Annotated in this window: 87 protein-coding genes, 1 tRNA gene and 2 pseudogenes; 33 read left to right on the top strand and 57 right to left on the bottom strand. The window is 64.4% G+C overall.

The features are described from left to right. Positions 1–903 (top strand): DMT family transporter (locus Q7O19_RS01365; RefSeq protein WP_303808193.1); only part of this gene is annotated, 903 nt, incomplete at its 5' end. On the opposite strand, the gene Q7O19_RS01360 is transcribed toward Q7O19_RS01365, so the two are convergent. The 20 genes from Q7O19_RS01360 to Q7O19_RS01265 form a co-directional block, all read right to left on the bottom strand. Beyond that, entirely contained in the window at positions 872–1342 is a 471-nt protein-coding gene (locus Q7O19_RS01360; RefSeq protein WP_303808192.1) for a hypothetical protein, read from the bottom strand. The genes Q7O19_RS01365 and Q7O19_RS01360 overlap by 32 nt on opposite strands. A 47-nt stretch (positions 1343–1389) precedes the next feature. After that, positions 1390–1872, bottom strand: a complete 483-nt coding sequence (fabZ, locus tag Q7O19_RS01355) for a 3-hydroxyacyl-ACP dehydratase FabZ (RefSeq protein WP_303794126.1) — start codon at positions 1870–1872, stop codon at positions 1390–1392. Continuing rightward, the gene (locus Q7O19_RS01350; RefSeq protein WP_303808191.1) at positions 1872–2483 is read right to left on the bottom strand and encodes an OmpH family outer membrane protein; all 612 of its coding nucleotides are present in this window, start codon (positions 2481–2483) and stop codon (positions 1872–1874) included. The genes fabZ and Q7O19_RS01350 overlap by 1 nt, the downstream gene beginning before the upstream one ends. Then, positions 2483–5101 (bottom strand): outer membrane protein assembly factor BamA, encoded by a 2619-nt coding sequence (gene bamA / locus Q7O19_RS01345; RefSeq protein WP_303808190.1) that lies wholly within the window; start codon positions 5099–5101, stop codon positions 2483–2485. The genes Q7O19_RS01350 and bamA overlap by 1 nt, the downstream gene beginning before the upstream one ends. 92 nt (positions 5102–5193) lie before the next feature. Further along, positions 5194–6342, bottom strand: coding sequence for an RIP metalloprotease RseP (rseP, locus tag Q7O19_RS01340; RefSeq protein WP_303808189.1), 1149 nt, complete (start codon positions 6340–6342; stop codon positions 5194–5196). Continuing rightward, positions 6339–7499, bottom strand: a complete 1161-nt coding sequence (locus Q7O19_RS01335) for a 1-deoxy-D-xylulose-5-phosphate reductoisomerase (protein WP_303808188.1) — start codon at positions 7497–7499, stop codon at positions 6339–6341. Before Q7O19_RS01335 ends, rseP begins: the two co-directional genes overlap by 4 nt. Continuing rightward, positions 7496–8311 (bottom strand): phosphatidate cytidylyltransferase, encoded by an 816-nt coding sequence (locus Q7O19_RS01330; protein ID WP_303808187.1) that lies wholly within the window; start codon positions 8309–8311, stop codon positions 7496–7498. Before Q7O19_RS01330 ends, Q7O19_RS01335 begins: the two co-directional genes overlap by 4 nt. Positions 8312–8313: 2 nt before the next feature. After that, positions 8314–9048, bottom strand: coding sequence for an isoprenyl transferase (locus Q7O19_RS01325; RefSeq protein WP_303808186.1), 735 nt, complete (start codon positions 9046–9048; stop codon positions 8314–8316). After that, complete coding sequence (frr, locus tag Q7O19_RS01320; protein WP_303808185.1) at positions 9045–9614, bottom strand: ribosome recycling factor; 570 nt, start codon at positions 9612–9614, stop codon at positions 9045–9047. Before frr ends, Q7O19_RS01325 begins: the two co-directional genes overlap by 4 nt. Next, on the bottom strand, positions 9607–10329 hold the full coding sequence (gene pyrH / locus Q7O19_RS01315; protein ID WP_303808184.1) for a UMP kinase: 723 nt from the start codon (positions 10327–10329) through the stop codon (positions 9607–9609). The genes frr and pyrH overlap by 8 nt, the downstream gene beginning before the upstream one ends. 172 nt (positions 10330–10501) lie before the next feature. Continuing rightward, on the bottom strand, positions 10502–11428 hold the full coding sequence (tsf, locus tag Q7O19_RS01310; protein WP_303808183.1) for a translation elongation factor Ts: 927 nt from the start codon (positions 11426–11428) through the stop codon (positions 10502–10504). Between the two features lie 117 nt (positions 11429–11545). Beyond that, on the bottom strand, positions 11546–12394 hold the full coding sequence (gene rpsB / locus Q7O19_RS01305; protein WP_303808182.1) for a 30S ribosomal protein S2: 849 nt from the start codon (positions 12392–12394) through the stop codon (positions 11546–11548). A gap of 145 nt (positions 12395–12539) precedes the next feature. Continuing rightward, positions 12540–13706, bottom strand: coding sequence for a PQQ-dependent sugar dehydrogenase (locus tag Q7O19_RS01300; protein WP_303808181.1), 1167 nt, complete (start codon positions 13704–13706; stop codon positions 12540–12542). Positions 13707–13782: 76 nt separating this feature from the next. Further along, complete coding sequence (locus Q7O19_RS01295) at positions 13783–14292, bottom strand: DUF1993 family protein (RefSeq protein ID WP_303808180.1); 510 nt, start codon at positions 14290–14292, stop codon at positions 13783–13785. 127 nt (positions 14293–14419) lie between these two features. Further along, a complete protein-coding gene (locus Q7O19_RS01290; protein WP_022679019.1) occupies positions 14420–14740 on the bottom strand; it encodes a 2Fe-2S iron-sulfur cluster-binding protein in 321 nt (106 codons plus the stop codon). A 12-nt stretch (positions 14741–14752) separates the two neighbouring features. Next, the gene (locus Q7O19_RS01285) at positions 14753–16096 is read right to left on the bottom strand and encodes a cytochrome P450 (RefSeq protein ID WP_303808179.1); all 1344 of its coding nucleotides are present in this window, start codon (positions 16094–16096) and stop codon (positions 14753–14755) included. A gap of 226 nt (positions 16097–16322) precedes the next feature. Then, complete coding sequence (dnaE, locus tag Q7O19_RS01280; protein ID WP_303808178.1) at positions 16323–19838, bottom strand: DNA polymerase III subunit alpha; 3516 nt, start codon at positions 19836–19838, stop codon at positions 16323–16325. A 124-nt stretch (positions 19839–19962) separates the two neighbouring features. Continuing rightward, the gene (locus Q7O19_RS01275) at positions 19963–20700 is read right to left on the bottom strand and encodes an acetoacetate decarboxylase (protein ID WP_303808177.1); all 738 of its coding nucleotides are present in this window, start codon (positions 20698–20700) and stop codon (positions 19963–19965) included. Between the two features lie 13 nt (positions 20701–20713). Then, positions 20714–21469: an acetoacetate decarboxylase gene (locus Q7O19_RS01270; RefSeq protein WP_022679023.1), complete on the bottom strand. Its 756-nt coding sequence runs from the start codon at positions 21467–21469 to the stop codon at positions 20714–20716. A gap of 24 nt (positions 21470–21493) precedes the next feature. Next, positions 21494–22552, bottom strand: coding sequence for a patatin-like phospholipase family protein (locus tag Q7O19_RS01265; RefSeq protein WP_303808176.1), 1059 nt, complete (start codon positions 22550–22552; stop codon positions 21494–21496). A gap of 208 nt (positions 22553–22760) precedes the next feature. Here Q7O19_RS01265 and Q7O19_RS01260 point away from each other — a divergent pair, with 208 nt between their 5' ends. Beyond that, a complete protein-coding gene (locus tag Q7O19_RS01260; RefSeq protein ID WP_273461718.1) occupies positions 22761–23543 on the top strand; it encodes a 3-hydroxybutyrate dehydrogenase in 783 nt (260 codons plus the stop codon). 69 nt (positions 23544–23612) lie between these two features. Here Q7O19_RS01260 and Q7O19_RS01255 read toward each other — a convergent pair whose 3' ends face one another. From Q7O19_RS01255 to proS, 3 genes are read right to left on the bottom strand one after another with little or no spacing between them, the layout of a single operon-like run. Next, positions 23613–24311, bottom strand: a complete 699-nt coding sequence (locus Q7O19_RS01255; RefSeq protein ID WP_273461716.1) for an ABC transporter ATP-binding protein — start codon at positions 24309–24311, stop codon at positions 23613–23615. Further along, positions 24304–25530, bottom strand: coding sequence for a lipoprotein-releasing ABC transporter permease subunit (locus Q7O19_RS01250; protein WP_303808195.1), 1227 nt, complete (start codon positions 25528–25530; stop codon positions 24304–24306). Before Q7O19_RS01250 ends, Q7O19_RS01255 begins: the two co-directional genes overlap by 8 nt. A 17-nt stretch (positions 25531–25547) precedes the next feature. Beyond that, positions 25548–26858 (bottom strand): proline--tRNA ligase, encoded by a 1311-nt coding sequence (gene proS, locus Q7O19_RS01245; protein ID WP_303808175.1) that lies wholly within the window; start codon positions 26856–26858, stop codon positions 25548–25550. Between the two features lie 467 nt (positions 26859–27325). Here proS and Q7O19_RS01240 point away from each other — a divergent pair, with 467 nt between their 5' ends. The 4 genes from Q7O19_RS01240 to Q7O19_RS01225 all read left to right on the top strand — a co-directional run bounded on the left by Q7O19_RS01240 (position 27326) and on the right by Q7O19_RS01225 (position 31126). Then, positions 27326–27805, top strand: a complete 480-nt coding sequence (locus Q7O19_RS01240) for a DUF2314 domain-containing protein (protein WP_303808174.1) — start codon at positions 27326–27328, stop codon at positions 27803–27805. A 71-nt stretch (positions 27806–27876) separates the two neighbouring features. Then, positions 27877–28659, top strand: a complete 783-nt coding sequence (locus tag Q7O19_RS01235; RefSeq protein WP_303808173.1) for an enoyl-CoA hydratase-related protein — start codon at positions 27877–27879, stop codon at positions 28657–28659. Between the two features lie 58 nt (positions 28660–28717). Beyond that, on the top strand, positions 28718–30277 hold the full coding sequence (locus Q7O19_RS01230) for an OFA family MFS transporter (protein WP_303808172.1): 1560 nt from the start codon (positions 28718–28720) through the stop codon (positions 30275–30277). A gap of 189 nt (positions 30278–30466) precedes the next feature. After that, the gene (locus tag Q7O19_RS01225) at positions 30467–31126 is read left to right on the top strand and encodes an MOSC domain-containing protein (RefSeq protein ID WP_303808171.1); all 660 of its coding nucleotides are present in this window, start codon (positions 30467–30469) and stop codon (positions 31124–31126) included. On the opposite strand, the gene Q7O19_RS01220 is transcribed toward Q7O19_RS01225, so the two are convergent. The 4 genes from Q7O19_RS01220 to trxB all read right to left on the bottom strand — a co-directional run bounded on the left by Q7O19_RS01220 (position 31071) and on the right by trxB (position 34519). Then, positions 31071–32102, bottom strand: a complete 1032-nt coding sequence (locus Q7O19_RS01220; RefSeq protein ID WP_303808170.1) for a lysylphosphatidylglycerol synthase domain-containing protein — start codon at positions 32100–32102, stop codon at positions 31071–31073. The genes Q7O19_RS01225 and Q7O19_RS01220 overlap by 56 nt on opposite strands. Positions 32103–32144: 42 nt before the next feature. Further along, a tRNA-Ile gene (locus Q7O19_RS01215) sits at positions 32145–32220 on the bottom strand. Between the two features lie 439 nt (positions 32221–32659). After that, positions 32660–33571: a LysR family transcriptional regulator gene (locus Q7O19_RS01210; protein ID WP_303808169.1), complete on the bottom strand. Its 912-nt coding sequence runs from the start codon at positions 33569–33571 to the stop codon at positions 32660–32662. 15 nt (positions 33572–33586) lie between these two features. Then, the gene (gene trxB / locus Q7O19_RS01205; protein WP_303808168.1) at positions 33587–34519 is read right to left on the bottom strand and encodes a thioredoxin-disulfide reductase; all 933 of its coding nucleotides are present in this window, start codon (positions 34517–34519) and stop codon (positions 33587–33589) included. A gap of 193 nt (positions 34520–34712) precedes the next feature. Between trxB and Q7O19_RS01200 the strand changes: the two genes are divergently transcribed. Next, positions 34713–35192, top strand: a complete 480-nt coding sequence (locus Q7O19_RS01200) for an Lrp/AsnC family transcriptional regulator (RefSeq protein ID WP_303808167.1) — start codon at positions 34713–34715, stop codon at positions 35190–35192. Here the strand turns inward: Q7O19_RS01200 and Q7O19_RS01195 are convergent. The 4 genes from Q7O19_RS01195 to carA form a co-directional block, all read right to left on the bottom strand. Then, complete coding sequence (locus Q7O19_RS01195) at positions 35189–35770, bottom strand: rhomboid family intramembrane serine protease (protein WP_303808166.1); 582 nt, start codon at positions 35768–35770, stop codon at positions 35189–35191. The genes Q7O19_RS01200 and Q7O19_RS01195 overlap by 4 nt on opposite strands. 52 nt (positions 35771–35822) lie before the next feature. After that, complete coding sequence (greA, locus tag Q7O19_RS01190; RefSeq protein ID WP_303808165.1) at positions 35823–36302, bottom strand: transcription elongation factor GreA; 480 nt, start codon at positions 36300–36302, stop codon at positions 35823–35825. Positions 36303–36403: 101 nt separating this feature from the next. Further along, the gene (gene carB / locus Q7O19_RS01185) at positions 36404–39640 is read right to left on the bottom strand and encodes a carbamoyl-phosphate synthase large subunit (protein WP_303808164.1); all 3237 of its coding nucleotides are present in this window, start codon (positions 39638–39640) and stop codon (positions 36404–36406) included. Beyond that, positions 39640–40818, bottom strand: a complete 1179-nt coding sequence (gene carA / locus Q7O19_RS01180; protein WP_303808163.1) for a glutamine-hydrolyzing carbamoyl-phosphate synthase small subunit — start codon at positions 40816–40818, stop codon at positions 39640–39642. The genes carB and carA overlap by 1 nt, the downstream gene beginning before the upstream one ends. Before the next feature lie 138 nt (positions 40819–40956). On the opposite strand from carA, the gene Q7O19_RS01175 reads away from it, so the two are divergent. The 6 genes from Q7O19_RS01175 (at position 40957) to Q7O19_RS01150 (ending at position 48835) form a co-directional block, all read left to right on the top strand. Next, positions 40957–41409: a GatB/YqeY domain-containing protein gene (locus Q7O19_RS01175; RefSeq protein ID WP_303808162.1), complete on the top strand. Its 453-nt coding sequence runs from the start codon at positions 40957–40959 to the stop codon at positions 41407–41409. Further along, positions 41406–43241, top strand: coding sequence for a DNA primase (gene dnaG, locus Q7O19_RS01170; protein ID WP_303808161.1), 1836 nt, complete (start codon positions 41406–41408; stop codon positions 43239–43241). Before Q7O19_RS01175 ends, dnaG begins: the two co-directional genes overlap by 4 nt. 130 nt (positions 43242–43371) lie before the next feature. Next, on the top strand, positions 43372–45384 hold the full coding sequence (gene rpoD / locus Q7O19_RS01165) for an RNA polymerase sigma factor RpoD (RefSeq protein ID WP_303808160.1): 2013 nt from the start codon (positions 43372–43374) through the stop codon (positions 45382–45384). Between the two features lie 67 nt (positions 45385–45451). Next, positions 45452–47062, top strand: coding sequence for a lipopolysaccharide assembly protein LapB (locus Q7O19_RS01160; protein ID WP_303808159.1), 1611 nt, complete (start codon positions 45452–45454; stop codon positions 47060–47062). Positions 47063–47211: 149 nt separating this feature from the next. After that, positions 47212–47907, top strand: a complete 696-nt coding sequence (locus Q7O19_RS01155) for a hypothetical protein (RefSeq protein ID WP_303808158.1) — start codon at positions 47212–47214, stop codon at positions 47905–47907. 82 nt (positions 47908–47989) lie between these two features. Further along, entirely contained in the window at positions 47990–48835 is an 846-nt protein-coding gene (locus Q7O19_RS01150; protein WP_303808157.1) for a MoxR family ATPase, read from the top strand. Positions 48836–48844: 9 nt separating this feature from the next. Here the strand turns inward: Q7O19_RS01150 and Q7O19_RS01145 are convergent, their stop codons facing one another. The 3 genes from Q7O19_RS01145 to Q7O19_RS01135 all read right to left on the bottom strand — a co-directional run bounded on the left by Q7O19_RS01145 (position 48845) and on the right by Q7O19_RS01135 (position 52263). Next, on the bottom strand, positions 48845–50731 hold the full coding sequence (locus tag Q7O19_RS01145) for an amidase (protein WP_303808156.1): 1887 nt from the start codon (positions 50729–50731) through the stop codon (positions 48845–48847). 78 nt (positions 50732–50809) lie between these two features. Further along, positions 50810–51541 carry an SDR family NAD(P)-dependent oxidoreductase gene (locus tag Q7O19_RS01140; protein WP_303808155.1) on the bottom strand — a complete coding sequence of 244 codons (732 nt, stop codon included), beginning with the start codon at positions 51539–51541 and terminating at the stop codon, positions 50810–50812. Continuing rightward, a complete protein-coding gene (locus Q7O19_RS01135) occupies positions 51538–52263 on the bottom strand; it encodes an SDR family NAD(P)-dependent oxidoreductase (protein WP_303808154.1) in 726 nt (241 codons plus the stop codon). Before Q7O19_RS01135 ends, Q7O19_RS01140 begins: the two co-directional genes overlap by 4 nt. A 35-nt stretch (positions 52264–52298) precedes the next feature. Between Q7O19_RS01135 and Q7O19_RS01130 the strand changes: the two genes are divergently transcribed. From Q7O19_RS01130 to Q7O19_RS01120, 3 genes are all read left to right on the top strand, one after another. After that, positions 52299–53252 carry an SDR family NAD(P)-dependent oxidoreductase gene (locus Q7O19_RS01130; RefSeq protein ID WP_303808153.1) on the top strand — a complete coding sequence of 318 codons (954 nt, stop codon included), beginning with the start codon at positions 52299–52301 and terminating at the stop codon, positions 53250–53252. Then, positions 53249–53893, top strand: a complete 645-nt coding sequence (locus Q7O19_RS01125) for a glutathione S-transferase family protein (protein WP_303808152.1) — start codon at positions 53249–53251, stop codon at positions 53891–53893. Before Q7O19_RS01130 ends, Q7O19_RS01125 begins: the two co-directional genes overlap by 4 nt. Before the next feature lie 89 nt (positions 53894–53982). Continuing rightward, a complete protein-coding gene (locus tag Q7O19_RS01120; protein ID WP_303808151.1) occupies positions 53983–55158 on the top strand; it encodes a VWA domain-containing protein in 1176 nt (391 codons plus the stop codon). 31 nt (positions 55159–55189) lie between these two features. Here the strand turns inward: Q7O19_RS01120 and Q7O19_RS01115 are convergent, their stop codons facing one another. The 3 genes from Q7O19_RS01115 to glpK all read right to left on the bottom strand — a co-directional run bounded on the left by Q7O19_RS01115 (position 55190) and on the right by glpK (position 59041). Further along, positions 55190–57319, bottom strand: coding sequence for a PQQ-dependent dehydrogenase, methanol/ethanol family (locus Q7O19_RS01115; protein WP_303808150.1), 2130 nt, complete (start codon positions 57317–57319; stop codon positions 55190–55192). Between the two features lie 76 nt (positions 57320–57395). After that, on the bottom strand, positions 57396–57566 hold the full coding sequence (locus Q7O19_RS01110; protein ID WP_303808149.1) for a hypothetical protein: 171 nt from the start codon (positions 57564–57566) through the stop codon (positions 57396–57398). Continuing rightward, positions 57563–59041 (bottom strand): glycerol kinase GlpK, encoded by a 1479-nt coding sequence (gene glpK / locus Q7O19_RS01105; protein ID WP_303808148.1) that lies wholly within the window; start codon positions 59039–59041, stop codon positions 57563–57565. Before glpK ends, Q7O19_RS01110 begins: the two co-directional genes overlap by 4 nt. A 42-nt stretch (positions 59042–59083) precedes the next feature. Here glpK and glpD point away from each other — a divergent pair, with 42 nt between their 5' ends. Together glpD and Q7O19_RS01095 are read left to right on the top strand one after the other, a co-directional pair. Next, on the top strand, positions 59084–60619 hold the full coding sequence (glpD, locus tag Q7O19_RS01100) for a glycerol-3-phosphate dehydrogenase (RefSeq protein WP_303808147.1): 1536 nt from the start codon (positions 59084–59086) through the stop codon (positions 60617–60619). 145 nt (positions 60620–60764) lie between these two features. Then, on the top strand, positions 60765–61502 hold the full coding sequence (locus Q7O19_RS01095; protein WP_303808146.1) for a DUF2189 domain-containing protein: 738 nt from the start codon (positions 60765–60767) through the stop codon (positions 61500–61502). On the opposite strand, the gene Q7O19_RS01090 is transcribed toward Q7O19_RS01095, so the two are convergent. After that, on the bottom strand, positions 61499–62473 hold the full coding sequence (locus Q7O19_RS01090) for a threonine/serine dehydratase (RefSeq protein WP_303808145.1): 975 nt from the start codon (positions 62471–62473) through the stop codon (positions 61499–61501). The two genes, Q7O19_RS01095 and Q7O19_RS01090, sit on opposite strands and share 4 nt — an antisense overlap. A 284-nt stretch (positions 62474–62757) precedes the next feature. Here Q7O19_RS01090 and Q7O19_RS01085 point away from each other — a divergent pair, with 284 nt between their 5' ends. From Q7O19_RS01085 to Q7O19_RS01075, 3 genes are all read left to right on the top strand, one after another. Then, the gene (locus tag Q7O19_RS01085) at positions 62758–63960 is read left to right on the top strand and encodes a type III PLP-dependent enzyme (protein WP_303808144.1); all 1203 of its coding nucleotides are present in this window, start codon (positions 62758–62760) and stop codon (positions 63958–63960) included. Positions 63961–64075: 115 nt separating this feature from the next. Continuing rightward, on the top strand, positions 64076–65155 hold the full coding sequence (locus Q7O19_RS01080; protein ID WP_303808143.1) for a deoxyhypusine synthase: 1080 nt from the start codon (positions 64076–64078) through the stop codon (positions 65153–65155). A 60-nt stretch (positions 65156–65215) separates the two neighbouring features. Beyond that, positions 65216–65662 carry an MAPEG family protein gene (locus tag Q7O19_RS01075; RefSeq protein WP_303808142.1) on the top strand — a complete coding sequence of 149 codons (447 nt, stop codon included), beginning with the start codon at positions 65216–65218 and terminating at the stop codon, positions 65660–65662. On the opposite strand, the gene Q7O19_RS01070 is transcribed toward Q7O19_RS01075, so the two are convergent. Then, the gene (locus tag Q7O19_RS01070) at positions 65653–66855 is read right to left on the bottom strand and encodes a class I SAM-dependent RNA methyltransferase (RefSeq protein ID WP_303808141.1); all 1203 of its coding nucleotides are present in this window, start codon (positions 66853–66855) and stop codon (positions 65653–65655) included. The two genes, Q7O19_RS01075 and Q7O19_RS01070, sit on opposite strands and share 10 nt — an antisense overlap. After that, the gene (locus Q7O19_RS01065) at positions 66852–68234 is read right to left on the bottom strand and encodes an NAD(P)H-hydrate dehydratase (protein ID WP_303808140.1); all 1383 of its coding nucleotides are present in this window, start codon (positions 68232–68234) and stop codon (positions 66852–66854) included. The genes Q7O19_RS01070 and Q7O19_RS01065 overlap by 4 nt, the downstream gene beginning before the upstream one ends. A gap of 43 nt (positions 68235–68277) precedes the next feature. Here Q7O19_RS01065 and Q7O19_RS01060 point away from each other — a divergent pair, with 43 nt between their 5' ends. After that, a complete protein-coding gene (locus tag Q7O19_RS01060; protein ID WP_303808139.1) occupies positions 68278–68769 on the top strand; it encodes a GNAT family N-acetyltransferase in 492 nt (163 codons plus the stop codon). Here the strand turns inward: Q7O19_RS01060 and ilvD are convergent. From ilvD to Q7O19_RS01025, 7 genes and pseudogenes are all read right to left on the bottom strand, one after another. Next, complete coding sequence (gene ilvD, locus Q7O19_RS01055) at positions 68766–70484, bottom strand: dihydroxy-acid dehydratase (RefSeq protein ID WP_303808138.1); 1719 nt, start codon at positions 70482–70484, stop codon at positions 68766–68768. The genes Q7O19_RS01060 and ilvD overlap by 4 nt on opposite strands. A gap of 72 nt (positions 70485–70556) precedes the next feature. Continuing rightward, positions 70557–71876: a M20/M25/M40 family metallo-hydrolase gene (locus tag Q7O19_RS01050; RefSeq protein WP_303808136.1), complete on the bottom strand. Its 1320-nt coding sequence runs from the start codon at positions 71874–71876 to the stop codon at positions 70557–70559. Positions 71877–72003: 127 nt separating this feature from the next. Then, positions 72004–72720 (bottom strand): annotated as a pseudogene (locus tag Q7O19_RS01045) (N-formylglutamate amidohydrolase). 94 nt (positions 72721–72814) lie between these two features. After that, complete coding sequence (locus Q7O19_RS01040) at positions 72815–73093, bottom strand: hypothetical protein (RefSeq protein WP_303808133.1); 279 nt, start codon at positions 73091–73093, stop codon at positions 72815–72817. Between the two features lie 350 nt (positions 73094–73443). After that, positions 73444–74274: a 4-(cytidine 5'-diphospho)-2-C-methyl-D-erythritol kinase gene (locus Q7O19_RS01035; protein ID WP_303808131.1), complete on the bottom strand. Its 831-nt coding sequence runs from the start codon at positions 74272–74274 to the stop codon at positions 73444–73446. 45 nt (positions 74275–74319) lie between these two features. Then, on the bottom strand, positions 74320–75996 hold the full coding sequence (locus Q7O19_RS01030; protein WP_303808130.1) for a tetratricopeptide repeat protein: 1677 nt from the start codon (positions 75994–75996) through the stop codon (positions 74320–74322). A gap of 258 nt (positions 75997–76254) precedes the next feature. Then, positions 76255–77904 carry an electron transfer flavoprotein-ubiquinone oxidoreductase gene (locus tag Q7O19_RS01025; protein ID WP_303808129.1) on the bottom strand — a complete coding sequence of 550 codons (1650 nt, stop codon included), beginning with the start codon at positions 77902–77904 and terminating at the stop codon, positions 76255–76257. Positions 77905–78021: 117 nt separating this feature from the next. Between Q7O19_RS01025 and Q7O19_RS01020 the strand changes: the two genes are divergently transcribed. Both Q7O19_RS01020 and Q7O19_RS01015 read left to right on the top strand, forming a co-directional pair. Further along, complete coding sequence (locus Q7O19_RS01020) at positions 78022–78759, top strand: uracil-DNA glycosylase family protein (protein WP_303808127.1); 738 nt, start codon at positions 78022–78024, stop codon at positions 78757–78759. Beyond that, positions 78756–80651, top strand: a complete 1896-nt coding sequence (locus tag Q7O19_RS01015; protein ID WP_303808125.1) for a lytic transglycosylase domain-containing protein — start codon at positions 78756–78758, stop codon at positions 80649–80651. The genes Q7O19_RS01020 and Q7O19_RS01015 overlap by 4 nt, the downstream gene beginning before the upstream one ends. A 2-nt stretch (positions 80652–80653) precedes the next feature. On the opposite strand, the gene Q7O19_RS01010 is transcribed toward Q7O19_RS01015, so the two are convergent. Beyond that, complete coding sequence (locus tag Q7O19_RS01010) at positions 80654–81022, bottom strand: VOC family protein (protein ID WP_303808123.1); 369 nt, start codon at positions 81020–81022, stop codon at positions 80654–80656. A gap of 80 nt (positions 81023–81102) precedes the next feature. Between Q7O19_RS01010 and moaB the strand changes: the two genes are divergently transcribed. The 4 genes from moaB (at position 81103) to Q7O19_RS00990 (ending at position 83670) form a co-directional block, all read left to right on the top strand. Beyond that, positions 81103–81630: a molybdenum cofactor biosynthesis protein B gene (gene moaB, locus Q7O19_RS01005; protein ID WP_303808121.1), complete on the top strand. Its 528-nt coding sequence runs from the start codon at positions 81103–81105 to the stop codon at positions 81628–81630. 66 nt (positions 81631–81696) lie between these two features. Continuing rightward, positions 81697–82086, top strand: coding sequence for a hypothetical protein (locus Q7O19_RS01000; RefSeq protein WP_369692398.1), 390 nt, complete (start codon positions 81697–81699; stop codon positions 82084–82086). 71 nt (positions 82087–82157) lie between these two features. Next, on the top strand, positions 82158–82607 hold the full coding sequence (locus Q7O19_RS00995; RefSeq protein ID WP_303808120.1) for a DUF3224 domain-containing protein: 450 nt from the start codon (positions 82158–82160) through the stop codon (positions 82605–82607). Beyond that, the gene (locus Q7O19_RS00990) at positions 82585–83670 is read left to right on the top strand and encodes a PA0069 family radical SAM protein (protein ID WP_303808119.1); all 1086 of its coding nucleotides are present in this window, start codon (positions 82585–82587) and stop codon (positions 83668–83670) included. Before Q7O19_RS00995 ends, Q7O19_RS00990 begins: the two co-directional genes overlap by 23 nt. Before the next feature lie 27 nt (positions 83671–83697). On the opposite strand, the gene Q7O19_RS00985 is transcribed toward Q7O19_RS00990, so the two are convergent. From Q7O19_RS00985 to Q7O19_RS00970, 4 genes are all read right to left on the bottom strand, one after another. Continuing rightward, positions 83698–84810, bottom strand: a complete 1113-nt coding sequence (locus Q7O19_RS00985; RefSeq protein ID WP_303808117.1) for a patatin-like phospholipase family protein — start codon at positions 84808–84810, stop codon at positions 83698–83700. Between the two features lie 53 nt (positions 84811–84863). Then, on the bottom strand, positions 84864–86483 hold the full coding sequence (locus Q7O19_RS00980) for a long-chain-fatty-acid--CoA ligase (protein WP_303808116.1): 1620 nt from the start codon (positions 86481–86483) through the stop codon (positions 84864–84866). A gap of 293 nt (positions 86484–86776) precedes the next feature. Continuing rightward, positions 86777–87601: a phosphatidylcholine/phosphatidylserine synthase gene (locus tag Q7O19_RS00975; protein WP_303808115.1), complete on the bottom strand. Its 825-nt coding sequence runs from the start codon at positions 87599–87601 to the stop codon at positions 86777–86779. A gap of 27 nt (positions 87602–87628) precedes the next feature. Further along, on the bottom strand, positions 87629–88483 hold the full coding sequence (locus tag Q7O19_RS00970) for a phosphatidylserine decarboxylase (RefSeq protein ID WP_303808114.1): 855 nt from the start codon (positions 88481–88483) through the stop codon (positions 87629–87631). An 83-nt stretch (positions 88484–88566) separates the two neighbouring features. On the opposite strand from Q7O19_RS00970, the gene Q7O19_RS00965 reads away from it, so the two are divergent. From Q7O19_RS00965 to Q7O19_RS00950, 4 genes are all read left to right on the top strand, one after another. Continuing rightward, positions 88567–89103, top strand: coding sequence for a TIGR00730 family Rossman fold protein (locus Q7O19_RS00965; protein ID WP_303808113.1), 537 nt, complete (start codon positions 88567–88569; stop codon positions 89101–89103). A gap of 86 nt (positions 89104–89189) precedes the next feature. Further along, positions 89190–90413 carry an NADP-dependent isocitrate dehydrogenase gene (locus Q7O19_RS00960; RefSeq protein WP_303808112.1) on the top strand — a complete coding sequence of 408 codons (1224 nt, stop codon included), beginning with the start codon at positions 89190–89192 and terminating at the stop codon, positions 90411–90413. A 61-nt stretch (positions 90414–90474) separates the two neighbouring features. Beyond that, entirely contained in the window at positions 90475–92280 is a 1806-nt protein-coding gene (locus tag Q7O19_RS00955) for a DUF885 family protein (protein WP_303808110.1), read from the top strand. 38 nt (positions 92281–92318) lie between these two features. Then, positions 92319–94061, top strand: a complete 1743-nt coding sequence (locus Q7O19_RS00950) for a cation:proton antiporter (protein ID WP_303808108.1) — start codon at positions 92319–92321, stop codon at positions 94059–94061. Between the two features lie 4 nt (positions 94062–94065). Here the strand turns inward: Q7O19_RS00950 and Q7O19_RS00945 are convergent, their stop codons facing one another. Genes Q7O19_RS00945 through Q7O19_RS00930 form a run of 4 tightly spaced genes read right to left on the bottom strand, consistent with a single transcriptional unit; the run spans position 94066 to position 98776 of the window. Next, positions 94066–94773, bottom strand: a complete 708-nt coding sequence (locus Q7O19_RS00945) for a bifunctional 2-polyprenyl-6-hydroxyphenol methylase/3-demethylubiquinol 3-O-methyltransferase UbiG (protein WP_303808106.1) — start codon at positions 94771–94773, stop codon at positions 94066–94068. A 51-nt stretch (positions 94774–94824) separates the two neighbouring features. Next, positions 94825–97470: an alanine--tRNA ligase gene (alaS, locus tag Q7O19_RS00940; RefSeq protein ID WP_303808104.1), complete on the bottom strand. Its 2646-nt coding sequence runs from the start codon at positions 97468–97470 to the stop codon at positions 94825–94827. Positions 97471–97514: 44 nt separating this feature from the next. Continuing rightward, complete coding sequence (locus Q7O19_RS00935) at positions 97515–97967, bottom strand: N-acetyltransferase (RefSeq protein ID WP_303808103.1); 453 nt, start codon at positions 97965–97967, stop codon at positions 97515–97517. Further along, positions 97943–98776, bottom strand: a complete 834-nt coding sequence (locus Q7O19_RS00930; protein ID WP_303808102.1) for a class I SAM-dependent methyltransferase — start codon at positions 98774–98776, stop codon at positions 97943–97945. The genes Q7O19_RS00935 and Q7O19_RS00930 overlap by 25 nt, the downstream gene beginning before the upstream one ends. A gap of 106 nt (positions 98777–98882) precedes the next feature. Between Q7O19_RS00930 and Q7O19_RS00925 the strand changes: the two genes are divergently transcribed. Further along, complete coding sequence (locus tag Q7O19_RS00925) at positions 98883–99794, top strand: hypothetical protein (RefSeq protein ID WP_303808101.1); 912 nt, start codon at positions 98883–98885, stop codon at positions 99792–99794. A 70-nt stretch (positions 99795–99864) separates the two neighbouring features. On the opposite strand, the pseudogene Q7O19_RS00920 reads toward Q7O19_RS00925, so the two are convergent. After that, positions 99865–100237, bottom strand: a pseudogene (locus Q7O19_RS00920) (DNA recombination/repair protein RecA); the annotation flags it as partial.

Below are 100237 nucleotides of genomic sequence, written 5' to 3'. Positions count from 1 at the left end.
AGCCACCCTTCCCGCCTGTCGGCGATCCTGCTGGTGTTGGCCGGCATCGGCGCGATGTGCGTGCTGGATGTATTCGCCAAATATCTGGCGCTGCGCCATGGCGCGCCGCTGACCACCTTTTCCCGCTATGCCAGTGGTACCGTTTTCGCACTGATGGTGTGGCAATGGCAGGGCCGGCCCTGGGTGGCGCCAGGCGGTCTGCAGGCCAATCTGGTGCGCGGCACGCTGATTGCGGCGATGGCGCTAGCGTTTTTCTGGTCGATCACGCGGCTGCCGCTCGCCCTTGTGCTCACCCTCACGTTCGTCGGACCATTGGCGGTGCCGTTCATGGCGGCGCTTTATCTGAAGGAACCGGTGCAGCCCCGCTATATCGCGGCCGGTGTGTTGGGTTTCATCGGCGTACTGGTAACCGTGGGCGGCATGCCCAGCCTGTCGAGCGGGGAATTGCTGGCAGCGGCAGCGGCCGTGCTCGCCGCATTCCTCTATGCCGGGACGGCAGTGATCCTGCGCTCGCGGGCGGCCGCCGATGGCGCCACGGTCATCACGCTGATCGCCGCGGTGGTGCCGATGCTGTGGCTGTCACCGGCGCTGATCAGCCTGCCTGCCACGCCGTCAACAATCGATCTGGGGCTGATGGCGGCCATGGGCCTTATCGGCAATATCGCCGTGCAGCTGATGGCGCGCGGCTATGTTCACCTGCAGGCGCAGGTTTCAGCGGTGCTGGAATATAGCGCCCTGCCCTGGGCCGCGCTGATGGGTTGGCTGGCGTTTGACGAGGTGGTGGCACCCAGCACGATACTGGGTGCAGCGATCATCGCCGGGGCCTGCCTGTGGGCAGCGCGCGCGCCAAGAGCAGACGTGGCAGCGCCAGTCAGCGGTCTGCCGCCAGCGCCAATTCCTTGAGACACACCGCCTTGGCACGGCCAATGGCGGCAACATCCGGCAGCAGTTCAACCGCCTCACGCGCATCCGCCAGATAGGCCGCGCGCGCCGCTGGCGCATGGCTCCCCTCCGGTGCCCCGCAAATGGCCTGCACACCCAACACAGGGGAACGCCGCAGATCGGTCACTGCCAGAACTTCTGATGGCGCCCGCGGCAGCGCGGCCGCAACTGCAGCGGTGAGCTGCTCGGCCTGCGTATCTTCGGCACCGCGGGCCAGTTCCGGCGCCATTGCAATCCAATCGGCGGCACCGTTGCGGATTGCACCCATCACGCGGCCCCAGTCACCGCCCGCCACCAGATGGGCGACCGCCGGCTTGGGGCCATTGCGATCAACATCGGCCGCGAACTGGCTGGCCGAAAGAATGCCGACAAGCAGCAGCAGGGGGGGAAATGCAGTCATGTGATGAATATGGGCGTGATGCCAGCCAGGTGCAATGGCGTCAAGCGTCAGGCAGCGGGCGGATCGGCGATCATCGCGGTGAAGCTGCATTCGGCCACCAGCTTGCCGTCCACTTCGGCGCGGCCAGTGAACTTGGCCACCCGGCCGCGATCCTGCACCACCTGCACCTTCAGGTGCAGCAGGCAGCCCGGTTCCACCGGGGTACGGAACTTGGCGTTCTCGATCGCCATGAAGAAGACGAGCTTGTCACCTCCAGCCGGATCCTTGGCGCGCGCACCGTGGATGGCGAGCACACCGGCAGTTTGCGCCAGCGCTTCGACGATCAGCACGCCGGGCATGATCGGCTTGGCCGGGAAATGCCCGGCAAAGAACGGCTCGTTGATGGTCACGGCCTTGATGCCGGTCGCGGATTGACCTGGGATCATGTCGATCACCCGGTCAACCAGCAGCATCGGAAACCGATGCGGCAGCAGCGCCATCACTGCCAGCACGTCGGCCGTGCTGGCAGTCTGAGGAAAGGCGTCGTTCATCAACGGCGCGGCGGAGCCGCCGGAGCCGGAGCCGGAGCCGCAGGCGCAGTGCCAGCCGGAGCGGCCGGCGGCGTGATCGACACCTTCGGCATTGCCTTGTCGAGACGGGCGACCACATCGGCAGTGACATCGATGGCAGCGGCGTGCTGGATGGTCACCTGCTCGTCAACAGCGATATTGGCGCCGCGTTCCCGCATGATCTGGCTGATGATCGGCTGGGCGCCATCATTGATCTGCTTCACGACCCATTGTTCCGACTGCTGGATCTCTTGCTGACGCCGCTGGACTTCCTGCTCAGCCTGTTGCTGTCTTGTCTGGAAGTCACGAACCTTGATCTCGAACGCCCGTACCGATGCCTCCGCAGCGCCCTGCTGGGGCTGTGTATCCTGCAAAGTCTTTTGTTCGGCCGCCAGGCTGGTGCGCAGCTGGCTCACACGGGCGTTAAGCGCATCGGCCTTCGGCTTCAACTCGGCCTGCGCGGCCTTAGCGGCGGCAGAGGTGGCGATCATTTCCTGGCGGTCAACCGTGATGATCACGGAGGCCGGCAGCTGCTGCGCCAGAACCGGGGCGGAAACACTGGCCAGCGCCAGTGCAATCAGAATCTTCTTCATCAGAATGCAGTCCCTACGTTGAATTGGAAAAGTTGCGGATCATCGCCCGGCTGTTTCACCAAGGCCTTGGCAAGGTCGAACCGGAACGGACCGAACGGCGAGTTCCAGTTGACCCCGATACCCACCGAAACGCGCGGTTTCGGTGTATTCCCGAGGAATTCTTCGACAAAGCCCGCCGAGAAGCCATCGTTGGGCAAACAGGGTGCCGTCTGGCCGGGCACACGCGGCGCCGCAGCCGTAGGCCCATCCTGACAGGTGAGCGTGGGTGATTTCAGGCTCCACAACGCGCCGACATCGGCAAAGATCGACGGGCGGATGCCCAGTTCGTTGCCGGCCGAACCCAGCGGAATGCGGATTTCAGCTCGGGCCAGATAATAAGCCCGGCCGCCCAGCGAATCGTCCAGCGCCTGGCGGCGATCCTGCACCACGGAGCCATCCAGACCGAGCGGACGGCGCAGCACGCGCGGACCGATGCCGCGGATGTTGAAGCCGCGGAACTGCGGCTGGCCCAGGAAGAAGCGGTTGGTCAGGATCACGTCCTGTCCGCCATAACCGAAGGCATAGCCGCCTTCTGCGCCCAGGTTCAGCACGAATCCGGTACCGAACAACGGGGTAAAATAATCATAATTGGCACGTGTGGTGACGAACTTGATGCCGATGGGAATGCCGGCGACATCCTGACTGAAGGTGAAACGCTGGCCGGCCGATGGCAGGCGCACGTTGTTCAGGCTGTTGTAGATGATCGAATAGCCCAGCGTGGACACCGTACGGTTGCCCAACTGTTCGCACAGGAAGCGGCCTGCACGCAGCGGATCGCAGACGCCGTTGGAGAAGAAGATGGCTTGATCCAAGCCAATTTCTTCACGGGAAAGGCCATAGCGTAACGACGCCGCCCAGAATTCGGTGATCGAAAAGCCGGTGCGGACCTGGAAGCCGGTCGAAACCTGCGTGTAGGTGGTGTCACGCGTGTTGTTGCCGGTGAAGCGGAACGAGCGGAAATCACGGCGGAAAACGTCCAGGCCCAGGGCGAGGTTGCGGCCACCCAGATAAGGTTCGGTAAAGCCGGCCTCTACCGAGCGGGCGAAGCTGGAAATATTACCCGACAGGCGCAGTTCCTGGCCGCGGCCGCGGAAGTTGCGCTGGCGCACGCTGGCCGAGAAGATGAAGCGTTCGATCGACGAGAAGCCGGCCGACAGTTGCAGTTCGCCGGTGGGCCGTTCCTGGATATTGGCTTCCAGCACGATGCGATCCGGCGTGGTGCCGGGCTTCTGCTCGATATCCAGCTTGTCCTGAAAGAAGCCAAGCCCAAGCAGGCGATCCTTGGAGCGCTTCACCTTGATCGAGTTGAAGGCATCCCCTTCGGCCAGGCGGAATTCGCGGCGGATCACATTGTCGTGCGTGATGGTGTTGCCGTTGATCGACACCCGTTCGACATAGACGCGCGGCACCTCACCGATCTGGAAGGTGACGTTCATCGTCAGGTCTTCCTTGTTGCGGTCGAACTGCGGGCGCACGTCGGCAAAGGCATAGCCCAGAAGACCAGCGGTTTCCGACAGGCTTTCGACGGTGTTTTCAATGGCCTGCGCGTTGTACCAATCGCCTTCCTTCATGCGGATGATCGGGCGGAATTCCTTGGGCTTGATATCGCGCAGCTGGCTTTCAAGCTCGATCTTGCCGAACTTGTAGCGCTCACCCTCTTCCACGACATAGGTGACAATGAAGTCCTTCTTGTCGGGCGTGAGTTCGGCCACCACCGAGGCAACCCGGAAATCGGCATAGCCTTCGGTCAGATAATATTGCCGCAACTTCTGCTGGTCGTAGGCCAGGCGATCGGGATCATAGGTGTCGTTGGAGGTGAAGAAGCGCCAGGTGCGGGACTGTTTGGAAGCCATTTGCTTCCTGATCGCGCCTTCCTTGAACTTGGAATTGCCCAGGATGTTGATCTGACGGATCTTGGATTTCGGGCCTTCGCTGATCTCGAAGATCACATCGACGCGGTTCTGTTCGAGCTGCACGATCTTGGGCTCGACACTGGCGGCAAAGCGGCCGCCGCGGCGATAGAGCTCAAGAATGCGGCCCAGATCGGCGCGGGTTTTCGATCGGGTGAAGATCTGGCGCGGCGCGAGGCGGATTTCCTCGCGGATCTTCTCTTCCTTCACCCGCTTGGCGCCTTCGATGATGATCCGGTTGATCACCGGATTTTCCTTCACCTCGACGATGAGCGCACCATTGTCGTCGCGGATGGTGGCATCGGAAAACAGTTCGGAGGCATAGAGCGCCTTCAGAGCCGTATCGAGCGCATCACGATCATAACGATCGCCGATCGCAAGGTTGAGGTAGGAGCGGACCGTTTCCGGTTCCAGACGCTCAGTGCCGCGCACGACAACGCTGCGCACGATGCCGGCATTGGCGGCGGTGGCTGGCAAAGCAGACTGGTTGCGGGATTCGGCCGCGCGCGCTTCGGCTTCGGCCGATGGACGCGCCGGTTCGGCCGCTGGTGGGCGCGGGCGCTGCTGAGCCACTGCCGGAGCCACCAGCGCCGTCGAGACAAGGAGCGCCGCCAGCGGGCGCCGCCACCCTGCAGCACCACCAGCGTCGCGAACAAAATTGGCTTCCATCAACCCCAACAACCTACCACCATTCAGCCCTGCAGCTCGCCGGTTGATCCCGCAATGCCAGAAACTACTCACAGCCAGACGAGCGGACCCTGTCATCCCAACAAGTTAGCCAGACGGTTCCACAGACCGACACTAATCATGTCGTGCCAGGTCAGCACCGCCATCAGCGACATCAGCGCGGCAAAGCCCGACATGAAGGCCCATTGCTGCACCTTTTCCGCCATAGGCTGCCGCCGCACCGCTTCGATGCCGTAGAGCAGAAGATGGCCGCCGTCCAGCATCGGGATGGGCAACAGATTGATGAAACCAAGGTTGATCGAGAAGAAGGCCATGAACGCCACCGCCGAAAGCAGACCCAGGCTGGCCTGCTGACCGGCGATTTGTGCGGTCTTCACCGGGCCGCCCATTTCGGTGATGGCGCGTTCACCCACAACCACCTGGCGCAGGGTGCGCCCGATCGTCTGGGTGATGCTCCACGTGTCGATCACCGCCAGGCGCAGCGCATCGGGCACGCCAACCTGCTGCACCACTTCCGCCGGCCGCAGGATGCCCAGGCGTGGATGGCGCGAGACATTGCCGAAGCGATCCTTGGATTCCACCATCATCGGCGTCACCACGACGCGGCGCTGCGCCGTGCCGTGCTGCACCAACAGTTCAACCCGGTTGCCGGTACCGGTGACAACCTGGGCGGTGATATCCTCGAACCGCTCGACGGCCTTGCCGTCAACGGAAAGGATGCGATCCCCAACCGCCACGCCGGCGCGTTCGGCGGCACTGCCCGGCATCACGCGCTCCACCACCGGCGGCGAGGCCTGATGGCCCAGCGCCAGATTGAAGCCGGCCAGAATCAGGATCGCAAACAGGAAATTGATCGCCGGCCCGGCCGCCACGATGATGGCGCGCTGCCACAGCGGCAGGAAAGCAAACAGGCCCCGGCGTTCCTTTTCCGGAAGCGACAGGATGGCCGGATCAACCCGGCTGGCCTCGCTCATGTCGCCGACAAACTTCACATAGCCGCCGAGCGGAATGGCATTGATCTTCCAGCGCACACCGCGCCTGTCGGTCCAGCCCAGCAATTCGCGGCCAAAACCAACGCCGAACGCCTCAATCTTGGCGCCAAACAGTCGGCCAGCGAGATAATGGCCGCCTTCATGCACCACCACCAGCACGGCGATCATCGCAATGAAGCTTGCCAGCGTGAAGATCAGGCCGGGCTGCGGCAGGAAAGCGAGTTCGCTCATGCGGCCCGCTTCGCCACCAGGGCACGGGCGGTCCGGCGGGCGGCAGCGTCAATCGCCATCACCTCTTCCAACGTCGCCACCGGGCCCGAAGCCACCATGTTCAATGTTTCTGCCACGATGGCGTCGATATCAAGGAACCCGGCTTGCCCGGCGATGAACGCCGCAACAGCAATTTCGTTGGCCGCGTTCAGGATGCACGGCGCACTGCCGCCGGCACGCATCGCCGCCCACGCCAGCGCCAGGCAGGGAAAACGTTCCAGATCAGGCTTTTCGAACGACAGGTTCGCAATCGCTGCAAGGTCGAGCCGCGCGGCCGGGGTGGCGATGCGTTCCGGCCAGCCCATCGCATAGGCAATCGGAATCCGCATGTCAGGGCTGCCCAGCTGCGCCAGCACGCTGCCATCGACATATTCGACCATGGAATGAATGACCGATTGCGGATGCACGATCACGTCCAACCGCTCCACATCAACCGGGAACAGTTGCGCGGCCTCGATCAGTTCCAGGCCCTTGTTCATCAGGGTCGCCGAATCGATGCTGATCTTGGCACCCATGCTCCAGGTCGGATGCTTGCAGGCATCAGCCACAGAAACATCGCGCATCTCGTCACGGCTTTTCGTGCGGAACGGCCCGCCGCTCGCGGTAAGGATCACCCGCTCCACTTGGCGTGGATCGTCGTGCGGAAACACCTGGAAAATCGCATTATGCTCGCTGTCCACCGGCAGCAGCGTGGCGCCGTGCGCGGTGGCAGCCGCGGTGACCACCGGGCCTGCACAAACCAGCGTTTCCTTGTTGGCAATACCGATCTGCGCGCCGCGCTTCACGGCCGCCATGGTCGGCGGCAGGCCGGCGGCGCCAACAATGGCGGTAATAACGATCTCGGCATCGCGAGCCGCGGCATCGACCAGCGCGCTTTCCCCGGCCCCGCTTTCGATGCCGGTGCCGGCCAGCGCCGCTTTCAACGCCGCGCCCTTCGCGCTGTCGGCAATCGCCACAAAGCGTGCGCCACAGGCCTTTGCCGCACTCACCAGCCCAGCCACATCGCTGCCGGCGGTGAGCGCCTCGACCTGCCAACGGCCGGGATTGCGCGCGACCAGATCGAGCGTCTGGCTGCCCACCGAGCCGGTGGCGCCCAGGATGGTCAAACTGCGCGTCATCCCGCCCACCCGGTCATGGCAAAGGCCCCCGCCCCGGCAACGGCGGCCGGCACCAGGCCATCGAGGCGGTCCATCACGCCGCCGTGGCCGGGCAGCAGCGTGCCGCTGTCTTTCACGCCGGCCTGGCGCTTCAGCCCACTTTCATACAGATCCCCCAGGATCGACAGCACCGCCAGCGGCAACGCCAGCACGGCGAGCCGGCCAATCCCCGCCAGATTGGCATGGCCCGGCCACAACATCGCCAGCGCAGCGGCGACCAGCAGGGAACCCGCCAAGCCACCCGCCGCGCCACTCCAGGTCTTGTTTGGGCTGATCGCCGGCGCCAGTTTCGGGCCACCCACCGCGCGGCCGGTGAAATAGGCGGCGATATCAGCGCCCCACACCACAGCCATCACGAACAGGGTCGCAAAGAAGCCCCACGGCGTCGCGCGCAGCCAGATCAACGCCACCGCCGGCAGCCCGCAATAGAGCAGCCCCAGCATCATCGGCCGGCCCAGCCCTTTCTGCATCCGCGCCGCAAACAGGCCGAGCAGTCCGGCACCGCCACCCAGCAGCATCAGCGCTTCATTCGGATTGTCCATCACGGCCACAATCCACACCACCAGGCCCAGCACTGCCAGCCCCAGGCGGCGCAGCAGCAGCGGCAGGCGGTGCATCGCGGTCCATTCGGTGAACATCACCAGCACGGCGGCGGCGGCCAGCACGGCAAAGGCTGGCCCGCCCAGCCACAGCGCAGCAATCGCCACGGCCACCAGCACGACACCGGTCACCACGCGCTGGCCAAGCTGGCTGCCGCCCCCCTGCACAACCATGCTCAACGCCCCCCGAAACGGCGTTCGCGGCGGGAAAATTCGTCCAGCGCCGTTGCCAGCGCCGGGCCATCGAAATCCGGCCACAGCGTTTCGGTCACCAGAAATTCGGCATAGGCCGTCTGCCAGAGCAGAAAATTCGAAAGGCGCAGTTCGCCCGACGTGCGCAGCACGGCATCGGGCGGCGGCAAGCCAGCCGTGTCGAGCCGGGCTTCCAGCATCTCGGCGGTGATGTCGTCCGGCGCAATCAGGCCGGCTGCTACATCGGTAGCCAGCGCGCGGGCCGCCCGCACGATCTCCCCCTGCCCGCCATAATTCAGCGCCATGATCAGCCGCAGCCCGGTGTTGGCGCTGGTCCTGTCGCGTGCGGCGGCGAGCAGGCGCACCAGATCGGGCCTCAGCGCCTGCCAGTCCCCGATGAAATCGAGGCGGACACCGTTCCTGTGTAGCGTGTCGATCTCGTTCTTCACATAATGGTGCAGCAGACCCATCAGGTCGCTCACCTCATCAGCCGGACGCTTCCAGTTCTCGCTGGAAAAGGCGTAAAGTGTCAGCATTTCCAGCCCAAGGCCGGGTGCGGCTTCGACCACGCGGCGCACCGCTTCCACCCCTTCCCGGTGACCGGCAATGCGCGGCAGCCGCTTGGCCTTTGCCCAACGGCCATTGCCATCCATGATGATGGCAAGATGCCGGCAGCCGCCGGCCGCGCCATCCCCCACCGAGGCGGCAACTAAGGTCACTTGCCGAGGATTTCCTTTTCCTTGGCGGCCACGGTCGTATCGATGTCGGTCATCGCCTTGTCGGTGATCTTCTGCACATCGGCCTCAAGGCGCTTCTGTTCGTCCTGGCTGATCTTGCCCTTCTTTTCGGCGGCCTTCAGCGCTTCCATGCCGTCCCGGCGGACGTTGCGGGAGGCAATCTTGGCCTTTTCGGCATAGGTGCCGGCCAGCTTAACCATTTCCTTGCGGCGCTCCTCGGTCATATCCGGGATCGGCAGGCGCAGGGTCTGGCCATCTGTGATGGGATTGAGGCCCAGGCCGGCAGAGCGGATGGCCTTTTCCACCGGGGTCACGTTGGATTTGTCCCACACCTGCACGCTCAGCATGCGTGGTTCCGGCACCGTCACGGTGGCGACCTGGCTCAGCGGCATCGCGGAGCCATAGACTTCCACATGCACGGTATCGAGCAGGCTGGTGCTCGCCCGGCCGGTGCGCAAGCTACCCAGATCATGCTTCAGCGCATCCACGGCGCCGGCGGTGCGGCGTTCCAGATCGGCCTTGAACGGGCCGGGTTCGAACTCAGCCATGGGCATCTCCTGTCACGGTTGTCGAAATGCCCTCACCGTTCACCACGGCAAGCAAGGCGCCGGGTTCGCGGATGTTGAACACGATGATGGGAATATCATTGTCGCGGCACATGGAAACTGCGCTGGCATCCATCACCTTCAGATTGTCGGCCAATACCTTCGAATAGCTGACCGTGTCATAGCGGCGGGCGCCCGGCACCTGCTTGGGATCGGCATCATAAACGCCATCAACGCTGGTGCCTTTGAACAGCGCATCGCAGTTCATTTCGGCGGCACGCAAGGCGGCGCCGGTGTCGGTGGTGAAGAACGGGTTGCCGGTGCCGGCGGCGAAGATCACCACGCGGCCCTTTTCCAGATGGCGCTCGGCGCGGCGGCGGATGTAAGGCTCACACACGCTCGGCATCGGAATGGCCGACTGCACGCGGGTGACGACGCCGATATTTTCCAGCGCATTCTGCATGGCCAGCGCGTTCATCACGGTCGCCAGCATGCCCATGTAGTCGGCGCTGCCGCGATCAAATCCCTTGGCGGCTGCCGCCAGCCCGCGGAAGATATTGCCGCCGCCCACCACTAGGCACGTTTCAATGCCGGTATCATGCACCGTTTTCACTTCGCCGGCGATGCGGGCGGCCTGATCGGGATCGATGCCATAGGCGCCCTGCCCCATCAGCACTTCGCCGGACAGTTTCAGGAGAATGCGCTTGAAGGCGGGCATGGGGCGGCGATCACTCTGTGTCAGGACGATAGGTCACTAGCGGTGCTTGATCGCGCTGCCAAGCGACGCGCATGGAAAAAGCGTGGACAAGCCAAGATGGGCGCTGCCGAAACGGGCAACAAAAAGGGCAGACCGACAATGATCGGCCTGCCCTTCCTGTTTTCAACCTTGCTTAACGGCCGGCGGCAGCAGCGACTTCAGCGGCGAAATCGCTCTGCTGCTTCTCGATGCCTTCGCCCATCTGCATGCGGACAAAGCCCTTCAGCACGATCGGGGTGCCGGCGGCCTTGGCAGCAGCGGCGACAACGTCGGCCACCTTCGACTTGCCGTCGATCACGAAGATCTGGTTCACCAGGGTGGCTTCCTGCGCAAACTTGCGCACGCCGCCTTCGATCATCTTTTCGATGATTTCGGCCGGCTTGCCCGAAGTGGCAGCCTTTTCGCGGGCGATGGCGCGCTCACGCTCGATGAGAGCCGGATCTAGGCCAGCTTCGTCCAGCGCCAGCGGGCTGGCGGCGGCCACGTGCATGGCGATCTGCTTGGCCAGCGGCTCCAGCACGTCGGCAGCAGCGGCCGACTCCAGGCCAACCAACACGCCGATACGGCCCATACCCGGCGCAATCGCGTTGTGCACATAAGCCGCAACGACACCCTGGCTCACTTCCAGCATGGCCGTGCGGCGAAGCGACTGATTTTCACCAATGGTGGCGATGTTGGCGGTCAGCTTGTCAGCCACGCTGCCATCGCCGCCCGGGAACGGCATCGCGCCCAGCGCGTCGGCATCGGCACCGCTGGTCAGCGCCAGGCCGGTCACGGTGGTCACAAACGCCTGGAAGATTTCGTTCTTGGCAACGAAGTCGGTTTCGCTGTTCACTTCGACAGCGGCGCCCTTGGTGCCCGAAACGGCAACGCCCACCAGGCCTTCAGCAGCGGTGCGGCCGGCCTTCTTGGCGGCAGCAGCCAGGCCCTTGGCACGAAGCCAATCGACGGCGGCTTCCATGTCGCCAGCGGTTTCACCAAGCGCCTTCTTGCAGTCCATCATGCCTGCGCCGGTCTTTTCGCGCAGGTCCTTCACCATCGCAGCGGTGATATCAGCCATGTCGAGGCTCCTCTTTTTGGTGTTGGCAAGGCCATGCCCGGCCAACATGAAATATGTGTGACAAGAGGCCGGACGCGGTTCGCGCCCAGCCTCCCGTTGGTTCGAAAACGGGAAGCCTCAGGCTTCCGGCTGTGCTTCGGCTTCGGCTTCGACAGCGGCCTCGACCGGGGCGTCCATCACCGCTTCCGGAGCGATGTCGGCAACCACCTCAGCTTCCGGGGCGATATATTCGACCGGAGCTTCGACCATCGCGCCCAGATCCACGCCCATATCGGCAGCGCGGCCCTGCTTGGCGTCGATCACGGCGTCGGCAATGGCATTCACATACAGCTGGATGGCGCGGCTGGCGTCATCATTGCCCGGAACCGGGAAAGCGATGCCGCTCGGATCGGTGTTGGAATCGAGGATGGCCACGACCGGGATACCCAGCACATTGGCTTCCTTGACGGCCAATTCTTCCTTTTTGACGTCGATGATGAAGATCACTTCCGGCAGACCGCCCATGTCGCGGATGCCGCCCAGCGAGGCCTGGAACTTGTCACGCTCACGGGTGAGCTTGAGCACTTCTTTCTTGGTCAGGCCGGTGGTGTCGGCCGACAGGGTTTCTTCCAGCTGCTTGAACTTGCGGATCGAGCCCGAGATGGTCTTCCAGTTGGTGAGCATGCCGCCCAGCCAGCGATGGTTGACATAATGCTGGCCGCAACGACGCGCGGCATCGGCGATCGGGTCCTGCGCTTGGCGCTTGGTGCCAACGAACAGCACCTTGCCGCCGTGCTGCACGGTGGCGCGGGTGAAATCGAGCGCGCGCGCGAACAGCGGAACGGTCTGCGACAGATCGATGATGTGGACGCCGTTGCGCTCACCAAAGATGTAGGGCTTCATCTTCGGGTTCCAGCGATGCGTCTGGTGGCCGAAATGGGCGCCTGCTTCGAGCAGATTCGCCATGGAAACGACGGGAGCCGCCATAATATTCATCCTCCGGTTGGTCCGCTACAGGGGGGGGCGTGGCGGGAACCGCGCACCGGATATGTTCCCTGCATGTGGTTTGGAAGTGGCGCGCTTAGCGAAGCCCGCCACTCCGGTCAAGCATCAAGGCTCATTTGCCCAAAAGTCACTTCTGGGGCGTGACCTTCAGCAACTTGCCGTCCACCGCGTCGGTAAGCAGATACATCTCGCCGGCAGGCCCTTCGATCACGTCGCGGATGCGCTCCTTGCGGTCGGTCAGCAGGCGCTGTTCGCCCACCACCTTGTCACCATCCATCACCAGTCGCACCAGCGATTGTACGCGCAGGCCGCCCACGAAGATGTTGCCCTTGAATTCCGGCGCGCCCTTGCCCGAATGGAAGATCATGCCCGACGGGCCAATCACCGGGTCCCAGTAATATTGCGGCTGCTCCTTTTCGGGGGCCTGGCTGGCGTTGTCGTTGATCGGCTTGCCCGAATATTCCTCGCCATAGCTGATGGTCGGCCAGCCATAATCGCGGCCCATCTGAATCTGGTTCAGTTCGTCCCCACCCTGCGGGCCGTGCTCCACTTCCCACAGCCGACCCTTGGCATCCAGTGCGGCGCCCTGCACGTTGCGATTGCCATAGCTCCAGATTTCCGGCCGGGCGCCGGGCGCATTCACGAATGGGTTGTTCTTGGGGATCGAGCCGTCGCGGTTCACCCGCACGATCTTGCCAATCAGACTGTCCAGCTTCTGCGCTTGCACGCGGCCGGGCAGGATGGAACGATCGCCGAGCGTTATGATCAGCGTGCCATCCTTGGGAAACACCAGGCGGCCGCCATAATGCTGGGCGGAGTCCAGCGTGGGCATCTGGCGGAAGATCACCTGCACATCGCGCATTTCGCTGCCCACCAAGTGCCCGCGGGCGACCGCCGTGCCGTTGCCGCCTTCGCGCGGCTCGGCATAGCTCCAGTAGATCCAGCCATCGCCCGGATTGGCGACACCCAGCATGCCGCCCTGGTTGCGGGTATCGGTGGCAGGCGTGCCGGAAACGGGAGCCTTGCTACCATTGGCGGCCACGATGGTCAGCCGGCTGGCGGCCTTCTCGCTTACCAGGAACCGACTCTTGTCCAGCAGCGCCACGCCCCACGGCTTGTTGAAGCCCGTGGCAATTTCGGTCACGGCCAGCGTCGTTTTCGCGGTCACGGCTTCGGCACGGGTCTGGCCGGCAAAGGCCGGGCGCTTTTCCGGCACGTTTGGCGGCGCCTGCGTAACAGGCGCGGCCATGGCAGGCGCAGCGATGAGGGCGGCAAGGATCAGCGGACGGATCATGAAAATCTCCTTCGCGGCAGCTTATGAGGCCACGCAGCAAGGCAAGCAATGCGGCACGAACGGCGCGAGCCGTGTCTCACACGGCCATTCTTGGCCGCCCGAGGAAGTCCTTCTTGCCAAGCGGCAGCCCCTTGTTGCGGAAAATCCCGTACAGCATCGAGGCATGGAAGTAGAAATTGGGCTGGCTGAAGCTGAGCAGGAAATCCTCGCTCTTGAACGGCATCCGGCGTTCGCCGAACACGAAGGCGGTGTCGCCACCGATGAAGCCCTCCATCTCGGCCTCGGTCACCGCTGCCAGTGCGGCATCGGCATCCTTCAGCATGGCGGTGAAGCTGCCAAACTCCGCATCAGGCATGGCAAAGCCGCCGCCGGGGCTGAACTGGCCGGTGCGCACCGCCGCAATCGCCCCGGCACTGTGCCCGGCGACGCTCTGCACCTGGAACGCCAGCGCGAACATGTCGGGTGCCAGCGTGGCTGTGGCCAGATCGCCAATGCCGGCGGCTTCGGCCTTGGCCAGAACGTTCAGACAGCCGCCAATGATCTGGCGGCACGACGGCACGAACGCGGCGTGGAGTGAAAGCGGCATGTGTGAGTCCCCCTGATGATGCAGGGTGACTGTGGGGCGGTTTGCCGGCGGGAGCAAGGCGCCAGCCCGGCTACCAAAAAGAAGGGCGGCCCGACGAGCCGCCCTTCCGTTCGCTATGATTGCGCGATCAGTGCTGCGTGGCGGGCATGTGAACCTCAAGCCCGTCCAACGCCGCCGAAGCCTTGATCTGGCACGCCAGCCGACTGTTCGGCTGGGCGGTATCTGCCAGCTCGATCATCGAATCTTCCAGTTCGCTGCGCTCACCCGTAAGCGCCTGCCATTCCGATGGAATATAGCAATGACAAGTGGCGCAGGCCGCGTTACCGCCGCAATCGCCATCGATGCCCGGCACATTGTTCTGCACGGCGCCTTCCATCAGGTTTTCACCATCCGGCACGTTGACTTCGTGACGAGCACCAGTGTGCTCGACGTAAATGATCTTGACCATGTTATCCTCTGCTCAGGCCGGAATACGGACCATCATCGATTTATAGCCGCGCACGAAGGCACTTGGCACCCGCTCCGGCTCCTCCAGCACTTCAATATGATCAAAGCGCTTCAGGATTTCTTCCCACAGGATCTTCAGCTGCAGTTCGGCCAGGCGGTTGCCCACACAGCGGTGGATGCCGAAACCAAAGCTCATATGCTGCCGCGCACGGGCACGATCGATGATGAACTCATCCGGCCGGTCGAGAACCGTGTCGTCACGATTGGCCGACGAATACCACATCACCACCTTGTCACCCTTGTGGATCAGCTGGCCGCCCAGCACCGTATCCTGCAGGGCGGTGCGGCGCATGTGGGCCAGCGGCGTCTGGTAACGGATGATTTCCGAAACCATGTTCTCCACCAGGTCATGATTGGCCTTGAGCTTGGCATATTCGCCCGGATTTTTGTTCAGGAAATACAGGCCGCCGGTGATCGAATTGCGAGTCGTATCGTTGCCGCCCACGATCAGCAGCACCAGATTGCCCATGAATTCCATCGGCGGCATGTTCCGGGTGGCGGGGTTGTGCGCCAGCATCGAAACCAGATCACCGGTCGGTTCGGCATTCACCCGCTCGTTCCAGAGCATGGTGAATTCCTGCAGCATACCGAGCAGAATGCCCTGACGCTCTTCCTTGCCCGGGCTGCCCGGCAGTTCCGGATCAGAAGTGGACACATCCGACCAGTAGGTCAGCATGCGGCGGCGTTCCTGCGGCCAACCGAACAGGGTGGCCAGCATGCGGCTGGTCAGTTCGATGGAAACCTTGTCCACCCAGTCAAACGCCTCGCCGCGCGGCAGGCTATCGAGGACTTCGCAGGTGCGGCTGCGGATCAGTTCTTCATAACCGGCAAGATTCTGGCCCGAAACGATCGGGTTCACCGCCTTGCGCTGCACATCATGCTTGGGCTGATCCATGGCGATGAACATCGGCATGATGAAATCCGAATCCATGTCGAACAGGGTGATCCCGCCCAGAATGGCTTCGGAACTGAACACCTGATGGTTGGTGTCCACGGCCATCACATCGTTCCAGCGCGTCAAGTTCCAGAAACCGCGGTGACGGTTGCTGTTGACATGCGTGAAGAAAATCGGGGCTTCCTCGCGCAGGCGACGGAAATAGACATGGTTGGTGTCCGTTTCCCACCACAGCGGATCGGCAATATCCACCTCGTCAAGCGGCGCCGAAGCCAGATAGGATTCCAGCGTCGCCTTGTCGTGGTTGGCAAATTCCGGCCGCACACGCGGCGGCAGCGGCCAGCTCACGCTGCCCTGCGGCAGTGTTTGGGTGATCCGCGTGTCTTTCAGTTGCGTCGCCATTTGGTCCTCCACATGGGATTTTGCCCGCTCTCGTTTACGGAGATACACTACGCAAAGCCGGGTTTCCAGCCAAAAATGCGGATTTGATCTCCGCATTTGCACGGATAGCCGGGTCATGATCTTGATGACGGCGCGCTGCGCACAAGTTAGCCTGCTGCGGGTCAGACAACGCCCGCAGCCTGCAGCCTGCAGCCTGCAGCAGTCTCCCGGTTGCGACGCTGTTGGTTCAGCCCACCAGGGCCAGTTGTGGCGGGTCGAGCACTTCCTGCACCACCCGTTCCAGACCCAGTGCGCGCGCCACGGCAGCTTCCAGATCGGCGTCGATCAGATAATGGCGGCCCAGCACCAACCGGGCCGGGCCGGCTTCGGTGGCGACTTCGGCCACCAGTTCGCCGCGACCTTTGGCCGGCGCGGGCCCAAGCGCCGCCAGCAGCACGTCCACTTCGGCCGGATGGGCAATCTGCACCACCAGCCGGCCCCGCGTGCGCCGGGCCAGATCCGCCAGCGGCTGGGCGGAGCGCAGGGTGAGGCGCGGCACGTCCTCGCCCTCCTTCCACTGCAGTTCCATGCCAATCAGCAGTGCCGGGGCATCGCTCACGATCGCCTCGAGCTTTTCCTGCAGTTCTTCATCGAAACAGCTGGTGACAAACTGGCCCGACCGATCGGAAAGGCTGAGAAACTGATAGCGCCGGCCGGTCTGGGTGGTGCGCCAGCGCCGTTCTTCCAGCCGCCCGGCCATCATCACGATCTTCTTGCCGCCACCCAGCGGCGGCGCCATGCCCTGCACATCGGCAAAGCTGATGACAGCATTGGCGGTGAGCACATTGGCATAGGCGTCAACGGGGTGGCCGCTGAAGAAGAAGCCGAACGCCTCCTGCTCATGCGCCATGCGCTGCGCCAGCGTCCATTCGATATTGGGCACCATCAGCGCCAGGCTGGCATGATCGGCAACGCCGGTCGCATCGCCGAACAGCGCCACCTGGGCGGACTCGCGCTCCCCGGTGGCAGCCTGGGCGCTGGCCATGATGGCTTCGGCCAGCGCGTGCACGCCGGCGCGGTTGGAGTGGAGCGCATCAAAGCCGCCCGACGCAATCAGGCTTTCTAGCTGGCGCTTGTTGAGGCCCCGCGGATCGACGCGGCGGGCGAAATCGGCAAGATCCTTGAACGGGCCCTTCCCGTCCCGTTCGGCCGCCAACGCCTCCATCGCCTTCAGGCCCACGCCCTTCAGCCCGGCCAAGGCATAGCGCACGTCCAGCGTGTTTTCCGGCCCATCCACAACGGTGAAATCGGCAGCGGACCGGTTGATGCACGGCGGCAGGATGGTGATGCTGGCGCGGCGCGCATCATCCACGAACACCGCCAGCCGATCGGTGTTGTCGATATCATAGGCCATGGACGCGGCGTAGAATTCGGCGCGGTGGTGCGTCTTTAGCCATGCCGTCTGGTAACTCACCACCGCATAGGCGGCGGCGTGGCTCTTGTTGAAGCCATAGTTGGCGAATTTCAGGATCAATTCGAAGATGGCGTCGGCGGTGGCTTCCTCGATGCCGTTGGCGGCGGCGCCGGCGCAAAAATCGGCCTTCTGCGCCACCATTTCGGCGAGGATCTTCTTGCCCATGGCGCGGCGCAGCAAATCGGCCTGGCCCAGACTATAGCCGGCCAGTTCCCGCGCCAGGCTCATCACCTGTTCCTGATAGACGATGATGCCATAGGTTTCGCGAAGGATCGGCTCCATCGCCGGGTGCAGCAATTCCAACTTCTCGCGACCCGCCTTGCGCAGGGCAAAGCTGGGGATGTTGTCCATCGGGCCAGGGCGGTAGAGCGCGCCCAGCGCGACGATATCGGCGAAGCAATCGGGGCGCACCTGCGAGAGCGCGCGGCGCATGCCTTCCGATTCAAACTGGAACACGCCCACTGTGTCGCCTTCGGCGATGAGCTTGTACACGGCCGGATCGTCCATGGGCAGCGTGGCCCATTCCACCTCAACGCCACGGGCGCGCAACATGGTGGCAGCGCGGTCGAGCACAGAAAGTGTTTTCAGACCGAGGAAGTCGAACTTCACCAGACCGGCCTTTTCCGCCGCCTTCATCTCGAACTGCGTCACCGGCATGTCAGACCGCGGATCGCGATAGAGCGGCACCAATTGCGCCAACGGCCGATCCCCGATCACCACACCGGCGGCGTGTGTGGAGCTGTGGCGCGGCAGGCCTTCCAGTTGCAGGGCAATATCCACAAGCCGCTTCACTTTTGGATCGCGTTCGACCTCCACCATGAACGGCATTTCGCCCAGATAGGCTTTGCCGTCCTTGTCCTTGCCCCGCCCCAGGGTGCGCGCCAGCGTCCACGGATCGGTCAGGTGGCTGGGCACCAGCTTGGCCAGCCGGTCGATCTGCCCATAGGGCATCTGCAGCACGCGGCCGACATCCTTCAGCACAGCGCGGGCCTTCATCTTGCCGAAGGTGATGATCTGCGCGACCTGTTCACGGCCATAGCGGGCCTGCACATAATCGATCACCTCGCCGCGCCGGGTTTCGCAGAAATCGATATCGAAGTCGGGCATCGAGACGCGGTCAGGGTTGAGGAAGCGTTCAAACAGCAGGCCGTGTTCCAACGGATCAAGATCGGTGATGGTGAGCGACCAGGCCACCACCGAGCCGGCACCCGAACCACGCCCCGGGCCGACCGGAATCCCCTGCAATTTGGCCCACACGATGAAATCGGCCACGATCAGGAAATAGCCGGCAAAACCCATGCCGTTGATGACATTGATTTCGAACGCCAGCCGCTCGCGATACGGCTGGCGCGCCGCGTCATCGATGGCCAGCACATCCAGCCGCTTTTCCAGTCCCGCCGCAGCCTGTGCCTGCAGCGCCTCATCCTCGCCGCCGGCCGACGGCCGCGGCAGGATCGGCTTGCGGCTGGGCGCCATCATGGCGCAGCGCTGGGCAACCACCATGGTGTTGGCAATGGCTTCGGGCAGATCGGCAAAAAGCTGGTGCCAGTCCTCCGCCGATTTCAGCCAGTGCTGCGGGTTGGAACGACGACGATCCTCGGCCTCCACATAGCTTGAATCGGCAATGCACAGCAGCACGTCGTGGGCTTCGTGCATGCCGGGGGTGAGATATTTCACCGGCGCCGTGCCCAGGATCGGCAGACCGCGCGCTTGGGCGAGGCGCAGCAGGCCGGCCTCGCTCTTCTGTTCGATGAGCTCACCGCTGCGTGAAATTTCGATGTAGAGCCGGCCGGGGAACAGGCCTTCCAGCCGGTCGGCCATCGCATCAATGTTCTGCCCCTCGGCCAGCAGCCGCGCCAGCGCCCCATCAGCGCCACCGGTAAGGCAGATCAGGCCATCGGTGCGGCCATCAAGCTGCTCCAGCCGCAGCACCGGATCGCCGGCCACCTCGGACGCCAGGTGCGCGTCAGACGCCAGCCCGATCAGGTTGGTGTAGCCCACGTCATCCTGGGCATAGAGCACCAGCCAATCGATCAGCGCCCGGCCCTGCAGCGTGGCAGAACCCGGGCGCTCCACCGGCAACAGCGCGCCGGTCACCGGCTGGATGCCATTGTCCTTGGCGGCGGCGGCGAAATCCATCGCGGCAAACATGTTGGCGCGGTCGGCCAGACCAATCGCTGGAAAGCGCATCTGGCGCGCCACTTTGGCCAGCTGCTCAGGCTGAATGGCGCCTTCCAGCATCGAATAGGCGCTGTGGCAGCGAAGAGGGACGAATCCGGCGTGAGACACAGCCTGACTATGCGCGCGCTGCGCCGTGACTGCCAACCGATACGGCGATTTTGTCCCCAACTAAAAACGAAGGGCGGGCGAGGCTGCCCTCGCCCGCCCCATCAGGCTTTCACGCCGTCCGGCGTCAGGCCAGATAATCGTGCAGTACCCTGCCATAAGGCAGCGTCATGTCGGTCACGATGTGCAGCCCGCCCAGCTGCTCATGCACCGGCAAATCGGCCATCGGGCAATTGACGGCCGGCACCATTTCCAGCCGAGCGCGCCCGGTCCAGGCACCCTTGACGACAATCTTGTCAAAGTTGATGCCAACCAGCTGGGCAATCGCCGGCGTGCCGTCGATGTCGGGGATCAGCTTCAGCGTCACCTGGGTGCGCTTGAGCATCGCCTCGATCTCGCTGAGGTCGTTCGGGCTGCTGTGCTTGTAGACCATGGTGCCGCTGGCCACTTTCTGGCCGGCATAGACCAGTTCGCCGGTGAGCGTGTCGCTCTCCGTGACCAGCTTGGGCTGGCCGAACTTCATCGGATATCCCCAGATCTCGCGACCACCAGCCAGTGGCGGGCAGTTGTCGACATACATCTGGACGAGGAAGTTGCACTTCTCGCCATTCAGCGTGCAGGGAATGGTCTGCGCGGCCGCCGAATATGCGCCAAAGCCTTCGCCGTCGGGCAGATCGAGCCACTGCACCGACACGATGTCGCCATCGGGCTGCAGCGGTTCAGGCAGCAGCTTGCGGATCATCACCGGATCAGAGCGATACTGGATGATCATGTACTGGCGGTTGAAGAATTTATACGGGCCCGTCGGATAAGTCGGGCTCTGCAGCGGCATCGAGCTGAGTTTAAGCACATCCTGCTTGTTCATGTCCTGTACCCCCTCAGCCCGCAGCGTCTTTGATGTAATCGAACAGCACGCGGCCATGCGGCAGCGTCAGATCGGAAACGAAATGCTTGCCGCCAACGATGCGCAGGATCGGCAGATCGGCCACCGGCGCATTCACATGCGGGATCAGCTGCAGCCGGGCCGGGCTGACCCAGACACCCTTCACCGTGATATTCTCAAGATTATACGCGACGAGTTGGCAGATCTTCGGACTGCCATCGACATCGGGGATGATCTTGAGGTTGCACGACGTCTTGGTCATGCCCTTGGCCTGGGCCTCGCAGCCGCCGGGCGCTTCCTGCCACTTGTAGGCCATGGTCCCCATCGCCACCGACTGACCGGCGTACGACAGAGTGCCAGTCAGCGTGTCGGAGGCAACCTCCAGCTTGGGCAGCGCATATTTCTTGGGGAAGCCCCAGATTTCGCGGCCACCGTCGATGGGCGGCTGATCGTCCAGATACATCTGGGCGGTGTAGTTGATCGGTTCACCGTTGAAGGTGCACGGGATCACGATACCGCTTTCGGTGTAATCGCCAAAACCCGAGCTGTCGGGCATGCGGATCCATTCGTACAACACATGGTTTTCCGCATTCGGCACCAACGGCTCCGGAACCGCGGCGCGCAGCAGCACCGGGTCGGTTTCGTAGGTGATGATCATGAATTCGCGGTTGATGAAGCGATAGGGCCCCAGCGGATAGCTGGGTGCAACTGCCGGCATCGACGGCAGCTTCAAAATTTCTTCCGGTGTCATGGTTCCCCCAGTTGCACTTTAAAATCAGAGAAAGGCGGATTTGACGTCGGTGGACGAGCGCACGCCGACATCATCGAAATGCTCGTCCAGCCACTTGCTGGCGCTGGCGCGGCCCACGTCGCGCAGCGTCTTCAAGAAACCCCAATCCGGGTTCAGCTTGCTGGTGACGCCCAGGCTTGTCATGTACTCCTCGTTCATGATCGAATGGACCAGCATCCGGCGATGCTTTTCATCATTCAGCTGGCCATCGTCGATCAGGTGGCTGACGAAGGCGATCGCCCGCATTTCACGCATCAGGCTCGAGTTGAAGCTGATTTCGTTGATGCGGTTCATGATGTCCTTGGCGGACTTGGGAATCTCTTTGCGATTGAGCGGGTTGATGTGAACGATCACCACATCGTTGGTCTCGCTGCCATAGATCAGCGGGAAGATCGCCGGGTTGCCCATGTAACCGCCGTCCCAATAAGCCTCACCTTCGATTTCGACGGTGTGGAACAGGAAGGGCAGACAGCCCGAGGCCAGCACCTGATCGGGACCAATCTCGTGGTTTTCGAACATGCGCACCTTGCCGGTGCGCACATTTGTGGCCGAAAGGAACAATTTGACCGGGCAACCTTCACGCAGCACGTTGAAATCAATCGAGCTTTCCAGCACCTTGCGCAGCGGATTGACGTTCTTCGGATTGAGTTCATAGGGCGACATGATGCGGGACATGATGTCCATAATCATGAACACCGGGCTGTAATCCAGATTGTGATTTTTCAGTGCCTTGTCGATCCACGAAGGCTGCAGCGGCCCCTTGGCGCCTTCATCACTGATCTTCTTCCAGAACTTCTCCAGCTCCTCGCGAGCACCATCGGCGCCGCCAATGGTCAGGCCATAGCCCAGCACGGTCGCATTCATTGCCCCGGCGCTGGTGGCGCTGACGGCATCGAAGGCGACACGGCCATCTTCGAGCAGGCGATCAAGCACGCCCCAAGCGAAAGCCCCGTGCGCACCGCCACCTTGCAGAGCCAGATTCACCTTCTTGCTGTTTGCGCCCACGACATAGGCGGGCGCAGCGCGCCCATTACCCGAAACCATAAAGACCCATCCCCCAGCACGGCGTTGATTTTGCACCGTTCAGTTGCCATAACGCACGCGGTCAAAGGCAGCAATGATGATTCGCCATGGTGGTGGATACAATGTGCTGGCCGCCACGCCTTGGGTGGCGCACATCCAGCATGTTTTCGGCCATGCCGTGTGTTTCCGCTATCCAAACCTAGACAAGTGAAAAAAACGGGGGTTTACCATGCTTAAGGGACTTAATGCGATCGTCACCGGCTCAACCAGCGGGATTGGGCTTGGTATCGCTAACGTGCTAGCATCAAAGGGTGCCAATCTCGTGATCAACGGTTTCGGCGATGCCGCCGCCATCGAAGCTGAACGCGCCAACCTGGAAGCCAAATATGGCGTGAAGGTCGTCTACAGCGGTGCCGACATCTCGAAGCCGTCCGATGTGAAGGCGATGGTTGAACTGTGCGTCAGCAGCTTTGGTTCGGTTGACATCCTCGTCAACAACGCCGGCATCCAATACACCGAAAGCGTCGAAAATTTCCCGGCCGAGCGCTGGGATGCCATCATCGCCATCAACCTGTCGGGCATTTTCCATGCCATCCAGGCGGCGTTACCGCACATGAAGGCCAAGGGTTTTGGCCGCATCATCAACATCGCCTCGGTGCATGGCCTGATCGGCAGCACCCACAAGGTCGCTTATGTCGCCGCCAAGCATGGCGTTGTCGGCATGAGCAAGGTGGTTGCGCTGGAAACCGCCGGCAGCGGCATCACCTGCAACACCATCTGCCCGGGCTGGGTCCACACCCCGCTGGTGCAGAAGCAGATCGAAGCCAAGGCGGCTGAACAGGGCATCAGCATTGAAAAGGCCACCGAAGACCTGCTGATCGCCAAGCAGCCGTCCAAGCAGTTTGCGACGCCGGAACAGATGGGCGAACTCGCCGCTTTCCTGTCCAGCGAAGCTGCTGCCCAGATGACCGGGATCGCTATCCCCGTCGATGGCGGCTGGACCGCGCAGTAACAGGTCTGAAGGACAACAAGCCGGCGCGGCAGCCATTGGTTGCCGCGCCGGTTTTTGTTTGTCGCCTGCTCAGTTGGTGATCGCGCCCTGATCAGCCACCAGGCGCCCGCCCGAAAGGCTCACCACCCGATCCATCTTCTGCGCCAGCGCGATATTGTGCGTGGCCACCAGCGCCGCCGCGCCCGACGAGCGGACCAGATCGAGAAAGGCCGCCAGCACCAATTGCGCCGTGGCTTCATCCAGATTGCCGGTCGGTTCATCGGCCAGCACCAGCGCCGGGCGGTTGGCCAGCGCGCGCGCCACCGCCACCCGCTGCTGCTCCCCGCCCGACAATTGCGCCGGCTTGTGGGTGAGCCGCGCGCCGAGGCCAAGTGATGTGAGCAATTCATCAGCGCGCGTGGCGGCGCCAGCTTCGGGCACGCCAGCCACCATCTGGGCCAGCATCACATTCTCGCGCGCGGTGAAATCGGGCAACAGGTGGTGGAACTGATAGACAAAGCCCATCCGCTGCCGGCGGACGCGGGTGCGGCCAAGATCATCAAGGGTACCAACGGGTTCGCCGCAAATCCGGATATCACCGGTGAACCCGCCTTCCAGCAGGCCAACGGCTTGCAGCAGCGTTGATTTGCCGGAACCAGACGGCCCCAGCAGGGCGACGATTTCGCCGGGAGCGACGGTCAAATCAACGCCGGCCAGCACATCGATACGGGCGCCGCCCTGTTCGAAACTGCGGGCCAGGCCCGTCACCTGCAGCACCGGCTCACTCATAGCGCAGCACCGTCACCGGATCGGTGGAAGCCGCCTTCCACGCCGGATAGAGCGTGGCGAGGAAGCTCAGAAGCACGGCAAGGATGACGATGCCGAGCACCTCCATCGGATCGGTCTTGGCCGGCAGCAAGGTGAGATAGCGCACCGACGGGTCCCAGATTTCGGTTCCAGTGAGCCGCGAGACGCCATCGACAATAGACTGGCGGAAGGTGAGCAGAGTGAAGCCGAGCACCAGTCCCACCGCCACACCGGCCGCACCGATCAGCGTGCCCACGGTCATGAAGATCCGCATCATCGCCGCCCGGCTGGCACCCATGGTGCGCAGGATGGCGATATCCCGTGTTTTCGCCCGCACCAGCATGATCAGCGAGGAGAGGATGTTGAACACCGCCACGATGATGATGATGGACAGCACCCAGAACATTACCGTCTGTTCGACCACGAGCGCCGAAAACAGCGCCGAGTTACTGGCCTGCCAATCGTTCACCACGGCAATGCCGGCGAGTTTCTGGCGCAGGGGTTCGAGGATGGCCTTGGCTTTGTCGGGATTGTCGGTGACGACCTCGATCATGCCCACCGCGTCGTCGAGGCGCAGCAGCGTCTGCGCGTCCTCCAACGGCATCACCACGAACGCCTTGTCGTAATCGTAAACGCCGACTTCGAACACCGCGACCACCGTGTAGGCGACGATGCGCGGCACCGTGCCGAACGGCGTGGACTGGCCGGCGGGGTTGATCAGGCTGATCTGTTCGCCCACCCGCACGCCGAATTGTTCAGCCAGGCGGGCACCGATAGCCACCGTGTTGGCGCCAGGCGCCAGCGCATCGAGCGCACCGCCGCGAATATTGCCGGCGATTTCAGGATTGCTGCGAATATCGCCCAGCCGCATGCCGCGCACGATCACGCCTTCAACACGGCCGCCAACACTGCCCATCAACGGCTGTTCGATCAGCGGCAGCGCCTGGGTGACACCGGGCAGCGCCTTGGTGTCAGCCATCACCTGCGACCAGTTTTCCAGCCGACCGCCATAACCTTGCACGACGGCATGGCCGTTCAGGCCCAGAATGCGATCGAACAGTTCGGCGCGAAAGCCGTTCATCACGCTCATCACCGCGATCAGCGCGGCAACGCCCAACGCCACGGCCACCAGGCTGATGCCGGCGACGAGGAAGATGAACCCCTCCCCCTGCCCCGGCATCAGGTAACGCCGGGCGACCATGCGTTCGTAGGAGGTGATCAAATGCGGCTCACCACAGCGTCGATCGGCACCTCGACGCGTTCGCCGGTGGCGCGGCGCTTGAGTTCGACGATGCCCGCGCTGAGCCCCTTCGGCCCGACGATGACTTGCCACGGCAGGCCGATCAGATCGGCCGTGGCGAACTTGGCGCCGCCGCGCTCGTCGCGGTCGTCATAGAGCACGTCGACACCGGCGGCAGTGAAATCGGCGTCAAGCTTGTCGCAGGCGGACTGGCAGGCGGCATCATCAACCCGCAAGTTGATCAGCGCCACCTTGAACGGCGCCACCGCATCCGGCCACACGATGCCGGCGTCATCATGACAGGCCTCGATGATCGCACCGACCAGGCGGGACACGCCAATGCCGTAGCTGCCCATCAGCGGCGTGACCGGTGCGCCATCCGGGCCCTGCACCGCAACGCCCATCGGAGCGGTGTATTTGTCGCCAAAGTAGAACACCTGTCCCACTTCGATGCCCTTTGACTGCTGCAAGGCAGTGCCGCAGGCGGCTTCGGCGGCCAGATCGCGCTTTTCATCGGTGGCGGCATAATCGGCGTTCAGGCCGTCGATGAAGGACGACAGCGCGCCGCGATCATCGGCATTGATGGTGCTGGTGTCGCGTGCCTTCAGCCAGTTTTCATGATAGAACACATCGCTTTCACCGGTTGGCGCCAACACGATGAATTCGTGGGACAGGTCGCCGCCAATCGGCCCAGTATCGGCCTGCATCGGAATGGCGTTCAGCCCCATGCGCGCAAAGGTGCGCATATAGGCAATGAACATGCGGTTATAGCTGTGCCGGGCCGCATCGAAATCCAGATCGAAGCTGTAGGCATCCTTCATCAGGAATTCCCGGCCACGCAGCACGCCGAAGCGCGGACGCACTTCGTCGCGGAACTTCCACTGGATCTGGTAGATGTTGCGCGGCAGGTCGCGATAGCTCTTGGCGCCGTTCTGGAAGATGGCGGTGAACAGCTCTTCGGCCGTGGGGCTGAACAGCATCTCACGATCATGGCGATCGGTGATGCGCAGCATTTCCGGGCCATAGGCATCATAGCGCCCCGATTGCTTCCACAGATCGGCGGATTGGATGGTGGGCATCAGCACCTCAATGGCGCCGGCACGGTCCTGCTCTTCCCGCACGATGCGTTCGATATTGGCCAGCACGCGCTTGCCCAGCGGCAGCCAGGCATAGATCCCCGACGATGTCTGCCGCACCATCGCTGCGCGCAGCATCAGTTGGTGGGAAATCACCTGGGCTTCCCCGGGCGTTTCCTTGAGAACGGGCATGAAATAGCGGGACAGGCGCACGGGTTTGTCTCTTTGCAACAGGGCGTCGGATGGATGATGTGGAGTGGGCCTTAGCATGGCTGACCGTGAGGGCAAGCCGGCCATGAATTGCTTAATATTAACCTGCTGTTGCAACGAAGTCACACTTGGCGAAATCCTTGCCAGGCCTCGCATTCTGCGCCCTGACAGCGACAAAGAATCGGCATATCACATGCCAACGAGTGGGTACCGCGAGGGGCCCGCAAGGACGGATAGGCGGCAGGGTCCATCTCGCACGGAGAGGATCCAGTCGTCATTCACCGCTGCGCGCCGGTCCGGATTGGGTCAACCGGAGTGGGCTTAGGCTGCGCGCGCCGGCTGGGGCAGATGGGGGTATTGGGCCCGGCCGGCGCCGAGCGGTGAAAATATATAAGTCTCGTCACGAAGGGCCCGGCCAGGCAAACGGCCGGGTCCTTTTCGTTTGTGCTGACTTCGGCCATTCTGTCATCATGAAGATGCTGATCATCGGGGTCGCGGTGCTTGCCGCCTTGTGGTTGCTGTGGCGGCGCCTGTCGCCACCCGCCGGCATGGTCTTCGATCTCGACGATCCCCGTATGGAGATCGCCAAGCAAAAGGCCCGCGACACGCTGCCGGAATTCTGGGCCGCGCTGGCCGCAGCAGCACCGGGCGACAGCGACTTCGGCCTGAAGTTCGATCTCAACCACGGCCGCGGCCTGCCCGATCGTGAACTGATCTGGGCGATGGGCGTCACCCGCGATGCCGATGGCAGTCTTCATGGCCATCTGGCCAACCCGCCGCGCAACCGCGATTTCAGCGCCGGCCAGAAGGTGACCATCATCCCCGAAACCATTGTCGATTGGTGCTTCTTCCGGAACGACGTTGCCCATGGCCATCACATCACCCGGCTGATGATCGATCTCAGCCCGCCCCGCGACGCGGCAGAGGCCCGCAAGCAACTGGGCTGGTAACGCCCCCACCCTTTCATCAGGCCGCCGCCCTCCGTCTGCCGTGTCACAACCATGGCCAAGGAGGACACATCATGGCTTACGAACATATCAGCGTGGACCGCGACGGCCGCATCCTGGTGGTGACGATCAACCGGCCGGAGCGGATGAACGCGCTGCATCCGCCCGCCAATGCCGAACTGGATAGGGCGTTCAACGATTTCGCGGCCGATCCCGATCTTTGGGTCGCCATCATCACCGGCGCCGGTGAACGCGCCTTTTCCGCCGGCAACGATCTGCGTTGGCAGGCAGAAGGCAATGCCATCACCGTGCCGCCCTCGGGCTTTGGCGGGCTGACCAGCCGCTGGAATCTTGACAAACCGGTGATCGCTGCGGTCAACGGCGTCGCAATGGGCGGCGGCTTTGAAGTGGCGCTGGCGGCTGACCTCATCCTGGCATCTGACAACGCGACCTTCGCCCTGCCCGAACCGAAAGTGGGCCTCGCGGCGCTGGCCGGCGGCCTGCACCGCCTGCCACGCGCCATCGGCGTGTCGCGCGCGATGGCGATGATCCTCACGGCCCGCACCGTTTCGGCGGCCGAAGGCAAAGAGTTGGGCTTCGTCACCGAAGTCGTGCCCGCCCCCGATCTGCTCACGCGTGCCAAGGCGCTGGCGGCGGCCATGTGCGAATTGTCGCCGCTTTCCCTGCGCGCGTCGAAGCAGGCGGTGCTGAAAGGGCTGGAAGAACCGTCCTTGCGCGCGGCGTATGAGGGCCAAGGCACATATTCCGCCGTGCAGGCGCTGTTCCGCAGCGAGGATCTGCGCGAGGGCCCGCTGGCCTTTGCCCAGAAGCGCAAGCCAGAGTGGAAGGGCCGCTGATCTCCCTGCGTCAACCCACCCGTTGACCGCGCAATCACTGCAGGGCAGCGGGGCGGCAATGGGGGACCATCTTTCACGCGACCGCATCATCGCACCGCCAGCTTTTGACCGCTGGCTGGTGCCGCCCTGCGCGCTGGCCATCCACCTGTGCATCGGCATGGCTTATGGGTTTTCGGTGTTCTGGCTGCCGCTCAGCCATGCGCTTGGCGCACCGGCCTGCACCAACCTCCCTGCTGCGCTCACCTCTACCAGCTGCGTCTGGCGGGTAAGCGATCTTGTGTGGGTCTACACGTTGTTCTTCGTCGTGCTCGGCCTGTCGGCGGCGCTGTTCGGCAGCTGGGTGGAACGGGTTGGCCCGCGCCGGGCCGGGTTGGTCTCGTCGGCCTGCTGGTGCGGTGGCATTGCGCTTGGCGCGGCGGGCGTGTTCCTGCACCAGTTGTGGCTGTTCTGGCTGGGTGCGGGCGTGCTGGGCGGCATCGGCCTTGGCATCGGTTACATCACGCCGGTTTCCACCCTGATCAAATGGTTCCCCGATCGGCGCGGCCTGGCCACCGGTATGGCGATCATGGGCTTTGGCGGCGGCGCCATGGTCGGCAGCCCGGCGGCAGACCGGTTGATGGCAGTCTTCGCCAGCCCTGGTGAAGCCGGCGTGTGGCAGGCAATGCTGGTGCTGGCCGGCATCTATGCGCTGTTCATGACGGCAGGTGCGTTGGGCTTTCGCCTCCCCGCCCCCGGCTGGACGCCGCCCGGCAAGGCTGAAATCGTCGCGGGAGGCCGCTTCGTGCCGCTCGGCGTGGCAAGTCGCACCCCGCAATTCTGGTTGGTCTGGTGCGTGCTGCTGCTCAACGTCTCGGCCAGCATCGGCATTATCGGCCTCGCCTCGCCAATGGTGCAGGAAATTTTTGGCGGCGGCCTGTTTGGCCAGCCCGTGCGCTTTGCCGATTTCAACGAGGATCAGAAAGCCGCGGCGGCCGCGGCCGGTGCCGGCTTCGTTGGCCTGATCAGCCTGTTCAATATCGCCGGCCGCTTTTTCTGGGCCAGCCTGTCAGATCGGATTGGGCGAAAGGCCATGTATGCCGCCATCCTGGCGTTGGGCGCAGCCTGCTATGGCCTCGCCCTTCCCGGCCCGGCCGCAGCGGCTTTGCCCCTGTTCGTGGCGGCCTTTGCCCTGATCGCCTCGATGTATGGTGGCGGTTTCGCGGCAGTGCCGGCGTGGCTGGCAGATATGTTCGGCACCAAGCAGGTGGGCGCCATCCACGGCCGCCTGCTCACCGCCTGGTCCACCGCCGGCGTGCTGGGGCCGTTGCTGGTCGCCTATGTGCGTGATGCACGCCTGGCCGATGGGGTGGCACGTGAAGCGGTGTATGGCCCGATCTTCCTTCTGCTGGCGGGCCTGCTGGCGCTGGGGCTGATCGCGGCGCTGCTGGTGAAACCAGTGGCAAGTGAACTGTGGGTTGAAGATGAAGAGCCGTCGCAGCCCCTGCTCGCCGCTGCCTCTGCTGCACCCCCGGCAGCTGCCTGGGGCTTACGCTTCGCCGCATGGAGCGCAGTGCTCATCCCGCTGGCCTGGGGTGGCTGGTTCACCGTGCAGAAGGCGGTGGTGCTGCTGGCGCAATGAAAAGGGGCCGCCGGTTGCCCGACGACCCCAAAACATTGTCATCCGTCCACGAAGGGCGGTGTCTGGTGTCAGCGAACCCCGACCGTGACCGGGGCCACCAGCGCCTTCGCGCCGTGAATGAAGCAATGAGACACTGGATCACCTCCTTTCGCTTGTTGAACAAAAATTGCAGTGTCAGAGGAAATGCTGATGATCGCAAGGGGCATAATCACGCAGCTGCGCATCGGCCGGCCGCAGCCGCTGCCGGGCCACCGCATGCTTTCTGCCTATCGACGTCAGCCCGTCGCGGGCCCGGTGACGGTGCACGAACTGGGGTTGGACGGCGATCAGGTGGGCAACACGCGCGTTCACGGCGGGCCGGAAAAGGCGATCTATGCCTATCCGCTCAGCGGCTATGACGGCTGGCGCGCCGCGTTCCCCGATCTGGCTGACCGATTCGTGCCGGGCGCCATGGGCGAGAATCTGGTGGTCGATGGCCTGGATGAAGCCAGCCTGTGTTTGGGCGACGTGATCCGCTGCGGCACCGCCACCCTGCAGATCGCCCAGATCCGTGAGCCCTGCTCGACCTTTGCCGCAGCGATGGGCACCGCGCGCGTAGTCAAGGCGATGGTGCGGTCGGGTCGCTGCGGCTGGTATTTGCGCGTGCTCGAAGGCGGCGCCATCGCGCCGGGTGACGGCCATGACGTGATTGAACGGCCCAATCCTGGCTGGCCGATCAGCCGCTTCACACCAATTGCCGCCGGCAAGGGCGGACGTCACGAGGAGATGGCGGAACTCGCCGCCCTGTCCGGCCTCAGTGCTTATTGGCGGTCAAAGCTGGCGCACCGGCTGTTGGATCAGCAGCAATAGCGCGGGCGGCGCGGAAGGCCAGGGCTTCCATAACCGCGAGCAGCCCTGCGCCCAGCAGGAACGGCACGAACGTATAGAGGATGCGGAACAGCGCGACGGCCGCCAGCACCCCGGCCTTGTCTGCATCCGGCATCAGGCCAACGATCACCAGTTCGAACACGCCCAGACCGCCCGGCGCATGGGCCAGCGCGCCGGTGACCATGGCGACAGCGTAGATGACCAGGAAGGTGAGCAGATCGGGCACACCCGCCACCGGCAGCAAAAGGATGTAGAGAGCGCCGCCCGCCAGCGCCAAATCGAGCGTGCCGATGGCGATCTGCTGCAAGGTCTGCTTGCCGTCAGGGATGGTGAAGCGATAACGCAACAACTTGAAACTGCGCCGCCACACGGTGGCAAGCAACGTGTAGGCCAGCACACCGCCCAGCAGCAGCGCGCCAGTCCATTCTTCCAGGCCTTGTGGCACCCATTCGCGGATGGGTTCGGCCAGACCCGGCGAGACGATCAGCCCGATGCCGGCGACGAAAATGATGCCCAGCCAGAAGGTCCAGCCACACAGCAGGATGATCATGGCGATATCGGCCGGCTTCACGCCGGCGCGGGTGTAGATGCGATAGCGCACGGTACCGCCGGTGAGGATGGTGACCCCCAGCGTGTGGCTCATGGTGAAGCTGGAGAAGCTGGCGGCGGCCAAGGTGGGCCAGCCGATCTTGGTATAGCCGAGGTGGCGGGTGGCGAACCAATCATAGCCGACCAGCACGACATAGGAGAGGAAAGTGGAAACCGCGGCAAAGGCGATCAGATGCGTTGGCGTGGCTTCAATTTCCGCCATCACGTCGGCCAGCGTGACCTGGCCGGAAATCTTCTTCAGGCCCCAGGCGGCCAACGCCAGCACTAGCAGCCCCAGCGCGGCACCAGCCCAGCTTTTCCAGTTGGCGCGGAGACGCTGATCCTCTGCCGCTGCCGGGCCTGTTTCCACTTGCTGTACCGACACGTCCAGACGCCGCTTCCTTCAAACCGCTGGTAGGCCCGGAGGGACTCGAACCCCCAACCAAGCCGTTATGAGCGGCCTGCTCTAACCATTGAGCTACAGGCCCGAACCGGGCCAACAGCGGTTAGCCGATGCAGATGCACTTGGGAAGGCCGGGCCGCACGCGCAAGGCGGCATCGGTAAAATCCGGGGCGCGCAGGCAAAGAAAAAGGGCCGGATGCTTTTGCAGCATCCGGCCCTTCTATCATGCCCGGAACCTCGCGCCGGGAGGGGAGGAGTGGCGCGGCCGGGCTGATCGGTCGCCTCAGGGAGGAGGAGGGGATGACCGATCAGGCCGGGCTGGCTGCAGGGGGGAGAGCAGCGGGCCCGGCGTTACCGCTATCGCGGCGACACAAACTATCTACGGATTCGCCGGCCTCTATTGCAGTGCACAATATCGCGTTACAGCCATGCACTGGATGCATAACTACGGACGCTGGAATACAGCAACTTGTTGTTATTGCAGCATGACATGAGGTGCACACCCATGCCTGCGACAGCCTGCCTCACATGTCCAAAGCGGCGTTGGTCATGCGTTCCACCAGAAATTCGCGCAGCACGGCAATGCGCAGGGAGCGCCTGAGCTCGGACGGGTAGGTGAAGAAAGTGCGGAACACCGGGCCTTCCACCTGCGGCAACACCACCTGCACCTTGCCGGAAAAGCGGATCAGATAGGATGGCAGCGCCGCGATGCCAGCGCCGGCTTCCACCGCCTGCAACACACCGTGGCTGTTGTTGATGGTCAGCGCTGCCGCCCGCGGGCTGCCTTCGTGGCCCAGTTCCAGGATCCAGTTGATACCCTTCAGAAATTCCGGCGCGGCATCGCCATAGGATATCAGCCGGTGGTGATCGAGATCGGCAATGGTCTTCGGCTCGCCGTGGCGGGCCAGATAATCCGGGCTAGCCACCAGGTGGTGGCGGATACCGGCCAGCGGGCGCTGCATCAGTTCGTTCTGGAACGGGCGGTGAAACCGGATCGCGACATCAGCCTCACGCTTGGCCAGATCGAGATCGGCATCGGTCAGCATCAGGTGCACGCTGATATCGGGATAGAGATCGAGGAAATCGCCCAACTGCCGCGCCAGCCAGGTGGAGCCGAAGGAGACCGTGGTGGTCAGCCTGATGGCACCCGTCGGCCGGTCACGGCTGACATCAATGGCCTGCGCCGCCTTGTCGATGCGCTCGTGCATGTCGGAGGTGGCGGCGCGCAACTGCTCACCTTCGTGGGTCATCGCCAGCCCGCGGGCGTGGCGGTGGAACAATTTGGCACCCAGGCTGTCTTCCAGCGCCGCGATCTGGCGCGACAACGCCGGCTGGCTCATGTGCAGGCGGCGTGCAGCCTCGGTGAAGCTGCCGGCTTCGGCCACGGTGTCGAACAGGCGCAGCTTTTCCCAATCAAGATTGATGCCAGGCTGCATGCGCCCCTCCTCCCCTTATCCGTGCGCCAGGAAACGCTCCGCTTCCAGAGCCGCCATGCAGCCCATGCCGGCCGCCGTCACAGCCTGGCGATAGAGGTTGTCCTTCACGTCGCCAGCGGCGAACACGCCGGCCACGCTGGTTGCCGTGCTGTCAGGCGCGGTGAGGATATAGCCCTCCTCGTCCATGTTCAGCTGGCCAGCGAACAGGCTCGTGGCGGGCACGTGGCCGATGGCGATGAACAGGCCATCCACCGGCAGTTGGCGGGTGCTGCCATCGCGCGTGTCGGCCAGCGTGATGCCTTGCACCTTCAGCGGCGCGTCTTGCCCCTGCACATCGGTCACTTCGGCGTGCCAGTGCATCTGCACCTTGGGGTTTTCCAGCAGCCGGGCCTGGTTGGTTTTGTCTGCGCGCAGTTCGCCGCGGCGGTGGATTAGGTGCACCTTGCTGGCAAACTTGGTGAGGAACATCGCCTCCTCCACAGCGGTGTTGCCCCCGCCAACCACGGCCACTTCCTTGCCGCGAAAGAAGAAGCCATCGCAGGTGGCACAGGCCGAAACGCCGAAACCGCAGAACTTCGTCTCATTGGGCAGGCCCAGCCAGCGCGCCTGAGCGCCGGTGGCAATCACGATGGTATCGGCGGTCCAACCCTGGCCGCTGTCGGTCTCAAGCACGAACGGGCGCCGCGACAGATCAACCCTGGTCACGATATCGGTGATGATCTCGGTGCCGACATGGCGGGCCTGGGCTTCCATCTTCACCATCAGATCGGGGCCCATCACCATGGTTTCGCCCGGCCAGTTCTCCACTTCGGTGGTGATGGTCAGCTGGCCGCCGGGTTGCAGACCCTGGATCAGCACCGGGTCCAGCAAGGCGCGCGCGGCATAAACGGCAGCGGTATAGCCGGCCGGACCAGAGCCGATAATCAGAACCTTGGCATGACGGGACATGAAAGCGAATCTCCTGAACGCGCAGCCGCGCGATGACGTGTGCGGCCTGCCTTAAGCGAATTTGTCATCATTTCCAGCCCGCAGGCGGAGATGCGGCAAGGCTTGCCAGAACTGGCCCTGCGCCAATCTGCATCTTGCGCGACCTTGAAACAATGTTATCAAGAACGGGGATTTTGGGGTGGGGAATTACTCAGTGGTGCATCGTTCGCGGCTGCCGATCGACGATATCGATCGCGTGATCCTGCGTCATCTGCAGGCCGAAGGCCGCATCACCAACGTCGATCTTGCCACTCGGGCTGGCCTCACCGCCCCGCCCTGCCTGCGCCGCGTGCGCGCGCTGGAAGAAAATGGCGTCATCAAGGGCTATCACGCCGATCTGCATTCGGTGGCGCTGGGCTATGGCATCACCGTGTTCGCCATGGTCAGCCTGAAGAGCCAGGCCGAAGCCGATCTGCGCGCCTTTGAAGACCATGTCGCCGCCCTGCCTCAGATCCGCGAATGCCACATGCTCAACGGCGAGATCGATTTCATCCTGAAGGTCGTCGCCCACGATCTGCAGGAATTCCAGAAATTCCTGACCAGCGAACTCACCCCGGCGCCGAACGTGGAAAGCGTGAAGACCAGCTTTGTCATCCGCACAGCCCTCTCGCGTCCGGGTGTGCCGGTCGATTAAGGCCGCGCCAGCGGTCGCGCCAGCGCCAACCCAGCGATAAACCCGCCGATATGCGCGGCAATCGCGATCCGCATGTCAGGCCCGGCCAGCGCCGCGCCGGCCAGCACCTGCAACACCACCCACGCCGTACCCAGCCCCAGCGCCTGCACCAGTGGACTGCGCTTGCTGCGGCCGAACAACATGGCCTGGGCGGCCACCAGGCCAGAGATCGCACCGGATGCACCGACTGCGGGGACAGTGCTCAGCGGTGACCAGGCCCATTCGGCTAAACCACCGGCAAGACCAGAGAACAGATAGAGCGCAAGAAAGCGGCGGCCGCCCAGTTCCGGTTCCAGGATGCGGCCAATGGCCAGCAGCATCACCATGTTCATCAACAGGTGCGCGGCGCCGCCGTGCAGGAACATGTGGCCAACCAGGGTGGACGCTGCACCCAGGGCCGGCAATTGGCCATCCAGCGCCAGCGTGAGCCGCGCCGGCACCAGCCCCGCCCAGAACAACAGCGCATCGCGCGCATTGCTGCCGGCAAAGCCCATCAAGATCGCCACGATGGCATTGGCCAGCACCAGCAGGCGCGTCACATTGGCCGGCGGTGGCTCCGCCGCTGCCAAGGGACCGCCGGGCGGCGGGAAGTCAGATGAATTCAACGCGTTCAATGGCGTAATATTTGTCGCCCGACGGCGTGTGAACTTCCACTTCGTCGCCCACGCGGCGGCCGATCAGCGCCTTGCCCAGCGGCGAGGAGAAGCTGATGCGGCTGGCTTTCACATCGGCCTCATGCTGGCCGACGATCTGATAGGTGACCGGCTTGTCGTCCTCATCAAGCAGGTGGACAGTGGCGCCAAACACCGCCTTGTCCCCCGACAGGGTTTGTGGATCGATCACAATGGCACGCGCCAGCATGTCTTCCAGTTCGATTACCTGGGCTTCGATCTGGCCCTGCCGCTCCTTGGCGGCATGATATTCGGCGTTTTCCGACAGATCGCCGTGTGCGCGCGCTTCCTCGATGGCTTCCACCACCGCCGGCCGCTCAACCTCTTTCAGGTTGCGCAGCTGAACGATCAGGGCAGCATGCCCTGTCGGCAGCATCGGCACCTTTTCCATTGTCGGCATGGTCGTTCAACTATCCTGCAAGTCGTTCCAAAGATTTGCCCCTGCCGGCGCATTTCGGCGTCGCCAGGGGCAGCGGGCGGATATTCTGCCGCCGATCAGGATTACTTATGATAGGATTGAAGTGGCCGAACTTCAAGCCGGTGTCGCCGCATTGCAGCAATTGCCGCCACCGCCGCCCGACTGGCCGGTGCCGTGGTATAATATGGAACCCGGCCATATAGCGCCGATGCGCGGATCGACTGGCTGTCTTTCAGCGACTGCAGGCCCTCGGTGGTGTTGAAGATCAGGGCGATCTCACCGTCCTTGATCCGGTCAACAATGTGCGGCCGACCTTCGGCGACCTTGTTCACAGCCGTCACCGGGATGCCAGCGGCCTTCAGCACCAGTTCGGTGCCCGAGGTGGCGACCAGTTCGAAACCCAGCGACACCAGATCGCGCGCGGCATCGATGATCTGCGGCTTGTCACTGTCCTTCACGCTGATGAACACACGGCCCGTCTGCGGCAGCACGGTCGAAGCGGCCAGCTGGCTCTTGGCAAAGGCCGTGGCGAAATCGGCATCAATGCCCATCACTTCGCCGGTGGACTTCATTTCGGGGCCCAGCACCGGATCGACACCAGGGAAACGCGCGAACGGGAACACGGCTTCCTTCACGGCGATATGATTGCCGACATTGCGCGGTGACAAATCAAAGCTGGCCAGCTTTTCACCGGCCATCACCCGCGCGGCGATCTTGGCCACCGGGATGCCTGTCGCCTTGGCGGTGAACGGCACGGTGCGGCTGGCGCGCGGGTTGACCTCGATCAGGTAAACGTCGCCATCCTTGACGGCGAACTGCACGTTCATCAGGCCCTTCACCTTCAAGGCGCGGGCCAGCACGTCGGTCTGACTTTCGATCTCGGCGATGATGTCGGCGGGCAGGCTGTAGGGCGGCAGTGAGCAGGCGCTGTCGCCAGAGTGGACGCCGGCCTCCTCGATATGCTGCAGCACGCCGGCGACGAACACCGTCTCGCCATCGGCCACCGCGTCCACATCCACCTCGATGGCGTCACGCAGATAACGGTCAATCAGCACGGGCGACGTGCCGGACACCACCACGGCTTCGCGGATATAGGTTTCCAGCTGCGCCAGCGTATCGACAATCTCCATGGCGCGGCCACCCAGCACGTAGGACGGTCGCATGAGCACCGGATAACCGATGGTCTCCGCCACACGCACGGCTTCTTCGGCGGAACGCGCAATGCCGTTTTCCGGCTGCTTCAGGCCGAGTTCGGTGATCAGCGCGGCAAAGCGCTCGCGGTCTTCGGCCAGATCGATACTGTCCGGGCTGGTGCCCAGGATCGGGATGCCGGCATCCTGCAACGCCTGCGCCAGCTTCAGCGGGGTTTGCCCGCCCAGCTGCACGATCACGCCCACCAGTTCGCCGTTCTGCATTTCGGTGTGCAGGATTTCCAGCACGTCCTCGGCGGTCAGCGGCTCGAAATAGAGCCGGTCCGACGTGTCATAATCGGTCGAAACCGTCTCCGGATTGCAGTTGACCATGATGGTTTCATAGCCGGCGTCATCGAGCGCAAAGCAGGCGTGGCAGCAGCAATAATCAAACTCGATCCCCTGGCCGATGCGGTTGGGGCCGCCGCCGAGGATGACGATCTTTTTCCGATCCGTCGGGTTGCTCTCGCAGTCCGGCTCGCCAAAGCTGGGGGCTTCGTAGCTGGAATACATATAGGGCGTTTTCGCCGCGAATTCGGCGGCGCAGGTATCGATGCGCTTGAACACCGGCCGCACATTGAGCGCGCGGCGGGCGCGCAACACTTCGGCTTCAGTCGTGCCCGCCAGCTTGGCCAATCGCGCATCGGAAAAGCCCAGCGATTTCAGATGGCGGAAGGCGGCGGCCGTGGTGGGCAGGCCGCCCGCCTTCACCTTGGCCTCTTCCTCCACCAGTTCCTGCATCTGGCGCAGGAACCAGGGTTCGAACTTGGCGATCTGGTGGATGCGCTCCACGCTCATGCCGGCGCGCAGGGCATCGGCGGCGACAAGCAGGCGATCCGGCGTCGGGCGGCTCAGTGCGGCCTCGATTTCCTCGATGGTGGCACCCTGCAGATGTTCCAGCTCGTCAAAGCCGGTCAGCCCGGTTTCCAGGCCGCGCAGCGCCTTCTGCACGCTTTCCTGCCAGTTGCGGCCGATGGCCATCACCTCGCCCACCGATTTCATCGCGGTGCCGAGCAGATTCTGCGCGCCCTTGAACTTTTCAAAAGCGAAACGCGGGATCTTGGTGACGATATAGTCGATGGTCGGCTCGAACGACGCCGGCATGGCGCCGGTGATGTCGTTCATGATCTCATCGAGCGTGTAGCCCACCGCCAGCAGCGCCGCGACCTTGGCGATCGGGAAGCCGGTGGCCTTCGACGCCAGCGCCGACGAGCGCGACACGCGCGGGTTCATCTCGATGACGACCAGGCGGCCATCCTTGGGGTTTACCGCATATTGCACGTTGGAACCGCCGGTTTCGACGCCGATCTCGCGCAGCACAGCGATGCTGGCGTTGCGCATGATCTGATATTCCTTGTCGGTCAGCGTCAGCGCCGGGGCGATGGTGATCGAATCCCCGGTGTGGACGCCCATCGGATCGATGTTCTCGATGGAGCAGACGATGATGGCATTGTCCGCCTTGTCGCGGACCACCTCCATCTCATATTCCTTCCAGCCCAGCACGCTTTCTTCCACCAGCACTTCGGTGGTCGGGCTGGCATCGAGGCCGCCGGTGACGATGTGGATGAATTCCTCGCGGTTATAGGCAATGCCGCCGCCGGTGCCGCCCATGGTGAAGCTGGGGCGGATGATCGATGGCAGACCGACGAATTCCAGCGCCGCCAGCGCTTCTTCAACCGTATGCGCGATGCGGCTCTTCGGCGATTCCAGGCCGATCTTGTCCATCGCGTCGCGGAACTTCAGCCGGTCCTCGGCCTTGTCGATGGCTTCGGCGTCGGCACCGATCAGCTGGACATTGTATTTCTCCAGCGTGCCATCCTTGGCCAGCGCCAGCGCGGTGTTGAGCGCGGTCTGCCCGCCCATGGTGGGCAGCACGGCATCGGGCCGCTCCTTCTCGACGATGCGCGCGACGATTTCGGGCGTGATCGGCTCGACATAGGTCGCGTCCGCCAGTTCCGGATCGGTCATGATCGTCGCCGGGTTGGAGTTGACCAGGATGATGCGATAACCCTCCGCCTTCAACGCCTTCACCGCCTGCGTGCCCGAATAATCGAACTCGCAGGCCTGGCCGATGATGATCGGGCCGGCGCCAATGATCAGAATGGATTTGATGTCGGTGCGTTTGGGCATCAGAGGCTCCGGGTCAAGGCGAGAGAGCCGACAAACTTCTCGAACAGATACTGGCTGTCCTGCGGGCCGGGGCTGGCTTCGGGGTGATATTGCACACTGAACGCCGGGCGGTCGGTCAACTCAAGGCCAGCCAGCGTGCCATCGAACAGCGAGATGTGGGTGGGTCGCGCGCTGGTTGGCAGGGTTTCGGTGTCCACGGCAAAGCCATGGTTCATGGATGTGATCTCGACACGGCCATCGGAAAGCCGCTTCACCGGGTGGTTGGCGCCGTGGTGACCCTGCGTCATCTTCAGCGTCTTGGCGCCCACGGCAAGGCCGAGCAGCTGGTGGCCAAGGCAGATGCCGAACAGCGGCAGGCCGGCGTTCAAGATCTTCTGGATGGTCGGCACCGCATGCACGCCGGTGGCCGCCGGATCGCCGGGCCCGTTGGACAGGAAGATGCCGGCCGGCTTCAGCGACATGATCTCGTCAAAGGTCGCAGTCGCCGGCACAACCGTCACGCGCGCACCGGCGGCGACGAGGTTGCGCCGGATGTTGCGCTTCATGCCATAATCAATGGCCACAACGTGCGGGCCATCCGGGTTGCCGATGTGCACGGCATAGCCGCCGGCCAGCGTCCACAATCCATCATCCCAGCTGTAATTCTGCGTGGCGCTGATCACGCTGGCGAGATCCATGCCCTCCAGCCCCGGCCATGCCTTGGCCTGGCTCAGCAGCTTCTTGATGTCGAACTGGCCGGCCTTGTTGTGGGCGATCACCCCGTTGGGCGCGCCGCCTTCGCGGATGCGCTTGGTGAGCGCGCGGGTATCAACGCCGGAAATGCCAATGCGGCCCCACGCCTTCATCCAGTCGTCAAAGCGGCGCTGAGACCGGAAATTGGCAGCCGCGGTTACCGGCTCACGCACCACGCAGCCCAGGGCGTGCGGATTGGCGGATTCGATATCCTCGTTGTTGGCGCCCACATTGCCGATGTGCGGGAAGGTGAAGGTGATGATCTGCCCGGCATAGCTGGGGTCGCTCATCACTTCCTGATAACCGGTCATCGCGGTGTTGAAGCAGACTTCGCCCACCGCCACGCCTTCGGCACCGAAACCATGGCCCCAGATGACGCTGCCATCGGCCAGAACCAATACCCCCGTCGCGCCTTTGGGTTGGGCGGGCGCAGGGGCGGCGGCCATGGTCAGGTTCCTTCAGGTTGCGGGCAAACGGCGGGGGACCTAGGGGTGTAGGGCCACGGCGTCAATCTATTAATTGACCGCCTGAGACGCTATCGAGCCCCAAAGATCAATCGGCATTTTTCACCACCGGAGATTCCCATGTTGCGCGACGCCATCCAGACCGCCACCACCCAGGCCATGAAAGCCCGCGACAGCGCCCGGCTCGGCGCTCTGCGCCTGATCAATGCCGCCCTGAAGAACAAGGATATCGAACTGCGCACCGGCACCGCGCCAGCCGACGACGACGTGCTGGTGGTCGACGTGCTGATGAAAATGGCCAAGCAGCGCCGCGAATCGATCGAGATGTATGTGGCCGGCAACCGCGCCGAACTGGCCGATGCCGAACGCGCCGAACTGGGCGTGATTGAAAGCTTTCTGCCCAAGCAGATGGACGACTCTGAAGCGCTGGCGGCGATCAAGGTCGTGGTGGCCGAAATCGGCGCCACCAACGTGAAGGACATGGGCCGCGTTATGGCCGCCGTGAAGGAGCGTTTTGCCGGCAAGCTCGACATGAGCAAGGCAAGCGGGCTGGTGAAGGCCGCGCTGGGTTGAGCCTCTCCCCCGCCTTCCTCGACGAATTGCGCGCCCGCGTGCCCGTTTCGGGCGTGGTCGGCCGGCGCGTGAAGCTCACACGGGCGGGGCGGGAAATGAAGGGGTGCTGCCCCTTCCACAACGAGAAGTCGCCCAGTTTCTATGTGAACGATGAAAAGGGCTTTTATCACTGCTTCGGCTGCGGCGCGCATGGCGATGTCATCCGCTTCATGACCGACAACATGGGCCTGCCGTTCATGGAAGCGGTAAAGCAACTGGCGGCCGAAGCCGGGCTGGAAGTGCCCGCCCCTTCCCCCGAAGCGCGCCAGAAAGCGGAAGTGGCGGACAGCCTGGCCGAACTCACGGCCCGCGCCGCCACTTGGTTCCAGTCGCAACTGGCCGGCGACGGCGGGATAAATGCGCGGGCCTATATCGAGCGGCGTGGATTGCGGCCGACAACGGTGAAGGCGTTCGCGCTGGGTTATTCGCCCGATTCGCGCACCGCGCTGCGCGGCCACCTGAAGGATGCGACCGCCGACAAACTGCTGGAAGCCGGCCTGATCGGCAAGACCGATGAAGGCGACACCTACGATCGTTTCCGCGGACGGTTGATGTTCCCGATCCGCGATGCGCGCGGGCGGGTGGTGGGCTTTGGTGGCCGCGCGCTGGGCGATGTGCAGCCCAAGTATCTCAACAGCGCCGATGGCCCGCTCTTCGACAAGGGGCGGCTGCTCTATAATCTGGATCAGGCCGGGCCGGCGGCGCGCAAATCGAACCGGCTGATCGTGGTCGAAGGCTATATGGACGTGATCGGGCTTGCCCAGGCCGGCCTGATCGAGGCGGTTGCCCCGCTCGGCACCGCGATGACCGAAACCCAGCTCATGCTGGCGTGGCGGCTGGTTGATGTGCCTTTGCTGTGTTTCGATGGCGACGCCGCCGGCCAGCGCGCCGCTACCCGCGCGGCCATGCGCGCCTTGCCGCTGCTGAAACCAGGCAAATCGCTGCGCATCGCCACCCTGCCACAAGGCCAGGACCCGGATGATATTTGCCGCACCGGCGGCGTGGCCGCCTTCGAAGCCGTGCTGGCCAGTGCCGTACCGCTGATTGATCACATCTGGGTCATAGAAACCGCCGGGCTGGAACAGGCGACCCCGGAACGCCGCGCCCAGGCCCGCCTGCAGCTGCGCGAAGCCGCCGCCGGAATCGCCGATCCCGATGTGCGTTCGCTCTATCAGGCCGAATTCAACCAGCGCTTTGAAGCGGCCTTCATGGCGCGTCCCCAGCGGGCGCCGTGGCAACCCGGCAAGCCAGGCGAAAAGTGGCAGCCGCCGATCCCCGGTGTATCGCCGGCTTTGAAGGCGATGGTGGCGCGCGGCCATGATCCGGTGATGGAGGCTGTGCTGGCCGGGCTGTTGTTGCGGCCCGGTCTGGCCGATGCCCATCACGATTCGCTGGCGGCGCTGCGGCCTGCCGATGCCGGTGATGCCGCCGTGCTCGGGGCAGTGCTGGCAGTGACGGCAGCGGACCATGGTCTTGAAAGCACTGCCCTGCTTGCCCACCTTAACGATATCGGGCTGGCGGCAGAGGCGGATCGCATCCGGCGTGGCAACGGCCTCAGGCTAAGTTTCACGCGGAGCGAAACCCCGGCGGGCGTGGCCAATGCGGATTTTGCCATGACGTTGGCTCAGGCCACGGCCCGGGCTGGATTGGTCGAAGCACTGGCTGAAGCCACCATAAGGTTCCAGTCCAGCTTGGACGAAGCGGACTGGGCCGCGCAGCAGGAACGGCGCCAGGAGATCGAGGCATTGGACGCGGCGATGATGGCTCTGGCGGAATCGCGGCGGGAAGGCTAAGAAGCGCGGTATAATATGCACGCAGCTTCAGCCTGCCCCGCCAGAGGATGTCCTCAAGCGGGCGGGCTTTTATACGTTTTTCATGGGTTTAACGCCGGCGTTGCCGGCCAGGGCAAGGACGCAGACTCGGATGGCCAAGACGGTCGCGAACGACACCGCGGATGCCAAGACGGATGGCGATGCTCCGCTCATTGATCTCAACGAAGCCTCAGTCAAAAAGCTGATCGCTCGCGCCAAGAAGCGCGGCTACATCACCTATGACGAGATCAACGAGGCCCTGCCGCAGGACCAGATGACCAGCGAGCAGATCGAGGACGTGATGTCCGCGATCAACGAGATGGGCATCAACGTCGTCGAGAACGAGGAAACGGCCGAAGACAGCGACACCCCGGAAGAGGAAGAAGCCGAAGCCGAACCGGTGGATGGGGATCTGTCCCCGGCGCCGGTTGCCGTGGTCAAGGCGCCGCTGGACCGCACCGACGATCCGGTGCGCATGTATCTGCGCGAAATGGGCGCGGTGGAACTTCTGTCCCGCGAAGGCGAAATCGCCATCGCCAAGCGCATCGAAGCCGGCCGCAACACCATGATCGCCGGCCTGTGCGAAAGCCCGATGACGTTCCAGGCCATCATCGAATGGTCGAACGCCCTCAACGAAGGCCGCATGCAGCTGCGCGAGATCCTCGATCTCGAAGCCATGCTGGCCAAGGTGCCGGGTGAAGACGGCGAAGAGGTCGAGGAAGGCGGCGACCTGCCGACCGTGCAGTTCAAGGAAGATGAGGAGCCGGAAGTCGAAACGCCGCCGGCCGACGAGGAAGACGAATTCACCGAACGCCGCGCCCAACAGCGCGCCGCCGAAGCCGAAGAAGATGATGAAGGCGGGCTCTCATTGGGCCAGATGGAAGAGCAGCTGAAGCCCGCTGCGCTGGAGAAATTCGCCGAAATCACCAGCACCTACAAGAAGTTCCACAAGCTGCAGGAAGCCCGGCTGTCGTCGATGCACGGCGGGCCATCGTTCGCCAATGGTGACGAGAAGAAATATCAGAAGCTGCGTGAGGAACTGACGCGCGGTGTGCAGTCGATCCATTTCAACAACAACAAGATCGAACTGCTGGTCGAAGCGCTCTACACCCAGAACAAGCGGCTGATGGCGCAGGGCAGCAACATGATGCGCCTGGCCGACAAGCACAAGATTGTCCGCAAGAGCTTCCTCGATGAGTATGTTGGCAACGAGCTGACCGAAGGCTGGCTCGACCGCGTGGCCACCATCGACAAGAAGTGGGCTGCCTTTGCCGCCGCTGAAATCGCGTCCATCGATCAGAACCGCCGCGAACTGGCCGGCATTGCCGAAACCACCGGCGTGGACCTGGGCGAGTTCCGCCGCATCGTGAACATGGTGCAGAAGGGCGAACGCGAAGCCCGCATCGCCAAGAAGGAAATGGTCGAAGCCAACCTGCGCCTCGTCATCTCCATCGCCAAGAAATACACCAACCGCGGCCTGCAATTCCTTGATCTCATTCAGGAAGGCAATATCGGCCTTATGAAGGCGGTGGACAAGTTCGAGTATCGCCGCGGCTACAAGTTCAGCACGTACGCCACGTGGTGGATCCGCCAGGCGATCACGCGTTCGATCGCCGATCAGGCCCGCACCATCCGCATCCCGGTGCACATGATCGAGACGATCAACAAGCTGGTACGCACCAGCCGGCAGATCCTGCACGAAATCGGCCGCGAGCCGACCCCGGAGGAACTGGCCGAGCGGCTTTCAATGCCGCTGGAAAAGGTGCGCAAGGTGATGAAGATCGCCAAGGAGCCGATCAGCCTCGAAACGCCGATCGGCGACGAGGAAGACAGCCACCTCGGCGATTTCATCGAAGACAAGAACGCCGTGATCCCGGTCGATGCCGCCATCCATTCCAACCTGAAGGAAACGGTGACGCGCGTGCTGGCCAGCCTGACCCCGCGTGAAGAGCGTGTCCTGCGCATGCGCTTCGGCATTGGCATGAACACCGATCACACGCTGGAAGAAGTCGGCCAGCAGTTCAGCGTGACCCGCGAACGCATCCGCCAGATCGAAGCCAAGGCGCTGCGCAAGCTGAAGCATCCGTCGCGCAGCCGCAAGATGCGCAGCTTCCTCGACGTTTGAGGCAAGCCTTACGGTCGGCATGATACAGGCGGTTGCCAAGTGCAGCCGCCTGTATCACGTTAGGGCCATGATGATCCGCTCTGCCGCCGCCCTCTCCGCGCTTCTGCTCTGCACGTCGGCGGCGCCCGCGCCCTCCCCGGCCAATCTGGCGCTGGCGGCCGCGCTGGCTGCTAACATGTGCGGCCAGAGTGAAGGCACCGGCGCCGAAGCGGCACGCGGCGCTATCGTATTGGTGCCCGGCCTCACCCCGGCGCATATGCCGGTTTCGGACATGCCGGCCGCGCAGGCCTATTTCGATCAGGGTCTCGGCCAGCTTTGGGGCTTTGATTATGACGAGGCGCTGGAAAGCTTCCGCGAAGCGCGGCGGCGCGATCCCGCGTGCGCCATGTGCAGCTGGGGTGAAGCTTTGGCGCTTGGCCCCTATATCAACAGCGGCCCGATCGCGGCCGAAACCATTGCACAAGCCCGGGCACTCACCGCGCAGGCACTGGGCAGCAACCGGCTTTCCGATCGTGATCGCGCCTTGATGGAAGCCGTCCACGCCCGACACGCCCTCGGCGGCACCAAGGATGGCGTTCACGGCGATTTGTATGCCGATACGATGATCGCGCTGGCCCAGCGCTGGCCGGATGACGATCTGGTCGCCATCCTTGCAGCCGAAGCCATCATGACCAGCCAGCCCTGGGACTATTGGGAAGCCGGCGGCAAGGTTCCGAAGGCTCGGGCAGGAATGGCGCTGGCGCTGGTGGACAAGATACTGGCCCGCACGCCCGACCAGCCACAGGCCATCCACCTGCTCATCCACCTCACCGAAGCCAGCGCCAATCCGGCAAAGGCGGCTGGCCCGGCAGCGCGGCTGGGCGGGTTGGCACCGGGCGCGCCGCACATGGTGCACATGCCCAGCCACACCTGGTATCGCATCGGCCAGTTCGATCGCGCCATTGCCGCCAACAAAAGCGCCATTGCCGCCGACGAAGCCTATGCCCGCGCTGTCGGCGCTGAACCGCGCTATTATGGCTACTTCAACCACCACACGCATTTCCTTGCCTCCGCTGCCGTGCAGATCGGCGACAAGGCCACCGCGCTGGCCGCCGCCGCGGGGCTGGAAGCTGCGATTGATTCAGCCGATGTCGCCCGCTCCCCGTGGCTGGAAATGCGGCTGGTCACCGCCCTGCACACGCGAGCGCATTTCTTGTCGGCGGCTGAAATCCTCGCCCTGCCCCGGCCTGACAAGCGCTTGCGCCGGCTCGGCATCGCCTGGCATGGCCTGCGCGCCGAGGCCTTGGCCCAGAGCGGCAACCCCAATGGCGCAGATGGTGAACTGAAGGCGCTGCGGCAGGCCCGCGATGGCCTGGAAACGCCGCGTCGCGGCAGGCGGGGCGGCGGGGCCCTGGAATTTGCTGCCATCGCCGATGCCGTGGCCCGCGGCCGCATCGCCACCGCGCGCGGAGACGTGGCAGGCGCGCTCAGGGCCTATGCCGCTGCCGAAGCCATCGAGGCCAACCTGCCCTATGCCGAACCGCCGCTGTGGCCGCTGCCAATCTCGGTGCTCTCGGGCCAATTGCGCGCCGCGCAGGGAGACCGCGCCGGTGCAGCCGCCGATTTCCGCCGCGCCCTGGCCCAGCGCCCGGGTCTGCGCCTCGCCAGCGATTGGCTGGCCGCTGCCAACGGCGCTTGATCCGGCGCAGGCGCAGCCGTTTCTTCATTCATCAAACCGTAACAGGTGAAGCTGCATTGCAACACTGCTGCGGCATTTGGCGCGGTGGCAGCGGCATCGGCCAGACGCCGCTTGTGGCAGATTGTCGCGATGGGCTAACGGAAGAGCCAATGAAAAGGGGCCTTACTCTGCTTGTCTTGCCAGTGCTGGCCAGCGTTCTACTGGCGGCTGCTCCGGCGGACGAGCTGCGGCTGGAACCGCTGCGGGAAGCGATCATCACCGATGCCCGCGCCGCCGATCCGGCCAGCATCGCCTTCGACCGCACCACCACCGCCGTACGTCGCGGTCCCGGCATCAAGGAAAAGACCGTCACGGTCGAACGCTGGGATGGCAAACGCTGGGCGCTGGTGAACGTGAACGGCAAGCCGCCCAGCGCCAGCAATTTGAAGACGTTCCGCAAGGCCACGGCGGTAACGCCCGTGCCAGGCTATCATTGCATGGCCACGCTGATGGCCGCCGCGTCCGACATCATGGTGGATGGCGAGGGCCGCAAGGTGCTGAAGATTCCGGTACTGCCGCCCGGCACCGTGCGCACCGACACGGGCGACATTTCCAGCCATCTTTCCGGTGAAGCGGTGATCGCCAGCAACGATGGCAAGCCCTATGTCATGCGCCTGAAGTTGCGCGCCCGGGAGAATTTCAAACTGAACCTGCTGATCACGGTCACCAATTTCGAACAGATCAGCGATTATCGCCTGGGCCCCGACGGCCGCCCGCGCCTGGCCAGCCAATCGGCCGACAGCAAAGGCCAGATGTTCGGCTTTAGCGGCGGCCAGACCGACGAGGTCGTCTACGCTTATCGCTGACCTGCGGCTTCCCTTCGCAGTTTGACAGGATTGCGTCCGGACGCCGGCCCGCATAACCCTTACAGGCAAAGGGGATTTCAGCATGCGTTTCGAAGGCACCACCGGTTACGTTGCCACCGATGATCTGAAGGTTGCGGTCAACGCCGCCGTCACCTTGCGCCGGCCACTGCTGGTGAAGGGCGAACCCGGCACCGGCAAGACGGTGCTGGCCCAGCAGATCGCCAATGCCTTCGACGCACCGCTGATCGAATGGAACGTCAAATCCACCACCAAGGCCCAGCAGGGCCTGTATGAATATGACGCCGTGAGCCGCCTGCGCGACAGCCAGTTGGGCGATCCGCGCGTTTCCGACATTTCCAACTACATCCGCCGCGGCAAGATGTGGGAAGCCTTCACGTCCGAAAAACTGCCGGTCCTGCTGATCGACGAGATCGACAAGGCCGATATCGAGTTTCCCAACGATCTGCTTACCGAGCTCGATCGCATGGAATTCGACGTTTACGAAACCGGGGAACGCATCAAGGCCACCCAGCGCCCGATCGTGATCATCACCAGCAACAACGAAAAGGAACTGCCCGACGCGTTCTTGCGCCGCTGCTTCTTCCACTATATCAAGTTCCCTAATCGCGACACGATGGAAGCGGTCGTGCGGGTGCATTATCCCAACATCCAGCGCGCCCTTGTCGCCGAAGCCATGAACATCTTCTTCGACATACGCGAAGTGCCGGGCATGAAGAAGAAGCCCAGCACCAGCGAGTTGCTGGATTGGCTGAAGCTGCTGATGCACGAGGATCTGCCCATCGAGGTGTTGCGCAACCGCGACACCAAGAGCCTGATCCCGCCGCTGCACGGCGCCCTGCTGAAGAACGAAGCCGATGTGATGCTGTTCGAACGCCTGGCGTTCATGAGCCGCAGAGGTCAGGCATGAGCCTTTCGCTCACTCCGGCTTGAAGGCCAGCGTCTTCCGCCCCGTCCCCAGCGGCGCGGCGGCGGTGTAGAGCACGAATGCGAGCCGGCCAGCCGCCAGATCGGCCCGCGCCAGCGCGTCGAGCACCAGATCGGCGCTGACACGTTTCTGCCCGCGCAGCATGATCGGCACTAGGATCGGCCCCGGCCCGCCTTCGTGGCTGCGGTGCAGGGCAATGGCGATGGGCGCGTCTCTGCCGCTGCCGCTGGCGGTCACGTCGGCGTGCATCCGAGCGGTCGTGGGATCATAGCTGAAACGGATCGTGGCCTTGGCGGTGCCACCACCGGCCAGGCTCACTACCGTCTGTTGCGGCCCCGGCGCCTTGCCGGCCACCAGCGGCGGCGTGCTGAACGGCGGCTGGCGCAGTTTGGCCAATTGCTCCCACCCATGCCCCAACGCCAGCAGGCGCGGTTCGGCAAAAGCGGCCCCCAGCAGTTCCAGGCCCACCGGCAGCCCACGCGGGGTAAAGCCGGCCGGGATGGCCAGCGCCGGCAGGCCGGTGACCACGCTCAAGCGGCAATTGCTGGCGATGTTCTCGGCGCCGATCACCGGCGGCCGGCCCAGTGAGGTGGGATAGAGCAGCGCGTCCAGCCGCTCCTTGGTCAGCAGTGCATCCGTGACCGCCCGCGCCACCGTGCGTTTGGCCAGCAGCACCTGATAGCCGGGGGCATTGCGATCCGGGCCAGCCAGCGGATCACGCAGCCGCTTGTCGAGCTGGTCATGATGCAAGCCGGCCTTCACGATTGCGTCCAGCGACGCGACCGGCACCCCCGGATGCGCCGCCAGATAACGCCGCAGATCCTCGACAAATTCGAACGTGCTGGCGCTGGCATCGTTCAACATCTCGTCGAGGCCGGGAATGGCCACCTCAATCACCTCGGCACCTGCATTGCGCATCGCGGTGATGGCCTGATCATAGACTAATTTGCCGTCCCCATCGTCGGGCACGATGGTGAACAGGCTGCGCAACACGCCAATGCGCGCGCCTTTCAGTGATCCGGGCTGCAGCGCATCGGCATAGGATTTGGGCACATGTGCGTCAGCCCCCGCCGTGATCGCGTCGCGCTTGTCGCTGCCCACCGTGGCATCCAGCATGATCGCCAGATCGGCGACGCTGCGCGCCAGCGGCCCGGCCACATCCTGCGTATCGGAAAGCGGGATCACGCCCGTCCGGCTCGCCAGCCCGCGCGTGGTGCGCAGGCCAAACAAATTCTGATAGGCCGCCGGAATGCGGATCGAACCGCAGGTGTCGCTGCCCATGCCGGCCGCGGCAAAGCTGGCGGCAATCGCCGCACCGGTGCCGCCACTGGAACCGCCCGGAGAGCGCAGCAGATCATAGGGATTGCGCGTCTGTCCGGTGAGCGAGGAAATGGTGGTGCTGCCGGCGGCCAGTTCGTGCATGGCCGTTTTGCCGAGGATGATGGCGCCGGCGCTGCGCAGCTTTTCCACCTGGTGGGCATCCTGCGCCGGCTGCAACGTCGCCAGCGCCAGCGCGCCACCGCTGGTGGGCATGTCCTTGGTGTCGAAATTGTCCTTCACCAGCACCGGAATGCCGTGCAGCGGCCCGCGTGGGCCTTTGCTGGCACGCTCCTTGTCCAGCGCATCCGCTTGCGCCAGCGCGGCGGGATTGAGCGTGACGATGCTGTTCAGCGCCGGGCCTTGGCTGTCATAGGCGGCGATGCGGGCCAGATAAGCCAACACCAGTTGCCGCGATGTCACCGTTCCAGTGGCCAGCGCCGCCTGCAGCTGCGGGATGGAGGCTTCCGCCACCTCGATGTTGCCCGATGGCTGCGGCGCCGACTGCACGGCTGGAGCCATTGTTGCCATCACCAGGGCCACACTGCGGCTGCGCTTCATGCCTGATCCCCCTTGCCCGTCACCCACACAGCAAAGGCCAGCGCCGGCGCCCCGTCAATAGCAGAGATCAACCGCGGATCAGCGCAGCATCAGGCCGCCATCGATGGCCAGGCTCTGCCCGGTTATATAGCTGGCGGCCGGGCTGGCGAGGAACAATATGGCGCTGGCGATTTCGTCGGGCTCGCCCCAGCGCTGCATCGGGATGGCGCGCATCAGTTTCTCCTCACGCTCCGGGTTGGTGCGGGCGCCTTCGGTCATGCGCGTCGCGATGAAGCCGGGTGCCACCAAATTCACCCGCACGCCATCGGGCGCCCATTTGTCACCCAGCGCCCGCGTGAGGCCGAGCAGCCCGGCTTTCGACGCGGTGTAGGCGGGGACTTCCTTGAGCGCGAGGAAACTGGCCAGGCTGCCAACGTTGACGATACTGCCCTTGGTCGCCTTCAAAAGCGGGTGCAGACGCACCGACAAATCCATCACCGCATTCAGGTTGCTGTCGATGACATGCTCGAACTCTTCCTGCTCATATTCGTTGGCAGAACTGCGGCCGGCGTTGTTCACCAGCACATCCAGATTGTCGATGTGCGCGGCCACTTCGGCGCGGGTTTCCGGCCAGGTGAGATCGGCCTGGATATAGGTCACGCCTTCGGGTGGCTCGTCATAGCATTCGACCCGGGTGCGGGTGCCGGTGATGGTCACCTTGGCACCCAGCGCCAGAAATTGTTCCGCCACCGCCTTGCCGATGCCCTGCGTACCGCCCGTCACCAGCACGGACTTGCCGCGCGCCCAGCTGCCGTTGTTCAGGCCGTTCATGCGCTCAAACCCCCATCGATCACCAGCGACGTGCCGGTGACATACCGCGCCGCATCCGACGCCAGAAAGATGATCGGGCCGGCAATGTCGTCCGGCTCGCCGATGCGACCCAGCGGCACCTGCCGTTCCGTGGCCGCCAGCCGATCGGGATGTTGCCAGGTGATGGCGGTCATCTTGGATCGCACCAGGCCGGGCGCCACGAGATTGACCCTGATCCCCTCGCCGCCCAGCGCCTGCCCCAGCGTGCGGGTGAGCGTGAGCAGGCCGCCCTTGCTGGCCGAATAGGCTGGCTGGCCGATGGTGCCCTTGAAACTGGCAACGCTGCCAACGAACACGATACTGCCCCTGGCAGCAAAGAGTGCGGCGCGGAACTTCATCGCCAGTGCCATCGGCCCGGTGAGATTGGTGGCCAGCACATCGGCAAAGGTTTCGGGGATGAACTCGGCCCGTTTGTAGGCAACCTTGGCGCCAGAAACGACAAGCGCATCCAGCCGCTCCACGCCCGGATCAAAGGCCGCCACCGCCGCCAGATCGCCCTGATCGAGCTGATGATATTCGATGCCTGCGAGGTCGCCGTCGGTGCCGGCATAATCCGCCACACTGGCACGCGTACCCGTCACGATCACGCGCGCGCCTTCGGCGAGGAACCGGCGCGCGGCGGCATTGCCGATCCCGGTCGATCCCCCTGTCACTAGCACGGTCTTGCCGGCAAACGCGCCCACACGCACTCTCCCCGTCTTACAGGGAGATTTCAGACATGGCGCTTCTATCCGGCAAGGTCGCGATTGTGACAGGCGGCGGCCGCGGCTTGGGCCGTTGCCACGCGCTGGCGCTGGCCGCCCACGGTGCAGCCGTGGTGGTCAACGATCTGGGCGGGTCCGTAACCGGGGGCTCCCCTGATCAAAAACAGGGGGACGCGGCGGACGATGTGGTGGCCGAAATCATCGCAATGGGCGGCCGCGCGATGGCCAATCGCGCCAGCGTTGCCGACTGGGCCGGCGCAGAATCGATCATCGCCGATGCCGTGGCCGCGTTTGGCGGCCTGGATATCGTGGTCAACAACGCCGGGATCAACCGCCCGGCCAGCCTCATTGAGCTGACCGAGGCCGACTATGACCTTGAAACCGGTGTTCACCTGAAAGGCACCACCGCCGTCTGCCAACATGCCGCCAAGTTCTGGGCGCGTGAAGGCCGCAAGGAGGGCCGCGCGATCATCAACACCACCTCGCCAGTGGGCGTGCACCCGATGATCAATGGCGGGCCCTATTGCGCCGCAAAGGCTGGCATTGCCGCGCTCACCGTGGTGGCGGCGCAGGAACTGGCCAAGCTGGGCGTGCGCGCCAACGCCATCGCGCCGGCCGCCCGCACCCGCATGGTGATGGCCAGCCCGACGGTGGACGAATTGATGCCGAGATCCGACGGTTTCGATCGCCACCTGCCCGATCATGTCTCGCCGCTGGTCGTCTATCTCGCCTCGCCGCTCAACCGCTTCACCGGCCGCATCTTTGGCGTCGAAGGGCCCGACGTGGCGCTTTACCAGCCCTGGAGCGCCGATTGGCTGGCCAGCGGCGATGGCCATTGGGAGGTGCCGGCGCTCGCCGAGGCGCTGGCCGCCCTGCCCGAACAGGCCCCTATCCGCGCCTTCTATCCCGGTGGCCGCATCGACACGGTGATACCGCCCAACCGCACGCTGAAGGCCCTGCGGGGATGAACCCCATTGTCAGCGTCTTTGCCGCCTCGCCCAATCGCGGGCGCGGGCTGGCGCGGGACATGGCGGTGCGTTGGGCGCTGGCCGAAGTGGGGCAAGATCACCAGCTGCGGCTGCTGTCGTTCGCCGATCTGAAGACGCCAGAGCACAAGGCGCGCCAGTCCTTCGGGCAGATCCCCACCTTTGAAACCGATGGCCTGACCCTGTTCGAATCCGGCGCCATCGTGCTGCACATTGCCGAAACGCACGGCCTGCTGCCCGTCGATCCCGCCGCCCGCGCCCGCGCCATCGCCTGGATGTTCGCCGCCGTCAGCACGATCGAACCGGTGATCGTTGAACGCGAAGTGGCCGTCTTGCTGGAAGGCGACAAGCCGTGGACGGCGGAGCGGCTGCCGATGCTGGAGGCCCGGCTGCGCCAGCGGCTGGACGATCTGGCCACCTGGCTGGGCGACAAGGACTGGCTGGAAGGCGACTTCAGCGCCGGCGACATCATGATGGTCTGCGTGCTGCACCGGCCGGCGGGAGCGCTGCTGATGGGCGATTATCCAGTGTTGGCGGCTTATGTTGCCCGCGCTGAGACACGCCCGGCCTTCCAGACAGCCTTTGCCGAACAGAAGACCCGTTCCGACGCCGCACACGGCTGAGTGGGCGCTGCGCGGCTGGCAAAATTCCGCATTGCGCTGCTGCCCGCAGCCGGCAACAGTTGCCACACTCAAGCCCAAGGCCCTGCCCGATGTTCCTCACCTTCCTCGAAGAATTGCGCGCCGCGAAAATCCCGGCCTCCATGAAGGAGCATCTGATGATGCTGGAGGCGTTGCAGGGCGACGTGATCGATTATTCGATCATCGATTTCTATTATCTGGCGCGCGCCACCTATGTGAAGGACGAAGGCCTGCTCGACCGCTTCGATCAGGTGTTCGCCAAGGTGTTCAAGGGGATCGAGCCGACGCTGGAATCCGAAACCGAGATTCCGGAAGACTGGCTGCGCGCCCTGGCCGAAATGAATCTGAGCGAGGAAGAGCGCGCCGAACTGGAGAAGATGGGCTGGGACAAGCTGATGGAAACCCTCCAGAAGCGGCTGGAGGAACAGAAAAAGCGCCACGAAGGCGGCAACAAGTGGATCGGCACCGCCGGCAAATCCCCCTTTGGCGCGCAGGGCGACAATCCCGAAGGCGTGCGCATCGGCCAGAAGGATGGGCGCAAGCAAAGCGCCGTGAAGGTTTGGGACAAGCGCGAGTTCAAGAATCTCGATTCAACCGTTGAACTGGGCACCCGCAACATCAAGGTTGCCCTGCGCCGTCTGCGCCGCTTTGCCCGCGAAGGCGCGGCGGACGAGCTTGATCTTGATTCCACAATCCGCGGCACCGCCAAGCAGGGCTGGCTCGATATCGTCATGCGCCCGGAACGGCACAATGCGGTGAAATTGCTGCTGATGCTGGATATCGGCGGCTCGATGGATCCGCACATCAAGCTGTGCGAGGAATTATTCTCGGCCGCCAAATCCGAATTCAAGCACATGGAATTCTTCTATTTCCACAACTGCCCCTATGAGGCGGTGTGGAAAGACAACAAGCGCCGCTGGACCGAGCGGACGCCGATGATGGAGATCATCCACAAATTCCCGCATGATTACAAACTGGTTTTCGTTGGCGACGCCTCGATGAGCCCGTATGAGATCACCTATGCCGGCGGCAGCACCGAACATTGGAACGAGGAGCCCGGCGAGGCCTGGTTGCGCCGGATGACCGACGTCTATCACTCGTCAATCTGGCTGAACCCGATCCCGGAAAAGCATTGGGAAAACGGCCAGTCGATCCGCATGATCAAGGACATCATGCACGACCGCATGTATCCGCTGACGCTCGAAGGGCTGGATCGCGGCATGCGGGAATTGAGCCGGAAGAAATAAGGGGCCGGCACAGCGCCGGCCCCTCAAAATCTCACTTGCCGCCAGCGGCTTCCAGCGCCTGCAGCTTCTTTGCCTGCTGGCCAACATAGCCGCGCACGGCTTCCACCTGGGCCGGGGTGTACCAGCGGCTGAAGGCGATCATCCCATTGGCCTTCAGTGCGCCGTCGTGAACAACGGCCTTCCACGCCGCCGCATCGCTGAGCACGCCCGAACGCCGCAAATCAGGCAGAATGCCGGACGCATGGGCATCAGGACCATGGCAGAAGGCGCAGTTGGCGCTGTAGATCTTGCCGCCTTCAGCCACCTGTACCGGCGTGAAGGCGTCGCTGGGTGGGTTGGCCGCCGCAAACACTGGCTCGGTCGCCTTGGGCAATGCACCCTTGCCGCCCAGCTTGAACACCAGCAGACGGCCATTGCGGGCATCGCGCGGATCGTCAAAGGCGGCAGTCAACGGGAAGGCACCGCCATAGCCGACCATGATCGCCACATATTGCTGGCCCTTCACGGCATAGCTCACGGCCGGCGCGATAATGCCGGTTTGCGCCTTGAAGTTCCACAGCTTGGTGCCTGTGCTGGCGTTGAACGCCTGGAAATCGCCGGCGCCATTGCCCTGGAACACCAGATTGCCCGCCGTCGCCAGCGTGCCGCCGTTCCACGGGCCATCATAGGTGATTTCCCACGCCGGCTTCTGCGCCACCGGATCCCAGGCGATCAGCTTGCCCTTCAGCGACGCCTTGATCGCCTTGAACTGGGCCCGATCATCGGGAATCGTACCGGGATCAAGGGCGATGCCCAGGTTCCAGGCGCCTTCACGGCGTTCAAAGCCATCCTGATTCTGATAGAATTGCGGCATTTCCTGCGCCGGCAGATACACCAGACCAGTGCGCGGGCTGTAGCTCATCGGGTGCCAATTGTGCGCGCCCAGCGGCGACGGCATCACCAGCGCGCCGGCCTTGCGATAACGCGCTTCCGGCACTTCGATCGGGCGGCCGGTCTTCATGTCAACGCCGGTGGTCCAGGTTTGCGTGGCAAAGCCCTTGGCCGAAATCAGCTGACCATTGGCGCGGTCGATCACGTAGAAAAAGCCATTCTTCGGCGCCTGCATCAGCACCTTGCGCGGTTTGCCTTCGATCATCAGCGTTGAAAGCATGATCGGCTGGGTGGCGGTGTAATCCCAGGTTTCAGCGGGCGTGCCCTGATAGTGCCAGAGATATTCGCCAGTATCCGGCTTCAGCGCCAGCACCGACGACAGGAAGAGATTGTCGCCCTTGCCGTCCGAGCGGATCTCGTGATTCCACGGGCTGCCGTTGCCAACACCGATATAGAGCTGATCCAGTTCCTGATCATAGACGATGGCATCCCAGGCGGTGCCGCCGCCGCCACCCTTCCAATATTCGCCCGACCAGGTCGACGCGACCTTGCCGGCCATGATGCTGTCAGACACTTCGCCGTCGGGGCCGTTGGCTGGGTTGCCGGGCACGGTGAAGAAGCGCCACTTCTTCTTGCCGGTCATCGCGTCATAGGCGGTCACATAACCGCGCACACCCAGTTCGCCGCCGCCGTTGCCGATCACCACCAGCCCCTTCATCACGCGCGGAGCACCGGTGATGGTGTAGGGCTTGGCGCTGTCGGTGAAGGTTTGCGTCGACCATTTCACCTTGCCGGTGTTGGCATCCAGCGCGATCAGCCGGCCATCCAGCGCGGCGACATACACCAGCCCGCCCCACACCGCGACGCCGCGATTGACGACATCGCAGCAGGCGCTGTGGCCGCGCGCCTTGTCCACCTTGGGATCATAATGCCACTTCACCTTGCCGGTAACGGCATCCAGCGCCATCACGTTCGACCATGATGTGGTGGTGTACATGCTGCCATCCACCACGATCGGCGTGGCTTCCTGGCCACGATTGGTGGGCAGATCGGCGTACCAGGCGAGGCCCAGTTGCTTCACGTTATCGGCATTGATCTGGTTCAGATCGGCAAAGCGCTGCTCGGCATAGGTGCCGCCGTGCGTCATCCAGTTGCCCGGCTCGCTGCGGGCATTCATCAGCCGCTGCGCATCCACACCGCGCACGCCGGTTCCCGGTCCGCCCGATACGGCAAGACCCGCCGCCAGCATCGATCCCGAAAGCAGCACCGCTGCGATTGCCAAACGCTTCATCATCATCCTCCCCAGAATATGGCGGCAGACTATGGCATGAGCGGCAAAGCGCAAACCGTTGATTGTCGCAGGCGTGTCAGGCGGGCACCGGCAAGCTCACCACCCAGGCATTGAAGGCGACCACCGCGCCGGCCACCATCATCAATATGGCCTTGGTGCGATTGCCGCCCGGCTGCTGCAGCAGCCACAAACCGCCCAGCACCAGCGCCAGCGCCGCGGCCAGCGCCAGCCCGGTGATGGGGCTCAAGCCAGCACCTTGGCAACGGCGGCCTGCCATTGTGCCCGCCGCGCACTGCGGGTGGCGCCATCGGTGGCCGGGTGGAAGCGCACATCCGCCGCGGCCATTGCGGCGGCGGCGGCCGCCAGATCGGCAAAAATCCCGGCCCCCACCCCGGCCAGCATCGCTGCGCCCATCGCCGTGGTTTCGATCACGCGCGGTCGTTCCACCACCACGCCCAGGCTGTCAGCCAGATCCTGGCACAGCCAGTTGTTGGCGACCATGCCGCCATCCACCCGCAGCATCGCGGCCGGCACACCATCGGCGGCGAGTGCATCAACCAGATCGGCGGTCTGCTGGCCCTGCGCTTCCAGCGCGGCGCGCACCACGTGCGCACGGGTGGAGCCACCCGAAAGCCCGCAGATCACCCCGCGCGCATCCGGTTCCCAATAGGGCGCGCCCAGCCCGGCCAGTGCCGGCACGAAGCTGACACCGCCATTGTCGGGCACGCTTTGCGCCAGGGCCTCGCTTTCGGCGCTGGTGGCGATGATGCCCAGCCCGTCACGCAGCCATTGCACGGCCGAACCCGCCACGAAAATTGCGCCTTCCAGCGCATAGGCGCAGCTGCCATCCAGCCGCCACGCCACGGTGGCGAGCAGGCGATTGCGCGACACCGGCGGCTCAGCGCCGGCATGGGCGAGCAGGAAGCAGCCGGTGCCATAGGTGGCCTTCAACATGCCAGCCGAGAGGCAGGCCTGGCCAATGGCGGCCGCCTGCTGATCGCCAGCCGCGCCGGTGATCGGAATTGTGCGACCCAGCAAGGTCGTTTCAGCCAGCGCCCCGGCGCAATCGACGATAGCGGGCAGCGCCGCTTTCGGAACGCCGAGCATGGCGATCAGGCCATCATCCCATTCACACGTCGCCAGATCCATCAGCAGCGTGCGGCTGGCGTTGGTGGCGTCGGTCACGTGGCGCGTGCCGCCCGACAGGTTCCAGATCAGCCAGCTTTCCACCGTGCCCACCGCCAGCCGGCCATCGCGCGCGGCGTCGGCCACCATCGGCCAGTTATCCAGGGCCCAGCGGAACTTGGTGCCGGAGAAATAGGGATCGAGCAAAAGCCCGGTCTTCGCCTGTACGCGCGCTTCCAGGCCCGGATCGGCCGCCTTCAACCCGGCGCAATAATCGGCGGTGCGGCGATCCTGCCAGACGATGGCGCGGGCAAGCGGTTCGCCTGTGGTGCGATCCCAGAAACAGATGGTCTCGCGCTGGTTGGTGATGCCGATGGCAGCGATGCGTTCCGCGCCCACGGCGGCGGCCACTTCTTCCAGGCAGGCCTGCGACAGGTCGCGAATCTCGGCCGGGTCATGCTCCACCCAGCCGCTGGCCGGGTAATGCTGGGTCATCGGGCGCCCCGCGCTGGCGACGATCTCGCCTGTTGTGGTGAAGGCAATCGCCCTTGTGGAGGTGGTGCCGGCATCGAGCACGAGGATGAGCTGGTCTGTCATGTCGCCTTTTCTATGGCGGCAAACGCCGTTAGGGAAGCTCTTGTGAATCTGCCCTCCCAGCCTTTCGATCTTGCCATCATCGGCGCCGGCATCAACGGCGCCGGCATTGCCCGTGATGCGGCCGGGCGCGGGCTTTCCGTCGCCATTCTCGATGCCAGTGATGTGGGCGGCGCCACTTCGTCAGCCTCCACCAAGCTTATCCACGGCGGCCTGCGCTATCTTGAATATTATGCCTTTGGTCTGGTGCGAAAGGCGCTGGCGGAACGCGAAGTGCTGCTTGATATCGCGCCGCACATCACCTGGCCGCAACCATTCGTGCTGCCGCATGCGGAAGGCATGCGCCCGGTGTGGATGCTGCGGCTGGGCACGTCCCTTTATGATCATCTCGCTCGGCGCGAGGTGGTGCCGGGCTCGGCGCGCATCGATCTGCGCAGCGAACGCGCCGGCCGCGCGCTTGATACGCGCTATCGCACCGCCTTTCAGTACTGGGATGGTTGGGTGGACGACGCCCGGCTGGTGGTCGAAAATCTGAAGGATGCCGCCGCGCGCGGGGCAACTGTGCTGCCGCGCACGCCGGTGGCGCGGGCTCAACGGGTGGACGGGCTGTGGCAGCTCAGCCTCGCCGATGGCCGCAGCATCGCCGCCCGCCGGCTGATCAACGCTGCCGGACCATGGGCGGAAGATGTTGCCCGCCAAGTGATGGGCCTGAACGATGCGCCGCCGCTGCGGCTGGTGCAGGGCAGCCACATCGTCACCCGCCGCGTGCACATGGGCCGGGATGCTTTCATGCTGCAGCAGCCCGATGGCCGCATCATCTTCATCATTCCCTATGAACAGGATTATTCGCTGATCGGCACCACCGAAGGCGATGTGCAGCGGCCCGAAGATGCCAAGGTGAGCGATGCGGAGGTGGAGTATCTCCTCTCCGCCGCCAACCGCTATCTCGCCCGCCCGTTGACGCCGGATGACGTGGTGCACCGCTTTGTCGGCGTGCGCCCGCTGATCCTCGAAAGCGGCAAGGACGACCCAGGAAACGCTCGGGAAACCACCCGCGATTACCGCCTTGTTGAACATCCGGGGCTAGATGCGATGACCATCGTCGGCGGCAAGATCACCACCTACCGCGTGCTCGCCGAAGACGTGATGGCCCGCATCGCGCCCAAATCGAAACGCTGGACCGGCAAAGCCCCCCTGCCCGGCGGTGCGATTGATCGCGCCAAGGGCGAGCATGGCCAGGCCGCCTTCAAGCGCTGGCTGGAGCAGTTGCAGGCGCGTGAGGCCAATTATGATCCCAAGTTGGTCAAGCGGCTGGCCATGACCATCGGTGCGCCAGCGGCCAATCTACTGGCGGGCGGACTGGGCCGCAACCTCGGCGGCGTGTTCGAAGCCGAGCTCGATTACTTCAAGACCCACGAATGGGCTCAGTCCAGCGCCGACGTGCTGTGGCGCCGCACCAAGCTGGGCCTTCACCTTGATGCCACAGCGCAAGCCGAAGTCGCCCGATGGTTCGGCGAAACGCCGGCCGATGTCCGCGAAATCCCCGCCGGCCACCGCTTTGCCCGGCCCGGTATTGACTGAATGCGGCCTCTGCCCGCGCTGGCAGCCTCAGCATTGATCCCTAATTGTTGCTGATCCGCGATTGCGGCAGCATCCATCACAATGACCGGCGGATATCGCCGGAACTTGGGGGGATGTGATGATGCCGGCGGGGCAAGCGAAGGCCGTGCCTGTCACGATCAGAAACCGGCTGGCCTGGTCCGATCTCAATGCCGCGCTCGCTGCGGGCTGGGCCGATTACCGCGCCGCGCCGCAGTTCGGCCTGTTCTTTGCCGGCATCTATGTTGCCGCCGGGCTGGCGCTGGCGTGTGCCCTGGCCACGCAAAGTGCCGTGGCCTGGCTGGTGCCGGCCGCTGCCGGGTTTCCGCTGCTGGCGCCGTTCTGCGCCGTTGGCCTCTATGAAGTCAGCCGCTGCCGCGAGGCGCTGCAACCGCTGCGCTGGGGCGGGGTCCTCGGCGCGCTCAGGGGCCGCGGCGACGATCAGATCCTTTCCATGGGCGTCATCCTCTTCGTGGCGTTCGGCTTCTGGCTGATGATCGCCCACGCCATCTTTGCCATCTTCCAGGCCGACAGCGGGACGGACAGCCTTGCCTTCCTTCTTACCGGCACCGGGCTCGCCATGCTGGCGTTCGGCAGTGCGGTCGGTGCGTTGCTGGCTCTGGGCTTTTATGCCGTCACCGTGGTCAGCCTGCCGATGCTGGTTGATCGCGACGTCGATTTCATGACGGCGATCATCGCCAGCCTCGCCAGCGTGCGCGACAATGGCGCGGTCCTGCTGGGCTGGGCCGTGCTGATCGCCGCCGCGCTGTTCCTCGCGATGATCCCGGCGTTCCTCGGGCTACCGGTGGTTCTGCCCGTGCTCGGCCACGCCACCTGGCAACTCTACCGCCGTTTGGTGGCTTAAAGCGCCGCGGCCTCCTGCAAGCACGACACCAGCACCTCCGCATCGATGTTCCCGCCCGACAGCGTGGCGATCACCGTTTTGCCCTGCACGTCCACCTTGCCCGTCAGCAGCGCGGCCAGCGTCACGCAGCCCCCCGGCTCCACCACCAGTTTCAGTTCGCGGAAGACAAAGGCCACCGCACGCGCCACCTCGGCCTCGCTCACCGATACGCCGGTAGCGCCGTGGTGGCGCAGGGTGTCAAATGTGATCTCCGCCATCACAAGTGTCTGCAGCGCGTCGCAGCGGGTGGGGCCGGGATTTTCCACCGGCAGGATGCGCCCGGCCGCCAGGCTGCGACAAACATCGTCATAGCCTTCCGGCTCCACCACCACGATCGGCAACTGGCTGCCAGCCGCGAATCCGCCCGAAAGCCCGCCACCGCCGCAGCAGGTCAGCACCATGTCCGCCGCCTCGCCCTTGGCCGCCAGATCCTGCACCGCTTCCAGCCCGGCTGTGCCTTGGCCTGCGATGATCAGCGGATCGGCAAAGGGCGGCACAATGATCGCCCCACGCGCTTCGGCCAGCTTTGCCGCAATCGTCTCGCGGCTTTCCGTAAGCCGGTCATAGAACACCACGTCCGCCCCATCAGCCCGCGTGCGCTCCACCTTCAGCTTCGGCGCGTCCGATGGCATCACGATCACCGCCGGCATGCCCAGCAGCTTCGCCGCCCGCGCCACGCCCTGCGCATGGTTGCCCGAGGAATAGGCCACCACACCGCCGCGCCGGCCTTCGGGGGGAATCGCCAGCAGGCGATTCATCGCGCCGCGGAACTTGAAGCTGCCGGTGTGCTGCAGATTCTCCGGCTTGAACCAGATGCGGCCGCCGCAGATCGCATCCAGCGCCGGATTGTTCAAAAGCGGCGTGCGCACCGGCCAGGTGCCCAGGCGATTGGCCGCAGCCAGAACATCGGAATGTACGACAAGGGAAGTCATTGAAAAAGCGCCCTTCTGACAGATTGTCACAGCCTGTATAAACCTCAAGGCAACCCTTTGAAAGGCCAAGCCAAAATCATGTTTTTTTCCAGCGGCGCGTTGTAACAATTTTCCGCTTTACATGGGGGGGGGGAAACCATAGGTAGCGCGCCGCTGCCCCATGGGACTTCCACCGCAAGGCAGCTTTGGTGTCAATGCCGGCGATCGCCCGGGCGGCCCTTTCGGGGGCCAACCGGTCAAGCGCGCAGCAGCGACATACTTTGCCCACCCGGAGGTCCCTTGAGTTGTTCAAGCAAAACGAAGCGCTGTCGGTAGCGCGGCTCCTGCGTCCAACGCAGCCCGTTACCCTTGTCCGCCCTCACGCCGCTCGCTGCGCGGCTCGGTTCTTCCTGTCGAAGTTTCCGGGCACGTCGATGTATGCGGTCAAGGCGAATCCTTCCGCTGATCTGATCCGCACCCTGTGGGATGCGGGGCTGACGCATTATGATGTCGCCTCCATCGCCGAAGTGCGCCTGGTGCGCGAAGTGGCGCCCAATGCGGTGCTGTGCTTCATGCACCCGATCAAGCCGCCGGAGGCCATTGCCGAGGCCTATCACAGCCATGGCGTGCGGGTTTTCAGCCTCGATTCCATCGACGAACTGGACAAGATCGTGGCCGCCACGTCGAAGGACGGCGTGGCCGCGACCGACCTCACGCTGTGTGTGCGGCTGCGCGTATCCTCCTCGCACTCCAAGCTCAGCCTGGCGTCGAAATTCGGCGTGCATGCCGATGAAGCTGCCCCCGTGCTGATGGCCGCCCGCCAGGTTGCCGATGCGCTGGGCATCTGCTTCCACGTTGGCAGCCAGGCGATGAGCCCGCAGGCCTATGGCGATGCCATGGCGCAGGTGTGCGCCGCCATCGTCGGCGCAGGCGTCACCGTTGACATCGTCGACGTTGGCGGCGGTTTCCCGTCCATCTATCCGGGCATGGAACCGGGCCGCCTCGAAGCCTATTTCGAAGTGATCCACCGCGCCTTCGAAGCCCTGCCGATTTCCTATTCGGCCGAGCTGTGGTGCGAGCCGGGCCGCGCGCTGTGCGCTGAATACAGCTCGGTGCTGGTCCGCGTCGAAGCCCGCAAGGGCGATGTGCTCTACATCAACGATGGTGCCTATGGTGCCCTGTTCGATGCTGCGCATATCGATTGGCGGTTCCCGGTGGAACTGGTGCGCGACACCGCCAGCCGGGCGCGCGACATGGAGTTCAGCTTCTGGGGCCCGACCTGCGACGACATGGATTACATGCGCGGGCCATTCGCCCTGCCCGCCGATATCGCGGCCGGTGACTATATCGAGATCGGCATGCTCGGCGCCTATGGTGCCGCCATGCGCACCGGCTTCAACGGCTTCACCGCCGGCGAAACGGTGATCGTGACCGATGAACCGATGGACACGCTTTATGCTGTCACGGAAGAGTCGCCGGACAAGATTATCCAGCTACGCACGAAGTAAGTCTTCATGCCCCCGCTTTCGCCGGCGGGGGCCGCTTTCCCCGCTCGGCGCCGGACTCCCCCGGCCGCGGGCGGCGCGCATGCACCGGGCCATCGTCTGAACACGGGAGCAATCCATGACCGATACATTGAACCACGTCGTTACCGATCTCACCCCCGCCGAGCGCCAGCGCAAGGCCGAGCTGCTGTCGACGCTCGTCGAACATATCGACATCAAGAGCTTCGACGCCCGCCCGATCATCGACGGCATGGCCAAGATGAGCTTCACCAGCCGCGATCTGGCCCGCGCCACAGCCATCTACAACCAGATGCTGGCCGATCCCGATTGCACCATCTTCCTGGTCATCGCCGGTTCGACCAGCGCCGGCGGCTGCATGGATCTCTATGCCGATCTGCTGCGCAACAACATGATCGATGGCATCGTGGCCACCGGCGCCTCCATCGTCGACATGGATTTCTTCGAAGGCCTTGGCCACAAGCATTATCAGGCGCTGGAAGTGCCGGATGACGACACGCTGCGCTCGCTGCTGATCGATCGCATCTACGATACCTATATCGACGAAGAAGCCCTGCAGGATTGCGATCACACCATCTACGAGATCGCCAACACGCTGGAACCGCGCGGTTATTCCAGCCGCGCCTTCATCCGCGAGATGGGCAAGTATCTGTCCGAGCATGGCAAGAAGGAGAACAGCCTCGTCAAGCTCGCCTATGAGCATGACGTGCCGATCTTCTGCCCGGCCTTCGTCGACAGCTCGGCCGGCTTCGGCCTCGTCAAGCACCAGGTGGACCGCGCCAAGGCCGGCCAGCCCTATATGATGCTGGATGCCATCGCCGATTTCCGCGAACTCACCGACATCAAGATCAAGGCCGGTACCACCGGGCTTCTCATGATCGGCGGCGGCGTGCCGAAGAACTTCATCCAGGACACCGTTGTTTGCGCCGAGATCCTCGGCCACCACGATGTGGAAGTGCACAAATATGCCGTGCAGATCACCGTGGCCGACGTGCGCGACGGCGCCTGCTCGTCCTCGACGCTGCAGGAAGCGGCCTCGTGGGGCAAGGTCAACACCGGCATCGAACAGATGGTGTTCGCAGAAGCCGGCAGCGTGATGCCGCTGCTCGCCAGCGACGCCTATCACCGCGGCCAATGGAAGGCCCGCGGCAAGCGCGCGTGGGGCAAGCTGTTCGCCTGATTTGACAGCGGCCTGGAAACCTAAGAACCCTCCCCGCCACAAACGGGGAGGGTTTTTCGTATGAACAAGGCAATTTTGCTGCCGATGCTGGTGCTGGCCGGCTGGACGATGATCGTGTGGATCTGGATGTACGCCACGCGCATCCCGGCGATGGGCCGCGCCGGGATCGATGGTGCCAAGATGGTCGGCTCCACCGGCAAGTCGCTGCGCGATGATCTCGTCGCCGCCGGCGAGCACCGCGCCAGCTGGGTGGCCGACAATTACAATCATCTGATGGAACAGCCGACGGTCTTCTATGCCACCGCGCTGGCGCTGGCGGTGATGGGCGAAGGCGGCAGCCTGGCCGTCAATCTGGCCTGGGGTTATGCCGGCCTCCGGATCGTTCACAGCCTCGTGCAGATCCTGTCGAACCGGGTCGTCGTGCGCTTCCTGGTGTTCGCGCTGGCGTCGCTCTGCCTGCTCGGCCTGGTCCTGCTGGCCCTCAGCATCGCCAGCGCTCAGGCCTGACGTTCGAAGCGCGCCACCAGTTCGACATGCGATGACCAACGGAACTGCGCCACCGGCCACAGCGTGGTGAGGCGATAGCCGCTTTCCATCAAGATCTTGGCATCGCGGCCGAAACTGTTGGGATTGCACGATACCGCGACGATCACCGGCACCGGCGATGCGGCCAGCGCCTTGGCCTGCGCTTCGGCCCCGGCGCGTGGCGGATCGAACACGACCGCATTCAGCACGGCCAGTTCCTTGTCCACCAGCGGCCGGCGGAACAGGTCACGGTGCTGCACCTCCACCCGGCGGCCAGCACTGCGGGCGGTCGCGCCCAGCGCCATCACGGCCGGCCCGGCCGCATCGACGGCCAGCACAGTCGCCCTTTGCGAAAGCGGCAGGGCGAATGTGCCGAGCCCGCAGAACAGATCAGCCACCCGTGCTGCCCCGCCGACGGCCTCCCGCACTGCCGCAACCAGCGCCGCCTCGCCTTCTCGCGTGGCCTGCAGAAATGGCGCCACCGGCAGCGGCACGGCCACGCCACCCATGTTGAGCACCGGTTGCCGCCGCTCCACCAGTGTGTCGATGCCGCCGGGCCCTTCCACGCTCAACCGCGCCAGATCATGTTTGTCGGCAAAATTTGTCAGCGCCTCGATCGCCGCCAGCCCTTCGGCCGACACATTGGCGAGCAGCACATCCACCCCGGCATCCGACAGCGTAAGCGCGATTCCCGCCCCCTGCCCGTCCCTCAACCGCGCCCGCAGCAGAACCCTGAGCGGGCCCAGCAGCGCCATCATTTCCGGCGCCAGCACCGGGCAATCGGCGATATCCACCAGCGCGTGGGTGCCTTCGCTGTGAAAGCCCAGCACCAGCTTCCCGCTGCGCTTCAGCGCCTTCAGGCTCGCCCGGCGCCGGCTGCGCGGTGGGGACAACGCGATTGGCCGCACATCGGCCGGCAGCGCCACCACCCGGCTCAACCGGTCGATCACGAAATCCCGATAAGCCGCTTCAGCCATGTGCTGCATCTGGCAGCCGCCGCATTCGGGATAATGGGCGCAGGACGGGGCGGCGTGGTGAGGGCCGGGAATGATGCACGGCGGATTGCTGCTGAAATCCACGCTATCGCCCACTGCCGCCAGCGGCACGAAGCGGCCATCATCGCTGACCCCATCCCCCCGCGCCGCCAGCCGCACGATGGGGCGAATATCGCTCATAACGCGGCCAGCACGGCCGGCAGGCTGGCCACAAGATCATCGGATATGCCGCCTGGCCCCAGCCGCAAACCGGCCGCGCCATGCAGCCAGGCCGCCGCCTGCGCTGCTTCGAACAGCGGCAGCCCATGCGCGATCAGCGCCGCGATCATCCCGGCCAGCACATCACCCGAACCGGCCGTGGCCAGAAACGGGCTGGCATGGGCATTGATCGCCGTACGGCCATCGGGCGCCGCGATGATGGTGGCGGCGCCGTTCAACAGCACCACCGCATCACTGGTGCGCGCCGCCGCCTGCACTGCACCCAACCGATCATCCCCAACCGGGCCGAACAATTGCGTGAATTCGCCCTCGTGCGGCGTCAGCACGGCCGGCGCGCCAATCGGTCCACGCGGCAGCAGGCGCAGCGCGCCAGCGTCGATCACCAGCGACTTGCCGGCCCAGCTCAGCCGCTTCAGCCAGCCACGCGCCCGTGCATCGGCCTCCATGCCCGGGCCGATCGCCACCGCGCCCAGCCGCTTGTCGGTCAGCAGCGCGGCGGCCTCGTCATCATTGCGCCGCATCAGCGCCAGCGCAGGCATTGGGCCGCCCTCTCCGGCCAGCGTCACCAGGCCCGCGCCCGTGCGCAGCGCCGCCAGGCCGGCCAGACCCGACGCGCCGCCATGGCCGGGCGTGCCTTCCACCACCATCACCCAGCCGCGCGCATATTTGTGTGCCTCGCGCCCCGGCCCCAGCAACTGCGGCCGCGCCGTGAAAGCCAGCGGGCTATCGATGGCAATGCCGATATCCACCACCGCCAGCCGGCCGGTGACGAAGGCGCCTTCGCCCAACAAGTGCCCGGGCTTGGCGGCACCAAAACTCAGCGTCAGCTCCGCCGGCAGCACCCGGCCCAGCGCCTTGCCGGTATCCGCGTCCAACCCCGAAACGATGTCGATGGCCACCACGCGCCCGACACCCTGCAAACGATCCAGCGCCGCCTGAACGCTGTCCGGCAGTGGTCGGGTAAGGCCAGTGCCGAACAGTGCATCCACGATCAACGGCGCGGCCGGCGCTTCGCTCAGCGGCACCACCGGGCCCGTCCAGCGCCGCGCCATGGTCGCTGCCGGCTCGGATGTGGGCGGCGCATCGGCGGCGACCGTGACCGCCACGCCGGCTTCGTCCAGCCGGCAGGCAATGCCATAGCCATCGCCGCCATTATTGCCCGGCCCGCACAGCACGGTGGCGCGCCGCGCCGGCGCGAACGCCATGATCGCCCGCGCCGCGCCTTCCGCCGCCCGTTCCATCCAGGTGAGCGCCGATGTGCCCGCCGCGATGGCAGCAGCTTCAGCCGCCCGCATGGCAGCGGCAGAAACGATGGTGGGGCCAGAATCGGGTTTCAACATGCGCGCCTTGTCACAAAGCACGCGCGTCGGCACAAGGCCGGTGATGACCGCACCTCTCCACATCCGCCCCGTCCGCGCCGAAGATGCCGCCGAACTGGCCGAATTGCTGAACGCCATCATCGCGCGCGGCGGCACCACAGCGTTCGAAACGCCGTTCACGCCGGAGACGTTGCGCGAGGCCTATCTGATCGGCCCAACGGTGCATTGCTGCTTCGTGGCAGAGGCTGATGGTCACCTGCTCGGCTTCCAGACGCTGGGCACGCAACCCTTCCTGCCAGCTCACATTGGGGACATCGCCACCTTCACCCGCGTTGTCGGCACGCAATCGGGCGTCGGCTCCGCGCTGTTCGTTGCCACCACGGCACGCGCCCGCGAAATCGGCCTCACCGCCATCAACGCCACCATCCGTGGCGACAACACAGGCGGCCTCATCTTCTACAGCCGCATGGGTTTCATTGATCACGAAATCGTGCCGGCCGTACCGCTGAAAGACGGCACGCCGGTGGACCGCATCCGCAAACGCTTCGCGCTTTAGATATCCGCAAACACGTGGGTTTCCCCATGCGCGCCAGGATGCGTCACCGCCCCCAGCCGCGCCGGGCCCACCGTCTGGGCGAATTTCCAGATCGCGCCTGATTGATAATCGGTGGCGCGCGGCACCCAGTTCGCCCGCCGCGCGTCCAGCACAGCGGCGTCCACCTCCAGTTCGATTGTGCCGGCCTCCGCATCGATGCTGATCATGTCACCATCCTCGATCAGCGCGATCGGCCCGCCTTCGGCCGCTTCAGGCCCCACGTGCCCGATGCAGAACCCGCGCGTCGCGCCCGAAAAGCGGCCATCGGTGATCAACGCCACCTGCTCGCCCATGCCCTGGCCATAAAGCGCCGCCGTCGTGGACAGCATCTCGCGCATGCCCGGCCCACCCTTGGGGCCTTCATAGCGGATCACGATCACGCAGCCCGGCTCGATCCCGCGCTGCTCCACGACGGCAAAGCAGGCCTCCTCGCTGTCGAACACCCGCGCCGGGCCGCGGAACTGCAGCGTCTTCATCCCCGCCACCTTCACGATGGCACCATCGGGGGCCAGGCTGCCCTTCAGGCCCACAACACCGCCGGTAGGCGTGATCGGGTTCGAAACTTCGTAGATCACCTTCTGGTTCGGGTTCCAGCTGATCTCGTCAATATTCTCGGCCAGCGTCTTGCCGCTCACCGTCATGCAGTCGCCATGGATGAAACCGGCATCGAACAGCGTTTTCAACACCATGTACACGCCGCCCGCGTCATACATGTCCTTCGCCACATATTTGCCGCCGGGCTTCAGATCAGCAATGTAAGGCGTCGTCTTGAAAATCTCGGCCATATCGAACAGATCGAACTTCACCCCGCATTCGTTGGCCATAGCCGGCAGGTGCAGCGCGCCGTTGGTCGAACCACCAGTGGCGGCCACGATCCGCGCTGCATTTTCAAACGCCTCCCGCGTGCAGATGTCCCGCGGGCGGATGTTCCGCTCCAGCAGGGTCATGATCTGCTTGCCGGCCGCAATCGCGATGTCCGCCCGGCTCTGATAGGGCGCCGGCATCATGTTGCTGTTGGGCAGCGACAGGCCAATCGCCTCCCCCACGCACGCCATGGTGTTGGCGGTATATTGCCCGCCGCACGCGCCATGGCCAGGGCACGCCACCTTCTCCAGCGCCGTCAGCCGCGCCAGCGGGCAGTTGCCGGCCGCAAAGCCGCCCACCGCCTCGAACACGTCCACCACGGTCACGTCCTTGTCTTCAAACCGGCCGGGCAGGATCGATCCGCCATAAACGAAGATGCTCGGCACGTTCAGCCGCAGCATCGCCATCATCATGCCCGGCAGGCTCTTGTCGCACCCGGCAAAGCCGATCAGCGCATCATAACAATGGCCGCGCATCGACAGTTCAACGCTGTCCGCAATGCAATCGCGCGAAACCAGCGACGCCTTCATGCCCTGGTGCCCCATGGCAATCCCGTCGGTAACGGTGATGGTGTTGAACCGCCGCGGCATCCCGCCGGCCTCGTTCACGCCGATCCGTGCCGCATCGGCCTGCGCATCCAGCGTGGTGTTGCACGGCGCCGAGTCATTCCCCGCCGACGCAATCCCCACAAACGGCCGCCCGATCTCCTCCTCGGTCAAACCCATCGCATAATAATAGCTGCGATGCGGCGCCCGCTCCGGCCCCACCGAAACATGACGGCTGGGCAGCTTGGACTTGTCGAATCTTGTCATATCAGGGCCTCTTTGGCTAACAATCTTGCCTTGGCGCAGCGGTGCCCCGAGGTCAATAGCGCGCGCCCAAGCCTATTTCAGCGATTTTTCGGCCCCCAGCCGAGACATCAGGATTGCGGCGCGCTTCGCCTGCCGGGCGATGCTGGCAATTTCAATCGTCTCGCCCGGCGCATGAGCGCCCTTGCCCCCCGTGCCCAGCCCAACCAGCCCATCGACATCCTTCGCCACAAAGGCGATGTCGCCAGCGCCACGCTTGAGCGGGTCAAGCTCGGCCATCTCAGCCAGCCCAAGGTCGCGATTGACCATGTTCAACTTGGCCAGATACGCCCGGCTGCCCGGTGTTGGCGCCATCGGCGGATAGTTTTCACTGAACTCGATCGAGGCATCGGTGCGCGGGGCATGTCGTGCAACAATTGCCTGCATCTTCGCCCGAACCCGATCTGTCTGTTCCTGCGACAGGGTGCGAAAATCGCCATAGGCCAGCCCAACCGCCGGGATGATATTGGATTTGCCAGCGGCGGTGGCGCGCACGCCATCATTGTCCAGTGCTGCGGTCGCGCCGCCTGCAACCAAGCCCACGTTGAAGGTCAAGTTTGGCTCTGGCAACTGGGTGCGGAAGACGGCGATGATCCGCGCCAGTTCAAAGATCGCGCCATCGCCCGCATTGGCGCTGAAGATGCCGCTGGAATGGCCGCCTTTGCCGCTGGTCTGCAGCCGCCAGCTGTTTCCCGAACGCCGCGCGATCGATCCCATATCCTTGCCGCCTTCTTGCGCAAGCCCCTCGAAATCCAGCGCCACATCGGCGCGCTTTCCCGCTGCAACAAGATCGGCGCGCGCCACTTCGATTGGCGATCCTACGCGCTCTTCGTCGCCGGTCAGAACAATTTCAAGGTTGGTGGCCTTCAGCGTTCCAGCCGTCTTCATCGCCTTGAGCGCGAGCAGCATCACCACGACTCCACCCTTGTCGTCACCAATCCCCTGGCCGCCCGCCATGTCGCCATCGCGGTGAAAGGGATCAGCCGGGGCGTCAGGCTCAAACACCGTATCGAGGTGCCCGATCAGCAAAATCTGCTTGTCGCCCTTGCGCCCGGCATTGGTGGCAATCAGATGCCCTGCGCGCCCAGTGGCCTGCATCGGCACCCAGCGCGTCTGCAGCCCCAGCGCCTCCAGCTCGGCTCGCACCATCACGCCGACTTTCGTCACGCCATCGATATTCAACGAACCACTGTTCTGGTTGACCAGCCTGGCGAGCAACGCCAGAGCATCCTCCTGTCCCGAATCGACAGCAGCAGCCATCTTTGCTTCTGCTGGCGACAGTCCAGCCGCCGCCGGTGCTGCCGCCACGATGCACGCCAATGCCGTCGCTGCGATCAAAAGGGCTCTGTTCTGCACGATCAATTTCCCCAAATCTTCAAGACGGCCACTATCGCACGCCTGACTGGCGGTGCAACCAACCCTGGGAGACGGCAGACCCGCGCCGGCGGCTCACGCCAGACGGCCCGACTGGTCGTCTTGCCCCTTACAACCTGCGCCGCACCATTGCGATGCAGTCGGCCAATATGTGCGTCCAGCGGGCCACGCCTTCCTTCGTCTGCAACCCGTCGTTACGCACTTCGATGCCAAGATAGGGGATGCGCAGCGCTTCGGCGTGGCGGTTCATCGTGTAGTTGAGGTCACGCCCCGAGTAGGGCTGGTTGTCGCCCACATGCAGACCCCGGCTGGCCAGGGCGACGAGGCCCAGGCGGGCGGCGCGGTCGTCCTGGTTGTAGAGGATGCCGATCGGCCACGGGCGCTATTCTTCTGCGCGGGTGGCAAGCTGCGGCGTGAAGCTGTGGACGGAGATGATCAGCGCCGGGCGCACGCGCGCGATCTCGGCCGAGATAGCGGCGTGATAGGGGGCGTGGATGGCCTCCACCCGCAGGTCGCGTTCTTCTTGCGACAGCTTCCAGTTGCCGGGGATCAGGTGGCCGTCGCTGCTGGCCGGCACGGCGCCCAGTTCGGCGGGATCGCGGTTCAGATCGACCACCAGGCGCGAGACGGTGCCGATGATGGCTGGGGCAGAGAGCGCGCGGGCGAGACGGCGGGTGAGCGCATCGGTGCCGATATCCACCGCGATATGATCATTGAGCAGCGCAGGCGGGATGCCCAGATCAATGCCGGGCGGCACAGCGGCCGACGCGTGATCGGCGATCAGCAGCAGATCGGCGGTGCCGGGCAGGATTTCGGGCAGGCTCATTGCTGCCGGCATAGCCCCCTTGCCGCACAGAAAAAAGGCCCGGTGGCAAGCCACCGGGCCTTCAGGGGCATACTTGGGAGGATGAAACCGATAATTACTGGCCAATGGCCGGCAGGGCGGCCAGCTCGGTGCCGAGCAGCTTGGCGGCCTGGGCAAACTTCTTGCCGGCTTCGAACTTGGCATCAGCAGCGCACAGCTTTTCGCCGGTGGCGACGAGGTGGATGGCCTTGGCGGCGCCTTCGCCACCCTTGGCAGCAGCCAAGGTGCGAATCTGAGCCGGGGTGGTCTTGCAGCTGACCGGAGCAGAAGCAGCGACGGGGGTGGCGGCCACGGCAGCGGCGGCGATGGCCAGAGCGATGATGCGGTTCAACATGGGTCTTCTCCTGTTGCGGCGCCAGGATCTGGGTCCGCGTGACGTGACATGAATTCCGATTGATTTGAGCAACGCCGCCCCCAACCGAGGGGGGAGTTGAGCGGAGACTGAGCGCTGCTCAAATCAACTGAGGGCGCTCTAAGTGCGCCTCAGAAGACCGTCAACAGCTATTTTGAGCGTTGGTCAGATTGTGGCGGTGCGGCATAGCAATATCAATGATTTGTATGAATGACGTAGCCATGATGTGGCGCTGCACCCAGTAAATTGCGCGGCCATTCGAGCGCGACTCATGCCATTTTTTGAGTCCAACTCCATTCAGCTGAGCGCGACTCGGGACTGTGGTTGCCGAATCAGATGATGTGCGTGGGGCAGAGCCACCAGCCGCGGCTGCCCGATACTTGGGAAAGCACCGCCACCGCCCGATCGCGCGCCGCCAGATCGGGAAAGAGCGCCAGGCAGGTGGCGCCGGAACCGCTCATCCGCACGAGTGTCGCCTCCCCTGCCCGCTCCAGCGCCGCCAGCACATCGGCGATCACCGGCTGCAGGGCGATGGCCGCCGCGGTCATGTCGTTGCGCAGCCGATCAAGCGGCAGGGCGGGATCGATGGGGCCAAGATCGCGCTGGTTCCAGCCGGCGAACACCGGCCCGGTCGCAACCGCCACACGTGGGTTGACCAGCAAAACGGGCGTGCCGGCCGGATCGTGGGGCCAGGCCGAAAGCGCCTCACCCTTGCCCGCACCAAAGCGCGTCTGGCTGTACACGCACACCGGCACATCGGCGCCCAACGGTTCGGCCAGTGTCGCCAGCCGGTCGAGCGGCCAGTTGAGGCCCCACAGCCGGTTCAGCAACCGCAGCGCGGCGGCCGCATCCGCCGAGCCGCCGCCGAGCCCGGCCGCGACCGGAATCCGCTTTTCAAGGGTGACGGCAGCGCCCGGCTCCACACCGGCAGCCGCCGCCAGCGCCCGGCCAGCGCGCAGCACCAGATTGTCAGCATCCGGACCCGCCGCGGCAGCCGTTGGACCCGAAAGCGTAAGCGTTAGCGTTTCCGCCGGCACGGCGTGGAGCGTGTCGCCGAATTCGGTGAACGCGAAGATGCTCTCCAGATCATGATAGCCATCAGGCCGCCGCCGCCACAGGTGCAGCGCCAGATTGATCTTGGCCGGGGCATGTTCGGTCAGCATCGCGAGGCACGCTGTGGCGCGGGCCGGCAGGCGGCGCAAGTGCTTCTATTTTTGGGCCAGCATCGCTGGCGCCGCATCCAGGCCATAGTCCAGCCGGGCCTGCAGCTTGCGCTTGTCCTCCGCCGGGGCTTCCAGCGCCAGTGCCTGGCGCCAGCGGAAGCGCGCTTCGATTCGGCGGCCCTGCTGCCACAGCGCATCGCCCAAGTGACTGATAATGGTAGGATCCTGTGGTTCAAGGCTGATGGCACGTTCCAGCGTGGCCACCGCCTTGTCCACCTCGCCCGTCTGCAATTGCACCCAACCAAGGGAATCGATGATGCCGCCATCACCGGGGCGCAACTGGGCGGCCTTTTCGATCAGGGCGCGTGCTTCGACCGGCGCGCCACCGCGTTCGAGCAGGCCATAACCGAGATAATTCAGCACCCCCGGTTCATCAGGGAACAGCGCCAGCGCGGCGCGGAAATCGGCCTGCGCGCCCAGCCAATCGCCGGCGCGATCGCGCATCATGCCGCGCAGATAGTGCAGGTTCCACGCCGAAGCGCCCAACCCCTTGCCAAAACGATCAATTGCCATGCCGTAGGCGCTGGCGGCTTCGGCAAAGCGACTGGCTCTGCTGTACCAGCCGGCCAGCCGGCCACAATCATCGGCCGATGCCTCCGGCGCCTCCGCGGCGCGTTGCAGCAACTGCCCGGCCGCGGTAGATTGGCCAGCGGCTTCAAGTACTTCGGCGCGGCGGGCGCGCACGGCTTCTTCCAGACCAAGCCCGGCCGGCACCTTGTCCAGCGCGGCCAATGCCGGCTGCGTCTGATCGGCCTTGTCCAGCATGTCCCCCACGGTCAGCCAGGTGATCGGCAATTCGGGTGCTAGGAAACTGGCCAGCCGGGCGAAATTCAACGCCATCGGCTCGGAACGTTCCCGCGCCAGATCAATCGCAAGCCGCGCCGCCGTCCACGCCAGCGCCTGCCGGGGTTCGGCCGCCAAGGGGCCCAGCCGCTGGCCGGCCTGCAGCCGCTCCCGTGCCACTGCCGTCGGCCGGTCGCCTGGGTAGAGCACGGCCAATGCCTCGTCCTTGCGGCCGGCCATCACCAGTGCATCGGCCTGACCTTGCCGCAGGAACAGCAAAGCCGGGCCGCCGCCGGAGCGGGCCTGGCGATAGGCGGTGGCGGCTTCATCCCAGCGGCCCAGGCTGGCCAGCAGATGGGCGCGTTGTTCGGCGATATAGGCACGCAGGAAGCCTTGGTGGCGCTGCGGATCGAGCAGATTGAGCGCTGCCCCGGCATCGCCGCGGGCCTGCGCCACCCAGGCGTCGACCACCGGCCCAACGACGATCGGCCAGCCCTGCCCGCCCAGTTTCTGGCGCAAAGAAGCGGCCAACGCCCAATCCTTGCGGATCACGGCTTCAGCAATGCGCGTCATGATCACATCGGGATCGCTGGCACCATCGGCAGCCAGGCTGCGCGCCAATTGGAACGCCCGGGCCTGATCACCGTTGGCCAGCGCCAGTTCCCAGCTTCGGCGCTTGATGCTGGCCGCTGCCGGATCGGCGGCACGCGCCTCTTCCATCAGTCGGGCCGCCAAGCCGACCTCGTTATCGAGCACGGCGTAACGGCCGATGACATAGGCGTGCAGCGCGGAATCGCTAGGTGGGGCAGTCGGCTTGGCGGCCTGTGCAGGCATGGCGGAAAGCGCCAGCAAGGCAGCAATGGTGAAGCAGGTGCGCATGTTTGGCGAAGATGGCGGAGTGTGGGAGGAATGTCGAGGGGGTGAGAGTCGCGGGGGGATGGGTGCTGCTGGCTGCGGCCAGCGGCGGAGCCGCCGAGTCCGCTTCTGAGGATAGGGAAAAAGGAAGGAGGAGCTTGGCGGAGCCACGCAGTCGGACGAGACAAAAAGGGAGGCCTGTTGGGCCGCCCTTTTCGCTCGCCGTCCGGACTTGCGCGGGTCAGTGACCATCGCTGCGCAATGGTCACTGGCCGCGCTGCGTCACATATTCGGATAGTTTGGGCCCCCACCGCCCTCTGGCACGACCCAATTGATATTCTGCGCCATGTCCTTGATATCGCACGTCTTGCAATGCACGCAGTTCTGCGCGTTGATCTGCAGGCGCGGCGCGTTCTCTTCCACACCCACGATCTCATACACGCCGGCCGGACAATACCGCTGCGCTGGCTCGTCATAGAGCGCGAGATTGACCTCGACCGGCACCGACTCATCCTTCAGCGTCAGATGGCAGGGTTGGTCTTCCTCGTGGTTGGTGTTCGAAAGAAACACGCTTGAGAGACGGTCGAAGCTGATCACGCCATCCGGCTTGGGATAGTCGATCTTGGGCGCGTCATCCTTGCGGCGCATATGGGTGTTGTCGGGGCTGAGCTTGAAGGTGAACGGCAGCTCGTAGCCCAGATACTCCATCCACATCATCACGCCGCCCATTGCGGTGCCCACCACATTGCCGAACTTTTCCACCGCCGGCAGCACGTTGCGGACGATCTTCAGTTCTTCATGCACCCAGCTCTTCTTGTATGCAGCATCATAGTCCTTCAGTTCGTCCCCACCGCGCTGGGCGGCGATGGCCGCGACGGCGCATTCGGCGGCCATCATGCCGCTCTTCATCGCCGTGTGGCTGCCCTTGATGCGCGGCACGTTCAGGAATCCTGCAGCGCAACCAATCAGCGCGCCGCCCGGGAAGGCCAGTTTCGGCACCGCCTGCCAGCCGCCATCATTGATGGCGCGTGCGCCATAGGAAACGCGGCGGCCGCCTTCTAGAATTTTGCGGATCGCCGGGTGGGTTTTCCAGCGCTGGAATTCCTCGAACGGCGAAAGGTGCGGGTTGTCATAGTTGAGCCACACCGAGAAGCCCAAGGCCACCTGGCCATTGGCCTGATGATAGAGGAAGCCGCCGCCATTGGCATCGCTCAGCGGCCAGCCCTGACTGTGGATCACCCGACCCGGCACATGCTTTTCGGCCGGGATGTCCCACAACTCCTTCAGGCCGATGCCGTAAATCTGCGGCTGGCTGTTCTTGCGCAGATCGAACCGGTTGATGACCTGCTTGGAAAGATGGCCGCGCGCGCCTTCGGCGAAGAAGGTGTACTTGGCATGGATTTCCAGGCCGGGCGTCCAGCTGTCTTTCTTGGAACCATCCTTGGCGATGCCCATGTCGCCGGTGGCGACGCCCTTCACGCTGCCATCATCGTTGAACAGCACTTCGGCCGCGGCAAAGCCGGGGAAAATTTCCACGCCCAACGCTTCTGCCTGGGTGGCGAGCCAGCGGGTGAGATTACCGAGGCTGACAGTATAGCAGCCCTTGTTCTGCATGAACGGCGGCAACAGCGCGTGCGGGAATTCATATTTCTTGGTTTCCGTGAGCGCCCAGTGATGGTTCTCCGTCACCGGCACGGTCAGCGGCGAATCCATCGTGCGCCACTCGGGCAGCAGCTCATCAAGCGCGCGGGGATCGACCACCGCGCCCGACAGGATATGCGCGCCGATTTCGCTGCCCTTTTCGAGAATGCACACCGAAAGCTCGACACCCAGCCGCTGTGCTTCCTGCTTGGCCCGGATTGCCGCGGAAAGGCCGGCTGGCCCACCGCCCACGATCACCAGGTCATAGGGCATCGATTCCCGTTCGCTCACATGCTTTCCCCATCCTCGCGGCGCCGCATCAGGCTGGCGCAGCCTTGCCATCATTCACCAGATAGCGGCACAGCAAAGGCTTGACCAGACGGGGCACACTGATGCTTTTGGTCGCTTGTGACGCTTACCCCAGACACCTTTGTTATCCCTGCTGCTGCCGATCCTGCCGCTGCGCTGGCCTTTCTGGTGAGCGCCGGGGCCGATGTGGCGATTGCAGAACAGCCGCGTCGCTGGCTGGATGCGCCGCCACCAAAGGCAACGCCCAGGCCCGAACCGGCGCCCGCACCAGCCGCTGCACCGCGCATGGCGGCGCCCGCGCAGGCCCCGGCCGCCGATCACCCGGCCCGCGCCTGTGCCGATGTGCCGGCGCTGTTTGCCCTGCTTGGGCGCTTTCCCGATGCCCGCACGCGGCCACCACTTTTGTTCCAAGGTGCGTTGGAAACGCGCATCTGGGTGCTGATCGACCGGCCGGACACTGATCCCGGCCACCGTGAGACCATCGATCGCATGCTGGCCGCCATCGATCTTGATTGGAACCGGGCCGCGCTGGTCAGTCGCCTGCCCTGGCCAACGCCGGGCGATGGCGAGCCCACCGCCAGCGCGCTGGCCCGTTTCTCGCCGGTGGTGGAGCGCCTGGCCGAACTGGCACCGCCCACGCACGTGCTGGCACTGGGCCAAGTCGCCGCCGATCTGGCTGGCACACAAGCTCGGTTGGGCAGCAGCCGCGGGCGCTGGTTCGATTGGCGCGGCGCGCAATTGCTGCCGTCGATCCACCCGCGTGCCATGGGCGGGACAAAGGAATTGAAGCGCCAGGCGTTTGAACATCTGAAACTGTTTCGGGCCGCAATCGGATGAGGCGCGCGACGGCTCTGATTGCCCTGGTTCTGGCTGGCCCGGCCGCTGCGATCACCGTGCCGCCGGCGCTGATGCCGCCAAAACCGCCGCCGCTCACGACACTGCCGCCCGCCGCGCAACCGATGCAGACAGTGACCGGCCTGCGCACCGGCATCACCCCGCGTCAACGCATGGTGCCGCCGCAGCTGACCGAGGAAGAACGCGCCGCCTTCCGGCAGATCTTCCTCGATCTCGATGCCGGCCGCTTCAGCGCGGCGGAAAAATCGCTCATCGCCCTGCCCGCCGGTCTCCTCAGCGAAACCGCCCGCGCGGCCCTAATCGTCGCGCGCGGCACCGGCAAGCTCATACGGACTGACCTTGTCACCTGGCTCACCGCCAATCCCGATCTGCCGCTGTCGCCAAAGATTGCCAAGCTGGCCGATGCCCTGCCCGGCGGCGACAGTGCGCCGCTGCCGCTACTGCCGGAAGCCCGGCCGTTCCGCACCGCCAGTGGCACTGGCTTTCGCACTGAATCCGCACCCGCCGATGGCGAGTTTTCGGCCCGGCTGAAGCCATTGCTCGCCGCTGATCGCAATGGCGAGGCGGAGCGGCTGTGGTTGATGCAGGCCCAGGCACTGTCACCCTTCGCCCGCGCTGATCTTGCCGCCCGCATCGCCTGGAATCATTATCGCATGGGCGACGATCTCGCCGCCTGGCGCATGGGTCTCGAAGCCGCCGCGGGCTTGGGCCAGGGGGCGTCAGACGGGGCGTGGAGCGCCGGATTGGCTGCCTTCCGCCTCGGCCGCTGGCGCGATGCCGCCGAAGCCTTTGATCGGGTGACGATGGGCCGCGACGACACGCGGGCGGCTGCTGCCTTCTGGGCCGGCCGCAGTTGGGGCTTGGCCGGCAACGAAGCCAATCGCCAGGCCCGGCTCGCCCAAGCCGCCACCTCGGTCGCCAGCTTCTATGGCCTGCTCGCCCGCCGCACGTTGGGCGTGGATCAGGGCCTGGATTGGCGAGAGCCCGATTTCATAACGGCAGACTGGAATTACCTGAAAGACGTGGCTGGCGCCCGCCGTGCCGCTGCCTTGGTGGAAATCGGCCAATTGGGCCTGGCCGACCGCGAACTCCGCCACCTCGCCGCCACCGCGCCCGCTGATGCCTATCCGGCGATCCTGCGGCTGGCGGCACGCCTCGATCTGCCGGCCACGCAGTACAGCCTTGCCACCAAACCCCCGCTGGGCCTTGAAGCGCCGCTGTCTGCTCGATATCCCGCGCCGGATTGGGTGCCGTTCCGCGGCTGGCGGGTGCCGCGCAGCCTCGCATTTGCCCACGCCTTGCAGGAATCGGCCTTCATCACCACGGCCACCAGCCGCACCGGTGCCAAGGGCCTGATGCAACTCATGCCCGACACCCGCGATCTGGTGAACCGCCGCATCCTGAAAGAAACCCCCGACGCCGCAAGCGTAGTCGGCGACATGGCGGACCCGGCCTATAATTTCGAACTTGGCCAGACCTATCTGGAGGTACTGGGCCGCATGGGACACACCGGCGGGCTGCTGCCCAAGGTGATCGCCGCCTACAACGCCGGGCCGGGTTCGGTGCAAACCTGGAACCGCACGCTGAATGATCAGGGTGATCCGCTGCTGTTCATCGAATCCATCCCCTATCGCGAAACCCGGCACTATGTCGAAATCGTGCTCAGGAACTTGTGGATGTACGAATTGCGCGACGGCCATTCGCCGGCTTCGATGGACGCCATCGCGCAAGGCCTGTGGCCACGCCTGCCCGGCATCGGCGGCGAAATGGCAGTGAAGCGCGATCCGCTGCCGATCCGGCCGCGCCCCGAACCCGGCAGCTTCAGCCCCGAAGCCTGGCCCAGCGACGATCGCGCCGTGGCAGGCGGGAAATAGGCTCAACGCTGCTCTGTCAGGCTCAGCAGATTGCCCTCACTGTCGTTGAACCATGCGATGCGGGCGCCGCCATCGGGCGAATTCCAGATGCCCGCTTCGTCCTGGCCAAAGCCAGGATAGATCAGCATTCGGGCGCCCTTCGCCACCAGCCCGGCCACGGCGGCGCCGGCATCATCCACCTGCCAGCCCAGCACAGGATGGGGACCGGGCGTGAAATCCGGTAACGCGGTCAGCCGGATAAACCCATCGCCGCACGGGAATTGATCGCCAAAATGGTCAATCGCCGGCGCGCCAATGCCCAGCACCGGCCCCAGCACATCGCGGTAAAAGCCCCGCGCCCGGTCGCGGTCGCTCACGCAGATCATCGCCATCACCCGCGCCATCGTCGCAATCCTTCCCCTCGCTGTTCATCCACCATGACAAACCGGCAAGAATCAGTTTAGCGTCATTCATGCCCATTGATGAGTCGATTTCCTTCGTGCCTCTGCATATCGCCGCCCTGACGGTGAGCGACACGCGCGAGGCCGCCACCGACACATCGGGCGACACGCTGGTGGCGCGGCTCGCCGCTGCTGGCCATGTTCTTGCCACCCGCGCCATCGTGAAGGACGAGGTGCCGCTACTGGTGGCGCAACTGAACGCGTGGATTGATGACCCGGCCATCGACGTCATCATCACCACCGGTGGCACCGGCGTCACTGGACGTGACGTCACCCCTGAAGCGCTTGATCAGGTTGCGGAAAAGATGATCCCCGGCTTTGGCGAGCTGTTCCGCTGGCTCAGCTTCCAGAGCATCGGTACTTCCACCATCCAGTCCCGCGCCTGCGCTGGCCTCGCCCGCGGCACCTATATCTTCTGCCTGCCCGGCTCCACCGGCGCTGTGAAGGATGGGTGGGACGGCATATTGGCCAGCCAACTCGATGCGCGCCACCGGCCGTGCAACTTCGTTGAGCTCCTGCCCCGCCTGCGGGAGCGCTGAGCCGTACGGTACTTCCTCGATTGCGAATTCAATGGCTTCGATTGCCCGCTTATCGCCATCGCGCTGGTGCCGGAAGGCGAGAGCCTGGGCGATTTCTATGCCGTGCTGCCCTGCCACCGCCCGCTGCGCTGGGTGCAGGAACATGTGATGCCCAAGCTGGGCGCCCCGGCTCAGAGCCGCGCCGACGTGGTGGCCGCGCTTGCCGCCTATCTTGCGACCGATGCCGAGCCCGTGCTCGTCGCCGACTGGCCAGAAGATATCGCCCACGCCGCTGGCTTGCTGGTGTTCAAAGGCCGCCGCATGGTCCCGCACGTGCGCTTTGATCTGATCAACTTGCCTGGCTTCGACACTGCCAGCATGAGCGCCATGCCCCACAACGCGCTGGCCGATGCCCGCGCCCTGCGCACCGAAGTCTTGACTCGCGAAGCCTTGGCACTGGGCCAGGTCGCCGCCTGAAGCAGGCCCGCAATGCCGCTGGTGCAGGTGCAATGTTCCTGATACGTTCACACCCGATGGAGAGTCGGTTGATGAAACTGATTGGAGCATATCTGATGATGGCCAGCTTCACTGTAGGCAACCCGGCTGCCGGCGCCGAAGCCAGCGGCCAGTTCAGCGTGAAGCTCACCGCCCTGCCCGCAGCGCCCGGCGGCGTCGCGCAGCATCGGCTGGAGAAGCACTTCAGCGGCGATCTGGCCGGCACCAGCACCGGCGTGATGATGAGCGCCGGCGATCCGGCCAAGGGCATTGCCGGCTATGTCGCGATGGAGATGGTCGAGGGCACGCTGGCTGGCCGCACCGGTAGCTTCGCGCTGCAGCACAATGGCACGATGGATGCCGGCGGTCAGCAGCTCAATGTGGTCATCGTACCTGGCTCCGGCACCGGGGCATTGGCTGGCATCAGCGCCCGCATGACCATCCGCATCGCCGGCCGGGAGCATTTCTACACGCTCAGCTATGCCCTCCCTGCCGCACCCTGAGGCGGTGCGCGGGCGCGGCGCGACCGGGAACGCCACACCCGCCCGCTTTGGCCTCGCCACCCGTGAAGCCGATGGTGACTGGCTGGACATGGCCGCAACGGTTGACGACGCACCGCCGCCCTTGCGCACGACGGTAAACGTGGAACGCCCGCGCAGCATCATCACCCGCAACCAGTCCCCCGATGTGCCGTTCGACCGCTCGATCAACGCCTATCGCGGCTGTGAGCATGGCTGCGTTTATTGTTTCGCCCGCCCCACACACGCCTTTCACGACCTGTCGCCCGGCCTGGATTTCGAAAGCCGACTGTTTGCCAAGCCCGATGCCCCGGCGCTGCTGAAGGCCGAAATGGGCAAGCGCGGCTACGAATGCCAGCCCATCGCGCTCGGCACCAACACAGATCCCTATCAACCCATCGAGCGCGACTGGAAGATCACCCGGCAAATCCTTGAAATATTGAACGACTGCCGTCACCCCGTCACCATCACCACCAAGTCAGACCGGGTGTGCCGCGACCTCGATATCCTTACCGCCATGGCGACCCGCAGCCTCGCCGCGGTGATGATCAGCGTCACCACCCTCGATCCCCACCTCGCCCGGTGCATGGAACCACGCGCCGCCACACCTCCACGCCGCCTCGCCGCCATCCGCACGCTCCGCCAGGCCGGCGTGCCCGTATACGTCTCACTCTCGCCGATGATCCCGGCGATGAACGATCACGAAATCGAAGCCATCGTCGCCGCTGCTGCCGAAGCCGGCGCAGTTGGCGCTTACTCCATCCCCGTGCGCCTGCCCCAAGAAGTCGCGCCGCTGTTTCGCGACTGGCTGGCGACACATTTCCCCGACCGCGCCGCCCGCGTCATGCACCACATCACCTCCATGCGCGGCGGAAAGGACAATGATCCCCGCTTCTTCGCCCGCTTCCAGGCGCAAGGCCCCTATGCAGACCTGATGCGCCAGCGTTTCGTGAAGGCCTGCACCAGCCACGGGCTGAGCCGGGAACGGATTCAACTGGATTGCACCCGGTTCCAGACACCCGGTGATCAGTTCAGCCTTTTCCCGTGAAGCAGCGCCAATCAGGGCACTCCACCCTTATCGCGCCATCTTCTGATAGCGCTCCAGCCGCGGCGGCTCCGCCTGCCATTGGCCCTTGGCACCAATGGCGCGCCCTGCCTCGAACAGCCGCCGCAAGGCAGCGGGTTCAAAGCTGATCGGGCTCGGTTCCTCCTCGTCATCCGGCAGATAGGCCAGGTGATATTCGGCGCGGGCGTTGCGGGCCATGGTGTAAACCCGCTCGATGGAACGATAGGCAATCGATCGCAACATCTCGAGAACACTGCGGCCGATGATGCTGCCGCTGTTGGTACCGCTGAGCGCCGTGTTGCCAACCAGGCTGACGTGGCCATTCACAATCGTCCAGACATGTTCATTGGCACCGCGCGGATCGATCATGTAGCTGCGGAACAGCACGGCCTGCTTGATGCCGCCGTCGACATGCATCGTCGGCGGCCCATCGGTCTGGCTGATGTACACCGGCGCAAACACGCCCGGGATTGCCGCCGATGCCGCCAAAACGCGGCGATAGAGCTGGACCCGGTTCGGCTCGGTTGAACTGGCGATGCGGCCCATGTCCCAAACCGTAGCCACGCCGTTGTCGAGATTGGTGGTGCCCACGTACAGCCGCCGGCCCTTGCGATGTTCAGCTGCGACCTCATCCATCATCTGCTCGGTCACGATCGTCTCGATCATCCGCTCCAGCGGCCCGCGATCATACACCGAAGCCTTCTTTGCAAAGCCGATGATGCGGCGGCGCTTCATCACGTCCTTGGCGGTGATTTCCGTATAGGCGCGGGCAAGATCGGCATCATGCTTTGGCCCCAGAAAGGCCAGAGTGGCCATCAGCGCTCCGGTTGAAATGCCGGTTACCACGTCGAACTGCGGGCGAGTGCCGGATTCACTCCAGCCCACCAGCACACCGGCGCCAAATGCCCCCACCGATCCGCCGCCCGAAAGCAGCAGGACATCATTGCGCTTGCCCACCTGGCGCACCGGCGGCGGATCACCCAGCGGTGTGCCATCGGCATCGGCTGCCGAAACGATCGCCGTGCGGGCCAGCATTGGTGCCTCGAAGGCTGGTGCTGTCGGCCGTGTGGCGCAGCCTGCCAGCAGCAACAGACTACACAACACTGGAAATGCAGGTCTCATGACGGGGGCCCCTGTGGTTCGCGGCGCAACTCTCCGCCCGGGAATGACCCCGCTTACGCTGTCGGCAGCTTATAGTCCTTGTATTGTTCGCGCAGGGCTACTTTCAGCAGCTTCCCCGTGGCGGTGTGCGGCAGGCTGGGGACGATCAGCACATCATCGGGCGTCCACCATTTGGCGATGCGGCCGTCCAGATAGCCGAGCACGCTGTCCTTGGTGACCGTCGCACCCTCCTTGGGTACCACCAGCAGCAGTGGCCGTTCGTCCCACTTCGGGTGATGCACGCCGATCACGCAGGCTTCCGCCACGCCCGGCGCACCAACGGCGACATTTTCCAGATCGATGGACGACACCCACTCGCCGCCGGACTTGATCACATCCTTGGCGCGATCGACGATCTGCATGTAGCCAAGCGGATCGAGCGTGGCGACATCGCCCGTGTCGAACCATCCGTCTTCGAACGCGCTGGCGCCATCGCCCTTGAAATAGCTGCCCACAATCCACGGGCCCCGCACCAGCAGGCGGCCGAAAGCCACACCGTCTCGCGGCAATTCCTGGCCATCGTCGTCAACGATCTTCATTTCGACACCGAACAGCCCACGGCCCTGCTTTATACGAACATTGAGTTCATCGGCATAAGGCATTGTATCTGTTTCTGGAACGCCCGTACCCACGGTGCCGAGCGGGGACATTTCTGTCATACCCCACAGCTGCAAGACGCGCACGCCGAGCTTGTCATACGCCTCGATCATGGCGCGCGGCACAGCTGAACCACCGATGGCGGTGCGGTTCAGCTTGCCCATTGTCTCACCAGTTTTCTCCAGGTGCTGCATCATGCCCAGCCAGATGGTCGGCACGGCCAGCGCCAGATCCACCTCTTCCTCCACAATCAGCTTGTGCAGCGTTGGCGGATCGAAATTGGGGCCGCCCATCACCAGCTTCGCGCCGGCCGCAGCCGCCGTGTAGGGGATTGACCAGGCATTGGCGTGATACATCGGCGCAATCGGCAGAACGACGGTGCGGGCACCCATGGCAAACACATCGGTGGCGCAGGCGGCCATGGCGTGCAGCACGTTGGAACGGTGGCTGTATTGCACGCCCTTGGGATTGCCGGTGGTACCGCTGGTGTAGCACAGGCCCGCCGGCGCATTCTCCGGCATATCGGTCCACGGCGCATCCACGCTCTCGGCCGCCAACAGATCCTCATAACAGAGCAGCTTCAGGCTGGACTCCGGCATGTGATCACGATCAGTGAGCAGCACATAATGCTCGATTGTCGAGAGACTTGGCGCCAGCTTCTCAACCAGCTTCACAAACGTCAGATCGAAGAACAGCACCCGGTCTTCGGCGTGGTTGGCGATGTAGATGATCTGCTCTTCAAACAGGCGCGGGTTGATGGTGTGGGCAACGCCGCCCATGCCGGAAATGCCATACCAGCTTTCGACATGGCGCCAGGTGTTCCAGGCCAGCGTGGCAATGCGATCGCCGGGCTGCATGCCCAACCGCCGCAGCGCGCCCGCCACTTGGCGAGCGCGGCCGCGCACGGTGGCCCAGTTGGTGCGATGCTTGGGCCCTTCGCAGCTCAGCGACACGATCTCGCGCTGACCATGATAAATCGCCGCGTGATCGATCAGCTTGCTCACCAGCAGCGGCCAATCCTGCATCGTTCCCAACATGCGCGTCCTCCCCAAATTTTCTCATGCAGCGCGCCTTTCTGACCGCGGCACCTTGCCAATAGTTCATATCCCAGCCGTCGAACCGCGAAAAGGGGGCTTGACGAAAAGAACATTACAGGAACATAAAGCGCAGAACAGTTAAGGAACATTCTGGCGATTCGTCGCTGGCAAGGGGATAAGATGATGACGATGCTGTTGATGTTGTTGGCCTGTGTGGCCGCCTGGGCCCTTGTTGGCCTCATGCTGGGTGACGCCCGCCTGGCGTTGGTCGATGCCCTGCGCGGGCAACCGGTTCAAGGCGGCGGCTGGATGCCGTCGTCGGCACTGTTGGTGCGGTCGTCGATCGTCCGCCCAGTCCGGGCCTTAACCCGGGCATAGGAGTTGATCGCCATCGGGATCGACACGGCATAAACGATGGTGATGATGGCGAGCGTTGGCCACGGATTGGTGAACAACGCGCCGGCCAGCAAGCCGATGGCCGCCAACGCCGTCAAGCGCCACGACGGCCGCAGCCGCAGCGACCCCCAGCCATAGCTTGGCAGGTTTGACACCATCAGGAACGCCACGGTGAGCGAGGTGACGGCAACCACGCCCGCGCGCACCGCAAGATCATCTAGCGCTGATGGCGCCAACCAGAAGTGCACATACAGTGGCGCCAGTGTCAGGCCCGCAGCTGCCGGTGCCGGTATCCCGGTCAGATAGCCGAGTTTCTTGTGCGGCTGGTCATCGGCATCGATCTGGGCATTGAACCGGGCCAACCGCAGTGCACAGGCAATGGCATTGGCCAATGCGATCACCCAACCCAGTCGTCCCGGCAGATGCTGCAAGGCCCACAGATACAGAATCAGCGTCGGCGCCACGCCAAAGGCCGTCACGTCTGACAGCGAATCCAGTTCGGCACCAAAGCGGCTGCTGCCCTTCAACAAGCGCGCGATGCGGCCATCGATGCCATCAAGCACGCCAGCCAGCAGAACCGCAACCACGGCCTTTTCCCATTCCCCACCGATGGCAAAACGCACCCCGGTCAGCCCGCAACACAAGGCCAGCACGGTCACCGCATTCGGCACGACTGCGCGCAACGGAATGCCGCGGCGGCGAGGTGGTTCGCGGTCGATCATCGCTTGTGCATCAGCAGGCAGGCCGCGTCATTGCGCCTGCGCGCTCTGCATCAGGGGCGCACCCTTCACCGCCAGAACGGTTTCCCCGGCGATGGCCCGCTGGCCCACCGCAACGGCGGGCACATAGCCGGCCGGCAGGAACACATCGACCCGGCTGCCAAAGCGGATCAGGCCAAAGCGCTCACCCACCTTCAGCGCCTGGCCCACATCCACCCACTTCATGATCCGCCGCGCCACCAGGCCGGCAATCTGGGTGAAGGCGACACGCACGCCGCTGGCATCTTCCATCACGAAATACTGCCGCTCATTCTCTTCACTCGCCTTGTCGAGATCGGCATTGAGGAACTTGCCTGGCACATAAACGATGCGCGTCAGCCGCCCCGCGATCGGCGCGCGATTCACGTGCACATCGAAAACGTTCATGAAAACGGTAACGCGCGTAACCAGGCCCTCGCCCAGGCCGCCTTCACCCAGCAACTGGCGCGGCACCTCGACGTTGGTGATCAGGCTCACAAGGCCATCGGCCGGCGACACGATCAAATTCTCGCCAATGGGCGTCACCCGCACCGGATCACGGAAAAAAGCTGCCACCCAGATCGCAATGCCAAGCAGCACGAAGCTGAGCGCCGTCCATTCCAGCACCAGCCCGCTGAACAGAACGGCGGCCAGCGCGATTCCCAGGAATTTGCGGCCTTCTGGGTGCATGTCGGGGAGGCGATACTTGGCGCTCTCACCCGGCACCAGCGGCAGTGGCCCGGCCGGGACCTCGGGCGGTGGTGGCGGCGCAGACGGCAGTTGCGGTTCCGCGTCCGGCGTTACCTTCAACGCGTTCAGCTCGGCCTCAAGCTCTTCAAGCGTCAGTTTCTTGTCAGGATCGGTCATGCTTGCTGCTTTAGCCCCGTCATACGCCGCTTGGCAATTGATCGCGCATTGCGCACCGCCCGTCGATGCGTCACAGGGCGGCGATGATCCAATCCCTGCTGCTGTTCTGTGGTTCCCGCCCCGGCCATGATCCTGCCCATGCCGAACTGGCTGCGGGCCTTGGCCGGCTCTGTGCCGAACACGGCGTCACCCTTGTCTACGGCGGCGGCCGCGTCGGGCTGATGGGCGTGGCAGCGCGGGCCTGCAAGGAAGGTGGCGGCCGCGTGATCGGCATCATCCCCAGCCTGTTGATGACCACCGAAATCGCCCAGGACGGGCTTGATGAACTGCACGTTGTGGAGACCCTGCACGAGCGCAAGGCGCTGATGCACAGGCTTTCCGATGCCATCATCGCCCTGCCCGGCAGCATCGGAACCCTCGACGAATTCTTCGAAAGCCTGACCTGGCGGGAACTGGGCATTCACGACAAGCCGATCTGGCTGCTGGGCGGCAACGGCTATTGGGATCCGCTTACGGCGTTGCTCGCCCATATCATTGCCGCCGGCTTTGGCCCGCCGCATTTGGCTGCGCTTGCCGAACCGCTGGAAAATCTGGCGGCCTTGTCGGAAAAGCTTGGGTAAAACAGCGGCTGACACCATTGACCGGCCCGCCCGCCACCCCCTAGAACGACTGCTACAAACCGTCGCAGCAACGCAGGAAGTACAAGATGCCGAAGATGAAGGTCGAAAACCCCGTTGTCGAGCTCGACGGCGACGAGATGACCCGCATCATCTGGCAATGGATCCGCGAGCAACTGATCCTGCCCTATCTCGACATTGATCTGAAATATTACGACCTCGGCATGGAAAGCCGGGATGATAGCAACGACAAGATCACGGTTGAATCCGCCAATGCCATCAAGGAGTTCGGTGTTGGCGTGAAATGCGCCACCATCACGCCCGACGAAGCCCGCGTGAAGGAATTCGGGTTGAAGCGGATGTGGAAATCGCCCAACGGCACCATCCGCAACATCCTGGGCGGCGTGGTGTTCCGCGAACCCATCGTCATCAAGTCCGTGCCGCGCCTCGTGCCGGGCTGGACCGATCCCATCGTCATCGGCCGCCATGCCTTTGGTGACCAATACCGCGCCACCGATTTCAAGGTGCCCGGCCCCGGCAAGCTGACCATGCGCTGGGAAGCGCAGGATGGTTCGAGCGTGATCGAGGAAGAGGTATTCGAATTCCCGTCGTCGGGCGTCGCCATGGGCATGTACAACCTCGACGACAGCATCCGCGATTTCGCCCGCGCCTGCCTGAACTATGGCCTCGATCGCGGCTGGCCGGTCTATCTTTCGACCAAGAACACCATCCTGAAGGCCTATGATGGCCGCTTCAAGGATCTGTTCGAAGAAGTTTACACCAATGATTTCAAGGCCCAATATCGCAAGGCCGGCATCGTTTACGAACATCGCCTGATCGACGATCTGGTCGCCTCCGCCCTGAAATGGTCGGGCAAGTTCGTCTGGGCCTGCAAGAATTATGACGGCGACGTGCAGTCGGACATGGTGGCGCAGGGCTATGGCAGCCTCGGCCTGATGACCAGCATCCTGCTCACCCCCGATGGCAAGACGGTGGAAGCCGAAGCCGCGCACGGCACCGTGACCCGCCATTACCGCATGCATCAGGAAGGCAAGCCGACCAGCACCAACCCGATCGCCAGCATCTTTGCCTGGACCGGCGGCCTGAAGCATCGCGGCAAGCTGGATGGCACGCCGATGGTGACGAAGTTCGCCGAAACGCTGGAGCGCGTCTGCGTCGAGACCGTGGAATCGGGTGCGATGACCAAGGATCTGGCGCTGCTGATCGGCCCCGATCAGGCCTGGATGACCACGGAGAAATTCTTCGAAGCCGTTCGCGCCAATCTCGATGCCGCCATCGTAAAGGGTCTGTAAGGCCGCGCTTGCCCTCCCCTGCCCGGCCCGCCATTAGGCAGGCTTCGCTGGGGAGAGTGACATGTCGGATTTCACCATCAGCCGCCGCCAATTGCTGGCTGGCACCGCCGCGCTTGGCGTTACTGGCCCGGCGCTGGCGCAGCCGACCGCCGATGATCAACTGCTCGCACTGTTCGATGCGATTTTTGCTGAAGGGATCGCCGATTCCCCCGAACGGGCCACCGCGCTGGGGCTCGACACCGGCGCCAACGCTGGCCTGAAATCGCAGCTTTCGGATTACAGCCGCGCCGGCCGCACCGCCGATCTGGCCCGCGCCAAGCACCAGCTCGAACGGCTGCGCGCCATCCCGACAGATGCCCTTTCGTCTGCCCGCCGTCTCGATCGCGACGTGGTCGAACATGATCTGTCGCGCCGGGTGATGAATGAAACCCGCTTCGGCTTCGGCAGCGCCGGCGGCAATTTCGCGCCCTATGTGCTCACGCACAGCGATGGCGCCTATCGTGAGGTGCCCGGGTTCCTGGAAAATCAGCACCGGGTGAACAACAGCGACGATGCCGAGGCCTGGCTGGGCCGCCTGTCCGCCTTTGCTGGCGCGCTCGATCAGAACACGCAGCGCCTGCGCGAGGAAGCGGCGATGGGCGTGGCGCCGCCAGCCTTCCTGCTCGATCTGGCTCTGCCGCAGATGCAGCGCCTGCGTGACACCCCGGCCGGTGAGACAGCACTGGTCACTGCGCTCACTCGCAAGGCCGTCGCCGCCAATGTGGCCGGCGCATGGGGCGGCCGTGCGCTGGCCATTGTCGAACGCGAAATCTTCCCCGCGCTCGATCGCCAGATCAGCGCCGTCACCGCCTTGCGCGCAACGGCCACAATGGATGCCGGTGTGTGGAAGCTGCCCGAAGGCGCGGCTTATTATGATTCGGCGGTCAAATCCTCGACCACCACCAACTACACGGCCGAGGAAGTGCATCAGCTCGGCTTCGCCCAGGTCGCTGAAATTTCAGCCCAGCTCGATACGCTGCTGAAGGGCCAGGGTCTCACCCAAGGCACGGTTGGCCAGCGGCTGGTGGCCCTGAACGAGCGGCCGGACCAGACCTATCCCAACTCCGATGCCGGCAAGGAGGAACTGCTCAGTGAATTGCGCAGCCATGCCGCGCGCATGTACCCGCAACTCGAAAAACTTTTCATCAGCCAGCCCAAATCAAAACTGGATGTGAAACGCGTGCCGGTGGCTATTCAGGAAGGCGGCGCCGGCGCTTATTACCAGGCCGGCACACCGGATGGGAGCCGCAATGGCACCTTCTTCATCAACCTGACCGACAGTTTCGACCGGCCAAAGTTTGGCCTGCCCACCATCACCTTCCACGAAGGCATCCCCGGCCACCATTTTCAGGTGATGCTGGCGCTGGAAAGCCCCGATGTCCCGCCGATCCGCCGCCGCGCCGGCTACAGCACCTATACCGAGGGTTGGGCGCTCTATGCCGAAACACTGGCGGACGAGATCGGCTATTACGATGGAAACCCATTGGGACGCATCGGCTATCTGCAAAGCCTGCTGTTCCGTGCCACACGGCTGGTGGTCGATACAGGCATCCACCACAAACGCTGGAGCAAGGATCAGGCGATCCAATATATGGTGGATACCACTGGCTTTGCTCGCGGCCGTACCACCCGCGAAATCGTGCGCTATTGCGGGGCGCCGGGCCAGGCGTTGAGCTACAAGATCGGCCACACCAAGTGGCTTGCGGTGCGCGACATGGTAAAGGCCAAGCAGGGCGCCGCGTTCGACGTGCGCCAGTTCCACGAAATATTGCGGCTGGGCGCCATGCCGCTGGTGCTGTTCGAGCGGGAAGCGCTGCGCCGCGCCTGAGGCGTGACATCCAGCGCCGCAGCCGCCATGGTATTCAAATGGCGCTCAACCTCGACAGCTCTGCCTTCAAGGACATGGTGCTGGTGCTGGGCGCCACCGGGCTAGTGATTCCGGCCTTTGCCGCACTGCGCATCTCGCCGGTGATCGGCTTCATCCTGATCGGCGTGGCGGCCGGGCCGTTCGGGCTGGGGCAATTTCCCGGACTGGACTGGTTGGCCCTGTCCAACCCTGAAAGCCTGGGAGCGCCAGCGGAACTGGGCGTGGCGCTGCTGCTTTTTGCACTCGGGCTGGAACTCAACCTCGATCGCATCCGCACCATGCGCAACGTGATCTTTGGTCTCGGCAGCCAGCAGATGCTGCTCTGCGGCGGGCTGATCGCGGCAGTGTTGTACGTGGCTGGCCTGCCGCCAGTGGCGGTGGCCGCCATTGCCGGCGCGCTGGCGCTGTCGTCCACGGCGGTGGGCCTGCAACTGCTCTCGGCCAGCGGGCGTATCAACAGCCAGGCCGGGCGCAAGGCGCTGGGCGTGCTGCTGTTTCAGGATCTGGCCATCGCGCCGATGCTGCTGCTGATCGGCGCCGGAGCGGCCAGTGACGCAGGTGGCAATTTCGGCCGCAGCCTTGCGATCGGTGTGGGGGCACTGATTGGCATCGCGCTGTTTGCCCGCCACATTGTGCCGCCGCTGTTCCTGCAGGCCGCGCGCACCCGCCGGTCGGAGCTGTTCCTTGCTGCTGCGCTGGTCGTCTTGATCGGTTCAGCGGCCACGGCGGCGGTGGCCGGCCTGTCACCGGCTGTAGGTGCGCTCACCGCAGGGCTGATGTTGTCCACCAGCGATTATCGTCGCCAGATCGAAGCGGCGATCCAGCCATTCGAAGGCCTGCTGCTCGGCGTGTTCCTGATCTGGGTGGGCAGCGGCCTTGATCTGGGGGCAATTGCCGAAAATCCTTGGCCGGTGCTGGGCGGCACGGTGGCGGTGATCCTGCTCAAGGGCGGCGCCATCTATGGCCTGCTGCGCGTGCGGCAGGCACGCCGGGGCGTTGCTGGCCATGTCGCGCTGCTGCTGGCCAGCCCGTCCGAAACCAGCCTGATCGTGCTGGGCGCCGCTGTTTCGGCGCGGCTGATCGGCGGCGTCGAAGCACAATATGCATTGGCGGTAGCCTCGCTCACCCTGGCGCTGGCGCCGCTGCTCGGGCTGGCGGGCGCGCAGCTGGAGGCCCAGAGCAACGAAGACCTGCAGGAGCCTGCGCCAGAAACGGCCGACCAGCAGACCGTGATCATCGGTTATGGCCGCGTTGGCCGGCTGGTGGCACAGATGCTGGACATGCACGGCCAACCCTGGCTGGCGGTGGACAGCGACCCTGACGAGGTGCAGCGCCTTCGCCGCGGCGGCAAACGGGTGATCTATGGCGACGCCCGCCGCCCCGAACTGCTCGATCGGCTCAAGCTCGATCATGCCCGCGCCGTGGTGCTCACCATCGACGACATGCGCATGCTGGATCTGCTGGTGCGCCGCATCCGCGCCAGCCACCCCGATCTGTGCATCGTGGTGCGCGCCCGCGATGCCGAACATGCCGGCACGCTCTATGGTGCCGGGGCCACCGATGCCGTGCCCGAAACCGTGGAAAGCAGCCTGCAACTGGCCGAAGTCGTGCTGGTGGACCTGGGCGTCGCAATGGGCCCGGTGATAGCGTCGGTCCACGAAAAGCGCGAAGAGTTGCGCACTCAGATCAAGGGCAGCGGTGCCTCGCCCAAGCGCCCGCCCTTGCGCACGCTGCGGCGCTGATCAATCAAGCCGGCTTGCGCCAGGCCATGATGTGGAAATTCGGCACCCGGTTATAACGGTCGCGCTTGTCGGCCGGGCCGCCGGTGGCGGGCGGCTCGTCGAAATGGGTGAGCAGCAGCCCGTGGCCCAACAGCGCCTGCATGTAGCGCTTGAGCGGGCGGTGGTGATTGATGATATCAACGCCCTGCCACGCCGTCCGGCGCGGGCGCTCCTCCAGATAATGATCGATGGGGAAGCTGGGTTCGCCGATCAGCGGTTTGACCCAGCCCAATTCAACCGCTGCCGTATTGAAAGCCGTAAGATTGGCGATGAGCAGATGGCCGCCCGGCCGGATTGCGGCGACGATGCGAGCGAATGCTGCATCCAGATCGGGCATATCGATCAGCGAAAGATAGCAAATGGCCATGTCATAACCGGAGGCCGGTACAATCATGGTCTCTGCCGGAGCCCCCCGGTAATCGCCATCGGGATGCAGTGCCTTTGCCTGCGCAATCAGCGCAGCGGCCGGATCAACGCCGGTTGTGGTAATGCCACGCGCGGCCAGCATGCGGCAGAAGCGCCCTTCCCCACAGCCAACATCGAGCACACGCGCCGGGGCGCGTTCATCCACCAGCGCCAGCATCGGCTCATCCAGCACATGAACACGGCCGAAATCGCCGGTTTCGCCCTGGATGGCGATCCACGCTGCCGCCGACGCATCCCAACCGCTCATGACTGCCCCCTCGTTTGCGGGGGGGGGCTTTGGCCGGTCAGGCCAGCAAAGTCAAGCGGTGAGCGCGGCTTTCACGGCGGCAATGGCGTCGGCCGCCTTGTCCGCATCGGGGCCGCCGGCCTGCGCCATGTCGGCCCGGCCGCCGCCGCCTTGGCCGCCGAGCGCGGCCGCAGCGACGCGCACGAGGTCCACGGCCGAACGCGTGCCCACCAGATCATCGGTCACGCCAACGGCCACGCTGGCGCGGCCGTCGTTCACCGCCACGATGGCGACGATGCCGCTGCCCAGCGCCTGCTTGGCTTCATCCACCAATCCGCGCAGCGCCTTGGCTTCCAGCCCGTCCAGAACCTGGCCCTGGAAGGCGATGCCATTCACCATTTCGGGGCCCGCCTTGGTGCCAGCGGGGCCGGCGAGTGCCAGTGCCTTCTTGGCATCGGCGAGTTCACGTTCCAGTCGCTTGCGCTCTTCGATCAGGGTGGCGAGCCGCGCCGGCACTTCTTCCGGGCGCGCCTTGATGGCGGCCGCGGCTTCCAGCAGCAGCGCTTCACGCTCGTTCAGCCATTCACGCGCAGCAATGCCGGTTTTGCCTTCGATGCGGCGCACGCCGCTGGCGACAGCGCTTTCACCGGTGATCTTGAGCAGCCCGATATCGCCAAGCGCTTCGGCGTGGGTGCCGCCACACAATTCCACCGAATAGGTATCGCCGCCATCATCGGCGCCCATCGACAGCACGCGCACTTCCTCGCCGTACTTCTCACCAAACAGCGCCATGGCGCCGGCTTCGATGGCGGCGTCCGGCGTCATCAGCTTGGTCGAAACCGGGCGATTGCCCAGGATCTGGGCGTTCACATCGGCTTCCACCTGCGCCAGTTCGGCCGGCGTCATCGCCTTCTGGTGCGAGAAGTCGAAGCGCAGATAATCTTCGCCAACATAGCTGCCCTTCTGCGAGACGTGCGTGCCGAGCCGGCGACGCAACGCGGCGTGCAGCAAGTGGGTGGCGCTGTGAGCGCGGCGATGGGCACCGCGCTGGGGCGCATCCACGTCCAGCTTCACCACGTCGCCCACGGCAAGCGGACCGACGGTGAGCGTCACGTCATGCAGATGCAGCTTGCCCAGCGCCTTGCGGGTATCGGCTACACGCGACGAGAGGCCATCGCCCCAGCTGATGCTGCCACCGTCGCCGGCCTGGCCGCCGCTTTCGGCATAGAAGGGCGTCTGATTGGTGACGACGACGATCTTGTCACCGGCGTTGGCGCTGTCGATCTGCTTGCCGTCCTTCACCAGGGCCACCACCTTGGCTTCGCCGGTCAGGCTGGAATAGCCCGTGAATTCGCTGACGCCCTCGGCCTCGACAATGTCGAACCACACCGCGGCGTCCTTGGCTTCGCCGGAACCGCTCCAGGCGGCACGGGCAAGGCGACGCTGTTCCGCCATCGCCGCATCGAAACCGGCGCGATCGACCGCGATGCCGCGGGCGCGCAGCGCATCTTCGGTCAGGTCATAAGGGAAACCGAACGTATCATAGAGCTTGAAGGCAACATCGCCGGGCAGCGTGCCGCCCGTCGTCAGCTTGGCGGTCGCGTCTTCCAGCAGGCCCAGCCCACGCTCCAGCGTCTGGCGGAAACGGGTTTCTTCCAGCTTCAGCGTTTCCTCGATCAGCGCCTGCGCGCGGCCGAGCTCCGGGAAGGCCTGGCCCATGGTCGCCATCAGCGCAGGCACCAGCTGGTGCATCAACGGATCCTTGGCGCCCAACAGGTGCGCGTGGCGCATGGCGCGTCGCATGATACGACGCAACACATAGCCGCGGCCTTCATTGGCCGGCAGCACGCCATCGGCGACCAGAAAGCCCGACGAGCGCAAATGATCGGCAATCACCCGGTGCGAGGCGCGCGCCTCGGCGGTGGTAGCCTTGCCCACCTTGTCTTCGCTGGCGGCGATCAGCGTCTTGAAGGTGTCGGTATCATAATTGTCGTGCACGCCCTGCAGCACGGCGGCGATGCGTTCCAGGCCCATGCCGGTATCGATGCTGGGGCGCGGCAGGTTCAGGCGCGTGTCGCGATCGACCTGCTCATACTGCATGAACACCAGGTTCCAGATCTCGACAAAGCGATCGCCGTCCTCATCCGGGCTGCCGGGCGGGCCACCGGGAATGTGGTCGCCGTGATCGTAGAAGATTTCCGAGCAGGGTCCGCACGGGCCGGTATCGCCCATCGACCAGAAATTGTCGTTGGTGGCGATACGGATGATCTTGTCATCGGAAAGGCCGGCGATCTTCTTCCACAAGGCAGCGGCTTCATCGTCGGTGTGATAAACGGTGACGCACAGCCGGTTCTTGTCCAGGCCCCATTCGCGGGTCAGCAGATCCCAGGCCAGCGTGATCGCCTGTTCCTTGAAATAATCGCCGAACGAGAAATTGCCCAGCATTTCAAAGAACGTGTGGTGACGGGCGGTGTAGCCGACATTGTCCAGATCATTGTGCTTGCCGCCGGCGCGCACGCATTTCTGGCTGGAGGCAGCCTGCGTGTAGGGCCGGGTTTCAAGGCCGGTGAAGACATTCTTGAACGGCACCATGCCGGCGTTGACGAACATCAGCGTCGGATCATTTTGCGGCACCAGCGGTGCCGACGGCACGACCATATGGCCTGCCTTGGCAAAATGATCGAGGAAGCTCTTGCGGATGTCGTTTGAGGAAATCATGGCTGACGCGCTTACGGCAGCGCGCCGCCAGCGTAAAGAGTGGCTCAGGGTGCGAAGCTGAACATGATGACGCCATAGCCATGGCGCGCAGCGGGCGTCGCTTCGCCGCCACAGGCGGCATAGAGCCCGCGCGCCGCGCGGTTGCCACTGTTGGTGAGCACCCAGGCCCCCGCGCAGCCTAGCGACCAGGCGTGGCCGAGTGTCGCCAGCATCAGCCTGCGGCCGATGCCGCGGCGCTGAAACGCATCGGCCACGCCGACTTCGTTGATCCAGCATTCCACCGGCTTGTCGGGGTGGAGATAGGTGACGGCGCTGACGAAGCCAACGATGGCACCAGCAATGATCGCGGCAAGCAGATGGTGATCAGGATGGGCAAGAAAGCACTGGGCCATCGCCGGTTGTACGGCATCATCGAATACCCCTTCGGCCGCCAGCAGCAGCAGCAGATCGCCGGGGCCAAGCCGGCGGATAGTCAGGCCCGGGCTGTCACCAGCCATACGGCCCCCGGCAAGCGCACTTGGCCACCCATGAGAAGTGGTTGCAAAGCGCCGGCCAACAGAGGCTTTGCTGCATCGCCGATGCCGGCCTCGCGTACTGCACGAGCCGCCGGGCCGATCTTCAGGTTGAACTGCACGGCGCTGGCGATGGGATCGTCGCCTTCACTCACCATCATCTCGAACGGCAGGCTGTGAAAGGCCAGATCCTGCCAGCCTGCGGCTTCCAGCATGGTCGCCACCCGCGCGGCATCGGCAAAGGCGAAGGGGCCGGGCGCGTAAGGATCGGTCGGCGGCTGGGCGGGGAGCACATCGGCCAGCGCCGTCATCGGCAACGTGGCCCACAGATTGCGCGCGGCGGGCTGCCAGCAGGCAAACACCAGGCGGCCGCCGGTTGCGGCAAGGCTGTGGAGATGGGTGAAGGCGGCTTGCGGATCGGCAAAGAACATCACGCCAAAACGCGACAGGATGAGATCGAAGCCGGTTTCATCTGCCCACGCCGACGCATCGGCGGCAATGAACTCGGCCTCGCTCAACAAGGCCTCGGCGCGTGTACGGGCGCGGGCCAGCAACGGCTCGGATATGTCGAGGCCGATGGCATGGCCGCCCTCCCCCACTACGGCATTCACCGCCAGCGTGGTCTCGCCGGCGCCGCAGCCGATATCGAGCACCAGTTCGCCGGGTTGCGGGTTGGCGGCGGCCAGCAGGGCGGCGGTGACAGGGGTGAGCGCCAGGTCCATGCGCTCCTGCATCTGCACCCAGATGTCGCCAACCTTGCCGTTCCAATAATCGATCTGTTCGGCGTTGCTCATCGCGGCCAGGCCCCTGCTTGCTGCTGTGATTCGGATGTGACGGCAGATGCGCTTGCGGTCAATCGGCCGCGCTTGACGGGATGCCGCCGCAGATTAGCGTTGCGTCATGCGTGCACTTCTCTGCCTCCTCTCGATCATGTCGGCCAGCGCCGCACTGGCCCAGCCCTTGCTAGCCGACACAATGACCGTCACGGCCGAACGGCTGAACCGCGGCGCACTCCGGGCCCAAGCATCGAAATTCATGCGGACAGCGCTGGCTGACACGCGGAATGGCCAGAATGCGCGCTGGTTCGCGCCGCTGTGCCCGGTCGCGCTGGGCGTCGACGACAAGGTGGGCCGGCTCTTCACCAGTCGGATTTCCGATGTGGCCCGCCATGTCGGGCTGAAGCTGGCGGGCGGGGATTGTGATCCCAATGTCGCTGTGGTCTTCACCCGTGATGCGCGCACGCTGGTGAAGACGGTGAACCGCCGGCAGAATGGCGCACTTGATGCGCTGCCCGGGCCGGAACGGGCGTTGCTGAAATCGCCAACGCTGCCGGTGCGCTGGTGGCATTTCACGGCGCCGGAAAGCGCTGATGGAAAGCCGTTCAGCCCCGGCCCGCTGGGACTGGGCGCCAGCGCCAACGGTCTTCCGGGCGATATCACCTACAACAACAATGCCCGTGCCTCGCGGCTCGAGCTGCCATCACGCGTGGGGATCACCGGGGCCGTGATCGTGGTGGACATTGATCGCATCGGCGCGGTGTCGATGGCGGCGCTCACCGATTATGTCGCGCTGGTGGCGTTGTCGCGGTTGCGGATGAGTGTCAGGGAACGGCCAGAAGGGAGTATCATGGCGCTGTTCGATCCCGGCGCACCGCGCTTTGACGGGCTCACCGATCAGGACGAACGTTTCATCGAGGCCATGTACGGCAGTGGCGCCACGGTGGAGGGCTGGCGTCAGCGGGGAGACATGGCGGGCCGCATGGCAGATGCCGCCGTGGAGCCTGCAAAGATCAAGGCCACGCCGCCGCAATGACCGGCTAATAACGAAAAAGAGGCGGCCATTTGACTGGCCACCCCTTCTTTCTGGGAACCGAGCCCAAACCTTACATCTCGTCGTCGCCGGCGTCGTCGTCCGCCGACGGGCCAACCAGCAGCGCCCCGGAAATGCCGGCAGCGTTATCACGGATGATCTTCTCGATCTTGGCCGTGGTTTCCGGGTTTTCCTTCAGATATTTCTTCGCGTTCTCACGGCCCTGGCCGATGCGAATGCTGTCGTGGCTGAACCAGGCGCCGGACTTTTCAATCACACCGGCCTTGACGCCCAGATCGAGAATCTCGCCGATCTTGGAGATGCCCTCGCCATACATGATGTCGAATTCGACCTGCTTGAACGGCGGCGCCACCTTGTTCTTCACCACCTTCACCTTGGTGGTATTGCCCACGATATCGTCGCGGTCCTTGATCTGGCCGGTGCGG

The organism is Sandarakinorhabdus limnophila DSM 17366 (assembly GCF_945882885.1).
Classification (GTDB): Bacteria; Pseudomonadota; Alphaproteobacteria; order Sphingomonadales; family Sphingomonadaceae; genus Sandarakinorhabdus; species Sandarakinorhabdus limnophila_A.
This window is presented reverse-complemented; position numbering and strand designations above follow the sequence as displayed.

Bases quoted from the DNA above. Each gene is read 5' to 3' on its own strand.
- Q7O19_RS01360 (WP_303808192.1), bottom strand. From the start codon at position 1,342: ATGACTGCATTTCCCCCCCTGCTGCTGCTTGTCGGCATTCTTTCGGCC.
- fabZ (WP_303794126.1), bottom strand. From the start codon at position 1,872: ATGAACGACGCCTTTCCTCAGACTGCCAGCACGGCCGACGTGCTGGCA.
- Q7O19_RS01350 (WP_303808191.1), bottom strand. From the start codon at position 2,483: ATGAAGAAGATTCTGATTGCACTGGCGCTGGCCAGTGTTTCCGCCCCG.
- bamA (WP_303808190.1), bottom strand. From the start codon at position 5,101: ATGGAAGCCAATTTTGTTCGCGACGCTGGTGGTGCTGCAGGGTGGCGG.
- rseP (WP_303808189.1), bottom strand. From the start codon at position 6,342: ATGAGCGAACTCGCTTTCCTGCCGCAGCCCGGCCTGATCTTCACGCTG.
- Q7O19_RS01335 (WP_303808188.1), bottom strand. From the start codon at position 7,499: ATGACGCGCAGTTTGACCATCCTGGGCGCCACCGGCTCGGTGGGCAGC.
- Q7O19_RS01330 (WP_303808187.1), bottom strand. From the start codon at position 8,311: ATGGTTGTGCAGGGGGGCGGCAGCCAGCTTGGCCAGCGCGTGGTGACC.
- frr (WP_303808185.1), bottom strand. From the start codon at position 9,614: ATGGCTGAGTTCGAACCCGGCCCGTTCAAGGCCGATCTGGAACGCCGC.
- pyrH (WP_303808184.1), bottom strand. From the start codon at position 10,329: ATGCCCGCCTTCAAGCGCATTCTCCTGAAACTGTCCGGCGAAGTGCTG.
- tsf (WP_303808183.1), bottom strand. From the start codon at position 11,428: ATGGCTGATATCACCGCTGCGATGGTGAAGGACCTGCGCGAAAAGACC.
- rpsB (WP_303808182.1), bottom strand. From the start codon at position 12,394: ATGGCGGCTCCCGTCGTTTCCATGGCGAATCTGCTCGAAGCAGGCGCC.
- Q7O19_RS01300 (WP_303808181.1), bottom strand. From the start codon at position 13,706: ATGATCCGTCCGCTGATCCTTGCCGCCCTCATCGCTGCGCCTGCCATG.
- Q7O19_RS01295 (WP_303808180.1), bottom strand. From the start codon at position 14,292: ATGCCGCTTTCACTCCACGCCGCGTTCGTGCCGTCGTGCCGCCAGATC.
- Q7O19_RS01290 (WP_022679019.1), bottom strand. From the start codon at position 14,740: ATGGTCAAGATCATTTACGTCGAGCACACTGGTGCTCGTCACGAAGTC.
- Q7O19_RS01285 (WP_303808179.1), bottom strand. From the start codon at position 16,096: ATGGCGACGCAACTGAAAGACACGCGGATCACCCAAACACTGCCGCAG.
- Q7O19_RS01275 (WP_303808177.1), bottom strand. From the start codon at position 20,700: ATGAACAAGCAGGATGTGCTTAAACTCAGCTCGATGCCGCTGCAGAGC.
- Q7O19_RS01270 (WP_022679023.1), bottom strand. From the start codon at position 21,469: ATGACACCGGAAGAAATTTTGAAGCTGCCGTCGATGCCGGCAGTTGCA.
- Q7O19_RS01265 (WP_303808176.1), bottom strand. From the start codon at position 22,552: ATGGTTTCGGGTAATGGGCGCGCTGCGCCCGCCTATGTCGTGGGCGCA.
- Q7O19_RS01260 (WP_273461718.1), top strand. From the start codon at position 22,761: ATGCTTAAGGGACTTAATGCGATCGTCACCGGCTCAACCAGCGGGATT.
- Q7O19_RS01255 (WP_273461716.1), bottom strand. From the start codon at position 24,311: ATGAGTGAGCCGGTGCTGCAGGTGACGGGCCTGGCCCGCAGTTTCGAA.
- Q7O19_RS01250 (WP_303808195.1), bottom strand. From the start codon at position 25,530: ATGGTCGCCCGGCGTTACCTGATGCCGGGGCAGGGGGAGGGGTTCATC.
- Q7O19_RS01240 (WP_303808174.1), top strand. From the start codon at position 27,326: ATGAAGATGCTGATCATCGGGGTCGCGGTGCTTGCCGCCTTGTGGTTG.
- Q7O19_RS01235 (WP_303808173.1), top strand. From the start codon at position 27,877: ATGGCTTACGAACATATCAGCGTGGACCGCGACGGCCGCATCCTGGTG.
- Q7O19_RS01230 (WP_303808172.1), top strand. From the start codon at position 28,718: ATGGGGGACCATCTTTCACGCGACCGCATCATCGCACCGCCAGCTTTT.
- Q7O19_RS01225 (WP_303808171.1), top strand. From the start codon at position 30,467: ATGATCGCAAGGGGCATAATCACGCAGCTGCGCATCGGCCGGCCGCAG.
- Q7O19_RS01210 (WP_303808169.1), bottom strand. From the start codon at position 33,571: ATGCAGCCTGGCATCAATCTTGATTGGGAAAAGCTGCGCCTGTTCGAC.
- trxB (WP_303808168.1), bottom strand. From the start codon at position 34,519: ATGTCCCGTCATGCCAAGGTTCTGATTATCGGCTCTGGTCCGGCCGGC.
- greA (WP_303808165.1), bottom strand. From the start codon at position 36,302: ATGCCGACAATGGAAAAGGTGCCGATGCTGCCGACAGGGCATGCTGCC.
- carB (WP_303808164.1), bottom strand. From the start codon at position 39,640: ATGCCCAAACGCACCGACATCAAATCCATTCTGATCATTGGCGCCGGC.
- carA (WP_303808163.1), bottom strand. From the start codon at position 40,818: ATGGCCGCCGCCCCTGCGCCCGCCCAACCCAAAGGCGCGACGGGGGTA.
- Q7O19_RS01175 (WP_303808162.1), top strand. From the start codon at position 40,957: ATGTTGCGCGACGCCATCCAGACCGCCACCACCCAGGCCATGAAAGCC.
- rpoD (WP_303808160.1), top strand. From the start codon at position 43,372: ATGGCCAAGACGGTCGCGAACGACACCGCGGATGCCAAGACGGATGGC.
- Q7O19_RS01160 (WP_303808159.1), top strand. From the start codon at position 45,452: ATGATGATCCGCTCTGCCGCCGCCCTCTCCGCGCTTCTGCTCTGCACG.
- Q7O19_RS01155 (WP_303808158.1), top strand. From the start codon at position 47,212: ATGAAAAGGGGCCTTACTCTGCTTGTCTTGCCAGTGCTGGCCAGCGTT.
- Q7O19_RS01150 (WP_303808157.1), top strand. From the start codon at position 47,990: ATGCGTTTCGAAGGCACCACCGGTTACGTTGCCACCGATGATCTGAAG.
- Q7O19_RS01145 (WP_303808156.1), bottom strand. From the start codon at position 50,731: ATGAAGCGCAGCCGCAGTGTGGCCCTGGTGATGGCAACAATGGCTCCA.
- Q7O19_RS01140 (WP_303808155.1), bottom strand. From the start codon at position 51,541: ATGAACGGCCTGAACAACGGCAGCTGGGCGCGCGGCAAGTCCGTGCTG.
- Q7O19_RS01130 (WP_303808153.1), top strand. From the start codon at position 52,299: ATGGCGCTTCTATCCGGCAAGGTCGCGATTGTGACAGGCGGCGGCCGC.
- Q7O19_RS01125 (WP_303808152.1), top strand. From the start codon at position 53,249: ATGAACCCCATTGTCAGCGTCTTTGCCGCCTCGCCCAATCGCGGGCGC.
- Q7O19_RS01120 (WP_303808151.1), top strand. From the start codon at position 53,983: ATGTTCCTCACCTTCCTCGAAGAATTGCGCGCCGCGAAAATCCCGGCC.
- Q7O19_RS01115 (WP_303808150.1), bottom strand. From the start codon at position 57,319: ATGAAGCGTTTGGCAATCGCAGCGGTGCTGCTTTCGGGATCGATGCTG.
- glpK (WP_303808148.1), bottom strand. From the start codon at position 59,041: ATGACAGACCAGCTCATCCTCGTGCTCGATGCCGGCACCACCTCCACA.
- Q7O19_RS01090 (WP_303808145.1), bottom strand. From the start codon at position 62,473: ATGACTTCCCTTGTCGTACATTCCGATGTTCTGGCTGCGGCCAATCGC.
- Q7O19_RS01080 (WP_303808143.1), top strand. From the start codon at position 64,076: ATGACCGATACATTGAACCACGTCGTTACCGATCTCACCCCCGCCGAG.
- Q7O19_RS01075 (WP_303808142.1), top strand. From the start codon at position 65,216: ATGAACAAGGCAATTTTGCTGCCGATGCTGGTGCTGGCCGGCTGGACG.
- Q7O19_RS01070 (WP_303808141.1), bottom strand. From the start codon at position 66,855: ATGAGCGATATTCGCCCCATCGTGCGGCTGGCGGCGCGGGGGGATGGG.
- Q7O19_RS01065 (WP_303808140.1), bottom strand. From the start codon at position 68,234: ATGTTGAAACCCGATTCTGGCCCCACCATCGTTTCTGCCGCTGCCATG.
- Q7O19_RS01060 (WP_303808139.1), top strand. From the start codon at position 68,278: ATGACCGCACCTCTCCACATCCGCCCCGTCCGCGCCGAAGATGCCGCC.
- ilvD (WP_303808138.1), bottom strand. From the start codon at position 70,484: ATGACAAGATTCGACAAGTCCAAGCTGCCCAGCCGTCATGTTTCGGTG.
- Q7O19_RS01040 (WP_303808133.1), bottom strand. From the start codon at position 73,093: ATGTTGAACCGCATCATCGCTCTGGCCATCGCCGCCGCTGCCGTGGCC.
- Q7O19_RS01035 (WP_303808131.1), bottom strand. From the start codon at position 74,274: ATGCTGACCGAACATGCCCCGGCCAAGATCAATCTGGCGCTGCACCTG.
- Q7O19_RS01030 (WP_303808130.1), bottom strand. From the start codon at position 75,996: ATGCGCACCTGCTTCACCATTGCTGCCTTGCTGGCGCTTTCCGCCATG.
- Q7O19_RS01015 (WP_303808125.1), top strand. From the start codon at position 78,756: ATGAGGCGCGCGACGGCTCTGATTGCCCTGGTTCTGGCTGGCCCGGCC.
- Q7O19_RS01010 (WP_303808123.1), bottom strand. From the start codon at position 81,022: ATGGCGATGATCTGCGTGAGCGACCGCGACCGGGCGCGGGGCTTTTAC.
- moaB (WP_303808121.1), top strand. From the start codon at position 81,103: ATGCCCATTGATGAGTCGATTTCCTTCGTGCCTCTGCATATCGCCGCC.
- Q7O19_RS00995 (WP_303808120.1), top strand. From the start codon at position 82,158: ATGAAACTGATTGGAGCATATCTGATGATGGCCAGCTTCACTGTAGGC.
- Q7O19_RS00990 (WP_303808119.1), top strand. From the start codon at position 82,585: ATGCCCTCCCTGCCGCACCCTGAGGCGGTGCGCGGGCGCGGCGCGACC.
- Q7O19_RS00985 (WP_303808117.1), bottom strand. From the start codon at position 84,810: ATGAGACCTGCATTTCCAGTGTTGTGTAGTCTGTTGCTGCTGGCAGGC.
- Q7O19_RS00980 (WP_303808116.1), bottom strand. From the start codon at position 86,483: ATGTTGGGAACGATGCAGGATTGGCCGCTGCTGGTGAGCAAGCTGATC.
- Q7O19_RS00975 (WP_303808115.1), bottom strand. From the start codon at position 87,601: ATGATCGACCGCGAACCACCTCGCCGCCGCGGCATTCCGTTGCGCGCA.
- Q7O19_RS00970 (WP_303808114.1), bottom strand. From the start codon at position 88,483: ATGACCGATCCTGACAAGAAACTGACGCTTGAAGAGCTTGAGGCCGAG.
- Q7O19_RS00965 (WP_303808113.1), top strand. From the start codon at position 88,567: ATGATCCAATCCCTGCTGCTGTTCTGTGGTTCCCGCCCCGGCCATGAT.
- Q7O19_RS00960 (WP_303808112.1), top strand. From the start codon at position 89,190: ATGCCGAAGATGAAGGTCGAAAACCCCGTTGTCGAGCTCGACGGCGAC.
- Q7O19_RS00955 (WP_303808110.1), top strand. From the start codon at position 90,475: ATGTCGGATTTCACCATCAGCCGCCGCCAATTGCTGGCTGGCACCGCC.
- Q7O19_RS00950 (WP_303808108.1), top strand. From the start codon at position 92,319: ATGGCGCTCAACCTCGACAGCTCTGCCTTCAAGGACATGGTGCTGGTG.
- Q7O19_RS00945 (WP_303808106.1), bottom strand. From the start codon at position 94,773: ATGAGCGGTTGGGATGCGTCGGCGGCAGCGTGGATCGCCATCCAGGGC.
- alaS (WP_303808104.1), bottom strand. From the start codon at position 97,470: ATGATTTCCTCAAACGACATCCGCAAGAGCTTCCTCGATCATTTTGCC.
- Q7O19_RS00935 (WP_303808103.1), bottom strand. From the start codon at position 97,967: ATGGCTGGTGACAGCCCGGGCCTGACTATCCGCCGGCTTGGCCCCGGC.
- Q7O19_RS00930 (WP_303808102.1), bottom strand. From the start codon at position 98,776: ATGAGCAACGCCGAACAGATCGATTATTGGAACGGCAAGGTTGGCGAC.
- Q7O19_RS00925 (WP_303808101.1), top strand. From the start codon at position 98,883: ATGCGTGCACTTCTCTGCCTCCTCTCGATCATGTCGGCCAGCGCCGCA.